This window comes from Bifidobacterium miconis (assembly GCF_019331735.1).
In the GTDB taxonomy this organism is placed as follows: domain Bacteria; phylum Actinomycetota; class Actinomycetes; order Actinomycetales; family Bifidobacteriaceae; genus Bifidobacterium; species Bifidobacterium miconis.
In genome coordinates this window covers 1-87,274 of the sequence record NZ_JAHBBH010000011.1, presented here as the reverse complement: position 1 = coordinate 87,274, position 87,274 = coordinate 1, and the positions used below count along the sequence as shown (strand labels likewise).

At 64.5% G+C, this 87,274-nt stretch carries 66 protein-coding genes, 8 tRNA genes, 1 rRNA gene and 1 pseudogene; 18 read left to right on the top strand and 58 right to left on the bottom strand.

The window, feature by feature from the left end:
- Window positions 1-170: 170 nt before the first annotated feature.
- From KIH79_RS05535 to KIH79_RS05515, 5 genes are all read right to left on the bottom strand, one after another.
- Window positions 171-2,357, bottom strand: coding sequence for a glycosyl hydrolase 115 family protein (locus tag KIH79_RS05535; RefSeq protein WP_219058489.1), 2,187 nt, complete (start codon window positions 2,355-2,357; stop codon window positions 171-173).
- A 234-nt stretch (window positions 2,358-2,591) separates the two neighbouring features.
- Window positions 2,592-3,905: an ABC transporter substrate-binding protein gene (locus tag KIH79_RS05530; protein ID WP_219058488.1), complete on the bottom strand. Its 1,314-nt coding sequence runs from the start codon at window positions 3,903-3,905 to the stop codon at window positions 2,592-2,594.
- A 79-nt stretch (window positions 3,906-3,984) separates the two neighbouring features.
- On the bottom strand, window positions 3,985-4,944 hold the full coding sequence (locus KIH79_RS05525; RefSeq protein ID WP_236023636.1) for a carbohydrate ABC transporter permease: 960 nt from the start codon (window positions 4,942-4,944) through the stop codon (window positions 3,985-3,987).
- The gene (locus tag KIH79_RS05520; RefSeq protein ID WP_219058487.1) at window positions 4,937-5,869 is read right to left on the bottom strand and encodes a carbohydrate ABC transporter permease; all 933 of its coding nucleotides are present in this window, start codon (window positions 5,867-5,869) and stop codon (window positions 4,937-4,939) included. The genes KIH79_RS05525 and KIH79_RS05520 overlap by 8 nt, the downstream gene beginning before the upstream one ends.
- A gap of 693 nt (window positions 5,870-6,562) precedes the next feature.
- A complete protein-coding gene (locus KIH79_RS05515; protein WP_219058486.1) occupies window positions 6,563-7,642 on the bottom strand; it encodes a LacI family DNA-binding transcriptional regulator in 1,080 nt (359 codons plus the stop codon).
- 512 nt (window positions 7,643-8,154) lie between these two features.
- On the opposite strand from KIH79_RS05515, the gene KIH79_RS05510 reads away from it, so the two are divergent.
- The 3 genes from KIH79_RS05510 to KIH79_RS05500 all read left to right on the top strand — a co-directional run bounded on the left by KIH79_RS05510 (window position 8,155) and on the right by KIH79_RS05500 (window position 14,263).
- Window positions 8,155-9,732 carry a type 2 periplasmic-binding domain-containing protein gene (locus tag KIH79_RS05510; protein ID WP_219058485.1) on the top strand — a complete coding sequence of 526 codons (1,578 nt, stop codon included), beginning with the start codon at window positions 8,155-8,157 and terminating at the stop codon, window positions 9,730-9,732.
- Between the two features lie 166 nt (window positions 9,733-9,898).
- Complete coding sequence (locus KIH79_RS05505) at window positions 9,899-12,151, top strand: glycosyl hydrolase 115 family protein (protein WP_219058484.1); 2,253 nt, start codon at window positions 9,899-9,901, stop codon at window positions 12,149-12,151.
- A 132-nt stretch (window positions 12,152-12,283) separates the two neighbouring features.
- Window positions 12,284-14,263, top strand: coding sequence for a rhamnogalacturonan acetylesterase (locus tag KIH79_RS05500; protein ID WP_219058483.1), 1,980 nt, complete (start codon window positions 12,284-12,286; stop codon window positions 14,261-14,263).
- 315 nt (window positions 14,264-14,578) lie between these two features.
- On the opposite strand, the gene rpsI is transcribed toward KIH79_RS05500, so the two are convergent.
- The 7 genes from rpsI to KIH79_RS05465 form a co-directional block, all read right to left on the bottom strand.
- The gene (rpsI, locus tag KIH79_RS05495; RefSeq protein ID WP_219058482.1) at window positions 14,579-15,070 is read right to left on the bottom strand and encodes a 30S ribosomal protein S9; all 492 of its coding nucleotides are present in this window, start codon (window positions 15,068-15,070) and stop codon (window positions 14,579-14,581) included.
- Window positions 15,071-15,091: 21 nt separating this feature from the next.
- The gene (gene rplM, locus KIH79_RS05490; RefSeq protein WP_219058481.1) at window positions 15,092-15,541 is read right to left on the bottom strand and encodes a 50S ribosomal protein L13; all 450 of its coding nucleotides are present in this window, start codon (window positions 15,539-15,541) and stop codon (window positions 15,092-15,094) included.
- A 371-nt stretch (window positions 15,542-15,912) separates the two neighbouring features.
- Entirely contained in the window at window positions 15,913-18,078 is a 2,166-nt protein-coding gene (malQ, locus tag KIH79_RS05485) for a 4-alpha-glucanotransferase (protein ID WP_219058480.1), read from the bottom strand.
- Window positions 18,079-18,203: 125 nt separating this feature from the next.
- On the bottom strand, window positions 18,204-18,890 hold the full coding sequence (locus KIH79_RS05480) for an AbrB family transcriptional regulator (protein ID WP_219058479.1): 687 nt from the start codon (window positions 18,888-18,890) through the stop codon (window positions 18,204-18,206).
- Window positions 18,891-18,991: 101 nt separating this feature from the next.
- Window positions 18,992-19,630: an IMPACT family protein gene (locus tag KIH79_RS05475; RefSeq protein WP_219058497.1), complete on the bottom strand. Its 639-nt coding sequence runs from the start codon at window positions 19,628-19,630 to the stop codon at window positions 18,992-18,994.
- Window positions 19,631-19,650: 20 nt separating this feature from the next.
- A complete protein-coding gene (locus KIH79_RS05470) occupies window positions 19,651-21,048 on the bottom strand; it encodes a CapA family protein (protein ID WP_420829355.1) in 1,398 nt (465 codons plus the stop codon).
- A gap of 1,421 nt (window positions 21,049-22,469) precedes the next feature.
- Window positions 22,470-22,625 carry a hypothetical protein gene (locus KIH79_RS05465; protein WP_219058478.1) on the bottom strand — a complete coding sequence of 52 codons (156 nt, stop codon included), beginning with the start codon at window positions 22,623-22,625 and terminating at the stop codon, window positions 22,470-22,472.
- A gap of 283 nt (window positions 22,626-22,908) precedes the next feature.
- On the opposite strand from KIH79_RS05465, the gene KIH79_RS05460 reads away from it, so the two are divergent.
- The 4 genes from KIH79_RS05460 (at window position 22,909) to KIH79_RS05445 (ending at window position 25,511) form a co-directional block, all read left to right on the top strand.
- Window positions 22,909-23,253, top strand: coding sequence for a hypothetical protein (locus KIH79_RS05460; RefSeq protein WP_219058477.1), 345 nt, complete (start codon window positions 22,909-22,911; stop codon window positions 23,251-23,253).
- A gap of 21 nt (window positions 23,254-23,274) precedes the next feature.
- Window positions 23,275-23,610, top strand: coding sequence for a hypothetical protein (locus KIH79_RS05455; protein WP_219058476.1), 336 nt, complete (start codon window positions 23,275-23,277; stop codon window positions 23,608-23,610).
- Entirely contained in the window at window positions 23,607-24,422 is an 816-nt protein-coding gene (locus KIH79_RS05450; protein ID WP_219058475.1) for an FtsK/SpoIIIE domain-containing protein, read from the top strand. Before KIH79_RS05455 ends, KIH79_RS05450 begins: the two co-directional genes overlap by 4 nt.
- Window positions 24,423-24,500: 78 nt before the next feature.
- On the top strand, window positions 24,501-25,511 hold the full coding sequence (locus KIH79_RS05445; protein WP_219058474.1) for a rolling circle replication-associated protein: 1,011 nt from the start codon (window positions 24,501-24,503) through the stop codon (window positions 25,509-25,511).
- Window positions 25,512-25,576: 65 nt separating this feature from the next.
- On the opposite strand, the gene KIH79_RS05440 is transcribed toward KIH79_RS05445, so the two are convergent.
- The 6 genes from KIH79_RS05440 to KIH79_RS05415 all read right to left on the bottom strand — a co-directional run bounded on the left by KIH79_RS05440 (window position 25,577) and on the right by KIH79_RS05415 (window position 33,450).
- Window positions 25,577-28,756: a CAP domain-containing protein gene (locus KIH79_RS05440; RefSeq protein ID WP_219058473.1), complete on the bottom strand. Its 3,180-nt coding sequence runs from the start codon at window positions 28,754-28,756 to the stop codon at window positions 25,577-25,579.
- Window positions 28,729-29,970 (bottom strand): AAA family ATPase, encoded by a 1,242-nt coding sequence (locus KIH79_RS05435; protein ID WP_219058472.1) that lies wholly within the window; start codon window positions 29,968-29,970, stop codon window positions 28,729-28,731. The genes KIH79_RS05440 and KIH79_RS05435 overlap by 28 nt, the downstream gene beginning before the upstream one ends.
- 4 nt (window positions 29,971-29,974) lie before the next feature.
- Window positions 29,975-30,187: a helix-turn-helix domain-containing protein gene (locus tag KIH79_RS05430; protein WP_219058471.1), complete on the bottom strand. Its 213-nt coding sequence runs from the start codon at window positions 30,185-30,187 to the stop codon at window positions 29,975-29,977.
- 231 nt (window positions 30,188-30,418) lie between these two features.
- Window positions 30,419-31,918, bottom strand: coding sequence for a tyrosine-type recombinase/integrase (locus KIH79_RS05425; RefSeq protein ID WP_219058470.1), 1,500 nt, complete (start codon window positions 31,916-31,918; stop codon window positions 30,419-30,421).
- Window positions 31,919-32,123: 205 nt separating this feature from the next.
- Window positions 32,124-32,214 (bottom strand) — tRNA-Ser (locus KIH79_RS05420).
- A gap of 300 nt (window positions 32,215-32,514) precedes the next feature.
- Complete coding sequence (locus KIH79_RS05415; protein WP_219058469.1) at window positions 32,515-33,450, bottom strand: EamA family transporter; 936 nt, start codon at window positions 33,448-33,450, stop codon at window positions 32,515-32,517.
- Between the two features lie 226 nt (window positions 33,451-33,676).
- Between KIH79_RS05415 and dinB the strand changes: the two genes are divergently transcribed.
- Window positions 33,677-35,059 (top strand): DNA polymerase IV, encoded by a 1,383-nt coding sequence (gene dinB / locus KIH79_RS05410; protein WP_219058468.1) that lies wholly within the window; start codon window positions 33,677-33,679, stop codon window positions 35,057-35,059.
- A gap of 5 nt (window positions 35,060-35,064) precedes the next feature.
- On the opposite strand, the gene dapC is transcribed toward dinB, so the two are convergent.
- The 13 genes from dapC to KIH79_RS05345 all read right to left on the bottom strand — a co-directional run bounded on the left by dapC (window position 35,065) and on the right by KIH79_RS05345 (window position 49,028).
- A complete protein-coding gene (dapC, locus tag KIH79_RS05405; RefSeq protein WP_219058467.1) occupies window positions 35,065-36,252 on the bottom strand; it encodes a succinyldiaminopimelate transaminase in 1,188 nt (395 codons plus the stop codon).
- Between the two features lie 211 nt (window positions 36,253-36,463).
- Complete coding sequence (fdxA, locus tag KIH79_RS05400; protein ID WP_033493877.1) at window positions 36,464-36,784, bottom strand: ferredoxin; 321 nt, start codon at window positions 36,782-36,784, stop codon at window positions 36,464-36,466.
- A 129-nt stretch (window positions 36,785-36,913) separates the two neighbouring features.
- Window positions 36,914-38,446 carry an amino acid permease gene (locus KIH79_RS05395; RefSeq protein WP_219058495.1) on the bottom strand — a complete coding sequence of 511 codons (1,533 nt, stop codon included), beginning with the start codon at window positions 38,444-38,446 and terminating at the stop codon, window positions 36,914-36,916.
- 156 nt (window positions 38,447-38,602) lie between these two features.
- Entirely contained in the window at window positions 38,603-39,787 is a 1,185-nt protein-coding gene (locus KIH79_RS05390) for a UDP-N-acetylmuramate dehydrogenase (RefSeq protein WP_219058466.1), read from the bottom strand.
- Window positions 39,788-39,854: 67 nt separating this feature from the next.
- The gene (gene rpmG / locus KIH79_RS05385) at window positions 39,855-40,025 is read right to left on the bottom strand and encodes a 50S ribosomal protein L33 (protein ID WP_003814458.1); all 171 of its coding nucleotides are present in this window, start codon (window positions 40,023-40,025) and stop codon (window positions 39,855-39,857) included.
- A gap of 50 nt (window positions 40,026-40,075) precedes the next feature.
- Window positions 40,076-40,149 (bottom strand) — tRNA-Met (locus KIH79_RS05380).
- A gap of 4 nt (window positions 40,150-40,153) precedes the next feature.
- Window positions 40,154-40,225: transfer RNA gene (locus tag KIH79_RS05375), tRNA-Thr, on the bottom strand.
- Between the two features lies 1 nt (window position 40,226).
- Window positions 40,227-40,308, bottom strand: a tRNA-Tyr gene (locus KIH79_RS05370).
- A 230-nt stretch (window positions 40,309-40,538) separates the two neighbouring features.
- Window positions 40,539-45,119: a transglutaminaseTgpA domain-containing protein gene (locus tag KIH79_RS05365; protein WP_219058465.1), complete on the bottom strand. Its 4,581-nt coding sequence runs from the start codon at window positions 45,117-45,119 to the stop codon at window positions 40,539-40,541.
- A gap of 45 nt (window positions 45,120-45,164) precedes the next feature.
- Complete coding sequence (locus tag KIH79_RS05360) at window positions 45,165-46,139, bottom strand: AAA family ATPase (protein WP_219058464.1); 975 nt, start codon at window positions 46,137-46,139, stop codon at window positions 45,165-45,167.
- 149 nt (window positions 46,140-46,288) lie between these two features.
- Window positions 46,289-46,582 carry a co-chaperone GroES gene (groES, locus tag KIH79_RS05355; RefSeq protein ID WP_033493871.1) on the bottom strand — a complete coding sequence of 98 codons (294 nt, stop codon included), beginning with the start codon at window positions 46,580-46,582 and terminating at the stop codon, window positions 46,289-46,291.
- A gap of 237 nt (window positions 46,583-46,819) precedes the next feature.
- Complete coding sequence (locus KIH79_RS05350) at window positions 46,820-48,235, bottom strand: hypothetical protein (protein WP_219058463.1); 1,416 nt, start codon at window positions 48,233-48,235, stop codon at window positions 46,820-46,822.
- A 34-nt stretch (window positions 48,236-48,269) separates the two neighbouring features.
- Window positions 48,270-49,028, bottom strand: coding sequence for a GNAT family N-acetyltransferase (locus KIH79_RS05345; protein ID WP_219058494.1), 759 nt, complete (start codon window positions 49,026-49,028; stop codon window positions 48,270-48,272).
- A 168-nt stretch (window positions 49,029-49,196) separates the two neighbouring features.
- Between KIH79_RS05345 and KIH79_RS05340 the strand changes: the two genes are divergently transcribed.
- The 3 genes from KIH79_RS05340 (at window position 49,197) to KIH79_RS05330 (ending at window position 51,265) form a co-directional block, all read left to right on the top strand.
- A complete protein-coding gene (locus tag KIH79_RS05340) occupies window positions 49,197-49,808 on the top strand; it encodes a 5-formyltetrahydrofolate cyclo-ligase (protein ID WP_219058462.1) in 612 nt (203 codons plus the stop codon).
- Between the two features lie 135 nt (window positions 49,809-49,943).
- A complete protein-coding gene (locus KIH79_RS05335) occupies window positions 49,944-50,135 on the top strand; it encodes an FmdB family zinc ribbon protein (RefSeq protein WP_219058461.1) in 192 nt (63 codons plus the stop codon).
- 227 nt (window positions 50,136-50,362) lie between these two features.
- Complete coding sequence (locus KIH79_RS05330; RefSeq protein WP_219058460.1) at window positions 50,363-51,265, top strand: CpaB family protein; 903 nt, start codon at window positions 50,363-50,365, stop codon at window positions 51,263-51,265.
- A gap of 80 nt (window positions 51,266-51,345) precedes the next feature.
- Here KIH79_RS05330 and KIH79_RS05325 read toward each other — a convergent pair whose 3' ends face one another.
- The 7 genes from KIH79_RS05325 to KIH79_RS05295 all read right to left on the bottom strand — a co-directional run bounded on the left by KIH79_RS05325 (window position 51,346) and on the right by KIH79_RS05295 (window position 61,466).
- Window positions 51,346-51,582: a hypothetical protein gene (locus KIH79_RS05325; RefSeq protein WP_236023635.1), complete on the bottom strand. Its 237-nt coding sequence runs from the start codon at window positions 51,580-51,582 to the stop codon at window positions 51,346-51,348.
- Entirely contained in the window at window positions 51,579-55,271 is a 3,693-nt protein-coding gene (locus KIH79_RS05320) for a helicase (protein ID WP_219058459.1), read from the bottom strand. The genes KIH79_RS05325 and KIH79_RS05320 overlap by 4 nt, the downstream gene beginning before the upstream one ends.
- Before the next feature lie 6 nt (window positions 55,272-55,277).
- Complete coding sequence (locus KIH79_RS05315) at window positions 55,278-56,993, bottom strand: variant leucine-rich repeat-containing protein (protein ID WP_219058458.1); 1,716 nt, start codon at window positions 56,991-56,993, stop codon at window positions 55,278-55,280.
- A 254-nt stretch (window positions 56,994-57,247) separates the two neighbouring features.
- Window positions 57,248-57,631, bottom strand: a complete 384-nt coding sequence (rplL, locus tag KIH79_RS05310; protein ID WP_150353962.1) for a 50S ribosomal protein L7/L12 — start codon at window positions 57,629-57,631, stop codon at window positions 57,248-57,250.
- Window positions 57,632-57,736: 105 nt separating this feature from the next.
- Complete coding sequence (gene rplJ / locus KIH79_RS05305; protein ID WP_219058457.1) at window positions 57,737-58,258, bottom strand: 50S ribosomal protein L10; 522 nt, start codon at window positions 58,256-58,258, stop codon at window positions 57,737-57,739.
- 320 nt (window positions 58,259-58,578) lie between these two features.
- Window positions 58,579-59,892, bottom strand: a complete 1,314-nt coding sequence (locus tag KIH79_RS05300) for an MFS transporter (protein ID WP_219058456.1) — start codon at window positions 59,890-59,892, stop codon at window positions 58,579-58,581.
- 674 nt (window positions 59,893-60,566) lie between these two features.
- Window positions 60,567-61,466: a hypothetical protein gene (locus KIH79_RS05295; RefSeq protein WP_236023634.1), complete on the bottom strand. Its 900-nt coding sequence runs from the start codon at window positions 61,464-61,466 to the stop codon at window positions 60,567-60,569.
- 616 nt (window positions 61,467-62,082) lie between these two features.
- On the opposite strand from KIH79_RS05295, the gene KIH79_RS05290 reads away from it, so the two are divergent.
- A complete protein-coding gene (locus KIH79_RS05290) occupies window positions 62,083-63,477 on the top strand; it encodes an NCS2 family permease (RefSeq protein WP_219058455.1) in 1,395 nt (464 codons plus the stop codon).
- 695 nt (window positions 63,478-64,172) lie between these two features.
- Here the strand turns inward: KIH79_RS05290 and pstB are convergent.
- From pstB to KIH79_RS05250, 8 genes are all read right to left on the bottom strand, one after another.
- Entirely contained in the window at window positions 64,173-64,952 is a 780-nt protein-coding gene (pstB, locus tag KIH79_RS05285) for a phosphate ABC transporter ATP-binding protein PstB (RefSeq protein ID WP_033493853.1), read from the bottom strand.
- Between the two features lie 54 nt (window positions 64,953-65,006).
- Window positions 65,007-66,005 carry a phosphate ABC transporter permease PstA gene (pstA, locus tag KIH79_RS05280; RefSeq protein WP_219058491.1) on the bottom strand — a complete coding sequence of 333 codons (999 nt, stop codon included), beginning with the start codon at window positions 66,003-66,005 and terminating at the stop codon, window positions 65,007-65,009.
- On the bottom strand, window positions 66,005-66,961 hold the full coding sequence (gene pstC / locus KIH79_RS05275) for a phosphate ABC transporter permease subunit PstC (RefSeq protein WP_219058454.1): 957 nt from the start codon (window positions 66,959-66,961) through the stop codon (window positions 66,005-66,007). Before pstC ends, pstA begins: the two co-directional genes overlap by 1 nt.
- Window positions 66,962-67,104: 143 nt before the next feature.
- A complete protein-coding gene (gene pstS / locus KIH79_RS05270; RefSeq protein ID WP_219058453.1) occupies window positions 67,105-68,256 on the bottom strand; it encodes a phosphate ABC transporter substrate-binding protein PstS in 1,152 nt (383 codons plus the stop codon).
- 148 nt (window positions 68,257-68,404) lie between these two features.
- Window positions 68,405-69,109, bottom strand: coding sequence for a response regulator transcription factor (locus tag KIH79_RS05265; protein ID WP_219058452.1), 705 nt, complete (start codon window positions 69,107-69,109; stop codon window positions 68,405-68,407).
- A gap of 178 nt (window positions 69,110-69,287) precedes the next feature.
- On the bottom strand, window positions 69,288-70,589 hold the full coding sequence (locus KIH79_RS05260; RefSeq protein WP_219058451.1) for a sensor histidine kinase: 1,302 nt from the start codon (window positions 70,587-70,589) through the stop codon (window positions 69,288-69,290).
- A 215-nt stretch (window positions 70,590-70,804) separates the two neighbouring features.
- Window positions 70,805-71,512: a 5'-methylthioadenosine/S-adenosylhomocysteine nucleosidase gene (mtnN, locus tag KIH79_RS05255; protein WP_219058450.1), complete on the bottom strand. Its 708-nt coding sequence runs from the start codon at window positions 71,510-71,512 to the stop codon at window positions 70,805-70,807.
- Between the two features lie 150 nt (window positions 71,513-71,662).
- Window positions 71,663-72,796, bottom strand: coding sequence for a 3-deoxy-7-phosphoheptulonate synthase (locus KIH79_RS05250; RefSeq protein WP_236023638.1), 1,134 nt, complete (start codon window positions 72,794-72,796; stop codon window positions 71,663-71,665).
- 322 nt (window positions 72,797-73,118) lie between these two features.
- On the opposite strand from KIH79_RS05250, the gene KIH79_RS05245 reads away from it, so the two are divergent.
- Window positions 73,119-74,414 carry an MFS transporter gene (locus KIH79_RS05245; protein WP_219058449.1) on the top strand — a complete coding sequence of 432 codons (1,296 nt, stop codon included), beginning with the start codon at window positions 73,119-73,121 and terminating at the stop codon, window positions 74,412-74,414.
- Between the two features lie 37 nt (window positions 74,415-74,451).
- Here the strand turns inward: KIH79_RS05245 and KIH79_RS05240 are convergent, their stop codons facing one another.
- Window positions 74,452-74,847 (bottom strand): HIT family protein, encoded by a 396-nt coding sequence (locus tag KIH79_RS05240; RefSeq protein WP_219058448.1) that lies wholly within the window; start codon window positions 74,845-74,847, stop codon window positions 74,452-74,454.
- A 122-nt stretch (window positions 74,848-74,969) separates the two neighbouring features.
- Between KIH79_RS05240 and KIH79_RS05235 the strand changes: the two genes are divergently transcribed.
- Window positions 74,970-75,335 (top strand): VOC family protein, encoded by a 366-nt coding sequence (locus KIH79_RS05235; protein WP_219058447.1) that lies wholly within the window; start codon window positions 74,970-74,972, stop codon window positions 75,333-75,335.
- Window positions 75,336-75,487: 152 nt separating this feature from the next.
- On the opposite strand, the gene KIH79_RS13030 is transcribed toward KIH79_RS05235, so the two are convergent.
- The 3 genes and pseudogenes from KIH79_RS13030 to KIH79_RS12820 form a co-directional block, all read right to left on the bottom strand.
- Complete coding sequence (locus KIH79_RS13030; RefSeq protein WP_219058446.1) at window positions 75,488-76,105, bottom strand: sugar O-acetyltransferase; 618 nt, start codon at window positions 76,103-76,105, stop codon at window positions 75,488-75,490.
- 252 nt (window positions 76,106-76,357) lie between these two features.
- Window positions 76,358-76,768 (bottom strand): GNAT family N-acetyltransferase, encoded by a 411-nt coding sequence (locus KIH79_RS12825; RefSeq protein ID WP_236023637.1) that lies wholly within the window; start codon window positions 76,766-76,768, stop codon window positions 76,358-76,360.
- A gap of 588 nt (window positions 76,769-77,356) precedes the next feature.
- Window positions 77,357-77,737: pseudogene (locus tag KIH79_RS12820) on the bottom strand (class I SAM-dependent methyltransferase); the annotation flags it as partial.
- Window positions 77,738-78,035: 298 nt separating this feature from the next.
- On the opposite strand from KIH79_RS12820, the gene KIH79_RS05220 reads away from it, so the two are divergent.
- The gene (locus KIH79_RS05220) at window positions 78,036-78,929 is read left to right on the top strand and encodes a coiled-coil domain-containing protein (RefSeq protein WP_219058444.1); all 894 of its coding nucleotides are present in this window, start codon (window positions 78,036-78,038) and stop codon (window positions 78,927-78,929) included.
- A 392-nt stretch (window positions 78,930-79,321) separates the two neighbouring features.
- Here the strand turns inward: KIH79_RS05220 and KIH79_RS05215 are convergent.
- From KIH79_RS05215 to KIH79_RS05195, 5 genes are all read right to left on the bottom strand, one after another.
- A tRNA-Ala gene (locus KIH79_RS05215) sits at window positions 79,322-79,394 on the bottom strand.
- Window positions 79,395-79,424: 30 nt separating this feature from the next.
- Window positions 79,425-79,497: transfer RNA gene (locus KIH79_RS05210), tRNA-Val, on the bottom strand.
- 60 nt (window positions 79,498-79,557) lie between these two features.
- A tRNA-Val gene (locus KIH79_RS05205) sits at window positions 79,558-79,629 on the bottom strand.
- A 48-nt stretch (window positions 79,630-79,677) separates the two neighbouring features.
- A tRNA-Gly gene (locus KIH79_RS05200) sits at window positions 79,678-79,750 on the bottom strand.
- A 122-nt stretch (window positions 79,751-79,872) separates the two neighbouring features.
- Window positions 79,873-81,063 (bottom strand): pyridoxal phosphate-dependent aminotransferase, encoded by a 1,191-nt coding sequence (locus KIH79_RS05195; protein ID WP_219058443.1) that lies wholly within the window; start codon window positions 81,061-81,063, stop codon window positions 79,873-79,875.
- Between the two features lie 269 nt (window positions 81,064-81,332).
- Here KIH79_RS05195 and KIH79_RS05190 point away from each other — a divergent pair, with 269 nt between their 5' ends.
- Both KIH79_RS05190 and KIH79_RS05185 read left to right on the top strand, forming a co-directional pair.
- Complete coding sequence (locus KIH79_RS05190; protein WP_219058442.1) at window positions 81,333-82,538, top strand: DUF2974 domain-containing protein; 1,206 nt, start codon at window positions 81,333-81,335, stop codon at window positions 82,536-82,538.
- Between the two features lie 100 nt (window positions 82,539-82,638).
- Window positions 82,639-83,301, top strand: coding sequence for a TetR/AcrR family transcriptional regulator (locus tag KIH79_RS05185; RefSeq protein WP_219058441.1), 663 nt, complete (start codon window positions 82,639-82,641; stop codon window positions 83,299-83,301).
- Here KIH79_RS05185 and KIH79_RS05180 read toward each other — a convergent pair.
- Window positions 83,298-84,614: an Mbeg1-like protein gene (locus KIH79_RS05180; protein WP_219058440.1), complete on the bottom strand. Its 1,317-nt coding sequence runs from the start codon at window positions 84,612-84,614 to the stop codon at window positions 83,298-83,300. The two genes, KIH79_RS05185 and KIH79_RS05180, sit on opposite strands and share 4 nt — an antisense overlap.
- Before the next feature lie 125 nt (window positions 84,615-84,739).
- Between KIH79_RS05180 and KIH79_RS05175 the strand changes: the two genes are divergently transcribed.
- Window positions 84,740-85,540: a mechanosensitive ion channel family protein gene (locus KIH79_RS05175; protein ID WP_219058439.1), complete on the top strand. Its 801-nt coding sequence runs from the start codon at window positions 84,740-84,742 to the stop codon at window positions 85,538-85,540.
- Between the two features lie 192 nt (window positions 85,541-85,732).
- On the opposite strand, the gene KIH79_RS05170 is transcribed toward KIH79_RS05175, so the two are convergent.
- Both KIH79_RS05170 and rrf read right to left on the bottom strand, forming a co-directional pair.
- Window positions 85,733-86,869, bottom strand: coding sequence for a D-alanine--D-alanine ligase family protein (locus KIH79_RS05170; RefSeq protein ID WP_219058438.1), 1,137 nt, complete (start codon window positions 86,867-86,869; stop codon window positions 85,733-85,735).
- 293 nt (window positions 86,870-87,162) lie between these two features.
- Window positions 87,163-87,274 (bottom strand): 5S ribosomal RNA (gene rrf, locus KIH79_RS05165); the annotation flags it as partial.

The window sequence follows — 87,274 nt, the reverse complement described above, 5'->3', positions numbered from 1 at the left end:
CCATCGCGTGACCGGACCGTACCGTATCAAGCCGGCTTGCGATCTTAGCGTGTGTTTCACGTGAAACATATGACCGCTCACGCTGGCCAGGCGGTACGACAGCCGGGCGGTACACAGCCGGGCGGTACACAGACATGCGGTCCGCAGCCAAGCGGTACGGCCCGCGCCAATCAGCCGAGATCCTCCCACTTGACGAGCATGGCGTCGAACATCTCGTCGTCGGTCAGATGGTTTTCGAGGTTGAGCAGCGTCTTGATCTTCTGCTCCTCGCGGCTGTAGATGAAGTCGCGTTGCCACTGGAAGAAGTGCGGCCCGTCGCCCATCGTACGCAGATAGGCCATGAGCCCGGACAGCACCCACGCGCTCTGCGCGATGTCGGTCAGGCATTCGTTCGCGTAGTAGCCGCGCCACACGCCGTGCTCGCGCGCCAGCATCGCCTCGCGCGCCCGCCGGAACTCGCGCCGGGCCAGTCCCGCGTGGAAGAACGCGTGCTGCCAGTCCTCGGCGAATCCCTCCCACAGCGCACGGCACGTCAGATGCGTGGCCTCGCAGCAGTGGCGGTAGACGCGCGCATGCAGCGCGATCGAATCGTCGAACAGCCGTCGCGCCCGCGGCGACATGCCGGTCGCGGCCGCGGTGTCGCGATCGTCCAGCGCGGCGTACTGCGCGGCCCCGCGCACGGCGACGCGATCGACGACGGCGATCTGCTCGACCAACGGCACGTCGCCGGCCGCCCAGCGCATGTCGTCACAACTCGTGTTGCGGTCGCGCATGAACTGCGTGACCAGCATGCGCGGGCAGTGATTGAAGTACTGTTCGCCGGCGCGTTCGTCCCAGCGTTCGCCGTACGCGACGGCCGCGTCGAAGTAGCCGGCGTACGCGTCGGCCACGGCGTCGGCGTCGCGCTCGCCGTAATACTCGGCCGCGAACGCGCACGTGGCCGATCGCACGAACGTCGCCGAGACGGCATCGTCGACGGAGACGGCGTCGGATGCGCCGGCAAGCAGCGCACCGACCGATGCGATCGACGGTTCGGTCTCGTCGGCCGAACCCGACGCGGGCGTCACGGACGCGACCGGCCGGTCCGCATCGTCCAGTCCGGCGAGCCCGTCGCGCCACAGTCGCGCGATGAGCGAAAGGTAGTAGGCATGCGGCTTGACGTTCGAGGAGTTGATGATCCAGAACGCGTCGCCGCCGCGGGCGAGCACCTCGCCGAGCTCGCGCGCGATGCGTTCGGGGCGCACGGGCAGCGTGGTGATGTGGTTCGCGGCCTGCAGGTCGTAGAAGGACGCGTGATAGTAGATGCCCTGCGCGCCGCGGTCGGCGGGGTTCGGCATGGCGTCGATGCGCGGATTGTGGTTGCACTGCCGGCGCGTGACCATGCGGCCGTAGCCGTTGTCGGACCAGATCTTGATGACGTCGTCGGGCAGGTCGAGCACGCCCTTGCGGTAGAGTTCCAGCGTTTCGCCGTACAGGTAGACGCAGGTGCGCGCCTGCGGGTCGGAGTCGAGCACCATGCGGCGCTGGATGCGGATGATCTCGCTCATGAGCGCGCCGCGCTTTTCGTCGGTGTCGTAGGTCGGGTCGGAGTCCCAGAACGCGGAGTCGCCCTGGCCGCGGAAGCCGACGTTCCAGATGACGTGCTGGCCGCGGTGCGATGCGAGCGATTCCTTCCACAGGCCGATGAACAGGTCCTTGTGCTCGTCCCACGAGGGGTTGAGGTCCGGGTAGACGGAGGAGAAGAGGCGCGCGCCGAGCGGTTCGGCGTGGTGCTGGGCGATGCGCAGGCCGCGACGGGCGGCGGCCTCGGCGTGGTGCGCGGAGTTGTTGCCGGTGCCGGGAATGACCATCGTGCCGCCGCAACGCAGCAGCGTCTCGAACACCATCTCCCACGGCTGGTCGGGGTCGTTGTCGAGCCGCCAGCCCATGAGCAGCACTTCGTCGTTGACGAACCAGCCGCGGTCCGCCACGGCGAACGGCCGGGAGGCGAACGCGTAGCCGGCGGGCACGGCGACCGGACCGGGCTTGCGTCCGGCGACGGCGGGCGTCCAGTCCATCCAGAACCACAGGTCGGGCACGCCGAGCAGTTCGCGGCTGATGTGATACAGGCCGTAGATGAAGCCGAAGTCGTCGCCGGCGATGACGCGCAGCACGCCGCGGTCCGCGACGACGCGGTACATCCCCTCCCCCAGCGACGGATCGTCGGCCAGTTCGATGCGGGCGGTTGCGGTCGACGCCGGCGTCGCGTCGCCTCGTCCGCACACGACGCCGAGATCGCGGCGCAGGTCGGCGGCGGCCTGGCGTACGGCTTCGGAGCGGCCGTCCACATCGACGGGAGTGAGGGCATCAAGCAACATCGCAGTCACCTCTTGGGTAGGAAATCATTATTATCGATACGTATTTATTGATACGTATTTACTATATTCGGAAATCTCATTCACAACAAAACAGTTGCCGGTTCTTGCCGACGGCCCGCACGATTCGCGCGGGCCGTCGGCAAGTCGCGTCGGGATCATCGCTGGTTCGCGCGACCGGTCACAGGCCGGCCGGGCACGCGAACCAACGTCATCGGACCGCCGACGGGCGTCGGATCAGGCGCTGGCGATCGCGGTGTTCAGCTCGCTGATCATGGCCTTGGCGGCGTCGGCCGAGGACTGGTCGCCGAACATCACCTTCTGGCTGTAGCGGGCGATGATCTTGTCGAGGTCGGACGCGCCGTTCGGCGTGATGGACGGGGCCTCGCCGAGCGTGTCCTGGATCTGGGACGGGAAGTCGAGCGCCTGCTTGTCGGTGCCGGTCGCGGAGTCGGCGAGCGCTTCGCGGATCTTGTTGTTGGACGGGATGCCGCGGTCGGTGCTCATGGTCTTGCCGGCCGTCTCGTCGTTGAGCAGGTAGTCGATGAGCTCGGCGGCTTCGGCCGGGTGCTTGGACTGCGAGGAGATCGCCCAGTACATGCCGGGCTTGAGGTAGCCGTACTTGGCGTTCTCGCCGTCGTTCGGCAGCGGCACGAGGGTCATGTTGTCGGTGCCGGCGGCCTTCGCGTACACGGAGACCTGCGTGGACTGGGTGAAGATCATGGCCTGCTTGCCGGTGGCGAAGTCGCTTTGGTCGGTGGTGCCGGACGCCTGCTCGGCCTGATGGTCGGGGGTTCCCGCGATCTGGTCGCCGTGCGTCCAGTCGTAGGCCATCTGCAGGTAGCTGGCGAGCGTGTCCTCGGAGATCGCGACCTTGCCGTCCTTGAACAGGTTCTCGTTGTGCTGGCGGGCCCACAGCTGCAGGCTCATGCCGTTGTTGAGCGGCGCGATGCCGACGGTTTCGCCGTTGGACTTGTCGACGACCTGCTTGGCGAACGCCTTGAGGTCGTCCCAGGTCCAGTTGGACGTGTCGGGCGCGGTCAGGCCGAGGCTCTTGATGACGTCGTTGTTGAGTACGACGCCGAACGCGGTGGAGGAGACGGGGGCGGCGTACTGCGTGCCGTCGACCTTGCCCATGTCGCGCAGGGATTCGTCCATGCCGCTCAGGTCGAGGTATTCGGACGTGGTGTCGAGGTCGACGAGCGAGCCCTGCGAGGCGTAGGAGGCGAGGTAGAGCTCGTCCATCTGCATGACGTCGGGGGCGTTCTTGCCGGCAGTGTCGGTGGCGAGCTTGTCCCAGTAGCCGGACCAGTCGTTGTAGGTCATGTCGACCTTGATGTTCGGATGCTTCTCCTCGAAGCCCTTGATGACCTCTTCGGTGAGCTTGACGCGGCTGTCGGAGCCCCAGTAGCCGATGCGGATGGTCACGTCGCCGTCGGACGCCTTGACTTCTCCGCCCGAGGCGCCGACCTTGGTGCCGCAGCCGGACAGGGCGAGCGCGGCGGCGGACACGGCGGCGGCCGCGACGATCCACTTCTTCATGGACTTCATGGTTATCTCCTTTGATATTTCCTTATCGAAAACTTGGGTTGTTGGTGCTTGGTTGATGGTGGGTGACGCTCCGTCCGCGTCACTTGCCGCCGGTGGTGGCGATGCCTTCGACCAGATACTTCTGGCCGAAGCAGAACACGATGAACAGCGGGATCATGGACAGGACGGACATGGCGAACATCGGGCCGTAGCTGGACTTGCTGGTCGCGTCGATGAACGCGCGCAGGGCGATCGGCACGGTGTACAGCTTCGGGTCGGTCAGGTAGATGAGCTGGCTGAAGAAGTCGTTCCACGTCCACATGAACGTGAACACGGCGGTGGTGCCGATGGCCGGCTTCATGAGCGGCATGAGGATCTGCCAGTAGATGCGCCAGTGGCCGGCGCCGTCGATCTTGGCGGCCTCGTCGAGGTCGCGCGGGAGTCCTCGGATGAACTGGTAGAACAGGAAGGTGAAGAAGCCGTCCATGGCGAGGAACTTGGGCACGATGAGCGGGATGTACGTGTTGATCATGCTCAACGAGTTCCAGATGATGTACTGCGGGATGATGACCACGTGGATCGGGATCATGAGCATGAGCAGCATGAAGCCGAACATGAGCGGGCGGCCCTTGAAGTTGAGCCGGGCGAACGCGTACGCGGCCATCGAGCAGGTGATCACGTTGCCGACGATCGCGCAGGCGACGAGCAGCAGCGAATTGAGGAAGTAGCGGCCGAACGGCTGGCTCAGGCCGAACCATCCGTCGACGTAGTTCTTCCACTGCGGGTGCGATACCCACAGTCCCATGTTGGTGAAGATCTCGTTCGGCTTGCGCAGCGAGCTAGCGATCATCCACAGGATCGGGTACAGCATGATGAGCGCGATGGCGAGCACGACGAGCTGCTTGACGATCTGGATGACGATGTTGCGGACCTTGTTCTGGTCCTTGTATTCGGGGATGGACACGTCCGACGCGCCCGACGAGGACGCGGGGGCGGTTGTGGCGGACACGGCCGCGCGCTTGGCGGCCGGGGCCTTGAGGTTCAGTGTTGCGTCAGTCATCGTAATGCACCCAGTACTTGGAAACGGCGAAGTTGATTACGGTCAGCACGGCGACGATCACGACGAGGATCCACGCCATCGCGGCGGCGTAGCCCATCTTCATCGAGCCGAAGCCCTGCATGTACAGGTAGAGCGTGTAGAACAGCGTGGAGTCGTTGGGGCCGCCGGTGCCGCCGGAGACGACGAACGCCTGCGTGAACGTCTGGAAGCTGTTGATGATCGACATCACCAGGTTGAAGAAGATGATCGGCGAGAGCATCGGCAGCGTGATCGACAGGAACTGCCGCCACTTGCCGGCGCCGTCGACGCTGGCCGCCTCGTACAGTTCCTTGGGGATCTGTCGCAGGCCGGCGAGGAAGATCACCATCGGCGAGCCGAACTGCCAGACGTGCAGCGCCATGAGCGTGTAGTTCGCGGTGTCCGGGTTGGCGATCCACGACTGGGTGACGTCCATGCCGAGCAGGCCGAGCGCCTGGTTGAACAGGCCGTCGGAGCCGAAGACCATCTTCCACAGCACCGCGATGGCGACCGAGCTGCCGAGCATGGACGGCAGGTAGAACGCGGAACGGTAGAACGCGAGGCCCCGCATGCCGTGGTCGAGCACGACGGCGAGGGCGAGCGCGGCGATGAGCTGCAGCGGCACGGAGATGATCACGTAGCTGAACGTGACGCCGAGCGACTTGAGGTAGCGCTGGTCCTGCATGAGCGTCGCGTAGTTCTGGAATCCCACGAACCTCGGCGAGGTGAGCATGTTGTATTTGGTCAGGGACAGGTACAGGGAGACGATCATCGGGATGAACGTGAGGAAGAACGCACCGACGATCCACGGCGCGAGGAAGCCCAGCGCCGGTTTGGTGTCCTTCGGCTTGTCCTTGCCTTTGCCGCTGGACTTGACCAGCGTGGCGAATTCGGCTGCGTAGCTCATGCCGCGCTCCTTTCGCTGGCTGCGGACGGCTTGGGCCCGCTTGTGGTTCGCGAGGTCATCGACCTGCGCATGATGGTTGACAACACCGTCGTTCCTTTCTTCGCGGCAGCCTTTGCCGTGCGTTGCTTCGTTCCGTCCGCTGCGCCGCCCGTCATCGGACGGTTCGCGGATGCATTGCTTCGTTGCTGACCGGTAGCGCATTCGCTTGGCGGCCGTTCACCGGCCCACCTAGTAAATACGTATCGATCGATACGTATTTACTATAGCACGAAACAAACGGCAACTGGTTTGGCAATCCACAATCCGATGATCGAGTTATCGATAAATGCGTTCTTGCGCCATCGATACGTATCGATATATTCATCGACGCTCCGGCGTGTTGCCGCTTGTTCCAGCGGCGCACATCGGCCGAACCTTCGGCGATCCGCCCCGACAAGCACCCCATCAGCGCAGCGAACCACCGAACATCTTCCTAGATCACCACGCTCAGGCACCCCAGCGAGGCAACACAAACAGACCTCCGGCACTTTGCCTCACTGAGCACCCTCCCAGCGCAGCAAACCACCGAACATCTTCCTAGATCACCACGCTCAGACACCCCAGCGAGGCAACACAAACAGACCTCCGGCGTTTCACCCCGTTGAGAACCTTCCCAGCGCAGCGAACCACCGAACAACCAACCGAATCACCGCGCTACGCGCCCGCATCAGCATCAGCATCAGCGGCCATCATCGGCAGCGTCGTGCCGCGGTGGATGATGCGTTCGGGAGCTATGGCACGCACGACGGTCGGCGACGCGTCGCCGTCAATGCGCGCGACCAGCAGGTCTACCGCGGTCGACACCACGGCGTTGGGCCGCGTCGACAGATACGACAGCTCCGGATACCGACCTTGCGCGGCGACCGGCCCGATCGCAACGATCGCCGCGTCAGAACCGGGCCTGATATCATGCGCCACGCACCACCGCCGCACCATATCGCCCAGATCAACGCCGCGCATGGCGATCACCGCGCGCCGTCCCGCAATCGCGGCGGCCAGTTCGCCGCCGACGGCCGCGACACCGTCCTCCCCCTCGGCAGTCGGCACGATCAGCTCGACCCGCAGCCCCAGCCGTTCCGCCTCGCGCCGGCCGCTCGCGTACATCGTCCGTTCGACCAGCGGCAGCGACCGGCCGTCGTCCGGCTTGTCGCGCACCATGACCAGCGTGTCGCAGCCGCAGCCGGCCGCCTCGCGCGCGATGTCGGCCATGGCCGCATCGTAGTCGTAGTACACGCAGTCCGGTATCCGGCCCGCGCCCGGAACGGCTGCGTTGCCGACGAGCACGGCGGGCACGGCGAGCTGCGCGGCGCGTTCGACGCGCGGATCATGCTCGACGACGTCCATGATGACGAATCCGTCGCAGATCATGCGCTGCGAAAGCCGGTCGAGCGCGTTGTCGTCGTCGGCGAGCGTGTTGACGATGACGTCGTAGTCATGTTCGCGCGCGCGCCGGATGATGCCGGACAGGTACGGCAGCACGTCGTAGCCGGCGGTGTTCTCGTCCATGTTCTCAAGCAGCGCGATGGTGCGCGTGCGGGAGGTGCGCAGCGTGCGCGCACTGGCGTTGGGATGGTAGTCGAGCCGCTCCATCGCGTCGATCACCTGCCGCCGAACCGCGTCGGAGACCGGATAGTTGCCGTTGATGACGTGGGAGACGGTGCTTTGCGCCACACCGGCGAGCGCCGCCACGTCCTTGCTGGTGGGGCGTCTGCGCGCCTCGTTGCCTTTCGCCATGCTGGTACCCCCTGTCTAGCCCACGATCGCCGCCGCGCATCCGAACGTCATGCGGACAACCGTCGCGCGACCGTCCCTGTCATATACGACGGCATACGTATGCCCAGCGTACGCCGCCGTGCAGAACCCCGCTCCCGCAACGCGCGGACGGACATGTTCGGATGAGCAGCATCCCGCCGTCCTGGCGAAGAGGACTTGCCTCGCCGTGCAGACGACGGAACGGCGGCCGTCCGCCGCGGCCATCCAAACCGCCAGCCGCCAGCCGTCAAGTCGCCAAACCGCCAGCCACTAAGTCGCCTGACTCGCATACTGCGGCCCGGCCTCGCGCCCCGAGCCGCGCGTGTCGCCGGCTTGCGTTTCGCGAATCGTTGACCTACAGTATGAAATACGTATTTCAAGATACGTATTTCATAAGTAAGGCAGAACAAACCACTCGTAGTCAGTGCAGTCACGGGTGGCCGGCGGAGCAATCCGCCGAACGCGGAACGTACAGGGAAACGAAGGAGTATCCAATGTCTGCGAACAAGCGCATCATCACGGCCACGGCCGCAACCATAGCGGCGCTCACCGCGCTGGCCGGCTGCGGCAACGGCAACGCCGCCACCGACGCGAACGGCAAGCCGCTCGTCACGATCTTCAGCGTCCAGTCGGCCACCACGGCCGACATCTCCAAGCTCGGCCTGACCAAACCGCTCGAAGCGGCCTGCGACTGCACCATCAAATGGGAGGTGAGCCGCGACGCCTCGCAGAAGAAGAACGCCATGCTCGCCGCCGGCGAAATCCCCGACATCACGCTCAACCTGTTCAGCATCGACGACACCACGCGCAATCAGGCCGTGTTCGACGATCTTGCGCAGCATCTCGATCAGATGCCCAATCTCAAGTCGGCGCTCAAGGACAAGGCCATGAAGCATCTCGCCACCGACGACCAGGGCCACATCTACGCGCTGCCGGCCGACAACGGCAAGGACTACGCCACCTCCACCAGCCACCTGATGATCAACAAGCAGTGGCTCGACAAGCTCGGGCTGCCGGTGCCGCGCACGTGGGACGAGTTCGTCAACGTGCTTGAAGCGTTCAAGACCAAGGATCCGAACGGCAACGGCAAGGCCGACGAAATCCCGTTCACCGTGGGCAAGCTCGACACCAACGGCATCGGCTGGTACAGCCCGTTCCTGTTTCTCAACTCCACCGGCCTCACCACGCAGGTGGCCACCACGTCGGGCGCGGGCGGCTTCTACGCCAAGCAGGGCAAGGTCGGCAACGTCCTCGACACCGACAACATGAAAACCGTGGTCGGCATGCTGCACGAACTGGTCGAGAAGGGCCTGATGCCCAAGGACGCGCTCACGCAGGACTCGTCCGCGTACAACACGCAGCGCGCCGGCGAAGGCAGCACGGCCAAGGTCGGCGCCACGTTCGGCTGGTGGCAGTCCGACTTCGGCGACACGCTCAAGAGCCAATACATCGGTCTCGCCGCGCCCGTCGCGCCCGGCACCAGCGCCGACGACGTGACGTGGGACGCCGGCCGCGACGCCGCGCGCTACTTCGGCGGCAAGCTGTCGGTCGCCGCGGACGCGCCGAACAAGGACGCGATCTACAAGATCGTCGACGCGCTGTACTCCGAGAAGATGTCGGTGATCACCAAATACGGTTCCATCCCCGAATACGTGTCCGACGACGGCGATCACACGTACACGGTCAGCCCGAAGCGCTACGCCGACGTGTCGGTCGACCTGTCGCTCGGCTCCGGCGGCGTGTACGCGATCCGCGACGACATGACCATCAAGGGCGATCAGAAGAGCGACGGCCTGCTCGGCGTGGACAAGGCGTACACCGAGGACTATAAGCACATCGACTGGGACAAGGATGTGATTCCGATCTGGACGCGCCTGACCACGGACGAGGCCAACGAGGCCACCAACTACATGACCCCGATCTTCACGTACGCCGTGCCACAGCTCGCCGACTGGATCGTCAACGGCGGCGTCGACCAAGGCTGGGACGAGTACGTGAACAAGCTGCACACCGCCGGTCTCGACAAGGCCGTGGCCCTGTGGCAGCAGGCGTACGACCGCGCGATCAAGTAGCGCCGGCCCGCGACGGTGCCGCGATCAATCCGCCGCACCGCAACCAATCAGCGTGCCGTCGTCCGTCCCGACGACCTCCGGGACGGACGACGGCTCATGTTCGGTTCGCTGGCACGCACGCCGGCGGTTATCCGAGCATCATCACCCGAAAGGAACGTCAGTCATCATGAGCGTCATCATCACCGCGAATACCAAGATTCTGCCCGTACCGACGTCCGACGGCGGGCCGGTCGGCCGCAACCGCGGCTTCTCCCCCGCCGTCGCGGCCGCGGCCGACGCGGTGCGACGCGACATCGCGTACGTGTTCGGTTCGTGCGACGAACCGCAATCGCCCGACCGTCCCGCCGCGGACATCGTCGTGCGCATCGATCGCACGATGCCGGCCGAGCAGTACCGCGTCACGATCGACGTTCCCGCGAACCGGATCGTCGTCGCCGGCGCTGACGATCTCGGCTGCGTCTACGGCCTGTACACGATCAGCCGCGAGTGGCTCGGATTCGAGGACTTCTGGTTCTGGAACGACCAACGGCCAGCGCGCCGCGCTCGGCTGGAGCTCGCCGACGACGCGACGCTTGTTTCGAAGCCGGCAGCCGTGCGCTACCGCGGCTGGTTCGTCAACGACGAGGTATTGGTCGCCGCATGGAACATCGACAATGACAACGAACGCACGTGGCGCATGATTTTCGAGACCCTGCTGCGCGCCGGTGGCAACCTTGTCATTCCCGGGTCCGGGCAGAACATGGCCCCGCACTGGGATCTGGCGCGCGACATGGGCCTGTACGTGAACCAGCATCACGCGACGCCGCTGGGCGCGCGCCTGTTCGCCGAGGCGTATCCGGGCGAGAGGCCCCGCTGGCCTGAGGACCGCGAGCGCTACGAGGCGCTGTGGCGCGAGTCGATCGAACGGTTGCGCGGCGCGAAAGTGGTGTGGACGCTTGGGCTACGCGGCAACTGCGACGGCCCGTTCTGGGTGGACGATCCGCGGCACGCGACCGACGAGGATCGCGGTCGTGTGCTGTCCGAGGCGATGCGTGACGAGTACCGGCTGATCCGCGAAGCCGATCCGCACGCGCCGGTCAGCGCGTACCTGTACGCCGAATCGCTCGATCTGTACCGCAAGGGGCTGCTCGACCTGCCCGACGACGTGATCAAGATCTGGGCCGACAATGGATACGGGCGTATGCAGGTGCGTCGCAGCGGCAACTGGGACCCGCGCACGCCGGCCATGCCGCCGACCGGCGACACGGGCGCGAACGGCATCTACTATCACGCCTCGTTCTTCGACCTGCAGGCCGCGAACCACATCACGCAGATGCCCGAGTCCCCGGACGACATCGCGCGCGAGCTTGACACCGTGCTGGAACGCGGCGGCGACTCGCTGTGGGTCGTCAACTGCTCCAATGTCAAGCCGCACGTGTTCTTCCTCGACCTGATCGCGCGCATGTGGCGCGACGGGCGGATCGGCGGGGCGGACGGCGGCATCCGGTCCGCCGTCGACACGCTGCTGTTGGACTACGCACGCCGCTACTACGGAGGCGATGCGTACGCGAGCGCCGTGGCGCGGCTGTTCCGCGGGTACTGGGCCGCGGCCGCGAGCTATGGCCCGGAGTGGGACCAGAAGTGCGGCGAACAGTTGTTCACGTATGCGCCGCGCATGATCGCCACGCATTACCTGTCCGGCGATCGCGGCGAGGAGAACGATCTCAAGTGGCTGCATGACGGTCCGTTCGCCGAGCAGCTCGACTTCGTGCAGCGTCTGTGCGACGCGGCGTCGCGGCGGTACGCCCTGTTGGCCGCGAATTGCGAGCGCACGGCGCTGGACTTAGAGTTCGGTACCGCGTTTGGCGCGACGGACGATGATCGGTGCGATACCACGGTCGGCAGCGACGGGTTGATGGCCGCAGGCGCGACGACCGGCATCGGCTGCACGGAGGATGCCGACGATGCGACCGGCCTGCACGCCGCTCGGCTGATCCGCGATACGGTCGGCTTGCAGGCCGTGATCTATCGCGACTGCGCGCGCGGCACGTCGCTGGCGTGCACCGCCGTCAAGGAAGCACTTGCCAACGATTTCAAGCACTCGTTCTACCATGCCGGTCTCGCCCGCGAGCATTTTCTTGCGGCGGATGCGGCGATGCGCGCCCGCGAGCACGACGTGTGGCAGGGATTCTGGGCGAACGATTGCCTTGCGGACGTGAAATTCTCCGGTCAGGTCATGGCCGCGCTTATGTCGTATCTGCGCAATCGCGGAGACGGCCCGCACTACTACGGTTGGAAGCACGAGTTCTGCTACGCGCCGCAGTGGAGGAACGTGATCGTGGTGCTCAACATGGAAAACCACGAGTCCGACGACGAGATCTTCCAAGCCATGAAGCGCCGGTGGGGTGGCGGCGATCCGGTCAGCCACGTATCCGCATGACCATACCGACAGACAGCACAACCAGATAGCACAGCGAACGGGGAGAACGGCATGTTCCATCAAGGTTTTGCGTTTTCGGCGACGGAGGTTCCGACTGCGCTCCGCACGATGGCGGGCGATGGGTCGGCAAGCATGATTCGCGTAGCGGACGACGACGAATACGACGCGACGCGCGGGTACGGCTGGCTCGGCGAACGTGCGCGCCGGTGCGAACCATCGCTGTCGAACGCGGAGATCGCGGGCGGGTTCGAGCCGGGCGATCATACGTCAGGACAGCGACCATATGCGCAAGCCGCACCGACCGTCTCCTCCGACGATCCGCCCGTTCCGCGCAGCTTCGCCGTGCGCGTGCCGGCCGACGGCAATTATCGACTGTCGCTCACGCTGGACGCGGCTCGCATGACCGCGGGCATAGACGAGACGATCGTCGCGTACGTGCAGGAGCGGCGGCTCGTCTACCGTGGTCCGGTGCCGCCCGACGGCCACTTGCCGGACATCGTCGCTAACGTCGGCGCGTTCGTGCCGGACGCGATCGGCAAGTCCGTCGATCATCGGCTGCTGGTCGTGACCGTCGTCGCGCGGCGGCCGATCGTCGCGTCGTTGGACGTGCGTGATGCGAACGTTCCTACGCTGTATCTGGCGGGCGATTCGACCGTCACCGACACGACCGCGCATCTGCCGCTCCGCTTCGGCAGGTCGCACACCGGCTGGGGCGCGTCGCTGCCGGCGTTTCTGGACGCGGGCGTCGCGGTTGCGAATCATGCGCGCTCCGGCCTGAGCACGACCATGTTCCGTAACGACGGCCATTACGATCCGGTGCTGCGGGAGATGCGCGCCGGCGATGTTCTGCTGCTGCAGTTCGGCCACAACGATCAGAAGGATCCTTTGCTGCGCGCGGACGGCGGCTATACGGACCAGCTGGTGCAGTTCGTGCGCGAGGCGCGCGACGCGGGCGCGTATCCGCTGCTGGTGACACCGTTGGCACGCAACACGTGGACGCCGGACGGCACGTACGCCGATCTGCTGGCTGATTTCGCGAACGCTTGCATCACGCTGGGACGTCGGTTGGACGTGCCGGTGCTCGATCTGCACCGCGTGTCGATGGCGTTCATCACGGCGATCGGCGTGGAGGGCGTCAAGCCGTACTTCCGCCCCGGCGACGTGACGCACACGAACGAGTTCGGCTCGTATCTGGTGGCCGGAGCGGTGGCGCGGCTGATTGCGCACGTATGCTCCGATCCGTCGCTGCCGCGGGCGTATCGTGATCTGGCCGCGCACGTGACGGCCGGATTCGGCCCGTGGTCGCCGTCGGACGAGCCGGCTGCGGCGTTGGCTTCGATCCGCCGTCCGTCAGCCGCATCCATCGCGTCAGCCGCAGCCGGATCTCCAACCGAATCGACGGCACCGACCTCGGGCTTGGCCGGAACGTCGTCCTCCGCTCCGTCCGAGATCGATACGTCGGAAGACAGCGACGCAACTTCCACGCACGTCGACCAGTTCCTGCGTCCGTACGATCCGCTGGCCGACGCGACGAACGGCGACGATGCGGACGCCGTGCTGACCCGCGATCACGCGATCGCGATCGCGACCAGCGTGGCCGGACTGGTGCCGGTGTACTACTACGACGGCGGGCTGGCGGACGTCGATGCGGGCAATCCGTACGCAACGCAACTGCAAAGCGCGCTGATGAACGGGCTGATTCCGTCGTCCATGCTGTCCGACGACGGCGGCCGCTGCGACGGCAACGGCGACGATGAACACGGCGACCGTACCGCCGCCACTGGCAACGCTGTCAGTGATGGCGAACGATCGCACGCGTCGATGCAAGCTTCTGAGACAACCGCATCGACGATGGGCCGCCCGAGTCTGCACCCGAGCGAACCCGTCGATCTGGAGGAGATGCTGGTCCTGGCCGTGCGCGTCTGGCTCACCAAGCATGTCGCCGGACCGCTGCCGGCCGGCCCGTACGACAACGTGTGCACTCCTGCGAACCGTCGCAGCATCCGTCTGGCATGCATGCTGGGTCTGCTCTCCCCCGACGGCTCCGCCGATCTGCGCTCCCCCGTCACCGCCCGCACGGCCGCCGATCTGTTGCGCCGTCTGCGCGTCTGATCACGAATCGGGAAACCGGATGTTACGACGAAGCTCCAGTGACCGGTTTCTTCCATGCAGTGGCAGTTTTCGCCCGTTAACGAGGCTTGTAGTGACCGAAAACCGCCAACCAGCGGCAGAAACCGGACGCTAAGCCGTTTCTCCCGGAACATCCATACCCCTCCCCGGCGCGAGGTGGAACAGCATCCCGAGAACCTGCAATACGGGGAATCGAGAACCTGCAACACGGGGAATAAGGAAAGCCCCTCGACCCGAACGGTTGAAGCAACCGAACGGAGCGAGGGGCTTTCGCATATGCGGCAGAGCCGCGAAGGCTTAACGCTTCGAGAACTGCGGAGCGCGGCGAGCCTTGTGCAGACCGGCCTTCTTGCGCTCGACGACGCGGGCGTCGCGGGTCAGCATGCCGGCCTTCTTCAGGGCGGCACGGTTCGCGTCGCGGTCGATGGAGTTCAGGGCGCGGGCCACGCCGAGACGGATGGCGCCGGCCTGGCCGGTGGTGCCACCGCCGTCGACGAGGACGACGACGTCGAACTTGCCTTCGAGCTTGAGCAGGACGATCGGGGAGTTGACCTCACGCTGCTGCAGCTTGGACGGGAAGTACTCCTCCAGGGTGCGGCCGTTGACGGTCCACTTGCCGGTGCCCGGGATCAGGCGAACACGGGCGACGGCTTCCTTGCGACGGCCGGTGCCGTAGCCCGGAGCGATCGCGGAAGTACCGGTGCCAGCGCCAGCGTTGGTCTCGGTGGTGTACGAGGTGAGCTCCTCTTCGGTTGCCTGAACCGCGGAGTCGTTGGTGTTTTCAGCCATGATTCTCTATCTCCCTTCGGTTCACTTGGCCTGCTGCGAGACCTGAGCGATCTCGAAGACCTGCGGAGTCTGCGGGGTGTGCGGGTGCTCGGCGCCACGGTAGATGTGGAGACGATCCAGCTGCACCTTGGACAGACGGTTCTTCGGCAGCATGCCCTTGACGGCGGACAGGATGATGCGCTCCGGCTTGTTGGCCAGCAGCTCGGCGTAGGAATCGCGACGCAGGCCGCCCGGGCGACCGGAGTGCGAGTAGAGTTCCTTGCCCATCTTGTTGCCGGTCAGAGCGATCTTGTCGGCGTTGATGATGATGACGTGGTTGCCGGAATCGGCGTGCGGCGCGAAGGTCGGCTTGTTCTTGCCGCGCAGCAGCACGGCGGCCTGAGTGGCCAGACGGCCGAGCACGACGTCGGTCGCGTCGATGATGTACCAGTCGTGAGTCAGATCAGCTGGCTTCGGAGTGAAAGTTTTCACTGGTGTACCTTTTCTTGACTATTGTGTTCCGGGTTTCCGCCGCCCGACGGCGCACTTGGTTAGGGCACGCGCGACGAGAGCTTCGACCTCATTATCCGTGGGCTCCCTGAAAGTCCTCGATGGCGAGTGGGAAAGCGCTTTGAAGGACCCCTTAGGGAAACACAACAATCTACTAGTGTATCGCCGGCCTTGACATTTTTCCGGGCGTGTCGGGCGCATCGTCCGCCCGCCGGGAGTCCGGAATCGCGTTCGCAATGATGCACCGGAACAGCTGAAGGGGCGGCCGGAAACGCGAAGTTTCCGGCCGCCCCTCACATCCGCGACGCGACGCTCGGTTCGGTCACCCGATCGATCGCCGATCAACTGCCCGATCAGTCGTTCATGATCGCGGCGAGCTGCTGCAGCTTGCTGTTGTCGAACAGCTCCTCCAGCGGCACGACGTTGAGATGCTCGTCGGCCAACGGAATGCGCCAGTTCGGATACTCGTTGTTGGTGCCCGGCTGGTTCTGCGCGCGCTTCTCGCCGACGGCGTCGGTGATCGACGCGGCCAGCAGCTTGCACGGCGAATCCTGCAGCGCGCGGTACATGGCCTGAATGATCTTCCACTCGTTGGCCTGCTCGTCGGCCAGCAGCGACTCGTCCAGATAGCCGTTGTCGACCAGCATCTTCATCATCGCGCGGTGCTCGGCCTGCGCGGAACGTTCGAAGTCCTCCTTCGGGCCGGTCAGCAGGCCGAGCTGCTCGCGCAGCTTGACGTGCTCGTACTCGAGGTAGCCGGCCACCGGCGGCAGATCGTGCGTGTTCACCGAGGCGAGCGCGTACGGACGCCAATCGGCGGGCGCGCGGAACTTGCCTTCGAACTGCTCGAACCATTCGACCGCGCAGCCGAGAATGCCGTGCGCGGACAGCGAGTCGGCCACGTAATCGGGCACCACGCCGAGATCCTCGCCGACGACCACGCCGTCGACGCGCGACGCCTCGAGCGCGAGGATGCCGAGCATCACGTTCGCGTCGTAGTGCACGTACGTGCCGTCGGTCGCGGGCTTGCCGGCCGGGATCCACCACAGGCGGAACAGGCCGAGGATATGGTCGATGCGCACCGCGCCAGCCTTGGCGAACATGCCGTGCACCATGTCGCGGTACGTGCGGTAGCCGGTGCGTTCCAGATCGATCGGGCTCAGCGGCGGCTGGCTCCAGTCCTGGCCCTGCTGGTTGAACATGTCCGGCGGGGCGCCCACGGTCGCGCCCTTGGCGAAGCGCTCCGGATACCACCACACGTCGGCGCCGAGCGGGTGCACGCCCACGGCCATGTCGGACATCACGCCGATGCGCATACCGGCGTCGCGGGCCGCGCGCTGCGCGTCCTCAAGCTGGTCGACGGCGACCCACTCCATCCAGCGGTAGAAGTCGAGCGTGTCCGGGTACTGCTCGCGCAGCGCCTGGACTTCGGGCGAATCCTTGGTGTACGCCTTCTCCCAGTTGCCGTCCTCGCCGGTCGGTGCGCCCCACTTGTCGTAGCACAGGCACCACGTGGCGTAGGCTTCCAGCTCGTCGCCCTGCTCGGCCTTGTACGCGTCGAACGCGGCCTGGCGCTCCTGGCCGCGGCCGGCCTTGAAGATGAGCCATAGCGCGCCCATCTTGGCGCGCCACATGGCGTCGCGGTCGATGAGCTGCGAGTCGCCGTTGAGCGGCTCGACCTGCGAGCGCAGTTCGTTGACCTGCGCGGTCTGCTCGTCGCTCAGCAGACCGAATTCCTCGATCGCCTCGGGACGGATGTACGTGAAGTTGACGAAGCGGCGCGACACCGGCAGGTACGGCGACGGGGTGAGCGGGGAGACCGGCTCGCCCGCGTGCAGCGGGTTGACGAGGATGAAGTCGGAACCGGTTTTCTTCTTCGCGCCGACGAGCATGTTCTTGAGGTCTTCATAGTCGCCCACGCCCCACGATCCGGCGGAGCGGATCGAATACAGCTGGGCCATCCAGCCCCACAGGTGGCCGGACTTCATCTCGTCGAGCAGCGGGACGCGTTCGGGCGCGCTGATGAGCACGGCGTCCTGCGTGCGCTTGCCGACGGTGACGTGCAGCGTGTGATAGCCGGCGGGCAGGTCTTCGGGCAGCTGGACGGACGCGGTGGCGATGAATTCGTCGTTGATGACGTATGCCTGCGATCCGTCGCCGGCGCCGACTTCGATCTTGCCGGCGTACGCTTCGCCGTTTTCGAGCGTGATGCTTGCGGACGGCACGGTCAGGATCGGCGTGTTGACGAGCACGGAGTCGCGCTTGCCGACGACGTGCAGCACGGTGGGCGGCACGAGGCGGGTGCGGCGCTCGTCCAGCACGCGCTTGATGGAGTCGTCGATGGCCTCGTCGGTGGAGGCTGCGATGCCCAGGGCGGCGAGCACTGCCACAAGGACATCATCCTCGATCTCGTGGTAGTCGTTCGACATGCCGACGTAGCTCGTGGCCACGCCGACAAGCTTTGCAAGACGGATCAGCGGACGCGCCAGACGTTCGGCACTTTCGGTTCTCTCTGTCATACTTCCATAGTGTATGACTTGGCATGGGCCGCCACGCTCGGCAAAACGCGCAAAAAGTCGCGCGTTCGGGAATGTTAACCTTCACTTTTCCTGCTTGGGCGGGCATCGGATGCCAGCGTTTGCAGTCAGCCGCGACGCTTCGCCGCGGCCTTCGCCACCACCGGATCCGGATCGTTCGCCAGCCGTTCCAATGTCTCCGGGGCCGTGTTCGGATTGAGCGCCACCGCACGGCGCACCATCGACGTGAGCACGGCGGGCGCTCCCTGTTCGCTCTCCACGCCGAACCGGCTCAGAAAATCAAGCGTTTCCGCATCGACGTCCGGATTCTGGGCACCTTCGAGCCGCATCTTCCACGACGTGCGCTTGTTGCGCAGCGCGACGTCGCGCACTTCGGGCACCGGATCCTTCGTCAGCCGGCCGACCAGCCAGTTCTTGTCGTCCGTATTGGCCGCCACGGCCTTGCGTACGTTGGCGTCCGCGTCGACCGACAGCTTGACCAGCACGTTCGGGAACGGCATCGTTTCGGCGAGCATGATGCGATCCTCGACCGGCGTGTGCGCATTGCCGGCCACGGCCTCAAGCAGTGCGGTCGCGCGCGAGAACGCCGCCTGGTCCGACTTGTCCGGCAACGGTCGGCGCGCGAACTCGGACAGCTCGTCCGGATCGGAGGAATGGCGCAGGCGCTCGTACGTGGCGGTCAGCGGTTCGAAGTCGTCCGGCACGGCGTGCTGCCGGTCGGACCGGGCCGTCTGATCGGCGGTCTGGTCGATCGGCTGCCCGGCGGCCTGCGCGGTTTCGTTCTCATCGGTCATGCGTACCAGCATAGCCCGTGGCCGCTCCCCCGCCGCACGGCCGTTATCGAGCGGCCGCCGTCACGCGAATCATCGCAGACGCGACCGCTCTCACGCGACCGCTACAGCGCGACCGGCCGGTTCACCGTGTCCAACGGTTCCGGCGTGATCGTCGCGTTGAACGTCTCCCGCACGCGCGCCTCGAAATCGGCCGCGCGGTCGGTCGGCAGCGCGGCGCGCAGCGTCACGCGATCCGTGTACTGCTCGTCGTCGGCCAGCCCGTCGCAGTCGGCGAGCAGACGCTGGAACTGGGCGAGCTGCGGATACTCGAGCCACACCGCGTAGCGCGCGCACGGCACGATCCGTGCCAGCTTCGCCGCCTTGACCGCGATCGACGCGCCGGTCGAATATGCGCGGATCAGGCCGCCCGAACCGAGCAGAATCCCGCCGAAATAGCGGGTCACCGCGACCACACTGTCGGTCAGATTGTTCTGCCGCAGCACGTCGAGAATCGGCTTGCCGGCCGTGCCGGACGGCTCGCCGTCGTCGCTCATCCGTTCGACCAGACGCCCGTCCGAACCGCCGCACACCGCCGCATACGCGACATGACGCGACTTCGGATGCTGCTCGCGGATCGTTTCGACGAACGCGAGCGCCTCGTCGAGCGAGTCGATGTGGCACGCGTCGCCGATGAATTCGGACTTTTTCTCGACGAACGAGTCGTGCGCGGGCGCGTCGGCAACGTTCAGAATGGTGTGCATCGTCTGCATATCGGCTCAGTTTACTTGCTGGGCCGCTGTCGCGCGGCCTGTTCGGCGGTGATGTTCCATTCGCGCACGACGTTGCGATCCGCGCCCATCGAATAGATCACGTTCGCAATACGCTCGCGCACGGCCGCGTCCTGCGTCTCGTTCCAACAGGTGCCGTCGGGGTGGTCGGAGGCGAGCGAACACCACTGGTATTTGCCGCGCGTCTCGTTGGCGCTGGGCGTCCAGTCGATGCGGGAGACACGCCATGTGCCGGATTGGCCCTTTTTGCCGGCGAATTGGATGCGTGCGGTGACGCCCTGATTGTTGACGATCGTGTCGGGCCCGGCGGATTCGGTGACGGCGTTGCCGAGACCGTAGACGATCCACGTGCCGTTATAGTTTTCGATCGGCTGCGCACAATGGCAGCCGGCGCCGTAGATCACGTCGAACGCGCCCGTGTCGGCGAGCTCGTGCGCTTCGGAGACCTGCCACGAATCAGCGTAGTCGAGGTATTCCTGCACGGAGTGCATGGCGACGGCGACCACGTCGGCGCCCTGTTCGCGCGCGGCCTTGGCTTTGGCGACGGCGCGGTCGATATCGGACTGGTGATGCGGGTCGCCGCTTTCGCGCAGCCGGTCGACCTGCCAGTCCTGATCGGCGGTCATGCCGTTGAGCGAGACGGTGCCGGTGACGAGGCCGAGTTTGCCGCCGCCGGTCGGCGAGTCGATGACAAGCGGCTTGGTCGAGTCGGCCTCGGTCTTATACGAACCGGTTTGCGCGATGCCGTCGGCCTCGAGCGTGTCCCACAGACGGGCGATGCCGGCCGCGCCCTGATCCCACGAATGGTTGGTGGCGTGCGTGCAGGCGCGGTAGCCGACGTGCGCCGCCGCGTCGGCGACTTCGGGCGGAATGTTGAAGATCGGGTAGGCGGAGTACGGGCCGCCGCGTTGCGCGACGGGCGTTTCGAATTCGCAGATCGCGATGTCGGACGCGTCGATGTACTTGCGCATCGGCTCGAATAGGTTCGTGAAGTCGAACGCAGTGCCGTCGGTGGCGGTCGGGTTGACCGCGAACTGGTTCCACAGTCCGGCATGGAACAGCAGGTCGCCGTTGACGAGGATGGAGATGCAGTCCGTATCCGGGCAGTCGGGCGAGTTGCCGTGATGTTCGGCGGCGGGCTTGGGTGCGGATTCGGACTTGTTGAGCGCGCTTGCTCCGGCTGCGTTGTTGGTGTCGGTCGCGTCGCCGTTCGGCGATGCCTGCTGCTGCGCGGATGACTGTGCCTGCGTCTGCCGGTCGTCAAGACCGAACCAGCCGTTGCGCTGAGCCTGACCTGCGATCGCCCAACCGATTGCGCACATCAGCGCGACGGCCAGCACGATCAGCGGCAGAATCGGCGACGCGATGGTCGTCGTGCGACGACGATGCACCGCGTGGCGCGCATGGGCGGGGCGGGCGGAATTTCCGGAAACGTCAGCGGCGGAACGATGATCAGCTGCAGCAAGCCGAGCATCATCGTCGATCCGGCTGTTGCGCCGTGCGGCTCCGTTTCGCGTCCCGACATGGGCCGCTTGGTCTTCTTGATCGCGCGGACCATCATCCTGCACCGCATCTCCCATACGGCCCATGGCACACCTCATCTTCCATAGCGGCGTCGCCATCTTCAGCGACGTCGCATGCTGCTCTTTCTCTTGTGCCCTAGCCTACCGGCATTGGTCGCATGTTCCGTGAAACATTCCACACCGCAGTAATGGCAACAATCGTTTGACGTGACATTTTTCCGATATTTGTCTCAGAAATCAGACATCGTTCTTGGCGTTTCACGGACTCAAACCGGTAGAATAAACCACGGAGACGGACGGACAAGGGCGTACCTCCGGCTCCGCTTACTACGTAGTCAACGCCCGTTCCTTTCCCCCGAGCGGGGTCTTCCGTCACCTCCGTCCTTCGCCGCACATTGTGGTGCACGTAACGGCGTTCGCGCACCCGATGTGCGATTCCACGATATGCTCGAGCACTACTCGAGCATTACTTGCAATCTGAGAGACAGTTTCCACATTCCGCATGGTTCTACTCGAGCTCCGAGAGGCAGCCACAAGCAGGCATACGCCTGATTCCATGTTGGAAAACAACGCACTTCAACAACCAGCCGCAATGATTCCACATGAGGACTGCCTCTCAGAACGCAGATAGACTCATGCAAGCATCAGCATTTGCCTCGCAAAACGTATATAGCACATTCTCATTCCTCGTAATGGGCATAGACGGGACAATACGGGCGCCCCGAGCCAGTCCTATCGGCGGGCGAATCCCAATCGTGGGCATAACCCGTCCATCGCCAACCACCAGTCGTGGGCATAGACAGTCCATTTGCGAGATCGTGGGCATAACCGGTACACGAACAGCCCCGTTCCAGCCCGTTCATGTACCATCTATGCCCACGAATACTGACAGCGTACCGGCCACACCCACAACATCTCCCATCGGAGACAGCCCGGGGACCAATACATCTAGGAAAAGACTTCGTATGGCGTTCCGGCCGGATTCGGGGGTATTCCAACATTCCCAAGACGAAAAAAGGGCTTCCGGGAAGTACCGGAAACCCTTGTCCGCGGAGTCAGAGGGATACCACCGATCTTCATGTAAACCGTTGCAATCATTGACATTTGAAACATCGAACAAACCATGTACCGGACTATTTACCGGATAAATAACGATTATCTACGCTCTTCGGCGCGTCGTTACGCCGCCCGCTGAATATCGGGCTACAAGCGCTCGCCGACGTTGCCGCTCGCCCATACAAGGGGTACGGGCGCGACGCCCACAAGGGAAGCCGCACCCTTAATGACCGCTACACGAGCAGCCTCAGCAGCTGATAGAACTGCCAGAGACTGCGCACGTTGAAGTGCGTGCCGTCAACCGTGGCCGTTGCCTCGTTGTCGCCCACATGGACGATCACCGTGCGCCCGTTCACGGTCAGACTGCCGTGCATCGTGATATGATTCATTTCGTACCCTTTAGGTTAAGGGCGTAAGCCGATAACCCAGTAAAGGCCCGATGTTCGCAGCGTCGGGCCTTTTCTTATCGGCTCACGCCGATATGGCCCGTCATATCAACGGGAACGCCGCATGTTACGGCGTCGCGCCTCACTGTATCAGAGCAACGGGATTGCAGTTCGCCACAGATTGTCTCCCACGAAGTTTCAGGTCGCACTTGCAAATCCGCACGGAAACCACTAAACGTATATATGCAATGTAATGAATATATATGCATTCGGCAAGGAGGTTCTTGTGGCTTTGAATCGTTTTCCTGTGGATGCCACAGCATCGCCGTTTGCCGGCGCGACGCTGGCTTTGGTGCGGCCGCGTTTGGATAACGCAGGCGCGCAGCGAAGGAATGCGGATAACGTGCCCCTATGGGAATATGACCTGACGATTATTCCGAAGGGACGGCGTCCGGAAATACTGCCCGTCACCGCACCTAGCTCGACGACACCCGCATACGCGCCGAATTGCCGTGTGTCCATTCGCGGCTGCGTGGCCTCGCATTACTCCATTCGGGAGAATGGGCGCGTCTCCGACGGCATTTCTTTCTCGGCCGATGCCGTGACGCCGGTCGGTCAGAAAAATGACTGACCGTCCGTAACTGAGGTTGTTATGGGAGCGTTCACGGTAGCGTGTGTCATCGCGCTGGTGGTCGCCGTCGCGGTTTTGGCTATCGTCGGTTTTTACCTGTGGGACGTGCTGCCGGTCAAGCGGTTGATTGTGGCTCGTTTGAAGAGCACGACGGAGCTGGACAAAGAGGATTTGGCGCGCGTGCATTTTACGTTGTTTCCGTCGCATGCGGTGTCTTGGCCGCGGGAATGGACGACGCCCGAGCAGGCCAATGAACGCGGCGGCGGTTTGCTGAACGAGCTGTGGCCGGATGAGCTGCCGTTGCCGGCCACGGCCGATCACACGCGGTGGACGCAACGCACGAAGAAGGTGGAATGATGCGACTGTTCGGCAGATGGTTCGGCAGGACACCGGCAAGCACGCTCGACAGTCTCTGCTTGGGTATTGATTACAGCGGTTATCCGGTCCGGGTGAACTGGCAGGACCGTTGCCTGCTGGCGATCGGCGAGTCCGGTTCGGGCAAGTCCGGACTGCTGGCCTCCATGCTCGTGCAAGCGGAACCGTTCGTACAAGCCGGATTGGTCCAGTTGTATGGCATCGACCTGAAGCAACTGGAGCTGTCCGCTTCCTCTGGCCTGTTCGAACGGATCGCTGTCACACCGGATGATGCGCTCCACCTGCTCGACGAGCTGAACATGATGATGACGAAGCGCACCGAGCACATGGCCGGCAATACCCGCGACTACACGACGTCGGCGCAATTCCCGCGCGTGGTTCTGGTCATCGACGAACTGGCGCAATTGTTCCGACAAGATACGAAAACCAACCGGGAGTTCCAGAACCGGCTGACCGCACTGCTAGGCATGGGACGCGCCTGCGGTTTTCTCGTCTGGGGCTTCTCGCAGAACCCACGCAAGGAAGCCATCCCAGTCAGGGATGATTTCTACGGCACCACGATCGCGTTGCGCATGGGCGAGGCGGAAGCCAAGCTCCTGCTGCCCTCGACGGCCCTGCAAGCCGGTCTGATGCCGTGGACCTTCCCGGATATTCCCGGCCTGTGCGGCATGTGGGATCCCGACGAACGCCGTGCAAGCCTGTTCCGTACCACGTGGGTGGACGACGACCAACTGCGGTCGCTCACCCGCGATTCCCGGGCGTGCAGCGCCGCCGTGCCGGAACGCGCAGCGTGACGGGCACGGCAAACTCCGCCGACAACGCACTGTCTTGATTAAAGGTTCTATATCCGGACGTCATTCCACGGGAGGTCTATGCCCAAGCTGCGCATGATGCACAACGGATGCTCTTTGAGCTTCGCGCAGGGCGTCAGCGATCGGGATATGAACGAATGCCAGAAGCACAACAAGACCGAGAACCGCGGTTGGACCATGGCCACAACGCGCAATTTGACCACATACCTCATGCGCTTGAACTTCACCCGCATTCCCGGCACACCCTATGCCGTCACGCTCACCATACCCGCAGACAGCATGAACACCGTCACGCCCCGGCAACTGCACGCCATGCTGGCATCATGGATCCGCCGGCAGCAGCACAAGCATGGTCTTCTGCACTATTACTGGCTCATCGAGTTCACCGCCATGGGGACGCCTCACATCCACATGACCATCTGGTGCGAGGACACCACGCGCGTCTACAACCGGCACACCCGGCAACACGAAACCATGACCCTACCACCGATCACCACGCAGACGACAATGCTCACCGACTGGGTCCGACTCTGCACGGACCACGGCATACCATCCAGCCTCACCGCCCAAAACTTCCGCCCCATCGACGACACGCCGGAGGGATGGCTCGCATACACTGCCAAACACTCCGCACGAGGACTCAAGCACTACCAGCGTCGACTAGACAACATGCCATCGGACTGGCGGCAGCATCCCGGTGCCATGTGGGGCCACGACCGCCAACTCACCACCCAACAAGCCGCCTATATTGATCTGCCCATGAACAAGGAGGCATTCTGGACGCTACGCCGGCAACTACGCAAACGCCTTGAGCAACAAGCCCGCGGTATCGCAAACCCCCGCAAGCGAGGACGGGCCATCGCAGCGACACGCCGCATGCTCAAACGACCACTCACCGGCAAAGACCAGAAACAACAACAATGGATGGAAGACAACGATCTACCGTTCCTTCCCGTCTCTGCGTTCATGGGCGTCACCGCATGGCTCAGCCCGCAAGCACAACAAGAACTGGTCGAACAACTCGCCTCCAAGTGCCCGCACCTGATCGGACGGCCGACACGCCAAACATAAACAAGGGGCTCCACGCGCCATGATGACGGCACGCGAAGCCCCTTACGTTCTTCTTTCCCTAGAAGCTACTTGACGGCGAGGTAGCCGATGCCCTCGTCGTTCCAGCCGCGCTGGGCGAGCGTGGTCTGCTCCGCCGCGCTCACGGTGAACAGGTGGTCGCCGTTCTTCGCGTTGTACAGGCGGTACACGTCGTTCGTGCCGTCCTTGTCCTCCGGGGCGAGGAACGCGACGCCCTCATACGTCCAACCGGCCTTCACCAGCGCCGCCTGCTCGGCCTTGCTCGTGGTGAACATGTGCTTGCCACCGGCACGGTAGTAGCGCTTCACCTCAACGCCGGTCTTCTTGGCGGCCTTGAAGCCCACGCCCTCATACGTCCAGCCACGGGCCGACAGCACGTCGCGCTCCACCGAGTTCGCCGTATAGAAATGCTCGCCGGTACGCGCATTGTACAGGCGATACACGTCCTGCGACTCCACCTGCGGCATCGGCTCAGGTTCCGGAGACGGCTCCGGATCCGGGGTCGGGGTGGGCGTCGGATCCGGCGTGGACGGCGTCAGCTCGTCGACCTTCTTCTGCGCCTCCTCCTCGGCCTTCACCGCGGCCTTCAAATCGGCCTCGGCCTTCGCCACAGCCTCGGACACCTTCTTCGCAACCAGATCGTCCAACGCCTTCTGCGCGGACTGCTGGCCCTGCTTCGCGGCCTCCAACTTCGCGTTCGCCGCATCCAACGCCTTCTTCAGATTCTGGATATCACCGGACGCATCGACCAGCTTCGAATATGCCTCGTCGGCCTTCTGCCACACCAACTTCTTCGCATCCGCGTCGGTCTGCAACAAAGCCTGCTCCTTACGCAACGCCGTCAACAGGTCATTCGCCGCACTCCATGCGTCACCAGCAAGCTTCGCATTCGATCTCGCTTTCTCTTCGACTCCGACAGCACTCTGATAAACGGAGGTCATCAAATCGGCTTCATTACGCAAATTCATAAGTGGCATCAACTTATTCTGCGCAGCATTCGATGCGTAGTCCGCCGATCGCCATGCCTTATCCGCAGCCGTGTAAGCGGTAGTTTTTTCTGCTAGCGTCTTGTTCGCCGCGGTCGCCGTATCGTTCAGCTTGGTCGACTCGTCCGACTTCGCCTTCACCTCGCCGGCAAGCTTCGCCTCGGTTGCAACGGCATCGTCATACGCCTTTTGCAGCTTGGCGATCTCCTCCGGCGACGGCGGGTCAACCGGCTTGCCGTTCGCCGCATCCTCATACGCCTTCTTCGCAGACTCGACCACCTTCAACTGGTCAGCCACAGCCTGCTCCGCCGACTTCTGCGCGGCAACCGCCTCATCGGCAGCCTGCTGCTTCTGCGTAGCCGTCTCGGCAAGAGACTTCGCCTCCGCCTGCGCCTTATCAGCATCAGCCTTCGCAATCGAATACGCGGCAACCGTATCCTTCTTCGACTGCTCCCACTTATTTATCGCGTTGGCGAATTCCTTGGTGGTATAAGTCTTTGTGGGACCAAACGAAAGATGCTCATTCCAGTACTCGCCCATGAAGTTCTGAGTGGAATACTGGGCGTTGAGATTTGGATCGCCTTCGTGACGTCCAGTTCCATAACCTGTGACTGTGGCACTGGCATCGACAATGTTCAGGTAATGGCCAACAGTGTGATACAGATCCGGGTAGTTCTGGTAAATCCACAGCGCATCATTTCGATGCTCTTCGAGCGCTGGATTCTTGGTCGCCTCTTCGTCAAAAATCTTCTTTTCGTCATCATACCAACCGGTAAATGGCGTCCAGAATTCTGAAGCCGGTCCGTATGCGATATTTTCGCTGGCGTTCCACCCCTGAACAGCCGGATGGTCGAAACCATTGTGCTGGATGGCCTCGTTGTCCGCGGAGGAAGTGAACATCAGGTAGTCGGACACCTTGAGCTCGGGCAGGTTGTTGTCCTTGCGGATCTGGTTGAAGTAGTCAATGTACGACAGGCTCTTGCGCACGCTTTCAAGATTAAAGGAGCTGTGCTCGCCGTTGCTGATCCAACCGTCCTTAACCCACTGCTGGAACGTCTTGTCGTTGTTCATGATGTTCTTCGCAGCTTCGGAACCGTTCTCGTCGAGGAAGCCGAACAGGCCCTTGTCCAACTGGGCCTGAGCCACATCGGCGGCCTTCTTCTTATCCGCAATCGCGGCAGTGGCAGCATCCGCCGTCTTCTGCGCGTTCTCTGCGGCGGTCTTGGCCTCATCGGCGGTCTTCTGCGCCGACGCGGCGGCAGTCTTCGCATTGCCTGCCACGGTCTGCTTGGCCGCGTAATCCTTCTGCGCCTGCTCGTACGCCTGCTTGAGCATGGCAAGGCTCTCATACGCCTTCGCCGCGTCCAACGCCTGCTTCGACGCGGTCACCTTCGCGACAGCGTCCTCATGCTGCTTCTGCAGAGCGGCGAGCTCGCCGGCGACCTTGTCCGCCGCAGCCTTCGCGTCGGAGGCGACCTTCTGCGCAGCCCGCTTTTCCGCAGACGCCTTGTCGGCAGCATCCTGAGCAGTTTTTGCAACAGCTTTCAATTCAAGAAACTTCTTCTGAGCAACAGCAATAGCCTCCGCAGTCGCGCCAGCTTTTGTCGCTGCAGCTTCAGCTTCATCAGCATCTCGCTTTGCTTCCTCGGTTCTTGCTGTTGCGTCAGCAAGCTTCTTCTCAGCGTCCTGCCTCACCTGTTCGAGAACGGCAACCTCGCCTGCCTTCGCATCGGAAGCTTCGCCCTTCACGTCAGCAAGCGCCTGAGCCTTCTCATACGTGGCCTTCGCATCAGTGACGGCCTTCTGCGCGGCAGCGAGTTGCTGCGGGTCGATGCCCAGCTCCTTGATCTTCGCGTCGTACGCCTTCTGCGCGTCCGCAACCGCGGTCTCGGCCGACTGCTGCTCGGCTTCGGCCTTGGCGAGCGCATCGGACGCGGCCTTTACGTCGGCGTCATCCTTGAAATCACCGGCGGTCAGCTTCTTCGCGGCATCCAACACGGCCTGCTTCTCGGCAACCGTCTTCTTCGCGGCGGCAAGCGCGGCTTGGGCCTGCGCCAGATCATCACCGGCCTCGGCCACAGCGGTAACCGCTGGGCTCGGGTTCGTTTCGGCGGCGATCGCGCCCGGCGTCATCGTAGCAACCGCCACCAATGAAGCCACGCCAACCGTAGCCGTCCTCATGACAATAGACGCGTCGAAATCACGGTCATGCTTCAAAACACCACTGCTGTGCTGAGCCATAGGTCTCTCTCCCTACAACAATCACCCCTCCTCCACCAGAGGGGAACCATATGTTTACTGATACCCCCCCCGAAGACACCAACACCGGGCGAAGACACGCTGTCATCCCGTGTGGAATCTGTCGGAAGTGTGGAAAACAAAGAACATTCACCGCCCGTTTCCACACCTCCCACACATTCCACACTCCCGTAGCCCAAAGGGGCGTAATCGCCATGCCCGCTTTTTGTGATCAGTCCACTCTTATAAGCGCGCCCCAGATATGTGCTGATTAGCTTCGAGTCTCCGCCCACGGCTTCTGCCACCTGTTGTGCGTTGACCGGCGTGGATTGCCGACCGACAAAATCGACAATTTTTGCCATACGATTACCAACACCGTTAGTCAGGCGACGTCGTTCCACGGCCGCAGCTGATTCCCTTGCATCTGCTCCTTGCATCAGCCACAGACCATGTTCTGAATCGAACGTGATGGCGTACTCGCCTTCCTGATTATCTCGGCTGGTGACCTCTAATACACCATCATTTTCTCCGCGTCGTCGGTTCAGCCGCATGATCGTGTCTGCGGCACCGGCGATGGCGTTTGTACCCGAAACAGAGTCCATGAAATCGCCGGCGTTGTCTTTGCGTGTATGGTGAACGATTAGCAGCGTGCCACCATCGCTTCGGTCGACTACTTCCTTGAGCTGGCTCATGATTCTATAGTCATGCTCGAAAATGCCTTCCTTGCCTTGTTGAGGGAAGCACGAAAGCACCTTTCCCAATGTGTCGAGAATTACCAGTGGCTTCTTACCGGCAAATGCGTGGAAGAACGATTCGACTACCGTGAGAGGGGTTTCATTCGGTTTCAGCCGTACACGGAAAAATAATTTCTCCGGCGCATCGTCCTCACTGTGCCCCATGTGTATCAGACGATCTTGCAATCGGCGTGGCCCATCTTCCAAAGCCATGTACAGCACCGGCCGAGCTATCATCGGAATCTTCTCAAACGCCCGACCACCAGAGGCAGCGGCATACGCCAGTCCCAGCGAAAACCACGATTTCCCGAGTTTCGGAGCCGACACCAGCAATACTAATCCGCAGGAAACGATGCCCGGCACCAGCTCGGCGACCGGTGGAAACTGCTGCATCATCAATTCCGGCATGGAAAAGGCACTGCGACGAAGAAAATCAGTGGGGGCAAGCGGCTGACCCTGTTCCCCGATAATCTTATCCGTCATGACTTCAGCCCACAAATTTGTCCAGTGATTTTGTGGTGATATAAATACGATTGCCTATTTTGATGGCTTTGAGTTTGTTTTCTCGAATAAGACGTTTGATAACGCGCGTGTCTTTGATGCCTAGGGACTCGGCGGCTTCCTTCAGCGGTTCCAATCGTTTCATTGATGTATGAGCGGTGGCCGATGCGTATTGTTCTTCTTCGTTGTTCCGATTCATCGTTCACTTCCGATCTGCTTGTCTTGCTGGGTAATGCTCCAGCATTGCTTGTCGTTAGATGCCGTCTCTTCGCATTTGATTGCGAATCGATGCGTCTGAATAGCAAGTTAAAGCGTTCAACGCAGCGCGTTTTCATCGGAAAACCGGCAACAATGATTTCGATGCGCAAAAGACTGATTTTTCAACGGTTAACTATTTGCTGAACATAAAGCAATTCCCCCCCCCCCCCGCTCATCCTTTGAGTAATTCGGTCAATGTTTCGACCCTCACTGCGTCGGATAGCACGCCGACTACCGCCGCGCGTCTATTAATCGGCAATGAGCGCAGCACGGTCACGCGCTCGAATATGGGCATGTCGGCGAGCACGCCGGCAAGCGCCACAAGCTCGTTATCGGATTGTGCGGCTGTAGCGCTCGCATTATTGTCCGGCTGATTTGCCTGTCGATCGGCCAGTGGTATCGTGACCGTTCCGTCGAACGTCGCATCTTCGCTGGGGACGCTCGCCAATGTGTCGGCGTCCATGCGGTCGATCACTTCGCCGAGATGATCACCGGTGGTCTGGTAGATGCTGGCGACCGACATGGACGTATGGCCGCCTTGGCGCATGACTTCGCTTACGGTTGCGCCGGCTTCGGTCATGCGGCTTAGGGCGTCCTTGCGCAGATCGTGAGGACGCATGGATTCAAGGCCGGGCACCTTCTTGCGGGCACGGGCGACGGCACCACGGTAGTTCTGCGGGTAGAGCTGCCGGCCTGTACGCGGCGAGACAAACAACGGGGCTGCCGGCACGGTTATTCCGTGTGTGTCCATCCAGTTGCGCAGCGTGTCGGCGAGCGCTCGCGTGATTCTCACGTCGCGGATGGAAGACGCAGTTTTCGGCGTGGTGATCTGGGTCGAGTGCTTGCCGTTACCGTCCGGAACGCGCTGGGCTTGCTGCTCGACATGAATGGTCAGCCCTTCTAGATCGATATGACGGCGGCACAAGCCAAGCGCTTCGCCTTCTCGTAAGCCGGCAACGTCGCAGATCATGGCGACCACTCGCGCCCATTCCGGCAGCTCGGTCAAAAAGGCGTCAAGCTGGGCAGCTGTGGGCCGTATCGGCGTGTGCTTGGGCTTCGGCCTCGCGGCCTTGATCTGGCATGGATTGACGGCGATGAGCGTGTTACCGGCGTCGTCTACGGGTTCCGTGGCGGCGCTTGCCATGATGGTTTTCAAATGTTTGTAGACATGGTAACGACGATCTTCGAGGTCGGCGTCGAGCCGGGCCGGCTTGAACGTGTCCCACCATCGTTGAACATCCTTAGGCTTGATCGTCGTCATGCGCATGTCGCCGAAATAGTCCAGCAAGTACAGGTCAAGTGATTCCCGGTACTTTTGCTTCGCGGTCTGCTTGAGATCGTCGCCGTTCGCCTTCTTCCTGTTCTCCACCCACGGCACGGCATACTGGCGGAACGTAATCGATTCGCGACGTTCCTTGTCTTCCCTGAGTTTGTCCGGCACCCATGTTTCAGCCTTGATCGCCTTTTGCGCGGCGGCCAGCCACGCCTCACCCTCGTATTCATTGCCCGGGGTGACACTGTGCCATTGACGATCGCCTAGATTCAGCTCGGGCCATTTCGAGAACGCCCACACCGGCGTTTTGAAGCTGTAGTACAGATACTTGCGTCCGTTTTTGGTCTTCTCTTCCACGCTGCCGAAGCTGCGGCGCTTACGGCGTGTCTGTCTCGGCATGTTGTGCCCTTTCGTGAGATATCCGGTAAAACCGGGACGGTTGGAAAAATTACCGGACTATTTACCGGACATCTTACCCATAACCACGCGCCACTACGCGTCATCACGCAAACGGCCAGCAAACGCCAAAATGGCTTGAAAACGGCATTATTCCGCCGTTTTTGGCATGAAAAAAGGGTTTTACGATTGCTCGTAAAACCCTTGGTGGCGGAGTCAGAGGGATTCGAACCCTCGAGCCGCGAAAAGCGACTAACACCTTAGCAGGGTGCCCCTATCGGCCACTCAGGCATGACTCCACTGTTTTGCCATCCAACGATACTGCTGAGCAGTACTCAGCAACTGAGCATCGCTTAACGGCGCAACAGCATGTAACTGTATCACCCACCGCCGGACAACACAACCGGGCGACACGGCGATCGTCGTCGGCAACATGAATCCGCATCATGTCCGTACGCGACGCCGTGCACCACATCGTACGGCACAGTCCTCAGTTCGTGCCAATCATAACCGTCGTCGACATCCGCAGATCATACGCAAATCATCCGCAGACCATTGCGCAGGCAACCGAACGCATCGCCGCCAACCGGCACGCGCCGCTACCTGGCCGGCGCCTGATCGCCGGAGAACGTGACGATCACGGCGACGATCACCAGTGCCACACCGACGCACTCCCAAATCGTCGGAATTTCGCCGAACGCAAGGCCGATCCCGACCGCGACGGCCGGGTTGATCGACTGCATGACGGAAAACGCGCCGGACGTGGTGCGTCGCATGACGATCTGGTCGGTCATGTACGGGATGAACGACGCGAACGTGGCGATGAGCAACAGCAGGCCGAGCAGCTTCCACGCGCCGCCGGGCGCGGCCGCCCACGTCGCGCTCGCCTTGGGGTGGATGACGTGCTCGATCGCGCCAGGGCCGAGGAACAGCGTCTGCACGACCCAGCCGATGCCGATCGCGACGCTCAGGTTGTCGAGCGAATTGCCGCGCGAGGCGATTTGCCGGCCGAGCACGATGTACACGCCCCACATCGATCCGCCGACCAGCACGGCGATCAGGCCGATCAGGAAATGACCGCCGTTCGCGCCGGCGAGCGACACGCCGGCCAACAGCACGACGCCGCATGCGGCGATGACGATGCCGAGCCGTTCGCGCCAGCTGCGTCCGGTGATCACGGCCACGCTCAAGGGTCCGATGAATTCGATCGCCACGGCGATGCCCATGTCCATGTTGCTGATCGCCACGTAGAACATGGTGTTCATAAGCGCGACGGCGAGTCCGCAGCCGGCCACGATGGCCCATCCGCGCACGTCGTGCGACAGGACGGCGCGTTTTGCGGCGCGCCACGGGCGACGCCACGCGAGCAGCATGAGCGTCATGAATCCGACGCGGAACCACACGGCATACAGCGGGTCGAGCTGTGTGAACGCGACTTTGGCGATAGCGGTGGCGAGGTAGATCATCACCGCTTCGCCCATCACGACGACGAACACAGGCACCCGGTTGAGCAGGTCAAGGATTGCTTTCTTCACGACATTCCAGACTACTCGGGGCCGGGTGGGCAGCGTGTGGCAGGCAGCGATTTGGCATGGACGGCACCGAACGACGGCGGCGACGCGCAAAGTCCGAGACCGCACGACGGTGTTGCCGGACTCCCGGATGACGCGGATCTGCACGGATCGTGCGCGCCATCGCACACAGCCTGCCGCACGACACGCGAATCGAACGTTTGTTCTAAGCATCCGGTATGGTGGTGGTATGAGCACTGCACCGAGGCTGGCCGCCGCCAAGCGAGATTGGGGGCACGACGAGACCGGATGCACGGTGCTGCACATCGACATGGATGCGTTCTACGCGTCGCTCGAGGTGGCGCGTCACCCGGAGCTTAGGGGCCGGCCGGTCATCATCGGCACGGGCCCGCGTTCCGTGGTGTCCGCGGCGAGTTATGAGGCGCGCCGGTACGGCATCAACTCGGCCATGCCGTCGGCCCGCGCGCGCCAGCTGTGTCCGAACGGCGTGTTTCTGCCGGTGGATATGAAGTATTACCGCATGATGTCGCATCGCATTTTCAGCGAGGTGTTCTCGCAGATCACCGACCGCATCGAGCAGGTGTCGGTGGACGAATGCTATATGGACGTGTCCGCCGCGCTGTTGCGATGGGAGCGGCCGAGCGCGATCGGCGCGTGGATGCGCCGCGAGGTCGCATCGCGCTATCACGTCACGTGTTCGGTTGGCATCGCCGCGAACAAGTTGGTCGCGAAAATGGCGTCCACGAATGCGAAGCCGGACGGCATGCTGCTGATTCCCGTGGCCCGGCACGCCGAATTCGTGCAGATGATGCCGTTGCGCGGCATTCCCGGCATTGGTCCGGCTCTGGAGAAGCGCTTGGTCGCGTGGGGAGTCAATTCGGTGGCCGATCTGGCCGCAATGGGCGAGGATGCGCTGGTGCGTGCATGCGGCGGGTCGGCGACGCTCGCGCACGGATTGTATTTGGCTTCGCGCGGGTTGGACGAGCGCGTCGTCGAGCCGCGCGCGCCGGAGAAGTCGATCGGCGCGGAACGCACGTTCGAGGAGGATACGCGCGACATGCGCCGCGTGTGCGGCCTGTTGCGCTGGGCGTGCGACGACGTGGCGTCATCGTTGCGCCGGCGCGGCCTGATGGCGCGCACGGTGACGGTGAAGCTGCGGTTCTCCGATCTGACGTATATGACGAAGGCGCATACGATGGAACGCCCCGTGGATACGGCGAGCGCCCTGTACCCGCAGTGCGTGGCGTTGCTGCGCGCGATGATGGATGTTGCGCCGTCGGCCGGCGAGGATATTTCGCTGCCGCGCGAGATCCGGCTTGCCGGCATGAGCGCGAGCGGGCTTGTGGAGGCGGCCGGCGCGGTGATTCAGCCCACGCTCGACGATCTGCTGGAGGAGGCGGATGCGGAAACCGCTCGAGGCAAACGCGCACGGCAGTGCAGCGTCCCCACCGCTCCCCCATCCGCCGACGGTTCCGACAACAGCTCCACCGTTAAAGACCAAACGTCGTCCAGTCCGCCTCAAACCAAGGCGACCCGCCTGCGCGAAGCCGAACAGGCGCTCGACGCCGTGCGCCGAAAATACGGTTCCAAAGCCGCCACTCTGGGCCTGTAGCCGGATCAGCGCGCGAGGCGCTCCGCGGCGTCGGCAATGGCCTGGTCGGAGGCGGTGGCGGAGAAGCGCAGGCATTCGGGTGCTCCATAGAATTCGCCGGGACTGGCGATGATGCCGATTTCGGCAAGCGCGGCCATGTCCTGCCAGCAGTCGCCGGATTTGGCGCGCACCCACACGTACAGCGCGCCGTCGGGCATGTTCGTCGCATATCCGTAGGCGCGCAGGGCGCTCACGAGCGTGCCGAGCCGATCGCGGTAGCGGTCGTGCTGCGCGCGCACGGCCGCATGGTCGCGCAGTCCGGCGGCCATCGCGGCCTGCACCGGGCCGGGGATGATCTGGCCGATTTGCTTGCGGTATTCGATCATCGGCTTGACGAGCGCGGCATCGCCTGCGATGAACGCGGTACGGTAGCCGGCCATGTTGCTCTGCTTGCTCAGCGAATACAGAACGAGCACGCCGTCGGCCGTGCCGCCGCACACATCGGCATCAAGCGCGCAGGACGCCGGCGCAAGACCTGTCGCCACGGTTCCAGCCGTCGTGTCGGAGCCGGCGGCAGCCGCGCCGGCACCGGCGGCCCCGCTCCCCCACGTCATCAGCGCATAGCATTCGTCGGACAGCACGACAGCACCGATCTCGCGCGCGGCCGCAACGATCGCGGCCATCTGCGCGGCGGTCAGCATGTCGCCGGTCGGATTGCACGGCGAATTGACCCAGATCGCGCGCACGCCGGGCACGTTGCGCCACGAGTCCACGTCGGCGACGTCCGCGACCTTGAGCGTGCGCGCGCCGGCCAGCTGCGTGCCGATCTCGTACGTCGGATACGACACGGCCGGCTGGACGATCACGTCATCCTCGCCGAAGTGCAGCAGCGACGCCATGAGCGCGACGGCCTCCTTCGACCCGACGGTCGGCACGACGGCCGCTCCGACGGCGTTCAGGTCGACGCCACGGCAATCGCGGAACCAGTCGCCGATCGCCGCACGCAGGTCGGCGGTGCCGATCGTCGCCGGATATCCGTACGCGTTCGGATCATTCGACGTCGCAGCCAACGCGGCGCGCACCGAGTCGGGCACCGGGTCGACGGGCGAGCCGACGGACAGGTCGATCATGCCGCCGAACGCGGCTTTCGCCGTGCGCTTGTAGCCGGCGATGCGCGACCAGTCATACGGCGACTCGAACGTGTGAAAACCCATGATGTACCCCTTGGTTGGCGCGACGGCCGCCGCAATGACGGCGGCGGGCGAAACGCGATGCGGAACGTGCTATGAACATGATATGGAAAAGGCCGCCGCACATGGCGACGGCCGATTCACGGAAAGTCAGACGAATGTCGGCGGAACGCGCGGATGACGGATCACATTGACGGATCAATCATGCTCGATCATGCTCGCGTCCCGCGCAATCTCACTGGTTCTGCGGCGGCAGCGCGGCGACCTGCGCCGGATCCTTGCCGATCGGGCCATGCGCGGAGGCACCGCCGAAATCGCCGACCTCGGCGAAGAAGTCGATGGCGGCGTCCTTGTACCAAGCCCACTCCTCGGGCAGGTCATCCTCGTAGAAGATGGCTTCGGTCGGGCACACGGGCTCGCACGCGCCGCAGTCCACGCACTCGTTCGGGTTGATGTACAGCGAGCGGGAGCCCTCGTAAATGCAATCGACCGGGCACTCGTCCACGCAGGCCTTGTCCTTGACGTCCACGCAAGGCTGAGCGACAACGTATGGCATGGTGTTCTCCTTAGTTTGAGCTCATTCAAGCCTAGTCCACAGTTCGGACGCGCTCCGGCGGCGGTCCCGCCGCAGAACCGCCGTCGAAGCGCGCGTCACGATCGAAGCGCGCGTGACGGCAGAGGGCGGTCACGACCGAAGCGCGCCGCCGGCCTTGGCCAGCTCGTCGTCCAGCTCCTTGTCGAGTTCGCCGGTGCCGAGGCGTGCGTGGCGGTAGCTGTAGCCGAAGTACACGCAGAAGCCGATGACGAGCCACACGAGGAATCGGACCCACGTGAGCACCGACAGGTTGAGCATGAGCCACAGGTTGGCGAGCGCGATCAGGATCGGCACCCACGGGTTGCCGGGCATCTTGAACGCGCGCGGCAGTTCGGGGCGCTTCTTGCGCATGATCGGCACGGACAGCGCGACGAGCGTGAACGCGGACAGCGTGCCGATGTTCACCATGTCGGAAAGCACGCCGATGTCGAACAGCGCGGCGACGAGCGCGACGACGACGCCCACGCAGATCTGCAGCGCGGCGGGCGTGCCGTGCTTGCCGGTCTTGGACAGCCCGCGCGGCAGCAGGCCGTCGCGGCTCATCGCGAACACGACGCGCGTCAGGCCGAGCAGCAGCACCATGACCACGGTCGCCAGTCCCAGCACGATGCCGAAGCTGATGATCTTCGCGGCCCAGTTCGCGCCGACGAGCTCGAACGCGGTGGCCAGCGACGGGCTGTCCTGCGCGGCGAGGTCCTTGTACGAGACCATGCCGGTGGTCACGATCGCGACGAGCATGTACATGACGATGATGAGCGCCATGCCCACGCCGATGCCGAGCGGCACGTTCTTCTTCGGGTTGATGGTTTCCTCGGACGCGGTGGCGACCACGTCGAAGCCGATGAACGCGAAGAACACGAGCGCCGCGCCCGACAGGATGCCCGGCACGCCGTAGATGGAGGGCGTCATGCCGGTGAGGAACTGCCACAGCGGCTGGGTTATTTCGCCGGTGACCATCGAGCCGGAGACGGCGGACGCGGGCTCGCTCGGCGGGATGAACGGCGTGAAGTTGGACGCCTTGACGTAGAAGAAGCCGACGATGACGACGAAGAAGACGATCGCGATCTTGAGCACGGTCATCGCGCCGTCGACGCGGGCGCCGATCTTGGTGCCGAAGACGAGCAGCGTGGTGAAGAATGCGACGATGATGATCGGCGCGATGTCGATGTGGAACGAGCCGAACGTGAGGTTGGTGTTCGCGTTCCAGCCCATGAGCCGCATGAAGTCGTTGAGGTACACGCCCCAGTATTTGGAGATGACCGAGCCGGCCATGAGCATTTCGAGGATGAGGTCCCAGCCGATCACCCAGGCCATGATCTCGCCGACCGTGGTGTAGGTGAACGTGTACGCGGAGCCGGCGACCGGGATCATGGATGCGAATTCCGCGTAGCACATGACGGCCGCGCCGCACACGACGCCGGCGATCAGGAAGCTGATGATGACGGCCGGGCCGGCGTGGAACGCGGCGGCCTGCGCGCCGACCGAGAAGATGCCGGCGCCGACCGCGACGGCCACGCCCATGATGGACAGGTCCCACCATGTGAGGTTGCGTTTGAGCGAGCGTCCCGCTTCGCCGGTTTCGGCGATGGTCTGCTCGACTGATTTCGTGCGGAATATGTGCATGGACATACGTTTCGCCTCTTCTCTGTCGGCGTCGTTTCGACTGATGGTCGTGTAATTATCAACAGTCGAGCATAAGCGAAACGTGTTACATCGCGCAAGAGCCCGTTTCGGAAGGATTGCACCGGTTCGAGGCATTCGTCTCGAACCCGCCCCGGCTCATCGCAGGTCGAGGCCCACGACGACCGGTTCGGGCACGAGCCGGACGCCGAACGCGGCTTCGACGCCGTCCTGCACGACGCGCGCGAGGGCGGCGATGTCGGCGGCGGTCGCGTCGCCGCGGTTGGTCAGCGCGAGCGTGTGCAGCGTGGACAGGCCGGCCGGCGCGTCCGAGGCGATCTTGTAGCCCTTATGGAATCCGGCGTGGTCGATGAGCCATGCGGCGGACGTCTTGACGCCCGGCTCGCCGTTCGGCAATGCCGCGTCGAAGCGCGGCGCATCTTCGGGAAGCCGCGCGGCCACCTCGGGCGTCAGGATCGGGTTCATGAAGAAGCTACCGCAGCTGTGGCGGTTGTAGTCGGGGGTGGATTCCTGCGCGTGCCGCGCGATCTCCAGCTGATCGTCGCGCTTGGTGCCGGCCATCGCCGGATTCGCGTACCGGCCCGCATCCTCAAGCATGCCCTTGGCCGCGCGGACCTTGAGCACCGCATTGCGGATCGCCTTGGTCTCCATGCGGTCGCCGACCTCGACGCCGAGCGCCTTGGCGAGCTGCCCGTAGCCGACCGTGCCGGTCGCGCTGTGCCTGAGCGCGAACGTGACCGACAGCACGATGTAGCGCGGCGACGGGAAGAACTCGGCCGCCGGCGTCGCGGGAGCCGCATACATGCTCTCCTTGAGCCGACTCATGCGATAGCCGAAGCCCATGTCCGCGGCCGGAATGTCGAGCGTCTTCTTGTCGCGACGATCCCAGACCTCCACGGATTCGACCGTCGTGGCGACTTCCTGCCCGTATGCGCCGATGTTCTGCACGACCGACGCACCGACCGTGCCGGGGATGCCCGACAGGCCCTCGACGCCTTCCAGCCCGAGTTCGACGGTGAACGCGACGAAATCGTCCCAGTTGCAGCCGGCTTCCGCGTTGACGTGAACGATGCGCTCGCCGCGTTCGACCGGCGCGGCTTCGTCCGGCACGGTGATGCGACGGCGCGCGTCGCGCACGACCACGCCGTCGAACGGCGCGTCGGCGACGAGCATGTTGGAACCGCCGCCGATGACGCACAGCGGCAATCCGCAAGAATCCGCGTCTTCGACGGCTTCGATGACGCCGACGCGCGAGGTGGGTTCGATGAATCGGGCGATCGGCCCGCCCACGCCGATGGTGGTGATGTCCGCAAAAGAAGTCATGTGTGTCAGCATAAACAAAAAACCCGACCGGTGACGGTCGGGTTTGAAAGCTTGGTGTTGAACCGGCTCAGCGGGTCTCGCGGTGCACGGTCTGCTTGCCGCAGCGCGGGCAGAACTTCTTCAGCTCAAGACGATCCGGCGTGTTACGACGGTTCTTGGTCGTGATGTAGTTACGCTCCTTGCACTCGGTGCATGCCAGCGTGATGCCCGGACGGATGTCGGCGCTCTTGCTTGCCATTTGGTTCACCTCTTGTGTTCGTTGTCCATCGGCTGTTCCGCCGACATTTGTAGCGAGAAAGAGACTCGAACTCTTGACCTTACGATTATGAGTCGTACGCTCTAGCCAGCTGAGCTATCCCGCCAGAGAGCCCCGAGTGAGAATTGGACTCACGACCTCTTCCTTACCAAGGAAGTGCTCTACCACTGAGCTATCGGGGCGTGGCGGATAGTGGATTCGAACCACTGAAGCACGAGGCGACTGATTTACAGTCAGTTCCCTTTGACCGCTTGGGAAATCCGCCATGTTATCTCTGCGACCTAGGTCGTTTTTGACAACTCGACTAATATGCCATAGGTCTGCGACAAGCGCAAATCGGAGGTGCTTACGGCGTGTCTCGTTGGAATTCCAACGTTTTTCACGTCGTCTCTCGGTCACGCTCGGGAAACCGTCTCTGGAATTTATGGCCGAGGTGCCTTTCTCGACGCGTGACGATCCCGCCCGGCCGAGGGGCCGAAGCTCCCCGCCCCTCACCTATCTGCGGCGCAACAGGGAGGCGGGGAGCAGGAATCGGCGCAGACGCCGCGGCCACGGTTCCTTGCGGCGCGCCTCGCGGATCGCGACAAGCCCGTCGGTCACCCGGTCAAGCGGCCCGCGTTCCGCGGACGACTCGCCCGCCGCTCCGTTCCCACGCTCAACCCCGGCAGCCACGGCATCATCCGCAAACAGCAGCGCGTCAACGTGCCGCGCATAGCCAACCGCCCCGCCGTCCGACGCGTTGGCGCCAAGCATGCCGCCGAACCGTTCCCCGATCAGCGCGCCGATCGTACGGTCCGTATCGCTGGCGGACCATCGCAGGCCGGCGTCCCACGCGCTGTCGCACAGTTCGGCCCAGCCGGCCAGCCAGCCGCGCCGCCCGTCGCCGCGCCGCACGAGCGCAAGCCGCCGCACCCGCCTCAGCCGGCGCGCCAACGCGGGCAGCAGCGATACGGCCAGCAGCACGCACAGCACGATCGACGCCCAGATCGCGAACGCCATCCACGGCGAAGCGTCTTCGGGCACGATGCGGCGCGTCGTCTTGCCGACCGTCGCGTCGGCCGTGATGTCGCCGTCAGTCGAATTGGAGGTCTCGTCGCCGGACGTCGCGCCATCGGTCGTGTCCGTCGTGCCGTCGGAGGTGCTGCCGAGATCGGTCGTCGGCGTGTCGTCGGCCGACGATCCGGTGGACGAAGACGAGCCGGACGTGTTGTCCGAGTCGGACGCGCTGCCGTTTTCGGTGGTGGCGGGCGTCACATCGAACGGCACCCAGCCGACGTTTTCGATGTACGCTTCGGTCCACGCGTGCAGCTGTTTGGCGGCGACCGTATACGTCCCGCCGATCGAGTCGCCGACGCCGCGGTTGTAGCCGAGTACGACGCGCGTGGGCACGCCCATCGCGCGGCCGAGCACGGCGAGCGTGGTCGCGTAGTGCGTACAGTAGCCGGCGCGCTTGTCGAGGAAGTCGTTGATGACGTCGAGGTTGGATCGGCCGTCGCCGTCCGGCGAGTTCAACGAATAGGTGAAACCGTTCGCATCGTCGGTGAAGTAGTCGACGAGCCACTGCATGGCGGCGGTCTGATGGTCGTAGCCCTTGCCGTCGGTCGCGATCCCGTCGGCCTTGGCCTGCTTGACAAGCGCGGTGACGTTGGACGGCAGGTCGTCGGGCAGCGAACGATAGCGGGACAGCGCCCGCGCGTTCAGCGTGTCGACCCGGTCGAACGCCTGCTGCATGTTGTCGGCGAACTCCTTGTCGCTGATGTCCGTGCCGCTGCGCCCCCAGCGCAGGACATAGCCGCGCTTCTTGAACATGTTTTCGGCCTCGTCGTATGCCGCCGCATTGCCGGACGACTCGCCTTCGGACGACGAACCGTTCTGCGCCCCGCCGGACGTCCACAGGAATCCGGACTGGCCCTGCGACGAGTCGCCGCTCACGCTGATGCCGTCCATGGTGCCGTTGTGCACGGCGAGCATGGCCTTGCGGTCGTCATCGTCGCTGACGCCCATCAGGATCGAGGTCGAGCCGTCGTAGCCGATGCGCTGGCGGAAGGTGTACGACAGCGTCATGCCCGCGGCGATGTCCGGCTGGGTCGCATCAAGGCCAGAACCGGCGCCGTTGGCGTCGTCGGAGGCGGCCATCGAGCTGGTATGCCCGGCCACGTTGCCGGCGGCGTCGTACACCGTGCCGTCATCGCCCACGGTCAGCGGCATGAGCAGCCATCCGTCGTCCACTTCGCCGAGGCCGTCAGCCGCTATTTGATCCCATTGCCGCGCGGTGGCGGAATCCTGCTCGAGCAGCGTTTCCATGGTCTGCTGCAGGGTGGTGCGCATCGTGTTGACGGTGCCGACCTGCCGGAATCCGGACAACGACGAGATGGGTTCGAGCCCGATGCCGTGCGCGCTGTACTGCATGCCCTTGTCGGTGGACGATTCGCGGCTGTACACGGTCGACCCGGAGCGCATCCAACCGGAAACGCCGCTCACGAAGCTGGTCGCGTCCGGTAGCGGCAGGAATCGCGAGCGCAGCGTGGTGATCGTCACGTCGATGTCGGTGTAGAACTGCCCTATGCTGCGCAGCATCGACGATTGGCCGGTCGACTGGCCGGATGCCTGTCCAGCCGACTGACCCGAACCGGACGGCCCGCCGGATTGCCCGGAGCCGGACTGTTCGGAGTTGCCGTTCGACTGATCGGAACCGCCGTACGACGGCGCGGCCGTGGCGCTGAGCATCTGTGAGTACAGGAACAGCGGGTCGTCGTATTGGAAGAAGAAGCTGTTGTCGTTGTCGTCGCTGGCATTGTGGCCGAGCTGGATGCCCGCGCCGTACAGTTCGGCCGATTTGGCGAGCGATTCGTCGTAACTCCACATGTCGCCGTTGAAGTCGTCGAGCGTGGCCATGCGCAGGTAGGTGCGGTCGTCGGCCTTGTAGGTGAGCACGGTCGACGCCGAGCCGCTCGTGAGCGAGCGTTTGAGGTCGACCATCGGGTTGATCGTGTTGGCGGTGAGCAGGCCGGTGGAGTTGCCGATGGCGATCGGCACGGCATACGCGAGATCCATGGCGGACGGTGTGAGCGAGAAGACGAGCGCGGCGACCACGGCCGACGCGGTGACCGGCAGTGCGGGCAGCGCCCGTTCGGGCCGCACGGCCCACAGCGCGAGCAGGAACAGCAGCGCGACGGCGACGATGCGCCACAGGTCGGTTTCGCGGCCCATGAACGCGTAGTCGGCGGCGAACGCCGCGACCGGCAGCAGGGCGAACGCGGGCGCGGACCGGCGCGCAATAAGCAGCAGCCGCACGACGATCACGATCGCGGCCGCGACGGCGATGAGCACGACGTCGCCGTCCGCATCGACGCTGACGGGCGGCAGCTGCACGTTGAGCTTGCGGAATCCGGCGACGACGATGCTGCTGAAGAAATTCCACGGCGTTGCCGACGCTCCGGCCTCGGCGATGGTCCGCGGATCCGCGGCGCCCGCGGAGGACGCGATCTGTTCGGCGGAACTGCGCAGCGCGGAGCGGTCGAACACCCACAGACCGGTGTCGCTGCGGATGCGCAGCACGATGAGCGCGAGCGCCGTCGCAACGGCGGCGATGAGCACGGCGGCCGTTCGCGCCGCATAGCGCGGTTTCGACTGACTCGGCAGGTTCGCTTCGATCGCGACGAGCGCGAGCGCGACGCCCAGGAACCACGACCACCAGCCGCCGGCGATGATGCTGGTCAACGACAGCACGGCGAAGGTGAAGAACGCGACAAGCGCCAATGCGATGAACGCGCGGCTGGCGATTGCCGTCCGTCGGCCGGCGGCCAGCGTTTCACGAAGAGTTCCACGGGAAATGCCGCGGGTTGTTTCACGGGAGGACGCCGGACGCCCGGCCAGCTTCCCCGCCGGAGCCGCCGATGCCGCGGCCGTCATTCCGCCGGCCCGCGCTCCCGCTTTCGCCCGGGTTCTCGCGCCGTCCTTCGCGGCGCGAGCCCGCGAGGCGCCGGTCTCCGCCGCCGACACTTCCTCCACGCTCAGCTGGTCCTGTCCGACGGTGCGGCGCAGCGCCGCGGCAAGCGCGCCTTGCGGGTACGGGGTGAGCAGCCGCACGCTGACTACGCCCTGCTGGTGCGCGACGACTTCGCGCACGCGGGCCGCATAGGCATGCTCGTCGGCGCCGTCGTCGGCAACCGGCATGGCGGCGGCGAGCAGTCGGGCCGCGCGACCCGGTTCGTCGGCCACGCGCACGCCGTCGGTGACGACCAGCCGCCGGTGGGCGGACGCCGTCGCGAGCAGCGGCAGCACGCGATCGACCTGCGCGTCGATCTGCGCAAGGCTGAGAGCGGACGCGTCGTCGCGATCGTCGATAGCGTCCCGGGCGCTTCCCCGCCGCGCGTCGAGCACGACGATCGTGGCGGCCTGCACTTCGCGCCCGGTTTCGCGGGTCATGAGCTCGCCGCGATGCGCGGTGGCCTTCCACGAGATGAGTTTCGGCGGGTCGCCGGGCACGTAGTCGCGTACGCCACCCGTGTCGTCGCTGTGCGACTGCCCCTGCAGGCGCTGGTCGGTGGCCTGCCGCCCGTTGCCGGCCGTATCGTCGGAGTTCGGCAGGACGACGAGCTCGTCGCGCTGCGGCAGCACGCGGGAGGCGGAGAACAGGCCGAACGGATCATGCCACCATGCGAACAGCGAAACGCAACGGTACAGGCCGCGTACGGTCGGCCGGTCGCCGACGTACCGCGCGACGATGCGCCCGTCCTGATCAAGCCGCTCGTACTGCCGTCGCGTGCGTACCGCACGCGGCGTGACCAGCGATGTCGCGCCGCGGCCGACGGCCAGCCACTGCGCAACGACCGTCATCAGCGAACAGACCCAGACGATCGCCAGCAGCAACGCGCCGACGACAAGCACGCGGTCGTCGAGCATCAATGCCAAAAACCAGAACGCGGCATCGCCCGCCAGCACGACCATGCCGGCCGCACTGGGCCGGATCAGCCCATGCCTGCGCCAGCGGCCCGTACCCGAAACGGCATGCGCCGCGCCACGCGACTCGCCTCGCGACGTCTCGCGGGAACGGACCCGATGCAGCTTCCCCATCGCAACCCCCAAATCCTGCCGTTTCCGGCTCGCACCGAGCGCCGGCTACGCGTGTCGGCCGGCACGCGGCGCAGGCACCGCATCGACGATCGCGCGGATCACGCGCCGGGCTCCTTCCATCGACGTGGTGCCGTAACCGGCATTGTCGAGCACCAGACGATGCGCCAGCACCGGCACCGCCAGCGACTGCACGTCGTCCGGCACCACGAACATGCGTCCGGCGGCAAGCGCGCGGGAGCGGGCCATGATCGCCAGATGCAGGCTGCCGCGCGGCGACGCGCCGTACCGCACGCCCTCGCGGTCGCGCGTCGCGTCGACCAGCGCGACGATGTAGTCGGCGATCTGCGGCGAAAGCGCAACGCTCGCGACCGACCGGCGCAGCGCGCGCATGTCGTCGAGCGAGCACACCTCGCGCAGACCCTCGAGCGGCTGCATGACGTGCTCGCCGGTGAGCATGGCCGACTCGGCCTCGGCGGTCGGATAGCCGAAGCTCGTGCACGCCATGAAACGGTCCAGCTGCGCTTCGGGCAGCGGATACGTGCCCTCCAACTCGATCGGGTTCTGCGTGGCGACCACGAAATACGGGTCGGGCAGTTCGTACGTGTTGCCGTCCACGGTGATCTGCCGCTCGCCCATCGCCTCGAGCATGGCCGACTGGGCCTTCGGGTTCGCACGATTCACCTCGTCGGCGATGACGATGTTCGTGAACAGCGGGCCCGGATGAAAATCGAAGCGACCGGAACTCTGCGAGTAGATGCTCACGCCGGTCAGGTCGGACGGCAGGAGGTCCGGCGTGAACTGGATGCGGCGCGACTCGCCGCCCATCGCACGGGCCAGCGCGCGTGCCAGCGTCGTCTTGCCCACGCCCGGCACGTCTTCGAGCAGCAGATGGCCGCCGGCCGCGAACGTGCACACGGCCAGTTCGATGACCTCGCGCGGGCATGAGAGCACGTTGTCGAGTTCGTTGACCAGATCGGCGATGATGGTCGCGGATGACGTCGTCGTTGAATCGTCCTGCATGTCTTCCCCCAGTCGGATAGTGCATACACCTGCTCCAAGAATATCGGCTCAGGCTGAGAGCGCGCGCCGAGGGCGAAATCGGACACAAAAAATCCCGCCCGGCGTGTTGCCGGACGGGATCGGTACGAATCGCGCGATGCGCGACGGTCTCAGCCGAGGATGGCGAGAATGTCGCGAGCGGAGACGATCAGGTAGTCCTCGCCCTCATAGTGGACTTCGGTGCCGCCGTACTTGGAGTACAGCACCTTGTCGCCGACCTTGACGTCCATCGGGATGCGCTCGCCCTTGTCGTCACGGCGGCCCGGGCCGACGGCCAGGACTTCGCCCTGCTGCGGCTTCTCCTTGGCGTTGTCCGGGATGTACAGACCGGAAGCGGTCTGCGTCTCGGCCTCGGCCTGCTTGACGATGATCTTGTCCTCCAACGGTGTGAGCTTGATCGACACTGTAGGTCACCTCGTATCTAGAAAAATCCAGTATGTCCGCGCCAGAAGTCCGCCGAAGAGGCTGACGATCACTTCGCGTCGTTCCTTTGCGCTGGTACACATCGTAGCGCGCTTTTTAGCACTCTGCCAACTCGAGTGCTAACGCTGAGAGTGAAACGCGGCGAAACGCGGCAAGCAATGCGAAAGCCGGGCCTTCCCCGCAGGGAAGACCCGGCCCGGCAAGTACAAGTACGAATATCAGGCGGAACGACGGGACAGGATCGCGTCCAGGCCGACGCTGAGCGACTCGGCGGTCGCCTCGGGCGCGTCGACGTCGCGGTTGATCTCCGCGGCATGGAACGCAGCGGTGTCACTGAGCGGCGCGGACTGCGCGGCGGACGCGGCACGGTCAGCCGCCGACGGCTGGGCTTCCGCAACGCCGGTCTGCGATGACTGGTCGGACGGCGTAGGGCCGGCCTGCGCAGCCGGTTCGGCCGCGACGGCACCAGCGGACGCGTCGGTCTTCGCATCAGTCTGCGACTGCGCGTCCTGCGACTCCTGCGGCACGGCCTTGGCGACCTGCTTGGTCGACTTGATCTCCAAACTTTCCGGAGTCTGCGACTTGAGCTCGATGCCGTTGCGCGGCGCGCCCAGCGAGAACGAAATCAGGTCCGGCGACGACGTCATGTCGACCGCGTCCAGCGCACGCGACGGGCGCACGCTGCTCAGTTCGTGGGTTTCGTCGGACGGTTCTGCAACCGTTTGCGAGGGCATCTCATCCACCGGACGCACCGTCTGCTGCACGGCGTCCGGCTGCGCCGGTTCGACAACGGCCTGCTGGGCCGCCTGCTGCGCCTCGGCCAACGCGCGCGCCTGCGCCACGGCCTGCGCACGGGCCGCATCCTCGGCCGCGGCAACCTGCTCTGCCTGGCGGCGAACCTCATCGCGGGCGGCGCGACGGGCCTCGCGGGCCGCCAACGCGCGCGCCTGCTCCTCCTGCGCCTCACGCAGGGCACGGCGAATCTCACGCTGTTCCATCACATCGGTGGCGGGCTCCCCCGGCGCATCCGATCGGGAATCGGCACGATCCGGCTCCGTCTGCGCGGCCGCACCGGAACCAACCTGAGCCGCGGCCGCGGCACGGCCCACCTCACGGGCGTTGCGCATGGCCTTGTCGTGCGCGGCCTTGCGCTGCCTGCGACGCTCGTCGGCGACCTTGCGCTCCCATTCGCGCGCCTGCGCCGAAGCATGCACGCCGAGCGCCAGCACCGTGGCCAGCGCGGCGGCGGGAATAATGGCGAACAGCGGGCTGAAATGCAACGGGAAGGAGATCGCGAGCACCACTATGGCGATCGTTAGCAAAGACACGACGAGAATACGGCGACGACGGATCGCGGCACGACGCAACTGACGCACGTGAGCGACATGCTCCGGCGTGTACTTCGCGTTCCGCGTCTGGTCTGCCATAATAATCCCTTTCGCCTGTGGCGTGTGCTCATCGGAAAACCTCGTACCGTCGTCCATCTCGACCAGATGAAGCGACGACGAATACTTGTCCTCGCGGTGCTCCGCCACTTTTCTCATGCCCTTCGCCGTCCGCACAGGCAGCCAGCCGACCATGATGATAATCACGATCACCAGTACGACGATCGTACTCAGCGATTCGTAACTCATGCACCCAAGAATAGGAGAACGGGCGCACAAATCGTTAAATTGACTCCGGGTGTGTCGAAACAACCGTCTGCGGGCCGTTCCCGGCGCTCCGCCGCAGCAGCCGGGCGGCGAATCCCACGCCTTCCGCGTCCTCCGCGAGCAGGCTGTACGTCTCGTGGTCCCGCCACCGGCCGTTGATGTACATGTAGCCCGGCCGCACGCCCTCGTAGTGCGCGCCCAGCTTCTCGGCCACGCGCTTCGAGCGCGCGTTTTCGGGCAGGATCGCGATCTCCAGGCGGTGCAGACGCGGGCCGGACGGGTCGTAGAACGCCCAGTCGGCGAGCATCGCCACGGCCAGCGGCGCGAACCCGTGCCCGGCCTGGCGCTGATCGACCCAGTAGCCGACGACGCCGGTGCGCATTGCGCCGTAGCTGATCGCGCCGAGCGAGATTTGCCCGACAATGCGCATGTTGCGTTCGATGGCGAACAGCGCGCCGGTGCCGTTCGCCTCGCTCTGCCGCTGGCGTTGGATCCACATGGCGAACGTGAGCGGCGAACCGTGCATCGGATCGCCGGAATCCCACGGGGCGAGCCAGTCGCGGTTGCACCAGCGCAGGGTGTTCCACTCGTCCTCGTCGTCCATGGTGAGCGGGCGCAGACGGATCGGCAGGCCGGCGGCGGGGTATGCGGCGACGCCGGAGGCGGGTACGGGCGTCGCCGCATGCTCCGGCGCGGAGACGGAGGCCGTTGCGGGAGCCGCCGCCGCGGACGCCAACGCCGTCAGCAGCGACGACGACGGCAGCTCCGTCGGCATATGGATGGTCGGCGCGGCAGGATGGAACACGCCGAACAGGGACTGGAACACTGACACGCCCACTATTCTGCCACTTGATTCTGCCACTTGCGCCGCACGGCCAATGAACACGCGTCACCCGGCGAACACGCGCCGTCCGACGACATGCGACCGTGATACAACTGCCGCATGGATACGAACCGGATCACGGACAAGAAGACGCTGCGTCACGAGGCGATCGCCCGGCGCAAGCAGGTGCCGCCCGCCGACCGCGCGGCCGCCGGCGAACGCTTGGCGGTCGAGGCCGGGCCGCTGCTCGACGGACTGCGGCCGGGCCAGACCGTCGCCGCATACGTGTCGATGGGCAGCGAGATTCCGATGACCCCGCTGCTGAGACTGCTGCTGGACGCCGGCTGCCGCGTGCTCGTGCCGCGGCTGGGCCGCGGTCTGGACGTCGGCTGGGGCGAACTGTCCGAGCTTGACGATCTGCACGACGTGGCGGCGGATGCCGGCCGTCCGACGTCGCGGCGGCCGCAGGAGCCGGACGGCGAAACGCTCGGCATGGACGCGTTGGCCGAGGCGTCGCTGGTGATTCTGCCCGCGCTGATGGTCGACGCCGTCGGCACGCGGCTCGGTCGCGGCGGCGGCTGGTACGACCGCGCGCTGGAGCATCGCGCCGCGGACGTGACCGTGGCCGCAGTCTGCTGGCCATGGGAGGCCGTGGACGGTCCGCTCCCCCGCGAATCGCACGACGTGCCGGTCACGGCCGTGCTCACGCCGGACGGGCTGCGCCGCCTCTAGCCGCTTCACCCTGCGAGATGGGGTTCGCTTGGCCGGCCGATCCTGTCGCCGCGGCGATTAGGATATGAAACCGTTGAATACCGTGCGCCCGCGGGCGCATTCGAATGCATTCCAGACGCTTGTTGGAGGACAGCCATGCCTACGTACCATTACCGTTGCAAGAACTGCAACTACGATTTCACCGAGCAGCAGTCGTTCACCGACGACCCGATCACCGTCTGCCCGAAGTGCGGCGAGGAGCAGGTTCGCAAGGTCTATTCCGCCGTGCCGATCGAGTTCAAGGGCAGCGGCTTCTACCGCACCGACGGCGCCTCCCACTCCAAGTAAGCCGCCTTGCGATCCGGTTTGTCGGGGCCGAATGGTCATGCCCGTAATCGCCGGCTCCCTTGCCGGGGAGCTGCCATGCAGTGACTGAGGGGTGGGCGAACCCCATCGCGCGGCATTCAGCGCGGGGACAGCCATGTGGATGGTTGTGGATAACTGCCGACCATTCGACCACAGACCCCGGTTCCGCTTGCGCGGACCATATGCGATCCGTCATCATGCGAGTCATGATGACGGATTTTTTTGTTCGGCGCGGCAATGCTGCAACCGCCGGCCGCCATGCGCCAAGGCCCGGCGGCCGGCCACGCGGCATGGACAGCCTGCGCAGGCGCCGTTCCCTGCGCATTGTCCGCCGGTGGCTGTCCGCGCTGTGCGCCGGACTGGCGGTGTTCGCCGCACTGTCCTGCGTGGCGGAAACGATGGAGACGCAGCCGATTCTCGTCGCGATCGACGGCATCGAACGCGGCGCGATCATCGACGGGCGGCAGCTGCGCATCGTCGATGCGCCCGCAAGCTCGGCCTTCGACGCCGCGATCGGTTCCTTGGAAGAGCTGAACGTCGCCGCGGGCGGCGCTCACGGAGCCGTGTATGGCGGCGGTGGCATCGCGCAGGTCGACATCGCCGCCGGTCAGCCGTTGTTCCGTTCGATGGTCGGCGCGCGCCCGGTCGTGCCGGACGGTCATGCGGTGGTGGAGGTCCGTCTGTCCAGCGCGCCCGACGCGCTGACGGTCGGCGACGAGGTCACCCTCGCTTCGACCACAGGCTGCAGCGACTCCGCGGACCTCGCGGCGAATGATCATACGACCGATGGCGGGGAAACCGACGGCACAACCGACCGACCGGGCGCTCCGTCCGATACACCGCCGGATACGACCTCGTCAGGCACGAACGACACCACTGGCGCCGCTCGATCAGCCGATGCTGAAGGTCTCTCCTCCGCCACGGAATCCGTGTCATCGTGCACGCTCGCGCCGCGGGCGGCCGTCATGGCCCTGCCGCACACGGCGGCAACCGGCGGCAGCGTGTTCCGCTCCGACGAATCCGCCCTTGTCTCCCTCGCCATGCCCTCGGAAGACGCCATCCGGGTCCTCGCCGCCCAAGAATCCGGCCCCGTCATCGCCGTCGCCCGCTAACCGCAACCCGGCGGGCTTTCCATAGGCGAAGTGAACGACTGCGCACGGGCAGTCGCGAAGGCCGCCTCACTGGGCGGTGTTCAACGTCGCTCGTTGAATACCGCCCAGTGAGGCGGCAGCTCGCCGAGAATGCGCTTGTCGTCGTCCGCTTCGCGCTGGCGTTCGGTGACCATGTCGCCGGGTTCGAGTTTGACGCCGTCGGCGTCGAACTTCTCGGTGCCGTGGAACACGACCCGCCTGTGCCTGCGCGCGGTGCGCCGGTTCGGATCGTAGGCGGGCGCCTGCCCGTCAGCCGCGTCGCCCATCGCCCCGCTCATCGGTTCTCCTGATAGATTTCGCTGATGCGCGAGACGATGTGGTCCACTTCCTTGTCCGGGTTGACGAACGCGGCCACGCTCCACACGCTCATCACGGCCCAGCCGAGCGAGGCCATGTCCTGCATCATCAGGCGATGGCGTTCGCGCGTGGACTGCGTACTCATGAACTGCACGTCGTCGGTGAGCACGGCGAGCGCGAACGGCTTGTCCTTGACGCCCACGACCATCGGGATGCGCAGGCCGCGGTCGTAGCCGTAGTTGACGGCCACGTTGAGCCCGCGTGCGCGGAGTCGTTCGGCAAGGTCGTCGAACAGCACGTTGCCAGTGGTCTCCTCCCCCGTGCCGGGCGCGGTGGGCGACCCGTCGAGCCCGTCGGCCCAGGCGAGCATCGTCTTGAGCAGCCTCGGGCCGGGCTGGTGGATGCGGTCGTCGTCAAGTTCGTCGGCGAGGAACGTGGACGTGATGTCCACGTTGCGGTCGGCCAGCGCGAGCGCGTCGAGCAGGAGCCGCTGACCGCAGTCGCCCTCGAGCGGGCCGAACTGCTGGAGCAGCCGGCCGTGCGTGGTTTTCGCGTAGCACAATGCGAGAATCACGTCGGTGGCGTGCGCTCCCGCAACCTCGTTGACGTTCACGATGCGCACGTGGCGCAGGAAGCGGCCCATGTCCTTGTCGCGCGAGGCGAGCGACTTCAGTTCGGCGCCGAGCCGCACGCGGAACGTTTCGGTCAGGCTCACGACGGTGAGCACGTAGCTGGCCGGCACGATGGTGAACGTGGCCGCGCGGTTGACGATGAGCTGCACGACCTGTTCGATTTCCTGCTGGCTGGATTCGACGAGACCGCTCGACATGACCGGCACGCCGGAGCCTTCGACGTGGTGGAAGCGCACCGATCCCTGCTTGATGGCCACGTCGTGGCGCACGTTGCCGTACCCGTGCGTTTCGAGGAACGCGGTGAGCTTGGGCGAGCGACGCACCGGATGCGACGGCGCCTCAACGCTCGGCAGCAGCGAGATCAGCTTGGCGAGCGACGCCGAGGTGACGGTGTTGCGGTGCGCGAGCACGACGACGTGGCGTGTGCGCGCGACGATCGTGAGCAGTTCGACGGCCGGCATGTGCGCGCCCGCGTCGATGATCGCGACGTCGGCGATCGGCTCGGTGCCGGTGAGCGCGGCCAGAGTGGCCGGGGTGGCGATGAGGATCGGCTTGGCGGCGGCGATGATCTGCGGGCAGTCGCGGCGCACGCGGCTGAACGAGACGCGCGAGCCGCCGGCAAGCGTCGTGTGCAGCTGGTTGGCCTCCTGCGTGCGCGAGAACAGCAGGTCGGACAGCCGGCGCATGGATTCCTGCGCGACCATCGGTCCGATCGAGCGCACGTGTTCGATGTCGACCTGCGCGAACCGGTCGGCCGCGGCCTGCATGGCCGAGCCGTCCTGGTTCGAGATGATCGCGGACGCGTGCACGATGTCCTCGAACACGGTCGTCCACCATGCGAGCTGCAGTTCGCCGGCGACCGCGTCGAGCGCGACGTGGCGGTTGCGCAGATCGTCGACGAGCTCGGTCAGTCCGGCCGTGCGCAGCTCCTGTTCGAGGCAGTAGCGCTCGGGCAGCGTGTCGAGCGCGCGGCGGTCCTCGTACAGGGCCTTGAGCCGCTCCTCCACGTCGTTGAAGTCGACGGTTTCGAGATTGCCGCCAGCGGGCGTGGTGGCGAGCACCGTGTTGAGCGCGGTGATGCCGGAGGCGAGCGCGTCCTGCGTGTCGATGATGTCGTCGAGCCGTCCCGGCAGCACGGGCCAGCCGCCGCGCGGCACGAACATGTGCCACTGGTCGGCCTGCTTGGCCACGACCTTGAGCGCCTCGTGCAGGTTTTCGACCTGCGCGCCCACGCGCAGCAGGCTCTTGGCTTCCTTGATGTGGCGGCGGCGGTCCCAGAAGCCCATGCTCGTGCCTTCGGCCTTGCGGTCTGCCTTGGGTTTGGTCGCCTCGATCATGGAGGCGATGTCGCGCTCGAAGATTTCCGGCTGGAACACGTCGAGCACGCGGCGCAGGTTCTTGAGCACGGTGACCTGGCGTCCCCATTCGCGCGCGTTGGCGGGCACCGGGAATCCGCAGGTCTGCACGGTGGTGGTCACCTGTTCGCGCGTGGCCGGCAGCAGCTTGTTGAGCAGGTCGACGACGTGCTGGTAGGCGTCCACGGCCTCCTGCTCGGTGTTGAGCGACGCGCCGAACCAGACGGTGTCGTCGGGGCCGATCGTGTATTCGCCGAGCTCGCCGGCACGCTGCAGTTTGGCGGCCCATTCGTCGAGGTGCCCGCCGAGCGCCTGCGCGGTGGCGCGGCTCAGGCGCACGCGCGTGGCCGGATGCGTCGGCTTGGCGGCGATGTTGGCGAGGTTCTGGATGGTCTGGTAGGCGCTTACGCCCCACCGTTCGCTCACCCCGTGCAGGTCGCCGAGGTAGCGGGTCAGGCGCGAGCGCACGCCGACGAGCTCGTCGGACAACTGGTCGAAGCGCGACGAGGCGACGCCCGGCTGGAAGCCGACCGCGGCGATCAACTGGCGGTCGATGCTCGCGGCGGCGCGCTCGTCGGCGATGTCGAGCAGCTGTCCGCCCATTTCGTTGGCGCTGACGGCCTGCACGAACCGGCGCTTCTGTTCGGCCACGCACGGCACGTAGAGCACGGTGTGGCCGTTCATCACGCAGCGCGACGCGACGGCCGCGGCCTGATCGGCGGTGTCCTTGCCGACTTCGCCGTCGATGAACAGGCTGTGTCCGGCGGAGGCCATGTTGGCCGCGTATCGCACGGTGTTGTCGACGTCGCCGATTTCGTATTCGGTGTGCGGATCGGCGTCGAACGGACTGTATTCGGGCATGGTCTCGTGCGTGAGTGCGGCGGCCGCGTCCGGGTAGCCGGCGAGCGCGTCGAGCAGCTCGTTGCCGCTCGGCGCCTCGGCGAGCTGGTCGATGATCCGCTGGCTTTCGGCGAGGATCATGGACGACGGGTCGACGAAGCAGCCGAGGATGATGTGCCGTTCGACGGAGAAGTCGGGGAACGCTTCGGAAACGCGATCGGTGATGAGCGCGAATACGGCGGACGTGTCGGGCACGCCGTTGGCGTAGTTGGACGCGTCGAACAGGCCTTCGGCGGTGAGCGTGATGTGCTGTTCGCGCATGACGGCGGTGAATGCGGTGTTGAGTTCCACACGGCCGGTGAAGCGGATGGTGAACTGCGGCTCGGATTTGCCGTCCACGCGCGTCACGTCGACCGGGTAGAGCAGCACGGGCATCTGGTTGCCGCTCCAGCTGGCCACGCCGACGGCGAGCGAGAGTTCGGCGACGCCGCTGAACCGCATTTTCGCGGTTTTGTCGTCAAGCACGCGTTCGATGCGGCGGCCGGCGGCGCGCAGCATGCCGCTGTCGCGAAACAGCGCTTCGAGCGGCGCGTGCCCGCTGGCGAACAGCTGGGCGATGCCGGAGGGATGCGCGTGCGTCAGGTCGAGTTTGGCGCTCAGCTGGTTGATGTCCTCGAGCGGCGACAGCGCAAGGCCGGCCCGGTATTGCTCGCGCCAGACGCGCAGGTCGGCGAGCGTGCGCGCGGTCGGCGCGACGGTCGTGTCGATCACGGTCGGCGCGGCCTGTCCGGCCGCGTCGGAAACGTTGGCGTTGTTGGCGTTGCCGTTGGTGCTTTCGCTCATCTCAGCTCACTTCCCTGCCGCTTTGCGGTAGTCCTGATATCCCGGATTGTCGGCCAGCGCGGCATCCACGTCGGCGTTGCCCTGCGCCACGAGCCATGCGTACAGATCGTCGTACAACGACGGGTTCATGGCGAGGAACGGCAGCAGCTGCGGGTATCTCGCCATGGCGAACTGGGTGCTGAAATCGGTGGTGCGCTTCGCGTCGTCGGACGTGTACCCGTTGACTTCGACCGCCGGTTCGCTCCTCCGGAATTCGCCCTTCGACACACGGTCGAACACGGAACCCGGTTCGAACGCCGGCGTGTACGGTTCGGGCTGCGCGGCCGCCGCGCCCCACGCGGTTCCCGTGCCTGCAGACGCCGTCGCGTCCTGCGTCTCTTCCGCGGCCGTCGTGACCGCAGCGGCGGTTTCGCCGGCGTTGCCGTCGGCAGGTCCGGCTGCGTGTCCGTCCGCGGACGCGTGCGTTGCGGCATCATCCGCACCCGCGGTATCCGTCGTGTCGCCCGACTCATCGTCCTCGTCGCGCGCCGCGTCACCGACGCCGGCACGCACCGCGGCAGGAGCGTCCTCCGCCGCGCCCCCGTCATCCTCGACCTGCGCATCGTCCGCGGAGTACGCATCATCCACGGACGTCAGGCTGTCGACGGCCTGCCCGTCACGATCATCGGTCGTATCGACGGCCTGCTCCGAGTCAACGGAACCGTCCGACGCCGGATTCGTCCGCGCGCCGGTCAGCGCGTACTGCGCGACGAAGTCCACGGAGTACGCGGCCGTGCGTTCGACCGGCGACTCGCGCACGGTCGGCTGTTCGCCGGTCTGCGCGATGTGCTGGTCGATGGACGATTGCGCGGCCGGCAGATTGGTCGGCTGCGGCTCGACGGGCGTGTGGTGCGGACGCTGCGCGATCACCGAAATCGGCATGAGGCGATCGGCCGGCGACCCGGCATCCGTCTTGAGCACGGACGATCCGGCCGGCGGCTCGACGGGCTCGACCGCGAACGGCTGCGCGCCGACGTCGGGAAGGTCGGCGGAATCGGACATCGCGTCGGCGAACAGGTCGCGCGGTTCCCGAGACGGCACCGGCATGACGTTCAGCGGCACGGTTTCGGGCATGCCGTCGCCCTCCGGCTCCTCCCGGATCGGACGCATCGGCGTGAAGCTGCGCAGCGACGCGGCCTTGAGCTCGCTGGCGCGGCGGGACACGCTGCTCGCGTCGAACATGCTGGTCGGCTCGCCGGCGCGCAGGTCGAGAATGTCGTCGACGGACAGTCCGGACGCGTCCGGCTCCGGCTTGTTGTCGCCGACCGCGTACTCGAACAGATCGGCGACCGGCTGTTCCGGCTCGGGCTCGACCGGCTCGTCGACCATGACGAAATCGACCGGCACGTCGCCGAACTGCATGCGCACGGCGGCCGACGGCAGCGGGAACTCGGCGTCGGCGGGCAGACGGAGCAGCTGGCCGTCTTCGCGCACCATGTACGTGCCGTTCGTCGAGTGCATGTCGCGCAGCGTGGCCGAGCCGTTGACCGCGACGGAGAAGACGGCGTGGCGCTTCGACATCGAACGCGTCTCGTCGGGCACCTCGAAGCGCGGATTGCCGTCGTCGGCGAGCGGGCGGATCGGCTTGCGGCCGATTTCCAGACTCTCCGACGGCGAGACGCTCACCTGGTCACAGCCCTTGACTCTCACCAACCACTTGCGAGAACGCTGTTCCTCACTCACCGCGTCAGCCTTCCTTTCCTCACGTGCCTTGTCGTGGACCCCGCCGCGCCCCTTGTCGCTACGTGCCATTGTGTCATGTTTCGCTGCACATCGCGTGCCATCGCGACACAAACACGACAACTTCGCCCACCATCATCGCACGACCCTTGGCCGCGCGGATGGCGGAAAACGGAAAACCCCGCCGCTCCGGGAAACCGGTGCAACGGGGTTTTCGCAACAAGCTGTGCAATGCGCGGGATTCCCTCCCGCAATCATTACTTGAGCTCGACGGTGGCGCCAGCCTCTTCCAGCTGAGCCTTGGCCTTCTCGGCGTCTTCCTTCTTGGCCTTCTCGAGGATGGCCTTCGGAGCGCCGTCAACCAGAGCCTTGGCCTCGGCCAGGCCGGCGTTGGTGATGGCCTTGACGGCCTTGATGACCTGGATCTTCTTGTCGCCGACAGCGGTCAGGACGACGTCGAACTCGGTCTTCTCCTCTTCCTCAGCAGCAGCGCCAGCGGCCGGAGCGGCGGCGACGGCGGCGACCGGAGCGGCAGCCTCGACGTCGAACTTCTCCTCGAAGGCCTTGACGAACTCGGAGAGCTCGACGAGGGTCATTTCACCGAAAGCTTCCAGCAGCTCTTCGTTGGTGTACTTAGCCATGATGGCTTCCTTTCATTCTGGCGGCGGCCCGCGTGCTCGTGCCGGCGCACCGTCTCAATGTTTGTTTGTTTTTCCGAATGGTTCATGCGGCAAGCCGCATGGGGATCAAGCTGCCTTTTCCTGCTTCTCGCGCAGGGCGTCGATCGTACGCACGGCCTTGGTCGGCAGAGCGACGAACAGGTACGCGGCCTTGGCGGTCGTGGCCTTGAGGTCGCCGGCGAACTTGGCGAGCAGCTGCGGGCGAGACATCATGTCCGCCAGCTTCTTCGCACCCTCGCCGTCGTAGACGGTGCCATCGGCATAGCCGCCCGAGATAACGAGAGCCTTGTTGGTCTTGGCAAAGTCACGCAGGACCTTCGCAGCCTCAATGAAGTCGCCCTTCACGAAGGTGATGGCGGTCGGGCCCTTGAGCAGGTCGTCAAGACCCTCAATGCCCGCTTCCTTGGCGGCGATACGCGCCAGCGTGTTCTTAGCCACAGTGTAGGAAGTATCGCGGCCTAGCTTTTCGCGCAGTTCGGAAACCTGCGGAACGGTAAGCCCGCGGTACTCGGTCAGGTAGACGGCATCGGCGTTACGGAACTGCTCCGTAAGCTGAGCGACCACCGCTTCCTTTTCGGGCCTCTTCATGGCGTTCCTTCCTAGATCGGCCGTTGATCTTCTCGGTACGGAACACCGCGTCATCGCAGGGCAATAAAAAAGCCCTGCACACAGGCAGAGCAACATTCGGCCGCTGTTCCCGTCTTGCGACGTGCGGCAACCCGCGAACGGGCGACTATCTCTCAACCTGCGCTGGCTTGGCGAACCAAACTTCGTGGGACTTGCATCCCAAACCAACGGTCTGTGGTTTACGAGTGAATAAAATACGCCCGGACATTGACTTTCGTCAAGTCCGGGCGTGTCGAACTACTGGCAACTATCAGCAGCCATCGGCAGTTATCGGCTGCAGATCACAGCTCGTAGTCCTTGTCCTTGCTTTCCTTGATCAGGAACAGGGCGACGAGCGCGAGCGCGGCCATCACCACCAGGTACCAGCCGACCGACATCACGCCGTGCGTCTCGACCAGCCAGGTCGCCAGCGACGGGGCGAACGCGCCGCCGAAGATCGCGGCGAGATTGTAGCTCAGGCCGGCGCCGGAGTAGCGCACGTTCGTCGGGAACAGCTCGGGCAGGTACGCGCCGCACGGGCCGAACAGGCCGCCCATGAACACGAAGCCGATGCACAGGAACAGCATGATCGTCGCCGTATTGTGCTGCAGCAGGGCCGGGGCGAAGAAGCTGAAGACCAGCGTGCCAGCAGTGAAGAAGATCAGCGTCTTCTTGCGGCCGTACTTGTCGGCGGCCAGGCAGCCGACGACGATGAACGCGGCGAAGAAGAACACGGAGACCATCTGCATGCCGAGGTACTGCGGCTGGGTGAAGTTCAGGCCGGCCACGCCGTAGCTGAGGGACCAGGTGCCGAGGATGTAGAACAGCGTGTAGGTGATGCCCATCGCGACCGTGCCCAGCAGGACTTCCTTCCAGTACGGCAGCAGGTCGGCGAGCGGGTGCTTCGAGGTGCGCTTCTCGGCGGCGGCCTTCGCGAAGATCGGGGTCTCGCTCATGCGCTCACGCACGTATAGGCCGATGATGACCAGCACCGCGGACAGCAGGAACGGGATGCGCCAGCCGAACGCAATCATCTGGTCCTTGCTCAGCGTGGTGGTCAGCAGCAGGTTGATGCCGTACGCGCAGAAGAAGCCGATCGGGGCGCCCAGGTTCGGGAAGGAGCCGAACAGCGCGCGCTTGTTCGCCGGGGCGTTCTCGGTGGCGACCAGCGCGGCGCCGGACCATTCGCCGGCGAGGCCCACGCCCTGGCAGGCGCGGCAGATGCACAGGATGACCACGGCCCAGGCGCCGATCTGCTCGTAGCCGGGCAGCAGGCCGACGACGAACGTGGAGATGCCCATCGTCATCAGGGCGATCACCAGCGTCTTCTTGCGGCCCATCTTGTCGCCGAAGTGGCCGAACAGCAGGGAGCCGAACGGGCGGGCGAGGAAGGAGACGGCGAACGTGACGAATGCCATCAGCGTGGCCAGCGCCGGGTTCGACTTGGCGACGGAGGTGAAGAAGATCGTGCCGAAGTAGCTTGCGGCGGCGATGGAGTAGCAGTAGTTGTCGTAGAACTCGATGGCGGTGCCCACCATCGACGCGGCGATGATCTCGGGCACGGAGTCGCGCTTCACGGTTTCCCGTGACAACGAGGCGGTTGCGGATGCGGACATGATGAACCTTGTTTCCCTCTACCACGCGCGTTCAGGCGCGTGCATTCCGGGCGAACGTGCCGCGGGAGGCGGCCAACCCGGCGAAAATTCTTGAAAACCCGAGGCAAGGGGCTTGTAGCCCGGCTTGGACGGGGAACACAAGGGGTATGCGACATCCGCATCATGGGCTTTTGGCCAGCGGTGCCGCACACCGCTGTGCTGAGTAATGAGTGTGGCCCATAACCAGTCAAAAGGGAAGACCCTGACCACATAATGAACTGCAAGCGCGGCATTGCCCGGTCTGGCCGCCTACGATCCTCGCCGCAAGCCTCCCGTTCTGTCACACTAAGCGAATACGGCAGCTTTCTTCAAAAGCATGTCACATCATCTCGTCACGCATTATCCCAATACGCTTAATTTCCCCATGTATGACAAGAACAGCCAGGCAGCGAGACGGACCAAGACAGTGTGCCGGATCACAGATCCTTGCAACATCAACGTTTTCGGAGAGCTCTTCTGCTTGGAATAAGCGGAAGAGATCGACTCAATCAAACCTTCGCTGTCACACTCAACGCGAACCGGCCTCCATCAGCGAAGCGTGACGCGGAATCATGTCACACTCCGCAAATAATCACCCTTGTTTTACCAAGCATGACCACAATGACGGGTCCCGCACAGCCCCGACCGCACACCCGTCACCGCACCGACCGGGCCAGTTCCTCCACGGACATGGCGATGAGCCTAAAATCACAGTCCAAGCCGCGTTCCGCCAACTGTCTGGCCACGCGGAACGCGAATTCCGCACATGCGACATCATTGGACAGCGCATCTGCCGTGATCTCCAGAATCATCCAGTGTTGTCCTCGCAACAGCATCCGCTTTTCCTTGTCGCGTCGCCATTGCCGGCGATCCGTGCGATGGTGGTCCCCGTCGTATTCCACCGCCACCAGGTATTCCGGCCAAGCCAGATCCAAGGTCATGGATGCTCCGGAACCGAATTTGGCCCCCGGAACCGTGTAATTCGCCTCTGGCCGGGGAATGCCGTGCCGTCTCAGCACCAACATCGTCTTGCTCTCCATCGGTGAACGCATGTTCGGCGTCATCAGGCGCAGCGCCAAACGACATGATGGCTTTCCCTTGAAATACGGTATACGCTCAAGGAATCCAGCGAATTCACTGAGCGATAGTCGCTCCTCGTTCGCAAGCATCGCGTCCCCCAACGCCACCAAATCATCGAGCGGCACATGACTTGACAGTTGCGCCCAAGTGTGCAGAAGGTCCAGCGCATATACGTTGGACCGAATCCGCGCGCTGCTATCGCCGTTCAGGTGCTTCCACACATGCGGCACTGACGTTGCGGCCTTCGATCTCACACGTTTGGCGCCCGTACTGGATGTGGTGTGCAATGCGTCCATGTCAAGATCGCAGCGGGACGGCAACGGGATCGACTGCAGCGTTAAGGATGTGGTCATGCCGAACAGCAGTCGCTGCCGCAATCGCGCCGATTCGTCCGCGCAGCGTTGCACGGTTTCGCGGCGACGTTCCGCAAGGCTTTGCGTCATGGCGACGACCGGTTCGTCGCCTGTTTCGGTCATTCGACGATGTTCCATGCGGCGACTGTACAGGATTTGCGGCCGGCGCGCTTGACTCGGCCGCAAAATTGTGGATATGTGGATAACTGCGATGACGGCGGTGCAATGGTCGCTGCCGACGTGCGATTGTGCGGGCTGACTGTTTGGCTGCCTGGGGAACCGATTTGCGGGGGTGATTCAGGGGCGCATATAACGGAACGTCGCCGACATTGTCGCGTATCGGCCCAGTATACGATACGCGTTCACGAAACCTCCATGACTTGTGACGGTGCTATCGTGGGCGCGTTCGACAAAACGAACGCAGGGCGAGTCGCGATTCTCGCCGGGGCTGATCGATGGGTGACTGATGATGCTTGTGCATACGCGCGTTTGCACAGGGAATACACCGGCACGCGTCACGCGCTGCATGTGCCGCATCACGGTTCATGGCACGGCATGATATGACATGACTGGCCGTGGATGATGATGCCAGTGCATACGCGCGTTTGCATGGGAAGAGATGCCAGTGCGTCACGCGTCGCGTGCATATGGCATGCATCACGCGTGCGTCACACGCGCTGCGCATCGCGCGCCGTGCATGGCCAGCTCCTAACAACCCACGAAAAGGAAGCAGAGATATATGGAGAAGTTCTTCCACTTGAAGGAGAACGGCACCACCGTGTCCACCGAGGTCATGGCCGGTCTGACCACGTTCTTCGCGATGAGCTACATCATCGTCGTCAACCCGCAGATCCTGAGCCAGACGGGCATGCCGTGGGGCGGTGTGTTCCTCGCCACGATCATCGCGGCCATCATCGGCACGCTCGTCATGGGTCTGTTCGCCAATGTGCCGTACGCGCAGGCCGCCGGCATGGGCCTCAACGCGTTCTTCACCTACACCGTCTGCTTCGGCCTGGGCTTCACCTGGCAGGAGACGCTGTGCATGGTGTTCCTGTGTGGCCTGATCAACATCATCATCACCGTCACCAAGATCCGCAAGATGATCATTCAGGCGATCCCGGAGACACTGCAGCACGCGATCGGCGGCGGCATCGGCCTGTTCGTCGCGTACGTCGGCATGCTCAACGTCGGCCTGATCACCTTCACTCCGAAGGACGCGAAGTCAGCCGGCAAGGGTCTCGCCACCGCCGCGACCCCGGGCCTCGCCGCGTTCGATAACAAGGTGCTGTGGGTGTTCCTCATCGGCCTGTTCCTCGCGATCGTCTTTACCGTGCTCAAGGTCAAGGGCGGCATGCTGCTCGCCATCGCGATCACCACGGTCGTCGGCATCCCGTTCGGCGTGACCAACTTCGGCCAGTCCGTCTCCATCGGCGAGACCTTCTCCCAGCTGCCGCAGACCTTCGGCGTGATCTTCACCGGCGCCGGCTTCCCGGCTCTGTTCTCCGACGTCGCGCGCCTGCCGCTCGTGATCGTCACGATCTTCGCGTTCTCCATGTCCGACACGTTCGACACGATCGGCACGTTCATCGGCACCGGCCGCCGCACCGGCATCTTCTCCGAGGCTGACGAGAAGGCGCTTGAGAACGGTTCCGGCTTCTCCTCGAAGATGGACAAGGCCCTGTTCGCGGACTCCATCGCCACCTCGATCGGCGCGATCTGCGGTACTTCGAACACCACCACGTACGTCGAGTCCTCCGCGGGCATCGCGGCGGGCGGCCGCACCGGCCTGACCTCCGTGGTCGTCGCGATCTGCTTCGCGCTCTCCGCGTTCCTGTCCCCGGTCATCTCCGCCGTGCCGTCCGCCGCGACCGCCGGCGTGCTCGTGATCGTCGGCTGCATGATGGCCGCCTCCCTCAAGGAGATCGACTGGAACGACATCACCGAGGCGATTCCGGCGTTCTTCGCGGCCGTGTTCATGGCGTTCTCGTACTCGATCTCGTACGGCATCGCCGGCGGCTTCATCATGTACTGCATCGTGATGACCTGCAAGAAGAAGGCGAACAAGGTGCACCCGGTGATCTGGGTCGTCGCGATCCTGTTCGTGCTCGATTTCATCCTCAACGCGGTGTTGTGATCGGCTGATCGCTTGGTGCATCGCTTGGTTGCGGCATCGCCCAGCATTGGTTGCGATGCTGCGTTGCGCAATCCCCGCAGGATTTTCTGCGGGGATTTTTTGTTGCCCATGCATGAGGCGACAGCCAGAGGTTCCTGCAGGATTACGTGAATCACTTGATTGCTGCACGACCGCTATACGCCGCGTGCGATCCGTCACGCTCTGGTCGGATATACATATACGATGCAAGCATGACTCGATATTGTGTCACGCTTTCACAAAAACAAGGCTGATGAGTCCTGTGTGACACGGCACAGAACCAATATGAAAGTACGACAGCCGTAAATCCTTGGTATTGCTGGGATCGTATGGCCTGATCGCTGTCACGCATTGTTCTATCGACCCCGGCACGCGGGGTCTGACAAACCGCATGTCACGCCCCGCGAATTCAAGGCTCTCTCTGTCATGCATGACGCATTATCATGTCACGTCAGCCCATAAAGCATCGATTAACGTCAAACGTGACAGACCACAAAGTGTGACAAGCCAAATGTGGGACAGATCCCATAATCATCCCGCAATCATCCCCGCAAAGACCTGCAAACGCGGGAAGGCCCCGCACCGGAACGAGCGAGCGTCCGGCACGGGGCCTTCCAACGAGAGCGCGCGGCGGAGAGAAAAACACCGCGCGCGGCGACGGCAAATCCGTCGCGCGATCAGCCGAAGCGGCCGGAGACGTAACGTTCGGCCTCTTCGTTCTGCGGGTTGTTGAACATGGTGGTGGTGTCCGCGAAGTACTCGAGATGACCCGGCTGACCCACGGCCTTCAGGTTGAAGAACGCGGTGTAGTCGGCGATACGCGCGGCCTGCTGCATGTTGTGGGTCACGATCACGATCGTGTAGTCGCCCTTGAGCTCCTGAATCAGATCCTCAACGGCCAACGTCGAGATCGGGTCCAGAGCGGAGCACGGCTCGTCCATGAGGAGCACCTGCGGGTGCACGGCAACCGCGCGCGCGATGCACAGACGCTGCTGCTGGCCGCCGGACAGGCCAATGCCCGGGTTGTCGAGACGGTCCTTGACCTCGTTCCACAGGTTCGCGCCGCGCAGGGCCCACTCGACGAGGTCGTCGGCGTCGGACTTGGAGATCTTGCGGTTGTTCAGGCGCACGCCGGCCAGCACGTTTTCGCGGATCGACATGGTCGGGAACGGGTTCGGGCGCTGGAACACCATGCCGACGTCGCGGCGCACGGAGACCGGGTCCACGTCCTTGTCGTACAGGTTCTTGCCTTCGAGCAGCACCTCGCCCTTGACGTGGGCGCCGGGGATGATCTCGTGCATGCGGTCGAGGGTGCGCAGCACGGTCGACTTGCCGCAGCCGGACGGTCCGATGAACGCGGTCACCTTGTTGGGTTCGATGTGGATGTTCACGTCTTCCACGGCGAGGAAGTTGCCGTAGTAGATGTTCAGATGGTTGACATCAATGCGTTGTCCCATGTGAATTTCCTTGTTTGATATTTACCGAAGTTCTTGCATCGTGGTCAGCGACGATCAGCGCTCGGCCTTGACGGCGAAGACCTTCGCCACGAGTCGGCCGATGCCGTTGAGGATGAGGACGATCAGGATCAGCACGAGGGCTGCGGCCCAAGAGCGCTCCATCGGGATCGTCGGCACGCAGGCCGCGGTCGCGTTGGCCGGGCAGTTGGCGCTCAGCTTGGAGTATTCCTGATAGACGTAGACCGGCAGCGTGGTCATCTTGCCGTCGAACAGGTTGACGTTCGTGGACGCGATGTAGCCGGCGGTCATGAGCAGCGGCGCGGTTTCGCCGATGACTCGCGCGATGGCGAGGATGCAGCCGGAGACGATGCCCGGCAGTGCGGTGCGCAGCACGATCTTGGTGATGGTGCGCTGCTTGGTCACGCCGAGCGCGTACGACGCCTCGCGAAGGTCGCCGGGGACGATCTTGAGCATTTCCTCGCTGGACTTGACGACAGTCGGCAGCATGAGCAGCGACAGTGCGACGGAGCCGGCGAAGCCGTTGACCGAACCGGGGCCGAGGATGATCGTGAACATCGAGAACGCGAACAGGCCGGCGACGATGGACGGGATGCCGCTCATCACGTCGACGAGCAGCGTGATGGTCTGCGCGAGCTTGCCGCCGTGCGCGTATTCGACGAGGTACACGGCGCACATGAGGCCGATCGGGATGGAGATGACCATCGAACCGAACGTGATCTCGAGCGTGCCGATGATGGCGTGGAGCACGCCGCCGTAGCCGCCGGACGGGGTCGGGTTGCCGCCGACGACGCCGGTCATGTTGTAGCTCAGGAAGTTGAGGTTGAGCCGCTTGACGCCGTTGACGAGCGTCGTCAAGAGCACGGAGACCAGCGGGATGCAGGCGACGACGAACGCGAGCGCGATGAGCACGGTCATGATCGCGTCCTTGCGCTTGCGCGAGGCGATCAGCGAGCGGGACGGCTTGAACTTGTCGAAGTCGATGACGGGCGCGCCTTCGAGCGAGGCCTTGGGGTCTTGGGTCAGATCGGCCATCATGCCACCTTCTTTTCAGTGATCTTGCGGGCCACGTAGTTCACCACGAACGTGATGAGGAACAGCACGAGGCCGGTGCCGATCAGCACGGACACGCCAAGGTCGTTGGCTTCCGGGTACTGGGCGGCGATGTTCGCGGCGATCGTCTGGTTCTGCGAGGCCTGCAGCAGCTTGAACGAGTAGGTCAGGCCCGGGGACAGGATCATCAAGACAGCCATCGTTTCGCCGAGTGCGCGACCGAGGCCGAGCATGGAGGCGGAGACGACGCCGGACTTGCCGAACGGCAGGACGGCGAGCTTGATCATTTCCCACTTGGTCGCGCCGAGCGCGAGGGCGGCTTCCTGCTGCAGGCGGGGGGCCTGCAGGAAAATGTCGCGCGACAGGGACGTGATGATCGGCAGGATCATGACGGCGAGCACGACGGCCACGGTCGCGACGGTGCGCGACGGGCTGGCGGCGGGGCCGGCGAACAGCGGGATCCAGCCGAAGTAGGTCGCGATCCAGTTCCAGAACGGGTAGATGGCCGGCACGAGGATCAGGCCGCCCCACAGACCGTAGATAACGGACGGGATGGCGGCGAGCAGGTCGACCACGTAGCTGAGCGCGGTGGCGAGCTTCTTGGGCGCGTAGTGCGAGATGAACAGCGCGATGCCGAGCGACACGAAGAACGAGATCAGCAGGGCGAGCGCGGAGACGAGCACGGTGCCGAACAGCAACGGGCCGACGTAGCCCCAGAAGCTGGACGACTTGCCGCCGGTGAAGTCGGAAATCGTCTGGCTGTTGGCCTTCTGGTCGCCGCCGATGAGCGGCCACGCGCGGAACAGCAGGAAGAGGAAGACGGCGGCGAGGACCACGAGGATCAGGATGCCGCAGGCGTAGGCAATGGCGCGGAACACCTTGTCCGCGGTCTTGCCGCTGGCGGCGGGCATCATGGCCGCTTTTTCTTGCGAACTCACAGGTTCTCCTTAACGGTTTGCGAAGGAAGACTGCGCGGGCTTGGATTCCACGGGAACCGGACCGACCACTTCAGGCCGCAGCCACGCTTGGTGCCTGCGGCCTGAAGCATTTCAGTCAGCGGTTCCCTGCGGAATCCTTAGGCTCACTTGGTCTTGATGGCCTCGATGGAGGCGGCGTCCTTCTGGGCGATGGAGTCAGGCAGCGGGGCGGAGCCGGCAGCCTGAGAGGCGGTCTGCTGGCCGTCGGAGCTGGTCACGTAGGTGAGCCAGGACTTGACGAACTCGGCGGTCTTGGTGTCCTTGTACTGCGGGCAGGCGATCATGTAGGAGACCAGCACGATCGGGTAGGCGCCCTCGGTGGTGGTGGCGTGGTTGATCTTGACGACCACGCGGTTGTCGCCCTTGACGGACGAGTCGAGCTCGGAGTCGTCGATGACCTTGGTCGCGCCATCAGCGGAGATCTCGCTGTACTTGTCGCCGACCTTGACGGCCACGGTGCCAAGGTCACCGGCGGCGGAGAAGTCAGCATAACCAATGGTGCCGTCGGCCTGCTTCACGGTGGAGACGACGCCCGAAGTGCCCTTGGCGCCCTGGCCGACGGAGTTCGGCCAGTTCTCGGACAGGTCGTAGGACCATGCGTCAGGAGCCTGATCCTTGAAGTAGCTCACGAAGTTCTGGGTGGTGCCGGACTTGTCGGAGCGGTGAACCACGGTGATCGCGGTGTCGGGGAGCTTGAGGTCCGGGTTCTGATCGGCGATGGCCTTGTCGTTCCACTTGGTGATCTTGCCGTCGAAGATCTTGGCGATAGTGGCGGCGTCCATGTTGATGTGCTTGCCCGCGTCGGAGATGCCCTTGAGGTTGAAGACCACGGCGATCGGGGAGATGTAGACCGGGATGTCGAACGCGGTGGTGTCGGCGGCGCACACGGACTTGGAGTTGTCCACATCATCGTCGGCGAGAGCCTTGTCGGAGCCGGCCCACGCGGTGGCACCGGTCAGGAAGGTCTTGACGCCGGCGCCAGAGCCGGACGGATCATACGCGATCTTGGCGTCCGGGTTGGTGCCCTGGAAGCCGGCGACCCACGCCTCGACGGCGGCCTGCTGCGAGGAGGCGCCGGCGCCGTTGAAGTTGCCCGAGATCGGGGTGGAGGACGAGGTGGTGGTGTCGGAAGAAGAGGAAGAGCCGTTGCTGCCGGAGTTGGAGGCGGTGGTGTTGTCACCGCAAGCAGCGAGCGAAGCCAGCATCGCAATGCCCGAAATGGCCGCGATGGAGCGGAAAAGCACATTCTTACGCATGTCTGTTTCTCTCTATTCTGTCAATCAATCTTTTTGACAGTTCAAGACTAAAAGACATCCAACGGCCCGTCCGCCAAAATCGGTGAACGCAAGATGAACAGTTGCCTATCAATCCGACTACGCGGCCACTACGTCGTTTTTGCCTCCGCTACTCGGCCGGCGCATCGATCTTGTACCCGAGCCCGCGCACGGTCGTCAGGTACTTCGGATGCGCCGGATCGACCTCGATCTTCGAGCGCACGCGCTTGACGTGCACGTCGAGCGTCTTCGTGTCGCCGACGTAATCCGATCCCCAGATCCGGTCGATGAGCTGGTGGCGCGTCATCACGCGGCCCTTGTTCTGCATGAGGTATTCGAGCAGCTCGAATTCCTTGAGCGGGAAGAACACGTTCTCGCCGCGCACGCTCACCTGATGCTGCCCGATGTGCATGACGATGTCGCCGCAGGTGAGCGGCATGTCGCCGTCGACGCCTTCGGAGACCTCGGCGACCATCTGATTGCGGCGCAGCACGGCGCGGATGCGCGCGAGCAGCTCGCGGAACGAGTAGGGCTTGGTCACGTAGTCGTCGGCGCCGATCTCGAGTCCGACGACCTTGTCGATTTCCGCGCTTTTCGCCGTGAGCATGATGATCGGCACGCGGCTCTGTTCGCGGATGCGCCGGCACAGCGCGGTGCCGTCGAGGCCGGGGAGCATGAGGTCGAGCAGGACGAGATCGAAGCCGCCCTGCGTGAACAGTTCCAGCCCCTCTTCGCCGGTCGCGGCGGCGGAGACGTCGTATCCTTCGCGCGTGAGCTGGTAGACCAGCGGTTCCCGGTATGATTCCTCGTCTTCCACGATGAGAATGCGTGTCATGTCTGCTCGTTCCCCGTTTCTCTTCTTATGCGTTGTTGCGTGCGTTGTCCGCACGGTCCAGCGAACCCGTCACCAGCGGCCGCGTCGTTTTCCTGCGCATTATCGTAGCCGCTCGGTGAACCGCATATGACGAACTTCCTAAACTACGTAACTAATTACTCGGACTATATCAACGTAGTCACGCGTCGGCCCCGGCGTCGCGCAGGTCGTCGTCGGTCGCGGCCGGCAGTTCGATCGTGAACGTCGACCCCTCCCCCTCGCGCGACCATACGGAAATCGTGCCGCCGCACTCCTGCACGCAATGTTTGGTGATCGCCAGTCCCAAGCCGGAACCGCCGGTCGCACGAGAACGCGCCGGATCGACCCGGTAGAAGCGCTCGAACACGCGGCCGAGCGATTCTGCCGGAATGCCGATGCCCTGATCGACCACGCGGATCGTGACCTTGCCATCCTTCTGTCCCACGCCCACGGCCACGACGGTGTGCTCGGGCGAATAGTGGATCGCGTTTTCGACGAGGTTTTTGACCGCGGTTTTGAGCGATTCGGCGTCACCCATCACGATCTCGTCCGGCGCGGAGGATCCGGCCGGCTCGTCCGCCGCGTCGAGCGGCCGCGACTCGCCGCCCAGCGTGAGCCGGATGTCGATGTGCTTCGCGTCGGCCTGCACCTGATTCTCGCCGATCGCGCCGCGCACCACGCCCATCACGGACACGGGGTGCATGTCCATCACGCCCTCCATCGACTGCGCCTTCTGCAGGTCGATGAGCCGGTGCACGAGTTCGGTCAGCCGGTTCGATTCCTTCGCGACGCGGCCCGCGAAATACCGCACGGCGTCCGGATCGTCGGACGCGTCGCCGATCGTTTCGGCGAGCAGCGAGATCGCGCCGGCCGGCGTTTTCAGCTCGTGCGACACGTTCGTGACGAAGTCGCGTCGCATCGCCTCGAACCGGCGCTGCTCGCTGACGTCGGTCAGGAAAATCGCGTACAGATCACCGGTCACATGGCCGATGCGCACGCGCAGATACCGCGTGTCGGACGGCACTTCCTGCCCCGGCTTCACGCCGCGGCCGGTCGGCTCGCCGGATGCCTGCAACGCCTGCGCCCGGCCGACTGGAATGCGCACCTCGCGTTCGCGCGCGTTGCCGTCGGCGACGACGAGCGCGAGAATGTCGCCGATTTCGTCGGATGACAGATTGCCATGATCGATCAGGCCGAGCGTTGCGGCGAGCGGGCTCACGTAACGGATGCGGCCGCCGGGTCCGCACGCGATCATCGCCTCCGGCATGACCTCGATGAGCGCGCGTTCGGATTCGCGCACGGGTACGTTGCGGCCGAACAGCGACTGCCGGGTCTTGTCGCGCAGAATGTCGTCCACCCGCGTTTCGCCCGCCTGCCGGCCGAGCGTGTACGCCGCGGCGGCGGTCACCGCCAGCACGCCCAGCACCAGAATCACGATCAGCACGACCTGCCACCACGTCATGAAACACCTTTCGACGACCTGCGTCCAGCGCTTCCAGCGTAACGGCTCACGCCCGTAGCGACACCCCGCCGCTACGTAAGTTCAGCGTCTGTTCACCTTGCCGGCGCAAGGTAAGGCGTCAGACAAGGCCATTCCCCTCATCATCATCCCGTCCGCGCCTCCGGGATCGCCCGGCCCGGCTGCGTCCCGTCCGAAACGACGACGCCGGCCCCGGCTTACAGCCGCTTGAGGATGTTGACCGCGAGCGCCGCGGCCGTGTTCGCGTATTCGGAGATGTCGAACTCCTTGAACACTTCGTAGTCGGTGTCCGCGTTGTCCGACAGCGCGCGGATCACGAGCGCGGGCACGCCGTTGCGGGCGGCCACGTGGGCCACGGCCGCGCCCTCCATTTCGACCGCGTCCGCGCCGGTGTCGCGGATCACCTGCTCGACCTTCTTCGGGTCATCCACGAAGTAGTTGCCGGACGCGATGATGCCGGTGATGTGCGTGATGCCCATGTCAGCCAGGGCCGCGTCGGCGAGCGCGATCAGCCGGTCGTCGGAGTGGAATTCCTCGACGGGCGCGTCGGGCTTGCCGGGCGTCCACTGGCCGACGAGGCGCATGTCGGTGTCGAGGTAGCGCAGCGTGCCGCCGAGCACGACGTCGTTGATGTGCAGGTGCGTGTTGAGATTGCCGGCGATGCCGGAGAAGATGATCGCGTCGGGTTGGTACGCGTCGATGAGCCGCTGCGCGGTGGCGGCCGCGTTGACGAGGCCCATGCCGCCGACGGTCGCGACGACGTTGACGGTCGCGCCGTCGTTGGTGGCGATGGTGCCGCGGGAGACGTCGAGGCTGGCGGCGACGTCGTGTTCGACGTCGTTCAGTGCGCTTGCGATGTGCGCGACTTCCTCGTCCAGCGCGCCGATGATGGCGATGGTGGTCATAGGGGTCCTCTCCTCCATACTTGGCTCCCCTTGTCAGGGGAGCTGTCAGCGAAGCTGACTGAGGGGTAGTCATATGTGTCGAACCGCCTGACTACCCCTCAGTCTCACTGCGTTCGACAGCTCCCCTGGCAAGGGGAGCCGAGAAAAATATCACTTCCAGCGGCGGGCCGAGACGGCGTCGGCGAGCTCGTGCAGGAGCCGTTCGGTTTCGGGCCAGCTGATGCACTTGTCGGTGATCGACTTGCCGTAGACGAGTTGGTCGAGCGGCGCGGCGGGCTGGTTGCCGCCTTCGATGAAGCTTTCCATCATCACGCCGGTGATGCCGGTCTCGCCGTCGGCGATGCGCCGCGCGATGTCGCGCACGACTTCGGCCTGCCGGTGTTCGTCCTTGCCGGAGTTGCCGTGCGAGCAGTCGACGATGAGCCCGTGCGCGGCGGCCGAGTCGGCGGGCATCATCGCGCGGATGTCCTCCATCGCGCGACGCACGGATTCGGCGTCGTAGTTCGGCCCGTGGATCGAGCCGCGCAGCACGACGTGGCAGTCGGGGTTGCCGAGCGTTTCGACCGCGCACGCGCGGCCCATGTGGTCGATGCCGAAGAACGTGTGCTGCTGCGCGGACGCGTAGCAGCCGTTGACCGCGGCCTTGACAGACCCGTCGGTCGCGTTCTTGAAGCCGATCGGCATGGACATGCCGCTGGCGAGCTGGCGGTGCACCTGCGATTCGGTGTTGCGCGCGCCGATCGCGCCCCAGCTGACCGCGTCGGCGATGAACTGCGGGCTGGTCGGCTCGAGGAATTCGGTCGCGGCGGCGAGTCCTTCGCCGAGCACGCCGAGCAAGGTCTTGCGCGCGAGCAGCAGGCCCTTCTTGATGTTGTGCGTGCCGTCGATGTCGGGGTCGTTGATGAGTCCCTTCCAGCCGACGGTCGTGCGCGGCTTTTCGAAGTACACGCGCATGACAATGAGCAGTTCGCCTTCCACTTCCTTCATCACGCGCGCGAGTCGGCTCGCGTAGTCGAGCGCGGCGGCCGGATCGTGCACGGAGCACGGGCCGACGATGACGAGCAGACGGTCGTCCTGTCCGTACAGGCAGGCGCGGATTTCGTCGCGCGAATAGGCGACGATCTCCTGCGCGGCCGCGTCGAGCGGCAGTTCGGCAAGCACCTGCGCGGGCGTGGGCAGCGGTTCGAGTTCGACGACGCGGCGGTTGATGATCCGGTCGACGCCGACCTGATCCTCCCAGCGCGGCACGTCGGTGGCGATGAGCGGGTTCTTGCCCTCGCGCATGGCCTGCCGGATGGCACGCAGTTCCTCGGGCGTGTTGAGCGGCTGCGGGTGCTCCAGGCTGGCGGGCACCGCGATGTCTCCTCCGGCCGCGTTTCCGGGCGCAGCTCCCGTGTTCTTCTGCTGCTGCATAATAAAGGTCTCCTTGAACGTCAATCCTTCCCCCAAACGTAAAGGCCCGCGGGGACGAATCGGCGCGCGGCGCCGGCTCGCGTCGCCGGTTCGCACCTCGGCAGAATTCATGCGCTGTTCACCCGGGGCCTTGTCCGCTCCCCTGCCCGGCCCGTACGATGGCTGATAGTTGTTGTCATGGTCAGGAGTCGTTATGTCAAGTCCTGTGTCCTCCCCCGAATCGTCGACCGCTGCGACCGCGGTGCCGGCCGGCGCGAAGCTTACCAAACGCGAGAAGCAGTGGATCGTCTACGACGTCGGCAATTCGGCGTTCGTGCTGCTGAGCACCGCCGTCGTGCCGATCTACGCGAAATCGCTCATGCCCGCGGACGGCAACATCGTCTCCGCGTGGGGCTATGCGCAGACGATCGCGTCGCTCGTCATCGCGCTACTCATGCCGCTGCTCGGCTCGATCGCCGACGTGCAGGGCATGAAGATCAAGTTCTTCCTCGGCTTCTTCGGCACGGGCGTGGTCACGTGCTGCGCGATGGCGCTACCGCTGACCTGGCTGCCGTTCCTGATCGTGTACGTGCTCGCGACGATCGGCCTGAACGGCTCGCTCACGTTCTACGATTCGATGCTCATCGACACGACCGACAACGATCGCATGGATAAGGTGTCGTCGCACGGCTATGGCTGGGGATACGTCGGCTCGACGATCCCGTTCATCGCGTGCATCGCGCTGATCTTCGGCGGACCGTCGCTGCTTGGCTGGTCGACGGTCGCATGCACGCGGGCATCGTTCGTGATCACGGCCGTGTGGTGGGTGGCGTTCACGATCCCGCTGCTCACGAGCTACAGGCAGGTGCATTACCGCGCGACCCGAGAGCACACGTGCGAGGCGATCCACGGCACGTTCACCGAGTTGGCCGGCACATTGCGAAAGCTCGTGAAAAACAAGCCGCTGTGGATGTTCATGATCGCGTTCTTCTTCTATATCGACGCGGTGAACACGGTCATCTCGATGAGTACGTCATACGGCACGCAGCTCGGCATCGATTCGACGCAGCTCGTGGTGGCGTTGCTCGTGACACAGTTCGTCGCGTTCCCGTGCGCCATCCTGTACGGCCGCCTGGCGGGCCGGTTCGGATGCAAGCCGATGATCATGGCCGCGGTCGTCGCGTACATGTGCATCGTGTTCTTCGCCGCGTTCTTCCTGCGTTCGGCCGCGCAGTTCTGGATCCTCGCGATTCTCGTGGGCATGTTCCAGGGCGGCATCCAAGCGCTGTCGCGTTCGTACTACGGCAAGATCATCCCCAAGGAGCACGCCAACGAGTATTACGGCCTGTACGACATCTTCGGCAAGACCGCCTCGATTCTCGGCACGTTCCTCGTGGCCACCACCACGTCGCTGACCGGCAACGCGTCGCTCGGCGTGCTCTCGATCGCGATCCTGCTCGTCGTCGCGCTCGTCTTCCTTACCCTCCAGAAGGACCCGACGCGGGCGTAGCGGCCCAAACCGCTGGATACCGCGGTCACGTGCGATCTCATCGCATTCGCCGCCACGCGGCGTCCAGCGAGATCGCGCGACCGGGCAGCTTCGGCCAGGTGTCCAGACCGTCGCCGCGCGAGCGGGCCAGCAGATGCACATGAAAATGGAATACCGACTGGTTGTCCTCGAACGAGGTGTTGAGCAGATCGACGCCGTCGAACCCGCAATCCGAGACCAGATGCCGGGCGACGCGCTGCGTCAGGTCGGCCACCGCACGCAGGGATTCCGCGTCGCAGTCGAGGATGTTGACCGCATGCCGCTTCGGCACGACGAGCAGATGATAATCGACCTGATCGTCGGCCGATACGAAGCACAGCGCCAGATCGGACTCCAAGACCGGCCGGCACGGCTCCTCGCCGCGCACGATATCGCAGAACACGCATTCGCCCATACGCCGATCATAACAGCTGTGTTCGGCCGGCCGAATACCCCGGCGCCTGACGCCGACTACACTGGGAATGTGACGGAACCGCATGGAATACCAACGGTTCGCATCGCACCAAGGAGGTTGTCATGATCGATCATGTCGGATTATTCGTCAAGGATGCCAACGAACGCGCAGACTTCTACGAACAGCTGCTCAAGCCGCTGGGCTACGTGAAGAAGCATGAGTTCCCGGGCGCGGTGTGCTTCGCGAACGTCGAGGATGGCGACAGCGTGTGGCTGGAGTCGCCGAAGGACGGCAACCCGGTCGTGCCGACGCATCTGGCATTCCACGCGGCCAGCGAGGATGCGGTGAAGGCGTTCCACGCGGCCGGTCTGTCGGCGGGCGGCGTCGACAACGGCCAGCCCGGCCCGCGCCCGAACTATAGCCCGACCTATTACGCCGCGTTCATCCACGACCCGGACGGCAACAACATCGAAGCCTGCCTGCAGTAGTGATTGACCGTTTGGATGTTTGGCTGATTGGTCAAGCACCCCATCAGCCAAACCGTTGATCTGCCGATCAATCAGCTGGTGTTGCGGCTTGCCGCAAGGCATAAACCGACCGTGCATCAAGCCGCAACGCGGTCCTTTTTTTGTCTCAACGCTCACTCCCACACGTCGAGGCGACGGTTCTTGTAGAAGTATTCGCGGTCCTTCTCCCCGATCTCGCGTACGGCTTTGCACGGCACACCGTACGCGACCGTATTCGCCGGGATGTCGTGGCTGACGACCGAGCCGGCGCCGATCACGCAGTTGTCGCCGATGGTCACGCCCGGCAGGATCGTCACGTTCGCGCCGACCCACACGTTGCGGCCGATCGTGACCGGGATGCAGTACACGTAATGATGCTCGCGCAGGACCGGCAGCACCGGATGCCCGGCCGTGGCGATGACCACGTTCGGTCCGAACATGCACCAGTCGCCGATCGTGATGTCGGCGTCGTCCACGCAGGTGAAGTTTACGTTGCAGTACACGCCTTTGCCCATGTGGACGTGGTGAAATCCCCAGTTCGCGTGCGCGGGCGTCTCGACGTGGCAGCCGTCGCCGATCTCGGCGAACATCTCCTTGAGGAGCTTCTGCTTGCCGTCCGTGTCGGTGGGATGGGTCTGATTGAACTCCCACAGTTTTTCCTGATATTCAAGCTGACCGCCCATGATGGACGGGTCGTCATAGTGGTACGGCAGCTGTTCGGTGCGACGTTGCGCGTTGTTGAGTTCAGCCATGTTGATGCTCCTCGTTGCATCCCAATGATTGCAGTTATGTTTGCGTTATCATTATATGCTGTTCGCACGCGGTTTCCTGCGTCTATGCCACGATTCACTTCACTCGCACACGCCACCATGCTTCATTAAGCGATGTCGCGTCCGAATGATGACCCCACTATGCCAGACCGCGCCGCCGACCGCCGTCATCTTGCGGTTGCGCATGCCGACCGCGGCGGCGATGCCGGCGCGTCCCATCGGCGGCCCTCGCGTTCAGCGCAATCGCTTGATCAGCCAGCCGTGACGCCCGCCTTCATAGATATCGTCGGTGAGCTGGTAGCCACGGCGTTCATAGAACGCATAGCGATCATCCTCCGCATGCACGGCGGCGAGCGTACCGCCTGCGAGCGCGATGCGACGTTCCGCTTCGGACAGGAGCGCCGAACCGATACGCCGCCCGCGCTCATCAGGCAGCACTGCGAGCCGCGCGATCACGTATCGTCCCGGCTGGCTGTCCGCATGATCGGGGTCCGCGTAGAACCGGCATGTTCCAACCGCCTGACCGCCATCGAACGCGAGCAGATGCGTAGCGTGCCCCAGTTCATCCCAGCCATCGAACTCGGGCCGCCACTTACGTTCGCGCACGAACACCCGTTCGCGGATCTCGCGCGCGGCCGACGGCATCGCATCATACGTGCGGATCACCACGGCAGCATCATCGCCGCGGCCACGTTCCGGTATGGCCGGTAGCAGCTCGCTGGCGATCATGGTGACGTTGTCGTCGATCATGATTCCGTCGACGGCCCGTTCGTCGAAGATCGCGTCGACCCATGCGCGATGCGCGGGATACGCCGGATCGTCCGGCAGCGGGCTGTGCGAGTGCGAGTCCATGTACGTGCGCCACGTGTCGCGCGTGTAGCGGATCGGGTTGGGGAACCTGCGGATCGTCGGATGGTCGAAGAATTCGGCGGCCGTTTCGCGGAAGTGCCGCGCGCTGACGCCGATGTCGGCCGCGTCTTCGGGCGAGACGGCGGCGAGTGCAGCGGACGACTGCGCAACGCGCGCATCGGCCGCACCGGGTGAGACGGCGATCGCCTCGGACGACTGCGGCGCACTGTCGCCAGCAGCGCGAGTAGCGTCGATCGAACCAGCCGCACCGCCGTCGGAAGTCGCCCCCGGCACTCCGCGATCCGCGCCGCGCATCATCGCCGAATCAAACGACGTGCTGTTGTAGATCGACACGAGCAGGAACCGGTCGCCGCGGCTGATGCGCCGGCATTCGGCGAGGAACGCGTCGTGATCGAACCAGTGCAGCGCCTGCGCGCACACGATTGCGTCAACGCTGCGGTCGGGCAGGGTCGTGTGTTCGGCCGTACCGGCCGCGACGGCAACGTTCGCGTACGGACAAGTCGCATCGAGCAGCACGCCGCGCATGTCGGCGTCCGGTTCGACCGCGCGCACGTCACAGTGATGATCGAGCCCATACCGCGCGATCGGCACGGTGCATTTGCCGGTGCCCGCGCCGATGTCGGCGATGACGGAACCGTCGGGGATCAACGAGCCGATGTACGCGATCGCCGCGTCCGGATAGCCGGGGCGCGCGTCGGCGTAAACTCGCGCCTTGCCGTGAAACAGCGTGTTCTGGGAAGTCATACCGCCCAGCCTAGTCCGGTGCCGCGCTTGCCGATCCGAGCCGGCTGCGATGCGAGCCCGAACACGGAACGAAACCGGCGCGGCAGCCCGAATCGCCGTTGGGCCGGCGCAAGTTTGGCAGGCCGCAAGGGCAGCGGCGGAAGCCCGGACTACAACGCGAACCGCGATTCCGGACTGCGTGAGATAGACAGTTTGCCCGATTGTATTGCTTTACTCGCGTTTTCCCCGCTCCTAGAATGTCGGATGGTTACGCGTACGCGACAGTCTGCGGACTGTTTTGGGGAGAATCGAGCGAATCATGAGGAAGCGTATTGTTACGGCCGCGATCGCCTCGCTGGCGTTGTGCGGCGCGGCGATGGCCATGCCGATGACCGCGATGGCGGATGGCGGCGACGCGAACGTCGACAGTCAGATGAGCGTGCGGAGCGACGCGCTGCAGCATCTGCACGATACGAACGCGCAGATCAAGAACGATATCGATACGGCCAAACAGCACGCGGAGCAGCTGCACAGCCAAGCGCATCAGGACGCGGACGACATCCGCGCGAACCACGAACAGGCATGGAAGGACGCGCAGCAGGCGCACGACGACATCAAGAACACGATCGACGACGCCTACGACAAGGCGCACAACGCGCATGACATGCTGCATCAGGATCTTACGGATGCCAAGCAGCACGCCGACCAGCTGCACAGCGACCTCAAGGAGGACCACGACACGATCAAGCAGGAGCACGACCAGTTCGTGGATACGCAGCAGAAGGTGCACGACAGCATCAAGCAGGCCGTGAACGACGCGAAGAAGAACGCGGGTTCCGGCGACTCCGGCAACTCGAGCAGCTCAAGCAACTCGGGCAACTCCGCGGATTCGACGTCAGGTTCCACCACGAACGCCTCGAAGCACGATTCCGGCACGGCAACCGGCACCACCAGCTCCAAGGCGAGCAGCTCCGCCGGTTCCACTACGAACGCCACCGGCACGAACGACTCGACCGGTTCGTCCTCCACGAACGGCGCCGCCTCGAACGCCGCCGTCAACACGAGCACCGGAGTGAGCGGTATCCTCGCCTCGACCGGCATGAGCGCTCCGGTGATGGCCGCCATCGCATGCCTCGGCATCCTGCTGCTGGCCCTGTTCACCTACAGCATCAAGTCCTACCTACACGACCGTCAGTCCGGTTCCACCGAATAATTTCAACCCCGGTTCAACCCACACGCTTTCTTTCGCGGATCCCACGGCAGGAACCGGCTCGTGGGCATAACCGGTCATGCATATAGGCATTGTGGGCATAGACCGGACACGAACTGAGGCAATATCGTCTCTTCGTGTCCGGTCTATGCCCACGATCATATAAACATCCTGTCTATGCCCACGATCTAGGCGCGCAATGTCCCGCCTATGCCCACAACCAGAATGATTCTTCGGATCACGCTTCTGGCCGCGCCCGTTCTCATACCGCCTATGCCCACAACCCCCGCAACCGGGCCACGGTTCACAGTCATGATCAGCGAAGTCTCAACGCAGATCACAACCCCAGCAACGCAAAAGGGCTTCCGAGCGATTACTCGGAAGCCCTTTGTCTGTGGAGCTAAGGGGATTCGAACCCCTGACCCTCTCCATGCCATGGAGATGCGCTACCAGCTGCGCCATAGCCCCAAATGTCACCCGCGGCAAGCCACGAGATCGTGGGTGATGTAGGAATCGAACCTACGACCCCTTCCGTGTGAAGGAAGTGCGCTAGCCGCTGCGCCAATCACCCAGTCGCACGACCAGACTCGCGTCCGATCCAATCGGTCAGCAGTTTCCCGCCGATCAATCGTGGGCGATACAAGATTCGAACTTGTGACCCCTTCCGTGTCAGGGAAGTGCGCTACCTCTGCGCCAACCGCCCGGGTCTCATCTCCCGAAACCCCGAATCACCGGCATTCCGAAAAACTAGAGCGGACAACGGGACTCGAACCCGCGGTCTCAACCTTGGCAAGGTTGCGCTTTACCAACTAAGCTATGTCCGCAATCTGCTGCCGTAGAGGCAACAGATGGATAATCTACACGAACCACGCCACGCACGCAAGCGCACGGCGTGTCGCAAGGATTTCCAACGCTTTTTCAGACCGCACGACCAGCGCCAAAGCCGTCACAGCCCGTACACCTCGCGCGCGAACCGCTCGAGCACCGGGATCGACCGCTTCACCTTCTCCGTGTCGATGCAGTACGCCATGCGGAAGTACCCGGGCACGCCGAAGCTTTCCGACGGCACGAGAATCAGGTCGTAGTCCTTGGCCTTCATGCAGAACGCGGTCGCATCGTCCTCGAGCGCCTTGGGGAAGATGTAGAACGTGCCGCCGGGCCGCACCACGTCGAATCCGATCGAGGTCAGCGCATCGTACAGCAGGTTCATGTTCGTCTCGTACACCGACAGGTCCGACGTCTCGTCGATCACGCGGGCCACCGCGAGCTGCGCGGTCGAGCTCGGGCAGTTGTGGCCGGTGCCGCGCGAGATCTGGCCGAACATCGGCACAAGCAGATCCGCGTCGGTGGCGCGCGGGTTGACGGCCACGTAGCCGATGCGCTCGCCGGGCAGCGAGAGCGACTTGGACCACGAGTAGCAGCTGAGCGTGTTGTCGTAGTACTTCGACGGGTACGGCTGCTCGCCGCCGTCGAACACGATCTCGCGGTACGGCTCGTCGCTGATCAGGAAGATGTCGTGTCCGTATTCGGTCTGCCGTGCGCGCAGGATGTCGGCGAGCCGACGCAGCGTCGCCTCCGAATACACCGCGCCGGACGGGTTGTTCGGCGTGTTGATGAGCACGGCGACGGTCTGCGGTCCGAGCGCCGCCTCGAACGCGCTGAAGTTGATCTGGAAGTTGTCGGTGTCGGCCGGCACGACGGTCAGATATGCGCCGGTGCCGCTCACGTACGGCTGGTATTCGGGGAAGTACGGTGCAAACGTGATCACTTCGTCGCCGGGCTTGGTCACCGCGCGCAGGGCGTGCGCGAGCGCGCCGGCCGCGCCGGTGGTCGGGAAGATGTGCGCGGCGGTGTACCCCATGCCGAAACGTCGGTTGAGGCTGTCGGCGATGGCCTCGCGCACGCTCGGGATGCCGAGCGACGGGCTGTAGCCGTGCAGCGCGACCGGTTCGACCGTCTCGTACATGTCGATGACGGTTGTGGTGTAGTCGGGCGGGCACGGCACGCTCGGATTGCCGAGGCTGTAGTCGAATACGTTGTCGTAGCCGATGGCCGCGCCGCGCGCGGTCGCGTACTCGCTCAAGGATCGGATCACCGACTTGCCGCCGAGCATCGCCTTGTACTGTTCGTTGATCATCGCAACCTCCCCGTTGTCGTGCGCGGCCGCAAGCGCGGTCGCATATGGTTTCGTTTCTACCACCGCCCGGTCACAAGCCGCATGTTCGTCTCGCGTCGCGCGCACGCGGCTCCCGCCGGCCCGGTCTCGCCGACGCCGACGGTCGCAGCCCGCGCAACACACCGATTTCGCGCCGACCGTCGCGTTTGTTCGCCGGCGGCTTCACGCCGGTTCACTATGATTTGTCGTAGGACTGTCGATTCGACGAACGTTGGAAACGGAGGTGCGCGATGGCGAACATCACCGACTACGCGCGCACCGAGACGCGCGGTTTCGCGACGGTGCCGTTTCGCGCCGCGGACGCGCTGACGCTGGCGATTCTCGTGTACGACGACGTACCGGACGACGTGCCGTGCATCGCGGACGCGATCGACCGGTACGGCACGTTCGGCGCGCGCGTGCGATCGTTTTCACCGCGCCATCCGATCATGTCGCTGCGCAATCTCGCACACGCGCCGTACGACGGCGTGACGATCGCCGCTGCCGACGCCGAGCTGCACGGCGGGGTCGTCAACCGCGACCACGACGTCAACAGCGTCGCGCTGGTCGACCCGCAGCTTACGCACGACTTCTACCGCGCGGTCGCCGCGAATCCGCGCTTCGCCGGCATCGCGATGAACGCGTACGCAGCGCAGTTTGACGCGAAGGCACAGACGCAGTTCGCCGCGCTCACCTACCGCCTGCCGGACGGCACGCTGGCGGTCGCGTTCCGCGGCACGGACGATTCGCTGGTCGGCTGGAAGGAGGACTTCAACATGTCCTTCCAGTATCCGGTGCCGGCGCAGGTGTCCGCGGCCGAATATCTCAGGCAGGTGGCCGGCCTGTGGGACGGTCCGATCGTGCTGACCGGCCATTCCAAGGGCGGCAATCTGGCCGTGTACGCGGCGATGAACGCGCCGGACGACGTGCGCGAGCGGGTCACGCGCATCTATTCGCTGGACGGGCCGGGCTTTCCGCCGGACGTGGTGCACGGCTACGAGTACGGCACGGTGAAGGACCGGATCGTCAAGATCGTGCCGGATTCGTCGATCATCGGCATGATTTTGGAGACGCCAGAGCGCTGCACGGTGGTCAAGTCGGACGTGGAGGGCGTGATGCAGCATTTCGCGTTCTCGTGGCAGATGTGCGGCGGCGAATTCGTGCAGGTGGAGGATCTGGCGCACAGTTCAAAGCTGTTCAACGAATCGTTGAACAAATGGCTGGCCGGCCTGAGCCAGGAGCAGCGCGAGCATGCAGTGGATGCGCTGTTCGCGGTGATCGAGGCGAGCGGCGCGAATAATATCGGCGGCGTGATGTCGGCCGGCGCGAAGGCGATTCCGGAGATGCTGGGCGCGTACGTGGGGCTCACTCCGGAGGACCGCCGCAACATCACGCAGGCGATGATGATTCTGCTGCCCGCCGCACTCGCCCGCAATTCCAAGGTTTCCCGCCGTTAGTCGCGGCACGCGCCGCCACCAACAATAGACACTCTGTCCAATATCGGCGTATCATAAGGCTTTAGACAATGTGACCAATAACCGGCCGAAAGGAACCGAGATGCCACGCCCACGCCGGGATTCCGAGATCCTGCCCGCCAAGGAACGCATGGAAAACGCGTTCTGGGAACTGCTCGCGAACCGCGAATACCACAAAATCACCGTCACCGACGTCGTGCACGAGGCCGGCGTCAACCGCAACTCGTTCTACTACCACTACAGCGGCCTGCCGGAACTCGCCGACTCGGCCATCATGCACGTCGTGCACGAGGCGCAACCCGCGCTACCCGCGCCCGGAGACGATCCGGACGCGACGTGGCGCGAAACCATGACCACGCTGCTGCAGTCGCCCGAACACCGTGAACGGCTCGACCGGCTCGCGCTGATCGCCGGCCCGCACGGCTCCCCCGAACTGGTCGACTCACTGCGCGACTTCGGCCGGCTCACCATCATCAACGGCCTGCAGCTGCCGGCCAGGCTCGATCTGAAAACCGATCTCATGCTCGACTTCACGATCGGCGGCATGCTCGCCGTGATCAGCCGCTGGCCGGAACTGCGAGACACGGTCACGGTCGACGACCTGCTCAACGAGGACGTGGCCATGCTCGCCATGAGCATGGTGCTGTCGCTGTCGCGCAAGGATCTGCTCGAATACTGGCACCGCATCTTCCGCAACAACCTGCCGTCGGACAACGGCGCCGTGGCATCGGCGCCGCGGCGCTAGTCCGAGCCCACGCCGCCCTGCGATCCACGTGACGATTCACGCGGCGATTCACATGATTCGTGCGATTCGCCGGACGCAGGCGGCGCCGGCGGCGACACCATCACCCGCAGCGCGCTCGACGGCAACCCCTTGACGACCGCCGCGACCAGCGCCCGCGTCGAGCGGTCCGTGTCCTTCGCGGCCAGCAGGATCTTCGGCAACGCATCCGTCCAGTGCGCCGCAAGATCGGCGAAATTCGCGTATCCGGCCGCAGCGACGATGTCGTACACCTGATCGATCGTGACTTCGCGCTGCCGCTGGTCGACGCCGTCCAGCCACGTCGCGATCGTGCGGTCGACGAACTGCGCACCCGCGCTCAGCCCGTCCGCGGTCACGAACGCGCCGTCGGCGACCTGCCAGCTGCCGCCCATATGCTGCAGAATGCCGATCGCGTCCGCCACGACGACCGTGCTGTCGACCGGCCCGTCGCCGAGCAGCTGTCCGATGACCGACGATTCCGGCACGGTTTTGTCGATGCGTCCCGCGATCGCACGGTACGCCGGCGAACCGGTGACCGACGTCGCGAAGCCGGGCCCGTCGTGCGAGTAGACGCGGATGATGCGCGGCTCGACGATCGGCAGATTGCCGGCGTCCTGTGGCACGACTGGCAGTTCGCGTGCGCTGTCGGCAGCTTGGGTCATCGCCGAGCATTCTCGCGCGGCCATCGACATTGCCGCCCAGATCGCGCACGCGCCGCCCTTCGAATGTCCGCCGGCCATCAGGCTTGCGGCGGGCGCACCGAGCACGCCGGCCGAGCGCGCGGCGACGGACGTCAGATAGTCGGCCGCGGAACGCTGCGACGGCACCGGGCAGCGCACGGCCATGTTGAAGTCCTCCTTCCAGCCGACCAGCGTGCCGTCGGTGCCGCGGAACGCGACGTACAGCAGCCCGCCGGCGTAGTCGAGCCCGCGGCAGTCGCTCAGGTCGAACGTCATCGCGCAGAACTGCTGCTGGTCGTCCTCGTCCAGCCGTTCGGCGTACTCCCCCACGCGAATGCCGCGATAGCGCGGCGATTCGCACACCGCGCGCAGCAGGCCGAGCCGATACTCGTTCACCGATGCGGAACCGGTGGTGAACATGGCCGGATAGTCCTCGGCGCGCAGGGCGTGCGCGAGCGGCACGGTCGCGACCGTTTTCGTCGTGTCGAACCGCGGAACCGCATCCGGCATGTGGATGTACGCAAGTTCGGACAAGACCAGCGAGTCCACGGCGCTGAACGGCAGCCGCGCGAAGTCGCGGAATTCCGTGCACGCGTAATCGAGAATGTTGCCCATGCGTCCCATCGTAGTCGCGAGGCGACGTTCCCGGCCGACTTTCGTCATCGTCACAGGTTGCGCGAAAACAACTGGGTAGGATGAAGGCGACGGCACGACGACTATGGAAACGGACTGAATTGGATATGGACACGACTGCGGCCACCGACTCGCTTGCCAGCATGCTCACCTGGCTGGAGACCAACTCGGGCAAGATCATCTTCTTCGTGGCGGTGTTCGTCGTCGCGTGGGTGTTCGTGAAGGGCATCAGCAAGCTGCTGCGCAAGGTGCTCGACCGCACGGACATGCCGAACGCGTCGATTTTCGTCAATATCGTGCGCGTGCTGGTCTGGGTGTTCGCGGCAACGATCGTGCTGAAGCCGGTGTTCGGCATCGATCCGACCACGCTGATGACGGCCCTCGGCGTCGGCGGTATCGCCGTGTCGCTGGGTTTGAAGGACACGGTCGCGAACGTGATCTCCGGGTTCGGGCTCATGTTCGGCAAGGTGATCCAGCCGGGCGATCTGATCACCGTGGCCGGCACCACCGGCGTGGTCAAGGACATCACCTGGCGGCAGACGGTGGTGCGCGAACGCAACGGCAACGAGATGGTGATTCCGAATTCGGTGCTCAACACCGCTTCGCTGGAGAAGCTGACGCCCGGCAACGAAGAGCTCGTGACCGTGCCGTTCACGGCGAAAGCCGGCGAAGACATTGCCGTGATCGAACGGCACATCATGGATGTGGTGGCGGCCGGCACGGCGTCCGTGGCCGCCGAGGGCACGTCGCCGATCGTGAAATTCACCGGATTTTCGCCGTATGGCATCGAAGGTCAGGTGCTGGTGTTCGCCAAGCCGGATCTGCTGCCGTCGACCGCGCGCGACGCCGCCGTGCGCGCCTTGGCCGGTGCCGATTTCATCGAGCAGCGGGCGGCCGTCGGCGCGTGAACCGCGCAATTCGCCGCTTGACCGGCGATCGCCGCGACCGGTGTCTGCGGTTCGCATGCATTGCGCTTCGCCTTCATTCAATATGACCATGCCCTTTGCCGACGACCGCCGCGTCGTAATACGCGCGGCCGATCGCCGATCAGCAAAGGGCATTATGCGCATGAACAAAGGCGGGGCTACCGCAGCACGCCTTTACCGCAGTACGCCTTCGATGAGGGTGGTGATGAGGTCGGTATAGGTCACGCCGGTCGCCTCCCACGCTTTCGGATACATCGAGATCGGCGTGAATCCGGGCATGGTGTTGATTTCGTTGACCATCACGTCGCCGTCGGCGGTCACGAACGTGTCCACGCGGCTCAGGCCGGTGCCGTCCACCGCCTTGAACGCCTTGACGGCGGTGTCGCGCACGCGTTCGAGCACGTCGTCGGGCAGGTTGGCCGGCACTTCGACGTGGCTGGCGGACGCGTCCATGTACTTGCTGTCGAAGTCGTAGAACTGATCATCGCCGCCGGCGCGCTTGTCGAGGACGATTTCGCCCGGCCAGCTGGCCTTGGGCTCGTCGCCCGCCTTCGGGCAGAGCACCGCACATTCGATTTCGCGCGCGTCGATGCCCTGTTCGATCAGGATGCGCCAGTCGTGCGGGTACGCCGCGTACACAGCGGCGGCCAGTTCGGCCGCGTCGCCCGCATGCTCGACTTTGGTCACGCCGAAGCTGGAGCCGGCGCGGGACGGCTTGACGAACAGCGGATACTCGAGCCCGGCCGCTTCGACCTGTGCGACGAGATCGTCGCCGTTCGCCGCGAACTTGGAGTCGAGATCGAGCGTGCGCGCGTCGACGGTGATGCCGGGTGCGACGGGGATTCCTGCGGCTTTGAGCAGGACCTTGGTGTAGTGCTTGTCCATGCACGCGGCGGACGCGAGCACGCCGCAGCCGACGTACGGCACGTTCATCATTTCGAGCAGGCCCTGAATCGTGCCGTCCTCGCCGTACGGTCCATGCAACACGGGCAGCACCGCGTCGATGTGGCCAAGCGATTCCAGCGTGCCGTCTTCGTTGCGCGCGAAGAAGCCGTCCTGTCCGAGGGCGACGTCAAGCACGACGTCGCGTGCGCCCGCGGTTTTCTCGACGACCGGCAGTCCTTCGGCCATGTTCCAGCCGCGCGGGTCCTCGCCTCCGACGATCCACTGGCCCTTCTTGGTGATGCCGACGGGAATCGGCTCAAAACGTTCTTCGTCAAACGCGCGGAGCACTCCAGCTGCGGAGATGCAGGAAATGGAGTGTTCGTCGGCCTTGCCGCCGTACATCACCACAATGCGTGTTTTGGCCATGGTCTTCCTTCTATCTAGCCCGATGAATACTGCCCTATAGCCTACTAGCCCGGCATCCTTGCCGTCCACAAAACATGTGCGTACCCTGCAAAGCTTTTGCGTGAAGACCGTTCGGCATTGCGGACGAACCACCATCCGGCTGTGGTGTCGTGGTTCAGGGCTGGTTCCCGGGTTTCGCGTTGTGTCGTGGTGTCTGTTATCAGTCTGGCGTGTGTTATCAGTCGGATGCCCTGTTCCGGGCGAATATGCGAAGAGCCCCGGACCGTCGTGGTTCGGGGCTCTTGTCAAGTTGGATGCGGCGGTGTGCTACTCTCCCACACTCTATCGGGTGCAGTACCATTGCCGTGCCAGGCCTTAGCTTCCGGGTTCGGAATGGAGCCGGGCGTCTCACCTGGGCCATGACCG

Excerpts from the sequence above, each read along its gene's own strand:
- KIH79_RS05525 (WP_236023636.1), bottom strand. The coding sequence starts at position 4,944 with ATGACTGACGCAACACTGAACCTCAAGGCCCCGGCCGCCAAGCGCGCG.
- KIH79_RS05320 (WP_219058459.1), bottom strand. The coding sequence starts at position 55,271 with ATGAGCGAAAGCACCAACGGCAACGCCAACAACGCCAACGTTTCCGAC.
- KIH79_RS05450 (WP_219058475.1), top strand. The coding sequence starts at position 23,607 with ATGATGCGACTGTTCGGCAGATGGTTCGGCAGGACACCGGCAAGCACG.
- rplL (WP_150353962.1), bottom strand. The coding sequence starts at position 57,631 with ATGGCTAAGTACACCAACGAAGAGCTGCTGGAAGCTTTCGGTGAAATG.
- KIH79_RS05390 (WP_219058466.1), bottom strand. The coding sequence starts at position 39,787 with ATGACTTCTTTTGCGGACATCACCACCATCGGCGTGGGCGGGCCGATC.
- KIH79_RS05500 (WP_219058483.1), top strand. The coding sequence starts at position 12,284 with ATGATTCGCGTAGCGGACGACGACGAATACGACGCGACGCGCGGGTAC.
- KIH79_RS05350 (WP_219058463.1), bottom strand. The coding sequence starts at position 48,235 with ATGAGTTACGAATCGCTGAGTACGATCGTCGTACTGGTGATCGTGATT.
- fdxA (WP_033493877.1), bottom strand. The coding sequence starts at position 36,784 with ATGCCATACGTTGTCGCTCAGCCTTGCGTGGACGTCAAGGACAAGGCC.
- KIH79_RS05330 (WP_219058460.1), top strand. The coding sequence starts at position 50,363 with ATGACGGATTTTTTTGTTCGGCGCGGCAATGCTGCAACCGCCGGCCGC.
- KIH79_RS05505 (WP_219058484.1), top strand. The coding sequence starts at position 9,899 with ATGAGCGTCATCATCACCGCGAATACCAAGATTCTGCCCGTACCGACG.
- KIH79_RS05180 (WP_219058440.1), bottom strand. The coding sequence starts at position 84,614 with ATGGGCAACATTCTCGATTACGCGTGCACGGAATTCCGCGACTTCGCG.
- KIH79_RS05265 (WP_219058452.1), bottom strand. The coding sequence starts at position 69,109 with ATGACACGCATTCTCATCGTGGAAGACGAGGAATCATACCGGGAACCG.
- KIH79_RS05455 (WP_219058476.1), top strand. The coding sequence starts at position 23,275 with ATGGGAGCGTTCACGGTAGCGTGTGTCATCGCGCTGGTGGTCGCCGTC.
- pstB (WP_033493853.1), bottom strand. The coding sequence starts at position 64,952 with ATGGGACAACGCATTGATGTCAACCATCTGAACATCTACTACGGCAAC.
- KIH79_RS05515 (WP_219058486.1), bottom strand. The coding sequence starts at position 7,642 with ATGGCGAAAGGCAACGAGGCGCGCAGACGCCCCACCAGCAAGGACGTG.
- pstA (WP_219058491.1), bottom strand. The coding sequence starts at position 66,005 with ATGGCCGATCTGACCCAAGACCCCAAGGCCTCGCTCGAAGGCGCGCCC.
- malQ (WP_219058480.1), bottom strand. The coding sequence starts at position 18,078 with ATGACAGAGAGAACCGAAAGTGCCGAACGTCTGGCGCGTCCGCTGATC.
- KIH79_RS05360 (WP_219058464.1), bottom strand. The coding sequence starts at position 46,139 with ATGCAGGACGATTCAACGACGACGTCATCCGCGACCATCATCGCCGAT.
- mtnN (WP_219058450.1), bottom strand. The coding sequence starts at position 71,512 with ATGACCACCATCGCCATCATCGGCGCGCTGGACGAGGAAGTCGCGCAC.
- KIH79_RS13030 (WP_219058446.1), bottom strand. The coding sequence starts at position 76,105 with ATGGCTGAACTCAACAACGCGCAACGTCGCACCGAACAGCTGCCGTAC.
- KIH79_RS05295 (WP_236023634.1), bottom strand. The coding sequence starts at position 61,466 with ATGACCGAAACAGGCGACGAACCGGTCGTCGCCATGACGCAAAGCCTT.
- KIH79_RS05520 (WP_219058487.1), bottom strand. The coding sequence starts at position 5,869 with ATGAGCTACGCAGCCGAATTCGCCACGCTGGTCAAGTCCAGCGGCAAA.
- KIH79_RS05465 (WP_219058478.1), bottom strand. The coding sequence starts at position 22,625 with ATGAATCATATCACGATGCACGGCAGTCTGACCGTGAACGGGCGCACG.
- KIH79_RS05480 (WP_219058479.1), bottom strand. The coding sequence starts at position 18,890 with ATGACCGATGAGAACGAAACCGCGCAGGCCGCCGGGCAGCCGATCGAC.
- pstS (WP_219058453.1), bottom strand. The coding sequence starts at position 68,256 with ATGCGTAAGAATGTGCTTTTCCGCTCCATCGCGGCCATTTCGGGCATT.
- KIH79_RS05365 (WP_219058465.1), bottom strand. The coding sequence starts at position 45,119 with ATGGGGAAGCTGCATCGGGTCCGTTCCCGCGAGACGTCGCGAGGCGAG.
- KIH79_RS05300 (WP_219058456.1), bottom strand. The coding sequence starts at position 59,892 with ATGTCCGCATCCGCAACCGCCTCGTTGTCACGGGAAACCGTGAAGCGC.
- dinB (WP_219058468.1), top strand. The coding sequence starts at position 33,677 with ATGAGCACTGCACCGAGGCTGGCCGCCGCCAAGCGAGATTGGGGGCAC.
- KIH79_RS05510 (WP_219058485.1), top strand. The coding sequence starts at position 8,155 with ATGTCTGCGAACAAGCGCATCATCACGGCCACGGCCGCAACCATAGCG.
- dapC (WP_219058467.1), bottom strand. The coding sequence starts at position 36,252 with ATGGGTTTTCACACGTTCGAGTCGCCGTATGACTGGTCGCGCATCGCC.
- KIH79_RS12825 (WP_236023637.1), bottom strand. The coding sequence starts at position 76,768 with ATGCCGTCGGCCGCGCGCGAGATCCGCGAACGGGTGTTCGTGCGCGAA.
- KIH79_RS05220 (WP_219058444.1), top strand. The coding sequence starts at position 78,036 with ATGAGGAAGCGTATTGTTACGGCCGCGATCGCCTCGCTGGCGTTGTGC.
- KIH79_RS05190 (WP_219058442.1), top strand. The coding sequence starts at position 81,333 with ATGGCGAACATCACCGACTACGCGCGCACCGAGACGCGCGGTTTCGCG.
- KIH79_RS05530 (WP_219058488.1), bottom strand. The coding sequence starts at position 3,905 with ATGAAGTCCATGAAGAAGTGGATCGTCGCGGCCGCCGCCGTGTCCGCC.
- KIH79_RS05475 (WP_219058497.1), bottom strand. The coding sequence starts at position 19,630 with ATGCACACCATTCTGAACGTTGCCGACGCGCCCGCGCACGACTCGTTC.
- KIH79_RS05290 (WP_219058455.1), top strand. The coding sequence starts at position 62,083 with ATGGAGAAGTTCTTCCACTTGAAGGAGAACGGCACCACCGTGTCCACC.
- KIH79_RS05335 (WP_219058461.1), top strand. The coding sequence starts at position 49,944 with ATGCCTACGTACCATTACCGTTGCAAGAACTGCAACTACGATTTCACC.
- KIH79_RS05395 (WP_219058495.1), bottom strand. The coding sequence starts at position 38,446 with ATGCACATATTCCGCACGAAATCAGTCGAGCAGACCATCGCCGAAACC.
- KIH79_RS05170 (WP_219058438.1), bottom strand. The coding sequence starts at position 86,869 with ATGGCCAAAACACGCATTGTGGTGATGTACGGCGGCAAGGCCGACGAA.
- KIH79_RS05175 (WP_219058439.1), top strand. The coding sequence starts at position 84,740 with ATGGACACGACTGCGGCCACCGACTCGCTTGCCAGCATGCTCACCTGG.
- KIH79_RS05195 (WP_219058443.1), bottom strand. The coding sequence starts at position 81,063 with ATGATCAACGAACAGTACAAGGCGATGCTCGGCGGCAAGTCGGTGATC.
- KIH79_RS05240 (WP_219058448.1), bottom strand. The coding sequence starts at position 74,847 with ATGGGCGAATGCGTGTTCTGCGATATCGTGCGCGGCGAGGAGCCGTGC.
- rpmG (WP_003814458.1), bottom strand. The coding sequence starts at position 40,025 with ATGGCAAGCAAGAGCGCCGACATCCGTCCGGGCATCACGCTGGCATGC.
- KIH79_RS05440 (WP_219058473.1), bottom strand. The coding sequence starts at position 28,756 with ATGGCTCAGCACAGCAGTGGTGTTTTGAAGCATGACCGTGATTTCGAC.
- KIH79_RS05245 (WP_219058449.1), top strand. The coding sequence starts at position 73,119 with ATGTCAAGTCCTGTGTCCTCCCCCGAATCGTCGACCGCTGCGACCGCG.
- KIH79_RS05435 (WP_219058472.1), bottom strand. The coding sequence starts at position 29,970 with ATGACGGATAAGATTATCGGGGAACAGGGTCAGCCGCTTGCCCCCACT.
- rpsI (WP_219058482.1), bottom strand. The coding sequence starts at position 15,070 with ATGGCTGAAAACACCAACGACTCCGCGGTTCAGGCAACCGAAGAGGAG.
- KIH79_RS05250 (WP_236023638.1), bottom strand. The coding sequence starts at position 72,796 with ATGCGCGAGGGCAAGAACCCGCTCATCGCCACCGACGTGCCGCGCTGG.
- KIH79_RS05260 (WP_219058451.1), bottom strand. The coding sequence starts at position 70,589 with ATGACGTGGTGGCAGGTCGTGCTGATCGTGATTCTGGTGCTGGGCGTG.
- KIH79_RS05535 (WP_219058489.1), bottom strand. The coding sequence starts at position 2,357 with ATGTTGCTTGATGCCCTCACTCCCGTCGATGTGGACGGCCGCTCCGAA.
- KIH79_RS05425 (WP_219058470.1), bottom strand. The coding sequence starts at position 31,918 with ATGCCGAGACAGACACGCCGTAAGCGCCGCAGCTTCGGCAGCGTGGAA.
- KIH79_RS05185 (WP_219058441.1), top strand. The coding sequence starts at position 82,639 with ATGCCACGCCCACGCCGGGATTCCGAGATCCTGCCCGCCAAGGAACGC.
- rplJ (WP_219058457.1), bottom strand. The coding sequence starts at position 58,258 with ATGAAGAGGCCCGAAAAGGAAGCGGTGGTCGCTCAGCTTACGGAGCAG.
- KIH79_RS05235 (WP_219058447.1), top strand. The coding sequence starts at position 74,970 with ATGATCGATCATGTCGGATTATTCGTCAAGGATGCCAACGAACGCGCA.
- KIH79_RS05445 (WP_219058474.1), top strand. The coding sequence starts at position 24,501 with ATGCCCAAGCTGCGCATGATGCACAACGGATGCTCTTTGAGCTTCGCG.
- KIH79_RS05340 (WP_219058462.1), top strand. The coding sequence starts at position 49,197 with ATGGATACGAACCGGATCACGGACAAGAAGACGCTGCGTCACGAGGCG.
- KIH79_RS05345 (WP_219058494.1), bottom strand. The coding sequence starts at position 49,028 with ATGCCGACGGAGCTGCCGTCGTCGTCGCTGCTGACGGCGTTGGCGTCC.
- KIH79_RS05430 (WP_219058471.1), bottom strand. The coding sequence starts at position 30,187 with ATGAATCGGAACAACGAAGAAGAACAATACGCATCGGCCACCGCTCAT.
- KIH79_RS05325 (WP_236023635.1), bottom strand. The coding sequence starts at position 51,582 with ATGAGCGGGGCGATGGGCGACGCGGCTGACGGGCAGGCGCCCGCCTAC.